Here is a 115,343-nt window from a genome sequence, read left to right as displayed (position 1 = left end):
GGCGAACCGGACCAACATCACACCGAACCAGATCACGCTGGGCGCGGGCGTGCTGGGCCTGCTGTCCGCGATCTGTTTCGCGGCCCCCGTCTGGGCCGGTGACCTGGGCTGGGCCTGGCTGCTGGCGGGTGCCCTGCTGTTCCACCTGAGCTTCGTTCTGGACTGCATGGACGGCAAGATCGCCCGGCTGAAGGGCACCGGTTCGGTGTTCGGGAGCTGGGTCGACTTCGTCTTCGACCGTATCCGCTTCTTCGGCTGTGTGATGGCTCTGCTGATCGGCCAGTGGCTGGTCACGGGCCAGGCCGCCTACCTGATCGTCGCCCCCGTGGTGGTCTTCTTCGACCTGTTGCGCTACCTCAACGGTTCGCAGGTCGCCAAGACCCGCAAGACCATGAAGCAGGCGCTCGCCGTGGCGTCGGGGGACACCGAGCGGCTGCGTGACGAGGCCACCCACCCCGACGTGTCCGACCCCGAGGACGACGAGGCCCCGGACGCCCCGGCCAACGCGGACGCCCCGGCTCCCCGTGGCCTCTACCCCCGTGTGCGCAACGCCCTCCTGAGGCACCGGGTGCGCCCGCACCTGTTCAGCGGCATCGAGTTCGAGATGTTCCTGTGCGTGGTGGCGCCCGCGACCGTCGTGGTCGCCTTCTTCACCCCGCTGAACAGCCTGATCATCCCGGTGGCGGTCTTCTCCGTCCTGGCGCTGGCCTTCTTCGAGGTGGTCCTGGTGGGCCGCCTCTGGAAGGAGTCGCGCCGCTTCGAGGCGCGTCGCCGGGAACTGGCCGCCGCGACCCCGGCGAGCGTGGGCGGCAGCTGAGCCCGACCCGGCCGGAGCCGGGTGCCCCGAGGAGGGAGGGGGCGTTCCGCGCGGTGCGGAACGCCCCCTCCTCACGTCGCGGGACGCCTGGCCGGGCTACACGGAGCTCCGCTCCGCCTCGGCCGTGCGCTTCCTGGCCTCGGCCTCCTTGTGGGCCAGTCCCTTGTCGTCCTGGCGCAGGAACCACGTGGGCTGCGGTTCGACGGCCCACCGCATGCAGCCGCGCACCCACGGGGTGCACAGCAGGAGGGTGACCCCCATGCCCAGGGACAGGGTGGTGGCCAGGGCCACCGGGCCGGACATCAGGTCGTACCAGGGGCTGGCCTTGAGCAGGATCAGGAAGACCGAGTGGCCCAGGTACACGTAGAGCGTGTAGGCGCCCAGTGACGTGTACCAGGTCCGCCGCTTCGGGGTCAGTGCCAGGACCGCCACGGTCATGACCAGGGCGATGCCCATGAAGGCCAACCGGATGCCGATGCTCGGCATCAGCGGGTCGATGGCGCGGTCGGTGAGGCTCTCCTTCCAGAAGAGCCAGTCCCTGCTCAGGCGGTCCGAGACCGGCACCGCCAGGAGGGCGGTGAAGCCCAGCACCAGCACGGAGCCGATCCTCACCCAGAGCCGGTCCAGGTGGGCGAAGTGCTCGCGGCGCAGGCTCAGGCCCAGCACGAAGAAGGGCAGGAAGCTGAGGACCCGGCCGATCGAGAGGGTGCTGCCCAGGTCCGCCGTGGTGGCGAACAGGGAGATCACCACCGCGATCGCGACGGGCCAGCGCAGCCGCTGCCAGACCGGCACGGTGAGGCGCCACAGGAACAGGGCCACGAGGAACCACAGGGTCCAGGTCGGCTTCAGCACGGACAGGGTGTCCGGGAGGCCGCCGCGTTCGACCGTGTAGATGGTCTGGTGGATGGTCCAGAAGATGAGGTAGGGGACGGCCAGCGTCAGGACCAGCTTCTCCACCCGCATCGACGAGGAGTCGAAGGAACGGGAGAGATAGCCGCTGATCATGATGAACGCGGGCATGTGGAAGAAGTAGATCCAGTAGTAGAGGGCACTGGCGGGCCCGTAGTCGGAGATCGGCTCGATCGCGTGGCCGACGACGACCAGCGCGATGAGGATGAACTTGGCGTTGTCGAGTCGGGCGTCACGGCCCGGCGGTCGCGCTGCCGCCGAGGCCCTTGCTTCGGAGGACGGGCCGGTCGCGCCGTGCCCGTTCTCCGTGGACTGGGGTGCCGGACTGGTCGTGGATGAGGCCACTAGGGACTCCGAGATCACTGATTTCTGGGGCTTGTACGTCGGTCCCGCGACCCTCAGCGCGGGATGTGGTCGACCGTCGGTCGGGGGCCAGGGGCCGATGGTGTGGTGCCGCGTGGCGCGCGAGGGGGGCACCGGCGAATCCGTTTGCGCGAACGTAGTTCCGTTACCCTACTGAGACATACTGCGGTATGCCAGTAGTTCGCACAAATCAGGCAAAGTCCCCAGGGGCGTACCGGGATCCGAGGAACGGGGATCCACGAGGGCACGCCCGCCCGTGGACACGGGTGTGGGATGGCTTACCGTGTGCAGACCCTAACCCATGGGCACCACCACGGGGCGCCAAGGCGCACGGCGGCACCAACGTGTCGGTGTGAACGGGCGACGGACACGCCGATAGGCTGCCCCCAGGCGGCGGAACCCCCTGTCAACCTGTCATAGCCCGCCAGACGAGAACGAAGAAGGCGGTGGAAACCGTGCCGCACGCGGTGGACCCCAACCGTGCAGCCCAGCACGGAAGCGTGGTCATGCGACTCCTCGACGAGCTCTTCCCGCTCGTGGAGGGCGTCTACGTCGACCTGCACAAGAACCCGGAGCTCTCCCACTCCGAACAGCGCACCGCCAGCGTCGTCGCGGAATGGCTGAACCGCACCGGCTACGAGGTCCACCGGGGCGTCGGCGGCACCGGTGTGGTCGGCATCCTCCGCAACGGGCCCGGCCCCACGGTGATGCTCCGCGCGGACATGGACGCCCTCCCCCTGGAGGAGAAGACCGGTCTGCCCTACGCGAGCACGGCCAAGGCCCACGGCCCCGACGGCGTCGAGGTCCCCGTCATGCACGCCTGTGGCCACGACGCGCACACCGCCTGCCTGATCGGCGTCGCCGACCTGCTCTCCGAGACCCGCGAGGAGTGGGCCGGGACCATCATGATCGTGGCGCAGCCGGGCGAGGAGACCCTCGACGGCGCCCAGGGGATGATCGACGACGGACTCTTCGACCGCTTCGGCCGCCCGGACGTCATCCTCGGCCAGCACCTGGGGCCGCAGCCCGCCGGGCTCATCTCCCACCGGGCCGGGATCATCCTCGGCGCGGCCAGCGCCTACCGGGTGCGGGTCTTCGGTGAGGGCGGCCACGCCTCCCAGCCGCACACCACCGTGGACCCGGTCCTCATCGCCGCCAACATCGTCACCCGTCTCCAGGGCGTGGTCTCCCGCGAGATCAGCCCCAGCGAGATGGCGGTGCTCACCGTCGGCAGGATCCAGGCGGGCACCAAGGCCAACATCATCCCCGACGAGGCCTACCTGGAGATCAGCACCCGGGCGCTCAACGAGAACGTCTCGGACCAGCTGGAACGGGCCATCGAACGCGTCGTGCGCGCCGAGGCGGCCGCCTCGGGGGCCAGCCGCGAGCCCGAGGTCGAGCGCTTCCAGAGCAGCGGGGTCACCCACAACGACCCGGCCAGCACCGCCGACGTCGCCGCCGCCCACCACGCCTACTTCGGCGGCGACTACGTGATCCACCTGCCCGACCCCTCCCCGGCGACCGAGGACTTCTGCCGCTTCGGTCTGCCCGAGGACCCGCAGCCCATCCCGTACGTGTTCTGGTTCGTCGGGGCCACACCGCACGACGTGTGGGACAACGCCCCCGGCGACACGCCCTACGAGAAGATGGGCAACGTCCCGAGCAACCACTCGCCGTACTTCTCACCCGACCGCGAACCCACCCTGCGGGCCGGGCTCGCCGCGCTCACCATCGCCGCCCTGTCCTACGTGGGCAGCGACAACCCCAACCCGGCCGCCATGGCACCGCCGCCCGGGGCCGCCCCCATGGGCTCGGCCTTCCCGGGTCCGGCGCCCGCCGAGGCGGCGGACGCCCGAGGCAACACCGACCCCGGCGGTCACCCGGGGGAGGCCCAGTCCCGTACCGAGGCGCCCGCTCCGGTCCACGACCCCTCCGACCCGCTGACCGGACCACGCCCGGCGGAGCCCAGCTTCTCGGACGAGGCCAACGACGCCTACGACAGCGCCTTCCTGGCCGCCTCCTCCGCCTGGCCGGAGGAACCCGGCAAGGCCACCCACGACACCGACATGCAGTCGATGATGGGCCGCCAGGACCAGGAACTCCGCGACGAGTGGCACAGCGAGAAGGCCGAGGAGTCGACCCTGTCCGCCGACATGGCCGCGATCATGGACGAGGACGGGGCCCCCGCGCCGCCGCCGTCGGGACCGCCCGCCGGTCCCGCCTTCGGGGGACCGCCGCCGATGGGCAGCGCCCACTCCGCGCCTCCGCCCCCCGGCTCGGACGACGACCTCCCCGACGCCCAGTACCGGCTCTGACCGCACGTGGGGGCCATCCGCTGGCGATGGGGTGACCCCCGCGTCCGCCGCTCCCTGCGCCACCACCGGGAGACCCCCCTCCTGGTGGGCTGCGTCGCCGTCACCCTGCTCGCCGTCGGGGGAGCCGTCAGCCGCGCGCTCTCCGGTGACCCCAACGAACCACTGCTGCTCCTGAGCATCCCCCTGCTGGTCTTCTTCGTCCGGGGGCAGCTCTACGCGCGGCAGCGGGTCAACGGCGTGCGCATCACCGAGGCGCAGTTCCCGGACGCGTACCGGATGGTCGCGGACGCCGCCCGGTCCTTCGGCATGAGCCAGGTACCCGAGGCGTACATCGTGCTGGGCAACGGCACCATCAACGCGTTCGCCTCCGGGCACGGTTTCCGCCGGTACGTGGCCGTCCACAGCGACCTGTTCGAGGTGGGCGGCCGACTGGGCGACCCCGACGCGCTGCGGTTCGTCATCGGCCACGAGGTGGGCCACATCGCCGCCGGACACACCTCGTTCTGGCGCCAGTTCGCGGTCTCGATCGCCCAGGTCATCCCCGGCGTGGGCAGCACCCTGGGCCGTGCCCAGGAGTACACGGCCGACAACCACGCCTACGAGTTCTGTCCCGAGGGCGTGCAGGGCATCCGCGTGCTGGCGGCGGGCAAGTACCTGTACCCGGCCGTGGACTTCGACGACATCGCCGCGCGCGCCCACACCGACACGGGCTTCTTCGTGATGCTGGTCAACCTCCTGTCCAGCCACCCGGTGAACACGTTCCGTTTCGCCGCCCTGGCCGACCGCTCCACGCCGGGGAGGGTGTTGTAGGGGGAGGGGGGACAGGGGCAGGGGGAGGGGTGCAGGGGAGGCGTAGCAGGGGGCAGGGTGCGAGGTCAGGACTCGTGCCCGTGGTTGGGGTTCAGACGTGTTTGCTTGGGGCCTCCGCTTCGCTTCGGCCCGTGTTCGGGCGCCCTGAAAGCCAGGGATTCTTCATCCTCGTCTACGCCTGGCTCGTTCCTCGCTGGCGGCTTGACTCGTCTTGCAGAACCCTGGCGGCGCCCGAACGGGCACCCCCCTGTGGTGGAGGTGTGTGGGCGGGACTCGTGCCTGTGGTGGAGGTGTGAGGGTGGGGCTCATGGCTGTGGCGAGGGTGTGCGGCACGGCTGCCCCTGGTCTGCGGCGCCTCGAACGGGGGCACCCCTGCGGCGGAAGCACGTCGGGCTTCGGGTTGGTTGGCGGTGGCGTGGCCTACTGGTGGCCGGACGCGGCCAGGCGGTGGCTGACCTGGGCGGGCAGGGGCTCGTGGCGCAGGTAGTCCAGGGTGAACACCCCGGTGCCGTGCGCGACCGAACGCAGCTCCACGGCGTAGCGCAGGATCTCCAGCTCGGGGACCTCCGCCCGGACCACCACCCGGCCGCCGGGGGCGGTCTCGGTGCCCACCACGCGTCCGCGCCGGGCGGCGAGGTCGCTCAGGACCGCGCCCAGGTGGGCGTCGTCGACCTCGACCGTCACCGTGTCCACCGGCTCCAGGACCGACAGCTCCGAGGAGGCGGCCGCGTCCCTCAGGGCGAGCCTCCCGGCCTTCTGGAAGGCCATGTCGGAGGAGTCCACCGAGTGCGCCCTGCCGTCGTACAGGGTGACGCGCAGGTCCACCAGAGGGTGCCCGTCGGCCACGCCCTCGGCCATCTGGGCGCGGACGCCCTTCTCCACCGAGGACACGTACTGGCGGGGGACCACGCCGCCCGTGATCCGGTCCACGAACTCCAGACCGGCTCCGGACTCCAGCGGCTCGACCCGGATCCGGCACACCCCGTACTCGCCGTGCCCGCCGCTCTGCTTGACGTTGCGGCCCTCGCCCTGGCAGGGGACGGTGAAGGTCTCCCGCAGCGGGACCAGCACGTCCTCGGTCTCCACACGCACCCCGTAGCGGTGTTCGAGCCGGTCCAGGGAGGCGTCCAGGTGGGCCTCGCCCAGGCTCCACAGGACCATCTGGTGCGTCTCCTCGTTCACCCGCACCCGAAGGGACGGGTCCTCGGCCAGGAGCCGGGCCACCGCCTGGGACAGCTTGTCCTCGTCACCTGCGGAGGCGGCGCGGATCGCCACCGGCAGCGTGGGGTCCGGGAAGCGCCACGGCGGCACCCGGAGCGGCCGCTCGGGCGCGGAGAGCGTGTCGCCGGTCCGGGCCTCGGGAAGCTTCGCCACCAGACACAGGTCTCCGGCGATCACCTCGCCCACCGGACGGACCCCGGAGCCCAGCGGGACGGAGAGGGCCCCCGTGCGTTCGTCGTTCCCGTGCAGGTGCACGTCGGTGTCGGGCCGCAGCGTCCCGGAGAACACCCGGACCAGGCTGACCCGGCCCACGTACGGGTCGGTGGACGTGCTCAGCACCTGCGCGACCAGCGGTCCGTCCGGGTCACAGGTCAACCCCTCCACCGGTCGGCCGTCGGGGCGGGTCACCGGCGGGAACGGCCGCCGGGTCGGGTCCGGGCAGGAGAGCGGGAGCTCGCGCAGGAGCTCGGAGACCCCCACGCCGTGGGTGGTGCTGAGCGCCAGCACGGGATGGAAGCCGCCCGCCGCCACGGCTTCCTTGAGGTCGTTGATGAGCAGGTCCGGATCGAGCTCGCCGCCCTCCATGTAGCGCTCCATCAGGGACTCGTCCTCGCTCTCGGTGATGACCTCCTCGATGAGCGTCTCCCGCAGCGGGCCCGCCTGTTCGCGCAGCCAGTCGGGGGCGGAGACCGGACCCTCCCCGCCCGAGTAGTCGTGGTAGCGCTCCGAGACCAGCCCCCAGAGCCCCACCAGGGTGCGATGGTCCCCCGAACCCCGCGTGGCGGGCACGTACGCGGGGTGCACTCCTGGGCCGAAGGCCTCCTGGCAGCGCGCGACGACGGCGTCGAAGTCGGCGCGCGGATGGTCGATCCTGGTGACGGCCACGGCTCGCGGCATCCCCACGGCCGCGCACTCCTCCCACAGCATGCGGGTGCGTCCGTCCACGCCGTCCAGGGCCGAGATCACGAAGAGGGCGGCGTCGGCGCCGCGCAGTCCGGCGCGCATCGCCCCGACGAAGTCGGCGTAGCCGGGGGTGTCCAACAGGTTGACCTTGACGTCGCCCACCATGATCGGGTTGACGGTCAGGTGCACCGACCTCCTCTGGCGGACCTCGGCCTCGTCGTGGTCGCTGACGGTCGTCCCCTCCTCCACGCTGCCGGGGCGCCTGATCTCCCCGGCGGCGAGGAGCAGCGCCTCGACCAGGCTCGTCTTGCCGGCGCCGGTGGGCCCCACCAGCGCGACGTTGCGGATGTCCCGGGGCCCGTCGGCCCGGGGCACGGCTCGATCCACCATCCTCGTCCACCCCCACCTCGGGGTCGGGCGGCGGCCGGACCGGGCCACCGCCATGTGACCTGCGACACTACCCACGGTCGCTCTTCACGGCTCCGACCACAAGGGGTATGCCGGTCCCATCCGGGATGGGCGCTTCCGTGTCCCTATGACCCGGGTCGTTCTTCTAGGCTGTGCCCGTGCCATGGTCGGAGAGTCTTCCTCAATTCAGTCTCGCCGGGACCCTGCTGACGGTCCTGCTGCTGTTCTTCGCCGCGTTCGGCGAACCCCTGCTCGGACGGCGCGCGTTCGCGTGGCTGTCACGCCGTGAGAACGGTGACGAGCGCGCCCTCGGGCTGCTGTACGCCGTCACGATGGCGATCCACGTGCTGTGGGGCCTGCTGATCCTCGCGGTGCTCCTGTTGTCACCCGAACTGAACCTGGTCGATCTGGGGTTGCGCGTCCCGGACGCCTTCGGTCCGATCGTGGGCGCCGCGATCGGTGGCGCCGTCGCGCTGGCCGCCTTCTGGGTGCTGGTCAACGGCCTGCCCACCCGGGGGCGCAAGGGCCACCGGGGACGCCGGAGCGCGCCCAAGCCCATGACCCTGCCCGAACCCGGCCGTCGGCAGTACCTGCTGCTGCCGCGCACCGGTCGCGAGCGGGCGCTGGCGGCGGGGATGGCGGTCACCGGAGGTGTGTTCGGGGAACTGCTCTACCGGGGTCTGTTCATCACGCTCGTCGCCAGCATGGGCGCCCCGCTGTGGATCGCCGCGGTGCTGTCCGTCCTGCTCTTCTCGTTGGCTCACGCCTACCAGGGCTGGTGGGGCCTGCTCAGCGCGGGCTTCTCCGGCACCCTGTTCACCGTGCTGTACCTGGGCACGGGCAGCCTGGTCGTCCCGGTACTGGTGCACGTGGCGTTGAACCTGCGCTCGGTGGTCTTTCCCCCGGCCTCGGAGCGGGAGGCGGCGGAGGAGGCCCTGCGCCTCGACGACTACTACGACGACGAGTACGCGGATGACGGGTACGCGGACGACGACGAGTACGGACGCACGGGCGAGTTCGAGGCGGTCGGGGAGGAGCCGGCAACCGTGGGGCACGGGGCCGTCGACGGAGCCCAGGGGGGCACGCCTCCCCACGGTTCCGCGCCGGTCGACCCGTACCCCCAGGGTCCTCCTCCCGGGCAGAGCCAGCAGGGTCCGCCGCCCGCGCGGTACCCCCAGGGTCCGCCGCCGGGGCAGTACCCTCAGGGTCCGCAGCACCCTCAGGGTCCGCAGCCTGGGCAGTACCCGCAGGGTCCGCCTCCCGGGCAACACCCGCAGAATCCGCAGCCTGGGCAGCACCCCCAGGGTCCGCCGCCGGGATATCCGGCACCGCAGCCGCACCGGCCCGCACCACCCCGGGGCTACCCCGGTGGCCCCTACCCCGGGCCCCATCCGGGCCAGGGGTACGGGGGCGACACACCGGGGCCGCACTCCCCGCGCCGAGACTGATCGTGCACGATGGAGTGGTGTCCGACGCCATTGACCACTCCATCGCCCAGCCCGGGGAGAACCGTTTCTGGCTGACCACCTCGGACGGAGTGGGGATCGACGCCGTGCTGCTGCGCGGCTCCCTGCCCCGCACCACCGTGGTGGTCCTCGCCAACGGCTTCACCGGTACCTACCGGAGCCCGCACACGCGCGCCATCGCCCAGGGGCTGCTGCCCGTCGGTGACGTGATGACCTTCGACTTCCGGGGCCACCACGGATCGGGTGGGCGCAGCACTGTGGGCAACGCCGAGATCCACGACCTCGAAGCGGTCGTCGAACGCCTCCGTGAGCTCGGGTACACCCACATCGCCACCCTGGGCTTCTCCATGGGCGCCGCGGTCGCCATCCGGCACGCCGCCATCTTCGGCGGGATCAGTGCCGTGGTGTCCGTGAGCGGCCCCAGCCGCTGGTACTACCGGGGCAGTCGCTCCATGCGCCTGCTCACCTTCGGAGTAGGCCGCAGCTTCGGCCGCGCCTTCCTGCGGCGCTTCCGCAAGGTCCGCGTCACCGACCAGCGCTGGAACCCCACCCCGGCCGAGCCGCGCGAGGTCGCCGGAGAGGTCTCCCCGGCGCCGCTGCTGGTCGTGCACGGCGACTCCGACAGCTACTTCCCCGTCTCCCACGCCACCGCCATCCACGACGCGGCGCGCCAGCCCAAGGACCTGTGGATCGTCCGAGGGATGGGGCACGCGGAGCGGGCGGTCGACCCCGAACTCGTGGTCCGCCTGCGCGACTGGCTGGGGGAGCGGCTGCCCGGGCCGGAGCAGGCGGAATAGGGCATCGAGCCGTGTCGACAGGCCGCCACGGCTCGGTTAGAAAGGGGGGATGATCCGATCTGGCTCCCCCGCTGCCGGGAGCGGTGCCCCGGTGCCCCACGACGACCTTCCCGGACTCCGGGGGCGCGGCTTCGCCCTCCTGATCATGGCCACCGGGATCAGTCTCTGCGGGTTCGCCGCCGTCCTGCCGCTCGTACCCCTGTGGGCCAGCCGGGGCGGCGCGGGCGAGTTCGGCGCGGGCGGCACCACCGCCGTCTTCATGCTCACCACGGTCCTCACGCAGCTGGCCATGCCATGGCTCCTGGACCACGCGGGCGGCTACCGGTGGACCTTCCCGGTGGGTTCCCTCATCATGGGCCTGCCCATGCCGCTGTTCGCCCTCACCACCGACCTCGGACCTCTGGTGGCCATCTCGGCGGTGCGCGGGATCGGCTTCGGGATGGTGACCGTGGCCGGGACGGCGCTCGCCGCCCGCCTGGTGTCCGGGGACCAGGTCGGACGCGCCACCGGCTACTACGGGCTGGCGATCGGCCTGCCGCAGATCGTGATCCTGCCTGGAGGGGTGGCGCTGGCGCTCAGCCTCGGTTTCGACACCGCGTTCTGGCTCACGGGGGTCTGTGGCGTGGTGGCGGCGGTGCTCGCCTCCGGCATCTGGTTCGCGGACGGCGGCCGCAACCGGCCGGCGCTGCGCGGGGCCGGACACGACGGAGGCGGCACAGCCGACGCCTCGGGGGCTCCGCGCGGACTGCCGCTGGTGGTCGCCCTCGCCGCGCCGCTGGTGATCATGCTGGTGGTGTCCTCGGGTGCCAGCGGGGTGGTCACCTTCCTGGCGATCCCGTTGGAGCGGGCAGCCTGGCTGGTCGGTGCGCTGTTGGCCGCCTACGCGCTCGGCGTCGTGGCCGGGAGGTGGACCGCCGGGATCCTGTACGACCGCCACCGGCGCACCCTCCTGCTGCTGCCCGGAACCCTGACGGCGGCGGCGGGAGCGGGACTGATCACCGCCGGACTGTGGGCCAACGGCGACGCGGCGCCGGGCGCGGGTGTGGCCCTGTTGGTGCTCGGCGGGTCGGCGTTGTTCGGCCTGGGCTTCGGCGCGGTGCAGAACGAGACCGTCACGGTGATGCTGGGCCGCGCGGGTCCGGCCGGGTACGGCAGGGCCAGCGCGGCCTGGAACATCGGTTTCGACGCGGGTACCGGCGTCGGGGCGGTCGGCCTCGGCCTGCTCATCCAGCTCACGGGGTACGGCCCCGCCTTCGCGGTGGTGGCCGTGGCCCTGGTCGCGGTCCTGCCGCTCGCGCGGGCCCGGGCGCCGCGGCCCCGGATCAGTACGAGCTGATGTGCACGTGGTCGTAGTGGTTCTGGGTCAGGTCGCCACGGTCGTTCATCCAGGTCCACTGACGCGACGTCGACTGCCAGATCTGCTGTTCCCAGATGATGTACTTGATGCCCAGACGGTCGGCGTTGGCGATGCCGTAGTCGGAGATCTGCTGGCCGAGGGCCTGGTTCGCGGCTGAGGGCGCGGCGCCGTTGGCGCTCATCATGAAGTCGCAGGCGGTCCCGGTGCCGTGGTCGTCGTTGCTGGGACGCCAGCAGCCCACCGGGTAGGGCGCGCCGAACTGCATGATGATCTCGTCGCGGATGGCCGCCATCCGGGGCGTGGTCTGCTCCCAGCCGCCGCCGCGCGCGCTGTCGGGGATCGAGCCGTTGCCGGGGTTCTCCGGAGCCTCCGGGACCTGCTCCTCCTCGTACTCCTCGATGCGCTTGGTGACCTCCTCGCGCTGCTCCTCCAGCTCGTCGATCAGCTCGGAGGCCTCGGCCATCTCGTCCTGGAGCTCGCTGGTGAGGATGGCCTGTTCGTCGCGGAGCGTGATGAGCTCCGCGATCTGCTCGGCCTGGCTCTGCCCCAGGTAGTCGACGGTCGCGGCGTCCGCGAACATCTCCTCGGGCTGGCTGGAGAACACGATCTGGAGGGTCGGGTCGAAGCCGTCGCCCTTGTACTGGGCGGCGGCGATGGCCGACACCCCGCCGCGGGACTTCTCCAAGCGCTCGTCGAGCTCCTCCAGCTCGGCCTCGGCGGTCTCCACCCGGTCCTTGATCTCGGTGTACTGGAGCAGCTCGCCGTCGTAGGTCTCCTCCAGCTCCTCGGCCCGCTGGTTCAGCTCGTCGATGTCGACGTCGTCGTCGGGGTCGGCGTGGGCCGCACCGGGCAGGCCCATGAGGGCGAGCGCGGTCACGGCGGCGACGGACGCCGTGAACCGGCCGCGACGAGTGGCGTTACGAGGAGTGGATGTCATGTCTGCTCCGTGGATGATCCGAGAGCATCCGCTGCGCCGGGGGGACGGCCGGGCCGTCACGGGAGGGGAGGTGCTCAGCGGACCATACGAGGTCTCGGTGATACGTGCACAGTGAGTTGACTCGCGTTGCTGTGGGGGTTGAGCGGGGGTCTGTCCAGAAGATACCCGGACCGGGTGACCGCACCGAACGCCCGGGTCAGGCTCTGCCGCCGAACGCGCTGGGCAGGCTGACGGAGGTCGAGGGGGCGGGCGTCTCCGAGGGCAGGAACCAGTCGGAGCGACGGATGTCACGCAGGGCCCGCTTGCGGGTCTCGGCGTCCAGCCGGTCGATGTAGAGCATGCCGTCCAGGTGGTCGGTCTCGTGCTGGAGGCACTGCGCCATCAGTCCGGTGCCCTCGACGGTGATCGGCTCGTTGCGCAGGTCCACGCCCCGGACCACGGCGCGCTGGGCGCGGCGGCTCCGGTACCAGAGCCGGGGGATGGACAGGCAGCCCTCGTCGCAGTCCTGGAGCTCCTCGGAGAGTTCGACGATCTCGGGGTTGATCACGTACCCGGTACGGCCCTCGACGTCGTAGCTGAACACCCGTGATCCGACCCCGATCTGGGTGGCGGCCACCCCGGCGCGCCCGGGGGCGTCCACGGTGTCGAGGAGGTCGCGGACCAGCTTCTCCGTGCGCTGGTCGAAGGTGGTCACGGGTGCGGTCCGGGTCACGAGGACGGGGTCGCCGAAGCGGACGATGGGGCGCATGGTCATGCCCCCAGATTAGTTGCCCGGCCCGGTGGGCGGACCGCTGGGCTCAGGTGGCCAGACCCGGCCGGAGGGACTCGTCCAGGACCATCTCGATGTAGTCGAGGGCGGCGCGGCGGCGGGCCAGGGCGCTCTCGTACAGGGAGGGGGCCTGGACCCCGCGCCGGACGCGCAGGCACTCGTTGACGATGCGCTGCCAGCGGTCGGGGAAGGCGTGCAGGGCGTACAGGCCCGCCCCGGACTTGGAGGTGATCTCCCCGGTCTTCAGGGTGAAGTGCAGGCGGCTGACGCTGAGCACGCTCCAGGAGGGGGCCAGCGAGCCGAGGACGGCCAGGCCGCGCGGGGTGACCAGGCGTCCGGCCTTCTCCCGCCAACGGCGCCAGTGCTCGTCGAGGGAGCCGAGGGACCAGGTGCGCAGGCTCTCCGGCTCGTCCCACACGTCCAGTTCGGTCGGGTGCGGGCCGCGTACGGTGACACCCCGGTCGGCCAGGACGTGCCAGGTCACCGGGTTGACGTCGACGGAGGCGCGGTCGCGGAACCGGCCGTTGATGACGGAGGGGACGGGGCCGCAGTCCGAGGGGTCGCGGTTGAGCTCGTCCCAGGTGACGTGGACGCCGTTGAACTGGGGGCGGGGGACCTCGCTCCGGGTGCGCGCGTGTACGCGGCGCAGGGCGTCCAGGTCCTCCCGCTCGGCGCGGCGGCCGGTCACGATGACGAAGTCGACGTCGCTGGTGTGCGGGCGGAAGTCGCCGAGGGCGACCGAACCGGTCAGGTAGAGGCCCTGGACCAGGCCGGGGGCCTCCTGGTCGGCGTTGGCGAGGAAAGCCTGGGTCAGCGTCTGCACCCGAGGGTGGACGGCCATGCTCAACTCCAGTCTGGGACGGCTCGGTGGTCTGCGGTGGTGGTCCGTACGGTGGGGCGGGCGGCCCCGTCGCGCTGTGGGGAGGTCCACCGGTGTAGCGGTGGGACAGCGGGACGCTGGTGGGACGGGAGGTCCCTGCCATTTGCCTCCCAGTGTGCTTCGGGTGCGGGGGGTATCGCAAGTGATCACGCCGGACTCGCACCCTGTCTCCCCACGTCAAGTGGTGTGCGGTTCTGCGGGAGAGGGGGAGTGCGCACCCTTGACAACAGGGCTCCCCCTGTGGCAAAGGACGGCCACGCCAAGGGCGACGCGCGGGGTGAACGCGCGCATTCCGTGGCACGTGCATCCGGCTCGTGCATTCGCCTCGGCCGTCCATTCACGCTGGATTTCTCTGGAGAGGTCGGGGGAAAGTTCCGAGTGGAACCCGCGTGGTGGGCGAGAAAACGGGACCCGGTTCCCTGTGGGTTTTCCCGGTGCGCGTATTCACGTGTCACACGAGGTCAGTGGGGATGAAGGGAAAGGTCGTGAGTTCCACTCCCGAGTTCTGGAGACGCACGCCACTCTCTGTTGAAGTGGACACGCGTCCTCCTGTGGTGGATTGTTATGATTCACCAAGACTTCCCCTGGTGATAACCATCACAGCCATTGTCCACTGTTTTCCTCCGCGTAACACCGGGGCGCATCCCCGAAACCCCGCCTCCCTACGCTCGGTGGTCAAGGCTGACGCCTCTGCGATCCCAAGGAGCCGATCATGGTCCCCACGATGGTTCTCGTTGCCGACGACTCGCGAGACGCCCACCGGCGCGAGGCCCTGCGCGGGCTGGCCGAGGCGGTGGCCGAGCGCGGCGAGGCGCCGGTCTCGGCGGCCTTCGGCAGTCCGGACGAGGTCAGGGCGGCGATCCGCGCCGTCCGCGGCCCCAAGGTGCTGGTGCCGGCCTTCGTCGCGGGGGGCGACGTCGCCAGCGCCCACCTGCTCACCCAACTGGACCTCGGCCGCATGGAGGACTCCTGCCAGACGTCGCCCCTGGGAGCGGTCCCGTCCATCGTCGCGGACCTCGCCGGTCGGCTCGCCGAATCCGGGCGCAGGCCCGACGACGGCGTGGTCCTGGCGGCCGACGGCACCACCGGCACCGAGGAGCGTCAGGTGGTCATGGACGTGGCCCGGATGCTGAGCCGCCGACTCTCCACCCCGGTCCAGGTGGGCTACCTGCGCACCTGGGCCCCCACCGTGCTCGACGCCGTCGCGCGGTTGCGCCGTGACGGGCACGACCAGGTCGCGGTGGCCGCCTGGAGACTGGTCGACGGACCCGACTTCGACCTGCTCCGCCGACTCGACGCCACGGCGATCACCGCTCCGCTCTGGCCCTCCGAACTGGTCGTGGACACGCTCCTCGCCCAGCACCGTGCGGCCAAGGGACGCCTCACCTGACGTGCGGGCGTCGTGGCCCGGCGTGATCTCACCGCCGCGAACAGCCACGACGCCGTTACCGTCGCCGTGAGGATGGGTATGTGCCCCACGGGCGGGAACTCCCCGCACCCGCGACGCGGCGGCGGTGCGGCCACGGCCCCCGCACGAGGTACCGAACGTCAACCCGGTGCGCGACCCCCTCCACGGCGGGCACCGGCGTGAGCGAACCGAAGGTGGATGTATGAACGACGGAACAGCGCAGTTCGTCGACGACCGGCAGCGTCGCCGCCTGGAACGGCGTTTCGGGGGCCACGTCACCGAGTGGCTCGCGGAGCTGCCCGCGATCGTCGAGAAGCTGACCTCCGAGTGGGGACTGACCGTCGAGGGCCCCGCCCCGCACGGGCGCACCTCCGTCGTCCTCTACGTGCGCCGCTCCGACGGCGGCGAGGGGGTCCTCAAGATCTCCCCGGACAGCGGCCTCTCGGTCTCCGAGGCCGACCTCCTGCGCATGTGGGCGCCCTCGCGGCGCGTGCCCGACGTGTGGGGGGTGGACGCCGACCGGGGTGCCTTCCTGATGGAGCGGGTCGAGGGGCACACGGTGGCGTCCACCGGTGTGGTCCCGTCCATGGAGACCATCGGCGGCCTCATCGCGGAGCTCCATGCCGTGGAGGTCGGCCCGGCCGAACGCAGGGAACTGCGCCCGCTCAGCGCCCGGGTGCAGTTCGTGTTCGAGATGTGGGGACGAGAGCGCGAGGAGGGCGCAGCGGCGGACATCGTCCCGGCCCCCGTGATGCACCGGGGCGCGGCCAACGCGCGCGACCTGGCCCACGGCGAGGTCGACGTCGTCCCGCTCCACGGTGACCTGCACCCCGGCAACGTGATCGACGGCGGGGAGCGCGGGCTGGTCGTCCTCGATCCGCGCGCCTGCCTGGGTGACGGCGCGGCGGACGCGGTCGACTGGGCGGTGTGGAGGGCCGCCGACGTGGCCGAGGTGGAACGGCGCGTGGACGCGCTCGCGCGGGCGATGTCGGTGGACGCGAACCGGTTGATGGAGTGGGTGCGCGCCTTCGCCCCCTGCTTCGCGGTGGCCAAGGCCAACCGGGGGCAGACCGACTCGGTGGAGTTCGACCTGATGATGGACCTGTGCGGAGCCGCCGCACCCTGACCTCCTCCCGGAGGCCCCGCCCGCGCGGTCGCGGGTGGGGCGGTCCGGCGCTCATCGCCCCGGGACCGGTGGTCAGAGCACGGTCAGCACCACCGGCCCCTCCCGGGCCACCCCGACGTGCTCGAACGGCCGCCCCTCCTCAGGGGCCCCGTACGCCCCGCGTCGACCACGGGGCGCCGCCGCGCGGCACGGGGGGCTCAGCCCTCTCTCTCGAAGCGGTAGCCGCGACCGGCCTCGGTGATGAGGTGGCGCGGGTGGGAGGGGTCGGGTTCGAGCTTGCGGCGCAGCTGGGCCAGGTAGACCCGCAGGTAGTTGGTCTCGTTCTGGTAGTTGGGTCCCCACACGTCGTGCAGGATCTGGCGCTGGCTCACCAGCTGTCCGGCGTTGCGGGCCAGGAGCTCCAGGATGTGCCACTCCGTGGGGGTGAGCCGCACCTCCTCGCCGTCCCGGGTCACGCGCTTGGCGCCCAGGTCCACGTCGAAGGAGTCGGTGTGTACCACCGGGGCCTCCTCGGTGGGGACCGCGCGGCGCTCGGCGGCCCGCATCCGGGCCAGCAGTTCGTCCATCCCGAACGGCTTGGTCACGTAGTCGTCCGCCCCCAGGTCGAGGCAACGCACCTTCTCCCCGGCGGAGTGCCGGGCGGAGAGCACGATGATCGGCACCTGCGACCAGCCGCGCAGGCGTTGGATGACCTCGACGCCCTCCATGTCCGGCAGCCCGAGGTCCAGGAGCACCACGTGGGGGTGCCGCTCCGAGGCCAGGCGCAGCGCGCTCTCACCGTCCGGAGCGGTGTCCACGTCGTAGCCGCGCGCCCTCAGATTGATTCGCATCGCCCGGATGATCTGCACGTCGTCGTCGACGACCAGGACCCGCATGCCGCTCCTCACTCGTCCGCCTCGTCCACCGCACGCAGGGTGAACACCATGGTCAGTCCGCCGCCCGGGGTGTCCTCGGGGGCCAGGGTGCCGTGCATCGCCTCAACGAAACCACGCGCCACCGCCAGCCCGAGCCCCACCCCGGTGCCCTGGGGGGCGTCCCCGAGGCGTTGGAAGGCTTCGAACATCCGCTGTTTGGCCTCGTCCGAGACGCCCGGCCCCCGGTCCACCACACGCAGTTGGACGCTGTCGCCGTGCGCGCTGGCCGCCACCAGGACCGGGATCCGGGGATCGGGGTTGTACCGCACGGCGTTCGTGACCACGTTGGCCACGGCCCGGTCGAGCAGGCCCGCGTCCACGCGTACCCGGGGCAGGCCGTCCGGGACGTCCACCACGACCGCGTCGCCCGGCACCCCCAGGAGCGTCGCGGGGATCACCTCCTCCAGCGCCACCGGCCGGAGCTGCGGCCGCACGCTGTCGGTCTGCACCCGGCTCATGTCCAGGAGGTTGCCGATGAGCCGGTTCAGCCGGTCCGCCGACTCCTCGACGGTCTCCAGCAGCTCCGCCCGGTCCTCCTCGGAGAGCTGGATGTCCGTGGCCCGCAGGCTGGACACGCTCGCCTTGATGGACGTCAGGGGTGTGCGCAGGTCGTGCGAGACCGCCGCCAGCAGCGCGGTGCGTATGCGGTTGCCCGCCACCTGACCGCGCGCCTCGGCGGCGTCCCAGGCCAGCCGCTGGTGCTCCATGGCGATCCCCACGTGCGTGGCGAAGGCCTCCATCACGCCCCTGTCGGCCGCGGGCAGCACCCGGCCGCGCAGCGCCAGGGCCACGGTGTCGGAGACCGCCACCAGGGCGTCCGCCTCCTCGGGCGCCTCGCAGGCCGGCGCGCCCACGCTGTGCACCGGGTACCAGCGCCCGTCGTCCAGGCGCTCCAGCAGCGTCGCCGAGCGCTGCCCGAAGGTCTCCCGGATCCGTCGCAGCAGCGCCTGCAGCGGTTCGTTCCCGGAGAGCACGCTCGCCGCCAGGAGGGCGACGGCGTCCGCCTCGGCCCGGGCGCGCAGGGCCTGGGACGACCGCCGGGCGGCCATCTCGACCATGACCGCCACCAGGCCGCCCACCAGGATGAACGCCGTCATCGACAGGAAGTTGTCGAGCGACACCGAGGGCCGCCCGTGCAGCGGCGACAGCAGCACCGTGAGCAGGACCGCGCTCCACAGCGCCGAGGCCAGCGCGGGCCGCAGCCCGCCGACGGCCGCCGTGGCCACGGTGATCAGCAACAGGAACAGTGGGTCCGCGGCCGGTCCCACCTCGGAGAAGACCGGCAGGGCGAGCACCAGGGTGACCAGGGGAGGGGCCATCAGGGACAGCGACCACCCCCACAGCCTCCGGTGCTCGTTCAGGCCCCGGCCCGGTGCGGGCAGCGGCCAGCTCCCCCGGCCCACCTCCTCGTGCGTGACGATGTGCACGTCGATGTCACCGGACTCCCGGGCCACGATCGTGCCCACACCCGGGCCGAACACGTACTGCCAGGGCCGCCGGCGGGAGGAGCCGAGGACGATCTGGGTGGCGTGGGCTCCGCGCGCGAACTCCAGCAGCGCCGAGGGCACGTCCGCCCCGACCACCTGGTGGTAGGTACCGCCGAGCTCCGCCAGCAGGTGCCGCTGCCGCAGCAGTTCTCCGGTGGGGCGCTCTCCGATCCCGCTCGGCGGCACCACGTGCACCGCCAGCAGGTGGCTCGGCTGGGGGCGGCCGCCGCGTGAGCGGGCCGCGACCCGGGCGGCGCGGCGGATCAGGGTCTCACCCTCCGGGCCCCCGGTGAGCGCCACCACGACCCGCTCCCGGGCCTCCCAGGTGTCGCGGATCTCGTGCTCGCCCAGGTAGTGGCTGAGCCCCTCCTCGACCCGGTCGGCGGTCCAGAGCAGGGCGAGTTCGCGCAGGGCCGCCAGGTTCCCCTCGCGGTAGTAGTCGGCCAGCGCGGCGTCCACCCGCTCGGCGGGGTGCAGGTCGCCGTGGGCCATCCGGCGGCGCAACTCCTGGGGTGTGGCGTCGACCAGCTCGATCTCGGCGGCGGCGCGCACCACCCGGTCGGGGACCGTGTACTCGGGCCGGACCCCGGTGATCTGGTGGACCACGTCGTAGAGGGAGTCCAGGTGGTGGATGCCCACGGTGGCCAGGACGTCGATCCCCGCCGACAGGAGTTCCTCCACGTCCTGCCAGCGGGTGGGGTTGGGGGAGCCGGGCTCGTTGGGCCGGGCGAGGTCGTCCACCAGGACCAGCCGGGGCGCGCGGGTGATCACGGCGGCGGTGTCCACCGCCCCCGTGGACAGGGGCGGGACGGTCTCCAGACCCTCCAACAGCGCGGAGGTCTGGGCGCGGCGGTGGGTGTGGACCGCGCCGACCACCACGTCGGTCCCGCGTTCGGCCCGGCGGCGTGCCTCGGCCAGCGCGTGGTGCGTGCTCCCCACCCCGGGGGCCGAACCCAGGTGGATACGGAGTGTTCCTTTCACGTGTCCCATTGTGGGTGCCCGGAGCCGCGAACGCCGTCGTTCGGATGTGATCCCGGCGACCCTGGGTGACCGAAAGAGGACGCGGGCAGATTCCTCACGTCCTGTGTCCGGTAGAACTTGAAGGGCCCGATTTCCACGGATCAGACCACGAGGTACCCCCATGGGACAGCCCCCGCCCCCGAACGGCCCGCAGGGCCCCTACCCCGGCCAGCAGCCCCAGGGGCCGCCCCACGGGTACGGGCAGCAGCCGCCCCAGGGTCCTCCCGGCCAGTTCCCCCCGCAGGGGATGCCCCCTCAGGGTCCGCCACCCGGGTACGGCCACGGGTACGGACAGCAGTCGCCCCAGGGACCGCCCCCGGGTTTCGGTCAGCAACCTCCCCAGGGTCCTCCTGGCCAGTTCCCGCCGCCGGGGATGCCTCCCCAGGGCCCGCCGCCCGGCTACGGTCCGCCGGGCGCCCCCAGGAAGAGGACCGGTCTGATCGTCGGCGGCGCGATCGGCGCCGTGGTACTGGTCGCGGCCATCGGCGGCGTGGTGATCGCGCTCAACTCCAGCTCGGTGTACACCGCCATGCCGAACGACTGCGCCGAGGCCTTCGACAACGGCGTGCTGAGCCCCTTCTTCGACGGGGACGTCCCCTCGGCGTCCGGCGGCTTCGACCCTGAGGACCGGTCCATCGGAGAGTCGTTCGGCACCCTCTCGTGCTCGATCGAGTCCGACGGCGTCTACGTCGAGGTCGCCGCCGAGCTCATCGACCCCGACGACCCGGAGACCCAGCGGGACCTGGACGAGCTGTTCAGCGGGGACATGGTCAACGAGGAGCTGGGCGAGTCGTTCCCGCCCGGCGAGATCACGGAGAGGGAGGACTACGGCGTGACCTCCCAGGTGCTGTGGGACTTCGCCTCCATCGGCACCGAGAGCCTCGTGATGGCCTCGGTGGTCGAGGGCGGCGGCGACATGCTCAGCGCCTCGGGCTCCATGGGTGTCGGAGCCTTCCTCACGGACAACATCGCCGGCACCGTGGCCGTGGCCGGCGCCGGTGGCGATCGTGAGGTGCAGGACCTGTTCAACACCGTGGAGTCCGTCAGCGGTGACGTCTCCCGCCAGCTCACACGGTCGGCCGAGAAGTAGGCGCCCGCCCCGACCCCCGCACCGGGCGCGGGCCCGCTCGAAGCCCGCGCCCCGGTCGGTCTACGCCTCGGGAATGAGCTTGCCCGGGTTGAGCACACCCTCCGGGTCCAGTGCCGACTTCACCGCGCGCAGCACGTCGGTGCCCAGCGGACCCAGCTCGGCCGCCATCCACGGTCGGTGGTCGGTGCCCACGGCGTGGTGGTGGGTGATGGTGCCGCCGTTGGCCACGATCGCGTCCGAGGCCGCCCGCTTGGCGCGGTCCCACCGCGTGGCCGGGTCCTCGCCCGCCCCCGTGGCCACGGTGAAGTACAGCGAGGCGCCGGTGGCGTAGGTGTGCGAGACGTGGCACTGCACCACGGACCCGCTCTCGTCGTCGTCCAGCGCGCCGGTCAGGGCACCCACCACGGCCGTGTACAGGGGCAGCAGGTCGCTCCAGGACGCGGCGGTCTCGAGGGTCTCGGCCAGGATCCCCGCCGACAGCAGGGTGTCGCGCAGGTACGGCGCGTGGAAGCGGGTCTCGCGCCAGTGCGCCACCGGGTCCGGCCCGAGCGGTGTGCCGCCCGCGGCCGCCATGACCTCCCGGACCACGGCCGCGCGTGCCTCGACCTCGGCCTCGGTGCCCTCGAAGCCGAGCACGGCCTGGCAGCCCGGGACGGCCTCGCGCCCGCCCAGGGCCGCGTTCACGAAGGTCTCGGTCTCGTCGGACAGCCGCGCCATGGTCGGCCGGGTGTCCGACTGCGCGAGGGCGCGCAGCGCGTCCACCCCGGTGGCGTAGTCGGGGAAGGACCAGGCCTCGTCCAGGACCCGCTCCGGCCTCGGGCGGACCCGGACGGCCACCTCGGTGATGACGCCCAGTGTGCCCTCCGAGCCCACCAGCAGGCGGCGCAGGTCGGGTCCGGCGGCGGAGGCCGGGGGGCCGCCCGCGTCCAGGGTGCCGCGCGGGGTGGCGACCCGCAGGCCCACCACCATGTCCTCGAACCGTCCGTACCCGGCGGAGGCCTGCCCGCTGGAGCGTGTGGCGGCGTACCCGCCGATGGTCGCGTACTCGTAGCTCTGCGGCATGTGCCCGAGGGTGAGTCCGTGCTCGGCCAGCATCGCCTCGGCGTGCGGGGTGCGCACGCCCGCGCCGAGGACGGCGGTCAGGGACGTGGTGTCCAGGGAGACCAACCGGTTCAGGCGGCGCAGGTCGAGGGTGACGACCGCGCGGAAGCCGCCGTCGAGGGGGGAGACCCCGCCCACCACGCTGGTGCCCCCGCCGAAGGGCACCACGGCCACGCGTTCGGCCGAGCAGAGCGCCAGGACCCGCTCCACCTCCTCGTGGTCGGCCGGGTACAGCACGGCGTCGGTGGCGGTGGCGCGACCGGCCCGGCGGGCGAGGAGGTCGGGGGTGCTCTTGCCTCCCGCGTGGACGAGACGGGTGGCGTCGTCCGTGAGCACGTGCCCGGCGCCGAGGACGTCGGTGAGGGCCGCCAGCAACCGGCCGTCCAGGCGCGAGGGGGACAGCTCCACGTCCGACTCGGCGACCGGGGGCATGTCCGTGGTCCTGGTACGCAGCACCTGGGAGACCAGTTCCCGCAGTCCGGGGTCGAGCTCCTTGGCCTTGGCGGGGTCGCCCCAGGCGTACCAGCTCATGTCCGGAGCGGTGCGGGCGGTGTCAGTGAGGCTGACAACGTCGGGTTCAGTGCGAGCATCGTGGGTCATGCTCTACAGTTTTACACATGGCGTCAAAACGTAACGTAGAGGACGACATCCTCGACGCGGCGCGCGCATGCGTCGAGGCCTTCGGAGTCCGCCGCACCACCCTGACCGACGTGGCACGGCGCGCGGGGGTCAGCCGCCCCACCGTCTACCGGCGCTGGCCCGACGTGACCGCCCTGGTCGCCGACCTGCTCACCCGTGAGCTCCGACGGATCCTCGTCGCGGAGGAGGTCGGCTCCGGCGGGGCGGCGAGCATCCGCGCGCAGCTGGTCCGGCACGCCGCCAGGGTCGCCCGGGCGATGCTCGCCCACCCGCTGGTCACCCGCATCGTGGACACCGAACCCGAGCTCCTGGCCACCTACACCTTCCACCGCCTCGGCAGCAGCCACCGGGCGGCGCTCGAACTCCTCGAACCCGCCGTCGCGGAGGGACAGGCCGACGGCTCCGTGCGTGGCGGAGACCCCGCGGTGCTCGCACACCTGATCATGGTCACCGTGCAGAACACCGTCACCTCGCACCGCCTCCTCGCCGACGTCCTCGACCACGACAGCCTGGTTGAGGAGCTCTCCACCCTGCTGGACGGCTACCTCCGGCCCTGAAGTACCGCCCCCGGCCCCTGCTCCCCGGCCACCCACTCTTCGGAAAGGACGCCATGATGCGTCAGCACGACCGGTCCGCATCCCTGAACGCCGCTCGGCGCGCCGCCGACCTCGCGGAACTGGAGGCACGTCCCGAGGTGGACGTCCTGGTGGTCGGCGGGGGAGTCACCGGCGCCGGAGTGGCCCTGGACGCCGCCGCGCGCGGTCTGTCCACGGTGCTCGTCGAACGCGAGGACCTGGCGTTCGGCACCAGCCGCTGGAGCTCCAAACTGGTCCACGGCGGGCTGCGCTACCTCGCCAAGGGGCAGGTCGGCATCGCCTACGAGAGCGCCCGCGAACGGGACGTCCTCATGCGCGTCACCGCCCCCCACCTGGTCCGGCCGATGCCCATGGTGGTGCCGGTCTTCCGGGAGTCCGGCCTGGCCCGCTCCCTGTTCGTCCGTGCCGGGATGGGCATGGGCGACCTCCTGCGCGTGCTGTCCGGCACACCCTCCACGGTGCTGCGCGCCCCGCGCCTCCTCACCGCCCGGCAGACCACCCGCCTGTTGCCCGGGGTACGGGCCGAGGGGCTGCTCGGCGGCATCCTGTCCTTCGACGGTCAGCTCGTCGACGACGCCCGCCTGGTGGTGGGCATCGCCCGTACCGCCGCCCGCGAGGGCGCCCGGATCATCACGCGCTGCTCCGCCGAGAGTGTCAGCGCGGACGGGGTGGTCGTGCGCGACGAGACCACCGGCGGGATCATCCCGGTCCGGGCGCGCGCGGTGGTCAACGCGACCGGCGTGCACGCCGACGCCCTCGACCCCAGCGTCCGGCTGAGCCCCAGCCGGGGCACCCACCTGGTACTGGACGGGGCGAGCCTGGGCCACCCCACGGCCGCGCTCACCGTCCCTCTGGAGGGCAGCGTGAGCCGCTTTGTGTTCGCGCTTCCCCAGCCCGACGGCCGGGTTTTCGCCGGGCTCACCGACGAACCCGTGGACGGCCCCGCGGCCCGCGTCCCCGAGGTGCCCGAGGAGGACGTGGACTTCCTGCTCACCCAGTTCAACCGGGCCCTGGAGACCCGGCTGACCCGGGCGGACGTCCTCGGTTCCTTCGCGGGGCTGCGCCCGCTGCTCCAGGGGGACGGCTCCAGCGCGAACCTCTCCCGCGAGCACTCCGTCTCGGTCGCGCCCAACGGGACGGTGACCGTGGTGGGCGGCAAACTCACCACCTACCGCGCGATGGCGGAGGAGACCGTGGACACGCTCGTGGCCGCGCACCGCCTCCCCGCCGGGCCCTGCCGCACCCGCTCGATCCCGCTCGTGGGCGCCGCCTCCCACGAGGAGCTCGACGGACTGGACGCACCGCGCCACCTGGTGGCCCGGTACGGGACCGAGGCGCTCGACGTGGTCGCGGAGGCCGGGGGAGACCCGGCCGCCCTGACACCGGTCGTGCGGGGCATCACCCCCGCCGAGCTCCGTTTCGGTGTCCGGCACGAGGGGGCGCTGGACGTCGCGGACCTGCTGGAACGCCGGAGCAGGCTGGCTCTGGTCGACGCCGAGCGGGAGCGCGCCGAGGACGCGGCCAAGGAGGCCCTGGCCCGGGACGAGTGACGGGAGGGGGACGGATGCGGTGAATTCGGGAACTCACCACACCGGACTCCCCTGTTCCGCGACGATGTGATCGCGTAAGGTCATACCGGTTCGAGCCCTCCCTCCCCCCTCGGACACTCCCGCAGCCGCCCCCGTTCCGGCGCGCCCGTCCACTGAGCCGCCCCGCCGAAGGAGTCAGTCATGCCCACGCTCGTTGCCGTGCCCACCCTCACCAAGAACGAGGACGGTGTTCTCGCGAGGGTCCCGGACGAGTACCGGCACTACTTCAACGGCCGTGTCCCGGTCCCGTTCACCAAGCGCCGCTGGGAGTTCCCGGGTGAGCCCGTGAGCGTGCCGATGGTGCGCGCCTTCCTGGACACCTGCGCGGCCGGACGGGACTCCGACTACCGGTACGTCCTCACCCTGCTCGGCGCCGAGCTCGCCACCAACGCGATCCGGCACAGCAGGTCGGGGGAGCCGGGCCAGAGCTTCGTGATCCGCGTGGACCGGGGGCCGAACGGGCTGACGGTCACCTGCCGGGACAACGGGACCCCCCTCAACGCGCTGAGAGACGAGGGGGGTCAGCTGTTCGCCTCGCCCCCCGAGGACCGACTCACCGCCGAGGACGGGCGGGGACTGGCGCTGATCGACAGCTTCGCCACCACGTGGGGGGACAACGGGCATCCCAGCATCCGCAAGGTGTGGTTCCACCTGGCCTACGACATGACCGGGAGCTCCTGGCCCGCCGCCTGACCTGGAGCGGAGGGGGCCCTGGTCTTGTCAGTCCGGGTGACCCGTGCCACTATCTCCTCCTTGTAGGCAGCTTTGTGGCGCAGGTCACGCGGCCGCCCCCACCACCCGTGCCGCCCCCGCGGCCCTCCCCCAAGGTGCCCCCATGGACTCCGCCCTCACGACGGTCGGCCTGCCGGTCGCCCTCGGCGTCATCATGCTCGGACTGGGACTGTCACTGACCGTCCGCGACTTCACCCGGCTGCTCGCCATGCCCTGGACCATCGTCCTGGTCCTGGGCTGCCAGATCGTCCTGCTGCCGCTCTTCTGCTTCGGCCTCGTCCTGCTGTTCGTCACCCGCTTCGACCTCTCGCCGCTGCTGGCGGTGGGCATGATGATGATGGCCGCGTCCCCCGGCGGCACCACCGCGAGCCTGTACAGCTACCTGTTCAAGGGCAACGTCGCGCTCAACATCTCGCTGACCGCGATCAACTCGCTCACCGCCATGGTCACCCTGCCGCTGGTCACCGGCTTCTCCCTCGGCTACTTCACCGAGGGCGGGACCATCGGCCTCCAGACCGACAAGATGGTCCAGGTCTTCGCGGTCATCCTCGTCCCCGTCGCCCTCGGCATGCTCGTCCGAGCGAAGCTGACCTCCTTCGCGGAGCGCATGGAGAAGCCCGTCAAGCTCGGCTCCGTCCTCGTGCTGGTCGCCGTCATCGTGGGTGCCATCGCCGCCGAGTGGGCCAACCTGCCGGAGTACATCGTCTCGGTCGGCCTGATGGTCCTGGTCTTCAACGTGGTGAGTCTCGTCATCGGCTACTGGGCGCCGCGCCTGGTCGGTACCGAGCGACCCGAGGCCGTCGCCTCCTGCATGGAGATCGGCCTGCACAACACCACGCTGTCGCTCACCATCGCCGTCACCGTCCTCAACAGCACCGAGATCGCCATCCCCTCGGCGGTCTACGGTGTGCTGATGTTCTTCACCGCGGCGGCGGCGGGCGCCCTGCTGAACCGGCGCGGCGCCCGGGAGGACCGGGCGGCCCGGGCCGCCTGACCCGGGCGCGGACGCGCGGACCGGGGTCCGGCCCCGGCCTCAGGCGCGGTGGCTCAGGTAGGCCAGGACCGCGCGCACCCTGCGGTGGCCGCTGTCCGTGGGGGCCAGGTCCAGCTTCTGGAAGATGTTGCCGATGTGCTTGTGGACCGCGTTGGTGGTGACGACCAGCCGCGCGGCGATCTCACCGTTGTCGTGCCCCTCGGCCATGAGCGCGAGCACCTCGCGCTCCCGCGCGGTCAGGGTCTCCAACGGGTCCCGCCGACGCGAGGTCAGCAGCTGCTGCACCACCGACGGGTCCATCACGGTGCCGCCCCCGGCGACCCGGTCCAGCGCCTCCACGAACTCGCTCACCCGGCCCACCCGGTCCTTGAGCAGGTAGCCCACCCCGCCCTGGCCGTCGGAGAGCAGCTCGCCCGCGTAGTCGCGCTCGACGTACTGGGACAGCACCAGGACCGGCAGCCCGGGGTGGGCGCTCCGCGCGGCGATGGCCGCGTGGATGCCCTCGTCGCGGAAGCTCGGCGGCAGCCGCACGTCCACCAGGGCGAGGTCGGGCCGGTGCTTGTCGACGGCCGCCGCGAAGGCGGGCACGTCCACGGCCACGGCCGCCACCTCGTGCCCCCGGGTGGACAGCAGCAGCTTGAGGCCCTCGGACAACAGCACGTTGTCCTCCGCGATCACGATCCGCACGGCAGCTCCACCCTGATCGTCGTCGGTCCCCCCGAGGGACTGTGCACGGTCACGTTCCCGTCCAGCGCGGCGGCCCTGCGGCGCAGCCCCCGGACCCCGCTCCCGGCGGACTCGTCCACGCCGCCGTGCCCGTCGTCGGACACCTCGACCGTCAGGAGGTCGGCCTCGCGGGTCAGCCGGACGGAGATCGCCTCCGCGCCGCTGTGCCGGACCGCGTTGGTGACGGACTCGGTGACCGCGTAGTAGGCGGCGGTCTCCACCGCCACCGGCAGCGTGCCAGGGTCGGCCACGTCCAGCCGTACCGGCAGGGTGGTCCGCCCGGCGAGCGCGGTGAGCGCGCCGGGCAGGCCCCGGTCCGCGAGGATCGGGGGGTAGATGCCCCGGATGACGTCGCGCAGCTCCGTCATCGCCTCCTCGGTCCCGGTGTGCGCCTGTTCGAGGAGGGCGGCGACCGTCGGGTCGGAGGCGGACTCCTTGGCCACGCCCAGCTGCATGGCGATCGCCACCAGGCGGGCCTGGGTGCCGTCGTGCAGGTCGCGCTCGATCCGTCTCAGTTCGGCCCCGTGCGCGTCCACCACCCCGGCGCGCGTGCGCTGGAGCTCGTCCACGCGGTGCGCGAGCACCTCCTGCTCGGAGGGGGCCAGGGACCGGACGCACATCCGGGCGTGCGCGTCGCACATCGGGACCATCGCCCATCGCAGGATCGCGAGGCCGACCGCGCACTGGACCACGGCGGAGACCACGGCGGCACCCCAGCCGTCCACCGGAAACCCGAGCTGTTCCGGCCGGAACTCCGCCGGGTACGCCCACCACAGCAGTGAGTCGACGGTGTTGACCAGCATGCCGGGGCCGATCAGGGCCAGACAGCCGAGGAGGATGCTCACCACCGAGAACAGCGGCATCCACAGGAGCACCCGGTAGGTGGCGGGTGCGCCCACCAGTGCGCGGAAGCCACGGTCGGGCGGGTACGGGAGGTCGGGGACGTCCACCCCGAGCCACCGCGCGGCGCGCCGCCGGTTCCAGTCCGCCCAACGCGTCACCATCCGCACCCACCGGGACGCCAGGTAGGTACCGACCCCGCTGAACGGAAGCGCCAGCGCCACGACCAGGGTCAGGGGCGCCATCACGAGGGTGAGCATCCCAAAGACCAGCGCCGCCAGCAGGCGGCCGCACGCCCGTAACGGCCGATCCCACACCTTCCGCATTCCGTTCTCCTCAGCCGAGTGTCCGTGACGGCGCCGATCGCCGTCACGGACCAGTCTGGGCCAACGGGAGACCGGGGGCACTACAGCTGGCTACCGGAAGGGGGAGTGGTCAGTCGTCGTCTCCGTCGTCGCCGGTGAGGGCGTCCACGGCCACGGCGACCGCGATCACCAGGGCGGGGTCCCCGGCGAGGTCGCGCCGGTGGGTGTTGACGTCCACCGCGTAGGTGTCGCGCATCCGGAACCACTTGCGGGACACGACCGCGACGGTGCCCTCCTTGTCGCTGATCGAGTACTCCTTGTCGAAGAAGCTCCCGACCACCTCCCAGTCGTCGCCGCCCTTGACCTCGACGTTGAGCTTGTCCCGGACGGGGTTGAAGAGCCGCTTGCGCACGGTGGCGACGGTCGAGCCGTCGTGCTCCACGCGCATCTGGTCACGGACCTTGAAGAGCTTCTTGCGGATCACCATGAGGACCTCGCCCTTGGGGTCCTTGAGCTCGAAGGTGGTGCGCAGTCTCAGGGCCTTGCCGTCCACCCAGAACACCTTGGTGCCCTGTTCGTCGGTCACCCAGAAGTCGTCGCCGATGTCGAACACGCGTTCACGTACCAGAAACTTCATGCCCCGACGGTAGGGCATCCGCGTCGGAGGGCCGGTACCCGGTCGGGGCGTGCGGGCGGCCGGGCCCGGTGCGAGCTCCCGCAGGGCCTCCACGAGCGGGGCGAGTCCGGGGGTGCGGGCGGCGTCGCCCGGCGCCCGGAGCAAGGGGAGGCGCGCTCGGTGGCCCTGGGAGGGCGTGCCCGCGGTGTCAGCGCCGTGTCCCCTGGCGCTGGGACAACCAGATCGCCAGGACCACCAGCACGCAACCGCCCAACTGGACGGGCGTGACCCGCTCGCCCAGGAAGACCGCGCTCATGGCCACCGCGAGCACCGGCGGGAGCACCAGGATCGCCGCCCCGGTGCTCGCGGTCAGCCGAGGCAGGGCCGAGCCCACGAGCAGCCAGGTCAGCACCTGACCGGTCAGCGCCAGCAGCGACAGCCACAGCCAGGCCATGGCGTCCAACGAGGCCAGGTCGATCCCGCTCCACAGCGCGCCCAGCACACCGGCGGCGAGCGCGGCGGAGGCGGTGGAGACGCACACCGGGGTCACCGTGTGCCCCTGCCCGCCGCCGAGCCGGGACAGGAAGAGATAGCCCGCGTAGGTCACCCCGGCGGCGCAGCCGTAGAGCAGGCCGAGCCACGGGTCACCGCCGGAGGCGGCGCCGTCCGTGCCCGGACCGACCACCCCCGCTGTGAGGGCCACTCCGGTCAGCATCACCGGGACCGCGAGCAGGAACCGCAGCGGGGCGCGGTCGCCCAGGAACACCCACGCCAACAGCGGGAAGACCACCACCTGGATGTTGAGGAGCACGGTCGCCATCCCCGCGCCCACGTGCTGGATGCTTGCCACCCAGAACACGTAGTCCACGCCCAGCAGCAGCCCCGCCACCAGGTCCATCCCCACGAGCCGGAGCGCTCGGGGCCCCACCCGGCGGATCTCCATCAGGGCCATCGGGACCAGCACGAACAGCGCCAGCGCGCACCGCAGGAAGGCCGCCGTCCCGGTGTTGGCGCCGGACAGCTTCACGAACACCCCCGTGGCGGAGGTGGTGGCCGACCCCACGACGGCCAGGACCACGGGGTTGGCCCGGTCCAGCACCGACCCCTGCCCCGTCCGCCTCGTGTCCGTTCCCGCCACTGGCCCCGCGCCCCCTCCGTCGCCGCCGACCCGTCACGCGCGAGTCAACAGATCCAGGGTGGCGTCTCCGACCCTGAAACAAAAGCGATGATTTGTCGCTGGTAGTCGGTAGTGTTGCTTCCGTGTTCAGCATGGAACGACTCAGGGCGCTGGCCGCCGTGCGCACCCACGGCTCCATCGCGCGCGCCGCACGGGTCCTCCACGTGACGCCGTCGGGCATGTCCCAGCAGCTCGCCAAACTGGAGCGGGAGGCCGGGCAGCGCCTGCTCGAACCCGAGGGGCGCACGGTACGGCTCACCCACGCGGGCCGTGTCCTGGCCGCGCACGCCGACCGGGTGCTGGCCCAGCTCAGCGAGGCCCAGACCGACCTCGCCGCCCTCGACCGGCAGATCCTCGGACCGCTGCGCCTGGGCGGCGTGGGCAGCGCCGTGCGCAACCTGCTCCCCGGAGCGCTGTCCGCCCTGCTCACCGAACACCCCCGGCTGGTCCCCACGGTCCGCGACGGCGAGGTGGTCTCCCTGGTCCCCCCGCTCCTGCGCGGGGAACTGGACCTGGTCCTGGCCGAGAGCTGGTCCAGCCGCCCGGTCGCGCTGCCCGCCGGGGTCCGTACGGTGGAACTCCTGGAGGAACGCGTCTGCCTGGCCCTGCCGAGGGGGCACCCCCTCGCGGACCCGCCCCCCGTCGACCTCGCGTCACTGGCCGCCCCGGGCGGCCTGCCCTGGGCCAGCTGCCCGGCGGGCACCGAGCCCTACGAGGCGATCCTCCAGGCACTGCGCTCCCGGGGCGTCGAACCCGACATCAGGTACACGCTCGCCGAGATCCCCTCCCAGCTGGAACTGGTGGCCTCCGGTCTGGCCATGGCACTCGTCCCCGACCTCGGCCGACGCACCGCACCCGAGGGTGTGCTGTTCCTGCCCACCGACCCGCCCCTGCGCAGGACGATCAACGCGGTGTGGCGGGCCGACGCCGAGACCCCGGCGATCCGCGCCTGCGTCACCGCGCTCACCGAACACACGGCCCCACCCAGCACCGAACCGAACACTCGAGGAGTCACGTGAACACTTCCTGGCACACCCGGCCCATGGCCGCCTTCGACGTCGAGACCACGGGCCTGGACGTCGAGGGCGACAGGATCGTCACCGCCGCCCTGTGGCGCATCGACCCCGGCAACCGGACCAAGGACGTCACCACCTGGCTGGCCGACCCCGGGATCGAGATCCCGCAGGAGGCCACCGAGATCCACGGCATCACCACCGAACAGGCCCGTGCGGAGGGGCGACCCGCCGCCGAGGTGGTCACCGAGATCGCCGCAGCCCTGGAGGCGGTCATCGCGGAGGGTTTGCCCGTGGTGGTCTACAACGCGCCCTACGACTTCACCCTCCTCGACCGCGAGCTCGCGCTCCACCGCCCGGGCCGTCCCCTGGCCGCCCAACCCCTGGTGGTGGACCCCCTGGTCCTGGACAAGGAGGTGGACACCTTCCGCCGTGGCTCGCGCAAGCTGGTCGACGTCTGTGCCCACTACGAGGTGCCGCTCGCCCAGGAGGAGGCGCACGGGGCGGCCGCCGACGCCCTGGCCGCCGCCCGCCTCGCCTGGAAGATCGCGGCCCAGCACCCCGAGATCGCGGCGCTGACCGCCGAGGAGCTGCACGCCGCCCAGATCACGTGGAAGTCGGAGCAGTCCGCCAGCTTCCAGGAGTACCTGCGCCGCCGGAACCCCGAAGCGGTGGTGGACGGCTCCTGGCCGCTGATCCCCGCCTGAGCCCGCCGTCCCGACCCCGCGCACACGAAAAGACCGGCGGGACAGTGTCTCCGCCGGTCTTCCTCGCTGTGTCCCCTGCGGGACACGTGGCAGATGGGAACGCGCGGCTGGTCATGGAGGAGACCGCGGAGCCGCCCGAGCGTGGGCGCGGAGTGCGTGCCGCGGAGAGGGGGCGGTGAGGAGTGATGGCCGCCCGCTGGTCGAGCTGATCGGGGCGTATGAGCTGCTGATACGAGTGTTCCGCGCGGTGGCCCGGAGCGTACGAAGTATGCCCGCAGTCGATGAGCAGCTCCTCCTCGACACGGGGGTCGAGGAGCACGTGGGCTCGGACCCGGAGGACGAAGGCGGGTTGCCGGGGCGCCTCCATGTCGTTCCCGAGCTGGACGCTCATACCGGGAGTGAGACCTCGGATGCTGTGGATGAGCGACAGACAGTTACTTTCTCCGGCGTCCAGGTGGAGGTGGGCTCTGGAGAACCCAAGGTCGGATGGTCGTTGCCGACGGAAGAGCTGATCGCGGTGCCCTTCGGCCACAAGGAACGCTGGGGGCGGTGCACCCGGAGATCCCCCGGCCCGTCTGACATGGTGCCTTTCTCTCCGTGGAGATCCCTTGGGCGTCATGAAAGGGTGATGGGGCTGGAGTCCTTCGATTCGTGGGGGCGGAGCGGTGGCGTTCTACTCGCACATGTTCGAGTTCGCGCTGTGCGACGGCGAACCCGAGTGGTGTGCGGTCCTGTCACCGCAAACTGATGTTGCGGGAAGATAACGCTTGGCGTTGTTGCAGGTCATTTGCAGTGAGCCCCGCAGACGCGGGGATGGACCGGTGTGGCGGGAAACCGGATCATGGCCCATCGAGTGAGCCCCGCAGACGCGGGGATGGACCGACCCCCCAGGCACCCACCGGACCGGCACGGGGGTGAGCCCCGCAGACGCGGGGATGGACCGGCGAAGTCCACGTTCAGCCGCTACGAGCTGACGTGAGCCCCGCAGACGCGGGGATGGACCGTCGGTGACGGTCTCCCCGCACCGGCGCAGCAGGTGAGCCCCGCAGACGCGGGGATGGACCGCCCGGCCCGAACTCGATCCGCGTGCACCTGGTGTGAGCCCCGCAGACGCGGGGATGGACCGAACGGCGGCTCCAGCCCCAGGATCTTCGACCGGTGAGCCCCGCAGACGCGGGGATGGACCGGCCGAGTTCAAGATCGTCCGCGAGAACCTGCTGTGAGCCCCGCAGACGCGGGGATGGACCGGCCACAACGTCCGCTACAGCAACAACTACCCGGTGAGCCCCGCAGACGCGGGGATGGACCGTTCGCAGGTCTCGACACAGGTGATCGAGTGTGGTGAGCCCCGCAGACGCGGGGATGGACCGGAGAACTAACTCATGGCTCTGCCCAGCATCACGTGAGCCCCGCAGACGCGGGGATGGACCGTCCCTGCCGAAGGCGGAGCTGGACGCGGACAGGTGAGCCCCGCAGACGCGGGGATGGACCGCCCGAGGACGGGGACGGCTTGCCCTCGATGACGTGAGCCCCGCAGACGCGGGGATGGACCGCCCCCGACAAGGACACCACCGACTCCACGTACGTGAGCCCCGCAGACGCGGGGATGGACCGATCCGAGCGTTCTCCTCGTCGCGCCACCGAAGGTGAGCCCCGCAGACGCGGGGATGGACCGCGGCCGAGGGGTCCGAGGAGGCCATCGAGGAGGTGAGCCCCGCAGACGCGGGGATGGACCGAACGTGTCCTTGTAGGACCAGCCCGGGTTCACGTGAGCCCCGCAGACGCGGGGATGGACCGTCGGGGCATCCTCCACAACCTCGGCTTCCTCCGTGAGCCCCGCAGACGCGGGGATGGACCGAGGAAGAGCCGCCCCCGGCCGCCGCTGGTCGGGTGAGCCCCGCAGACGCGGGGATGGACCGACGCCCGCCCAGCAGGCCGCCGAGCCCGCGCCGTGAGCCCCGCAGACGCGGGGATGGACCGGTTTGGGCCTTCCCGGTCTCCAGGGTGGCGGGGTGAGCCCCGCAGACGCGGGGATGGACCGCGGGTCGCGAACTACCTGTACGAGCACCCCAAGTGAGCCCCGCAGACGCGGGGATGGACCGTGCGGATCGTGCACCCGGACTGGGATGACGACGTGAGCCCCGCAGACGCGGGGATGGACCGCCGCCACGGCGGCCGTCGGCCGAGCCCAAGCGGTGAGCCCCGCAGACGCGGGGATGGACCGGGGACACCATGACCACGACCACGCCGACCGCCGTGAGCCCCGCAGACGCGGGGATGGACCGACCTTGGCCACGCGCTCGGAGGAGCTGGCGGCGTGAGCCCCGCAGACGCGGGGATGGACCGGTCCGGCCGGTGTGCTCGGCCAGGGCTGCGTGGTGAGCCCCGCAGACGCGGGGATGGACCGCGGGTCGCGAACTACCTGTACGAGCACCCCAAGTGAGCCCCGCAGACGCGGGGATGGACCGCGCTCGCGGATGACGTCGCCGACTACCTCCGCGTGAGCCCCGCAGACGCGGGGATGGACCGCCGCAGCTGCTCGGTGCCCGGGAGGGGGGCGCGTGAGCCCCGCAGACGCGGGGATGGACCGCTCTGGGTCCTCATGCGTTCTCCTGCTTCGTCGTGAGCCCCGCAGACGCGGGGATGGACCGAAAAACCCGGCGGCGGCGTGCAGGAGCACGCCGTGAGCCCCGCAGACGCGGGGATGGACCGCAGAGCGTGGACCTGGTGAATCTGCGCCTGGGTGAGCCCCGCAGACGCGGGGATGGACCGGACGTCCGCCGCGAGGACGGACTCGATCTCACGTGAGCCCCGCAGACGCGGGGATGGACCGGTCCGCAGGATCGCTGAGGCGCGGGCCGCGTTGTGAGCCCCGCAGACGCGGGGATGGACCGGCGTTCGTCCAGGACCTGCGCCAGCAGCACGCGTGAGCCCCGCAGACGCGGGGATGGACCGGCGTTCGTCCAGGACCTGCGCCAGCAGCACGCGTGAGCCCCGCAGACGCGGGGATGGACCGTAGCCCCAGCACCCCAAGGAGTTCACCGTGAGGTGAGCCCCGTAGACGCGGGGATGGACCGGTCCGCAGGATCGCTGAGGCGCGGGCCGCGTTGTGAGCCCCGCAGACGCGGGGATGGACCGCAGCTGAAGGCCATCGTCCGCGCCCACCCCGAGTGAGCCCCGCAGACGCGGGGATGGACCGGGGCTCAAGGACGCGTGGAAAGCGCTCCTGAGGTGAGCCCCGCAGACGCGGGGATGGACCGAACTCGATCTCCGCCATTTCGTCCATGCGTTCGTGAGCCCCGCAGACGCGGGGATGGACCGGGTGAGGTCCCACCCCCTGACCCGGGCCTCGTGTGAGCCCCGCAGACGCGGGGATGGACCGGTCGGTGTTGACGTCGGTCATCAGGCGCTCCCGTGAGCCCCGCAGACGCGGGGATGGACCGGAAGTTGTCGCCCTGCTCAACGAGGCTGCCGAGTGAGCCCCGCAGACGCGGGGATGGACCGCACACGCGAGCCCGGTAACAGTAGGGAATGTGGTGAGCCCCGCAGACGCGGGGATGGACCGATTGCCTCGCGTAGACGTCGGGCGCCGTTGTTGTGAGCCCCGCAGACGCGGGGATGGACCGGACGCGACCTTGTTGGCGGTCGCCCGCCGGTTGTGAGCCCCGCAGACGCGGGGATGGACCGGTCTGGAGGGTGTGCTTGCCCGTCAGGGTCAGGTGAGCCCCGCAGACGCGGGGATGGACCGTGCGGGTCGAGGTCCTCGGGGTCGAATCCAGAGTGAGCCCCGCAGACGCGGGGATGGATCGCCGCGCTGATGCTGGACTTCCTCATCGACGCCGTGAGCCCCGCAGACGCGGGGATGGACCGGCGAAGAACCGGGCCCGGACCGCGACGAACCTGTGAGCCCCGCAGACGCGGGGATGGACCGGGGGCGTCGCGTTGCCGCGTGTGCTCCAGGTGTGAGCCCCGCAGACGCGGGGATGGACCGCGGAGGGAGTGCGCCTGGACGATCTCGGCGTCGTGAGCCCCGCAGACGCGGGGATGGACCGAGTTCGATGAGCACTACGCGAAGCGGCTCGCGGTGAGCCCCGCAGACGCGGGGATGGACCGGCCACACTCACCACCGACGTCGCCCGGCTCCAGTGAGCCCCGCAGACGCGGGGATGGACCGGCGACTGCGGAGACAGTGAAGCTCCTGCGGGAGTGAGCCCCGCAGACGCGGAGATGGACCGCCGGCCCGGTGGGGGTCCGAGACCCCGCAGGCGTGAGCCCCGCAGACGCGGGGATGGACCGGCCGCCGTCCGAACCCTGGCGAAGAACCCCAAGTGAGCCCCGCAGACGCGGGGATGGACCGTGCGTGCACGGCTCCGCGACGGCCGCTTCCAGGTGAGCCCCGCAGACGCGGGGATGGACCGGCAGGAGATCGCCTGCCTTCCACCCGCGAGTTGTGAGCCCCGCAGACGCGGGGACGGACCGGCGTAGATGTCCATACCGGGATCGTAGACCTCGTGAGCCCCGCAGACGCGGGGATGGACCGACTTGGGGCCGTCGCCCAGGCCGGGCAGCCACGTGAGCCCCGCAGACGCGGGGATGGACCGGCCAGCGCCTTCTTCGCGCGGTCCGCGTCCACGTGAGCCCCGCAGACGCGGGGATAGACCGGCCAGCGCCTTCTTCGCGCGGTCCGCGTCCACGTGAGCCCCGCAGACGCGGGGATGGACCGAGGCCGCACGTCGTCCCTGCGCAGAAGAGGCCGTGAGCCCCGCAGACGCGGGGATGGACCGAGGTCGGGGAAGCCATCGCGGAAGGGGCTGCGGTGAGCCCCGCAGACGCGGGGATGGACCGCGCTCGAAGAAGCGCATCGACATGAACGAGTAGTGAGCCCCGCAGACGCGGGGATGGACCGTCGCCGTTTCTGGCTCTAGCCACCATGGTCCTGTGAGCCCCGCAGACGCGGGGATGGACCGGAGAGGCCCGCCCCCTGAGCGGAGACGGGCCCGTGAGCCCCGCAGACGCGGGGATGGACCGCGCGAGGCCGAGGCCATCGCGCGCGTAGAGGCGTGAGCCCCGCAGACGCGGGGATGGACCGGCGAAACCGTCCCCACCTGGTCTGATGGTGACGTGAGCCCCGCAGACGCGGGGATGGACCGTTGGGGCTGTGCCTGGGGGCCGCCGTCGGTGGGTGAGCCCCGCAGACGCGGGGATGGACCGCTGTACGGGTCGGGGTGGCGGATCACGTACCCGTGAGCCCCGCAGACGCGGGGATGGACCGGAGAAAACCGATGAGTGAAGAGATGTCCTGGGGTGAGCCCCGCAGACGCGGGGATGGACCGGCGGTTGCGGTCGTCACCCACAAGCGGGCCGGGTGAGCCCCGCAGACGCGGGGATGGACCGATGCGGCGGGGCATGGGGGTGGCCTTCCTGGCGTGAGCCCCGCAGACGCGGGGATGGACCGTTCAGGAGGCGGAGCGTGGGCGACGGGTCCCGGTGAGCCCCGCAGACGCGGGGATGGACCGTTCAGGAGGCGGAGCGTGGGCGACGGGTCCCGGTGAGCCCCGCAGACGCGGGGATGGACCGGAACGCAGCCATGAGGCGCTGCACGTTCTCAGGTGAGCCCCGCAGACGCGGGGATGGACCGGGACCTAGGGCGGGCATCGACCTGGTGACGGTGTGAGCCCCGCAGACGCGGGGATGGACCGCCGCCCTTGCCCGACGCGGTGGCCAGGCCCTCGTGAGCCCCGCAGACGCGGGGATGGACCGGTGGCGTGGTGGTGGTCCTGTGTGGTCATCAGGTGAGCCCCGCAGACGCGGGGATGGACCTACCACTGGGTTCTGACCCTCCAGGACCACCGGGTGAGCCCCGTTGAGGCGAGGATGGACCGATCACATCACGCTGTGGCCGGTGAGCCCCGTGGGCTGACCCATGGCCTCTACGGACACTCGTGAGCGCGTGAATCCCGGGGACGTAGAGGGAGCACGCCTGACGCCTCAGTGTCAGGTTTTGTCAGACTCGCCATCTACTGTTGCCCGCGCTACAGGTCTGATGTGAGGGGAACTTATGGCGTATCCGTTCGGCCCTTCGACGGCGCCTGAACACCTGGTCGACCTCCGCCTATGGGCCAAGGAGCGCGACCTCGGAGGCTATCGCCACCCGCTCGTGTGTCACGCTATGGACGCGGCCGCGATGGCGCTCGCACTGTGGGAGGAGTACCTGGCCCCCGGCCCGCGCGCCACGATCTCCAGGGCATTGGGCGTCGATGCCGAACAGGCTGGTCGCCTCATCGCCTACTGGGCTGGCCTGCACGACATCGGGAAAGCCACTCCGCAGTTTCAACATCAGATCCCCATCGACCTTCCGGCCTACCCCGTTCAGCGGGACCTCACCGAACGGGTAGGCCACGCCACTGCCACCGCCCGCTGGCTGGAAACAGCGCTTCCGCAGGTCGGCTACCCCCTGACAGATGAGCTGGGCGCAAGTACTCTGCTCGTGGCGCAACTCCTCGGCGGACACCACGGCCTGTTCCCGGAGTTCTTCGACTCCCAAGGCAACGACCCTCTCCGCGATGCCGGTTTCGACGAGGACCGGTGGAACGAGCAACGCTGGCAGATCCTGCACACCCTCACAGAGCTTCTCGACAACCCTCAGGCCCCTGAGACTCTCCCAGAGCCGATCGCCGGTGTCGTCTGCGGGCTGGTCATCCTCGCCGACTGGCTCGTCAGCCAGAAACGACACGTCCTCGCCCAGAAACTCCGCAAACCCAAGGTGGGGGACAGGGCGAGCCTGCGATCCTACTTCGAGCATCAAAGGTCCGTTGCCCCGAAGCTGCTGGATGACTCCGGTCTGCGGCCGCTGACCACCACACCCGCGACCTTCCCGGAGTCGTTCCCCGAGATCACCACGCCCAACGGCTTGCAGACCTCCATCGCCGAACACCTACCCCAGGTATGCACCGGTGTGGGACTTCTGCTCGTCACCGCGCCGACGGGAATGGGAAAGACGGAGGCGGCATTCCACGCGGCGGACATCATGGGCTACGCGGCGGGGTGTCCGGGACGCTACATCGCGCTGCCTACGATGGCGACGGCGGACCAGATGTACGGCAGGCTTCGCGGATACGCCGAACACAGGGCGGACGTCCCGCGTCCTCTGACTCTGCTGCACTCCATGGCCTGGCTCAACGAGGACTACCACCCAGGGGTGCTCGACGCCGTACCGTCAACCGTTCTGACCTCAGGCCCGGATGGTCAGGGGTGCAAGGTCACCGACTGGCTGTTCGGTCGTAAGCGGGGCCTGCTGGCGTCCTGGTCTGTGGGCACCATCGACCAGATCCTCATGGCTGTGCTCAGGCTCAAGCACAACGTGGTCCGGTTGCTCGGCCTCATCGGGAAAGTCGTCGTCATTGACGAGGCACATGCGGTCGACCCTTATATGCAGGAAGGGCTTGAGCGGCTTTTCAGGTGGCTGGGGAAGCTGAACGTCCCTGTGATCCTCCTGTCGGCGACCCTGCACCGGACGGCTGCGGACGCCTATGTCACCGCTTACCTCGAGGGCGCGGGCAAACGTCGCCGCCCCAGGCTCGGCCGCAGACGGAGGCAGTCCGCGGGCCCCGCGCCCGCCGTGGACAGCGTCGACTATCCGGGATGGATCTACGCGGACATCGGCACGGGCACCATCACCCGGAATCCCGAACCGATCACTGGTGAGGAACGCGATCCGCTCCACCTGGACCTGGTCCCCGTTCCGCAGGAGGGGGCCGGCAGGGAGCGCAGGGTGGACCGTGCTGGTGCTCTGAAGGACGAGCTCGCTGGCCTGCTCTCCTCAGGGGAAGGGTGTGCGGCGGTCATCTGTACCACGGTCGCCGAGGCCCAGGAGACGTATGACCTGCTCGGCAACGTATTGCACGAACGGTTTCCCGACCCGGCGGAGCGCCCGGAGCTGCTCCTGCTACACGCGAGGTTCCCAGGATGGCAACGGGACGAGATCACGGAGAAGGTGGTCCGATTCTTCGGGAAGAAGGACGCGGGCAAGAACCGTCCGAAGTCAGCGATTCTCGTGGCGACACAGATCATTGAGCAGAGTCTCGATCTTGACTTTGATTCGATCGTCTCCGATCTCGCGCCTATCTCGCTTCTGCTGCAACGAGCTGGGCGGTGCTGGCGGCACCAGCGTCTTGGTGTGATCACTCGTCCGGTTTGGGCGCAGCATCCGCGCGTGGCCGTTCTCGCCCCGGAACAGCCGACCAAGGAGAAGATGCCCGAAGTATGGACTTTCGTCTACGCCGCCTCTCTCCTGGTGCGGACGCAGAACCTCCTGCTTGAACGGGAAGGCAGGCCCGTCGAGGTTCCTGGAGACGTCCAGAAGCTCGTGGAGCGGGTGTACGACGACCCCAGTCTCATCGATGACATGAAGCACGACATCGACCGCCTCGGCAAGGACATGGGCATGCGAACCCTGGCGAAGGACATGTTCGTGTCACCGGATGGTCTGAGCGGAGGTCTGTACGAGCTCACGGCCGGGTCGTTCGGTGTGGACGAGGAAGTGGCCTCCACCCGGTTCGACGCCGACTCGGTTCGCGTCCTCTGCTGCTTCAAGGACGCGAGGGGCGAAACCTGGCTGGACCGAGAGTGCACGGTCCGACTCCCTGAGCGTGGGGCAGGGAGGGAGGGAGCGTTCACCGAGGCCGACCTGGCGCAGGTGATCCGCAGGACAATTCCCGTGAGAGGCGGGCAATGGGTGCCGTCGCAGAAGGCGCGGGAAGGGGTCCTGCCGCAGGCGTGGCGGAGGGATTTCAGGCTCCGTGAGGTGATCATGATTCCGCAGTACGTGAACGCCGACGGAACTGTCGAAGAGGGTGATGTCGGCGATCGTTCCTGGGTGCTGCATAAAGAAAAAGGACTTATGTGGAGATAAGTTTAATTTGTCTAATTTGGTGGCCTCTGAGAATGTATGGAAATCCCCCGAGGGCTGGTACAGTTTCGCGCAACGCAGGTAGGTCATTTCGCAACCGGCGTCAGCCAGCTTTGGGGAGTTGTGTGTGAATGGGTTCAATCACTCCGAGGGAGGCGAGCTGTGCGGCTCACTCTTCGTCTCGCCCTGATCATCGCCCTCAGTGTCGGCACTCGGCCAGGGGTGTGGCTCGACGGCCGGATCTCGGGCCGAGCCTCCTTGGCCGGCAACGAGGCGGGCGGTCCTGTCGGGGCCGTCGACTTCCCCACTTCCGTGGGGGCTGTGAGCAGACCTGGCTCAACCTGCGTCAGCCAGCGGTCCATCCCCGCGTGCGCGGGGCTCTGAGGGTTGAATCCAGGCGGTCCCGTCCGTACGGGCAAGGCGTGGATGAAGCCATCGAGAGGACAACATAGCAGGTCACGGCTGTCGCCTTGACAGTCGGGATCGTAGGGACGGAGAACGAGAGGCCATGACGGCTTCCTATCGGCTCGACGAAGAGCCTTGGCTGCCTGTGCGGTGGCTGGACAGCGGTCCAGACGGTGAACACCGATCCGACCGCGTGGGGTGGCGTGAACTCTTCCTGTCAGCCCACAGCATCGCGGACGTGGAGCTCCCGTTGCCTCCGGCCTCGGCGGGCCTGTGGCGCATTCTCGCCCTGATCACCGCGCGGGTCACTGAACTCGATGAGGCCGACAATAAGACGGAGTGGGGTCAGCGAAGGCTGGAGGCGCTCCGGGCCGGGAGATTCGATGCCGACGAGGTCACGTCCTACTTCGACGACTATGCGGAACGCTTCGACCTTTTCGGCGCCAGCGGGCGGCCGTGGCTCCAGGACTCCCGACTTGCTGAACAGTGCAAGTCCACCTCCGGTATCAACAAACTGTGCTGGGGCCGCAGCGCGGGCAACAATCAGGTGTGGTTGGGGGGCCACGCCACCGATCTCGCCCCCGAACCCGTCACGCCGGACATCGCGGTCCAGCATCTGATCGCCACGGTCTACTTCGGGCCTTCGGGACGCTGCACCCCGCGAGTCGTCGACGAAGTCGACAAAGCCGACACATCGGCGGGGCCGTTGCGGTCATCGCTGTCGTTCCACCCTCTCGGGGAGAACCTCTTCACCAGCCTGGTCATGAACATCCCGTACCCCGAGGACGGCGAGCACGACAAGGCGCCGTGGGAGAGGGACGAGCTCGACGACCCGACCGGCCTTCCAGCCGAGACCACAGGCCTGGCCGGGATCCTGACCAACCAGTACCGTCACGCGGTTCTCCTCCACCCCTCCGAAGACGGTCGGAGCGTCACCGACGCCACCATCACCTGGGGGTTCCGCATCACCAAGGAGTTCCGTGATGCGTGGTCAGCGCCGACCGACCCCTTCCAGATCTATCTGACCTCCAAAGACGGCAGGCGTTACGGGAAACCGGCGGACGCCGCGCGCGCCGTGTGGCGTGATCTGGACGCCCTCCTGCGGGATGACGAAAGTTCGGGCCGGAGGCGCCCCGCGCTGTTCAACACCTGGAATTCGTATGAAGGAGTCTCCAAGGAGATACAGCGCACGCTGAGGGTCCGGGCTTTCGGCTTCGACCAGGACGGCCAGACCCGCGACCGGCAGTGGTTCGCCGCAGTGACCCCCGCTGTTCTGCAGTGGCTCAGGAACAGCGCCTCCGACTCCGAAGAGGCGGACCTCGCTCGGCGCAGGGTCCGACTGTCCGTCTCCTCCGCCGAAGGGGCTGGGCGGCGGCTGGAGAGCGCGCTCAAAGCCGCCTGGAAGGAGAGCAACAGCCCGAGCGGCAGGGACTCCCGCAAGGCGGATACGGGAACCGGGCCCTGGCTACGTCCGGGGATGTCCCTGTACTGGTCGGAGGCAGGGCGGATCTTCTGGCGGATCGCGTTCGACCGTGGGGCCGAATCACCCGGCAACGACTTCGTTCTCGCGGCCGCCCGCGCCTTCGAGAAGGTCACGGACCCCTACGCCTCCAGGCCGAGGACAGCGAGCGTCATCGAACACCAACGCGGCCGACTCTTCAGACAATGGACCCAACAGCGGGAAGACGCCGAAACATGAGTACACGAGAGCGTCGGGAGATCAGCTTCCTCGCCGATCGGATGGTGACTCATCTCCAGGAGCGGATCGTCACCTCCCCCGGTGACCGATCGGTGCTCCGGAGGATGGTGGGCCACCCGCCCACCCACCCCACCGCCCGGCCGGTGCACGGTGTGATCTACAGCTGCCTTCGCAGCCCACACGGCGAACCGCTAGATCTTCCCGACGGTCTGGCGGAGGAATGGGCCTTCTACGGGGTGGCCGCCCTCATCGCCGCACAACCCCGCACGGCGAGGGACGAAGGCACGGCTGACGAGCACACGGCCACCGACTCGGAAGAATCCGAAGAGCAGGGCGACCCGCGCGCCGACGGCACCACGGATGAAGGATCTGGCCCCGACGACGGTCAGGTGCCACGGGAGAAGAACGCCCGACTCAACCTCGGGGCCTCGCTTGCTCGGGGGGTCAGGACCGGTGATCTCAAGGCCGACACGACCGAGAGCAGGCTCCACCGGCTCTGCCGCCTGGACCTCGCTGGCATCCACAAACGCCTGCCAGCACTGGTCCGGCAAGCCCGGACCCACCAGGTCCCCGTCGACTGGGTGGTGCTGATCGAAGATCTGGCGCGGTGGAGCGAAGAGCGGGACACGGTCGCCAAGGAGTGGCTGCAGTCCTACCACCGCACACGCAACCGGGATCTCTACGAGGTTGAGAAGCGGAAGCGACAAGAAGGCGGCGACACCGCCTCCGGCAACGACGAGGAGCAGTGACCACCATGAAGGCCGCCTACATCGACGTACACGCCCTCCAGACCCTGCCGTACTCGAACACGAACCGAGACGACCTGGGATCTCCGAAAACGGTGGTTTTCGGGGGATATGAGCGCACACGGATCTCCAGCCAGAGTTGGAAGCGCGTCATCCGCCACGAGGTGGAACAGCGCCTGGGCGACCCTGCGGTACGGACCAGGCGCCTGGTCGGAGCTGTCGCCGAAGAGCTGCGTGAGCGCGGATGGGACGAGGGCCCTGCGGAGGAAGCCGGGCGCCAGATCATCGTCTCGGCCGGGATGAAGCTCGAGCCGAAGAAGAAGGGACTGGAGGGCAGGGCGCAGGACACCTCCGTGCTCTTCTACCTCCCCCAGGCCGCGATCAGCGAACTCGCGGACGTGGCGTCCGGGTACCCGGACGCCATCGGAGCGGAGATGGCCAAGAAGAAGCCCTCGAAACAGGGTGTCCTTCCCACCGACGAGGTCACTCAGATCCTCAAGTCGCGCAGCGGGACCATCAACCTCTTCGGACGCATGCTCGCCGAACTGCCGGGCGGGCAGGTCGACGGTGCCACCCAGTTCGCACACGCGTTCACCGTGCACGGCACGGCTGTGGAGACGGACTTCTTCACCGCGGTCGACGATATCCCCCGAGAGGACGACCACGGCAGCGGCCACATGAACGTCGGTGAGTTCAGCTCGGGCACGTTCTACCGCTACGCCAACATCAACCTGGCGCAGTTGCTCGACAACCTGGGTGGAGACGAGGAGACCACACGAGAACTGGTCACCCAGTTCCTCAGGGCGTTCATCGCCACCGTCCCCACCGGCAAGCAGAACGCCACGGCCGCCCAGACGGTGCCCGAGCTGGTCCACGTCAGTGTGCGCGCGGACAGGCCCGTGTCCTACGCCGCGGCCTTCGAAGAGCCGATCCAGTCCGCTGCGGGCTTCGCCGCGCGAGCGCAGACGAGGATGGACAGCTATGCCGGGCAGCTCAACCGAGTGTGGTGGGACGACACCTCCACCGCCTTCCACGCGGGCATCAACCTGGACAAGGAGTTGCCCAACCTCGGAAGCCGAGTCGAGTCGTATCCCGCTCTCGTCAGCTCCGTTCTGGAGAACACCAGTGGTTCGGCCGGGGACGCGAACACGTGAGCGGCCTGTTGCTTCGGCTCACCGGCCCGATGCAGAGCTGGGGGGAACACAGCAGTTTCAGTGACCGCGACACCATCGACCACCCCACGCGGTCGGCTTTGATCGGAATGTTCGGGGCGGCTGAAGGACGCGATCGTTCCCAGCCACTCGAGCGCTACGAGCCGTTGACGTTCACCATCCGCATCGACCGGCCCGGCGTGAGAATGGTCGATTTTCACACCATCGGAGGCGCGGTGCCAGCTCGGCGGAGCGTTCCGACTGCCGAGGGCAAACGTCGTCCCGAAGGCCAGGGAACGATCGTTACACGCCGTTCCTACCTGTCCGACGCGGTGTTCACCGTCGCTGTAGAAGGCCCTCGATGGCTCACCGAGGAGGTGGCCACGGCTCTGGGGTCGCCGCGTTGGGCACCGTACCTTGGCAGGCGGGGCTATGTTCCCGATGAGCCGCTGGTGCTCCGCGCCCGAGCGGAGGATCCGGTACGGAAACTGCGAGAGGAAGTGCCTCTCGCTCCGCGCACGGGTGGGCGCGTCGAGTGGGGTGAGGACCGCAGGCCCGTCAGCGTACGGATCCCGTTCGTGGAGGAATCGGCCCCAGCGGAGCAGGACAGCGACCGGAGTGTGACTGCTCTCAACGACGTGCCGGTCAGTTTCTCTGGACAGGCGCGTGTCTACCGCTTCCGATCAGTGAGCACGGGCCTCGAACGGCTACCCGGAGCGCTACTCACCCGAGGCCCAGACGAGTACCACAGGCGCATCCTCAAGTACGTGAGGGAAGGGCGATGCCAGTCCAACTGACCAAGATCGAACTCGATGACCGCGTGAGAGACGTCCGACGGGCCACCGCGGGTGACCAACACCGGATCCTGATGAAGTTGGTCGAGGAGAGTCTGGGGGGGACCAGGATCGACTCCCCGAGACAGAAGGCCGGACTGCTTTTTCGCGTCGAGGAGACCCGGGCAGGCCGTCACATACTCGTGCAGAGCCGTTGTGAGCTGAGCGGGCAGCGCCTGCCATCGGGTGTCGACATCGCGGGGGCCAAGGACCTGTCACCACTGCTCGACCGGTTGAGCAAGGGGGACGTCGTCAGGTACCGCATCGTGGGCAGCCCCATGAAGCGACTGGGAAAGAGCGACCGGCCCCGTGAGCTGAGGAGGCGGAACGGCGAACAACTGAGTTCGAACGCGCACGAACTTCCGCTTCTCGGCGCGGCGGCTGACGCCTGGTGGGAGAAGAAGGCCGATCAGAGCGGTCTGGAATTGATCAACGCGACCGCGACCCGTCTCAACGAGCGAATCGACCACCGGGGCAAGCGCGCGGTTCGGATGCCGGCGGTCCGTTTCGATGGACTGGCCCGAGTCAGTGATGCCGAACCGCTCAGAGAAGCGATGGTCAATGGTGTGGGGCGGGGCAAGGTCTTCGGCTGCGGCCTGCTGAGCCTCGCCTACGTGCGGGTCGGCGGTGCAGGAGCAGAAGCGTCATGACCAAGTGGGGAGGCAACGCGAAGAAGGAGCTGCTGCGTCCGACCCTGGCGATGTTGCCGAGAGTCTCAGACGGGTTGTCGTTCCTGTACGCCGACGTCGTGCGCATCGTCCAGGCCGACTCGGGAGTGTGCGCGGAGACGGAGACCGACTCCGGCGTGGTCCACAGGGTTCCCATCCCGACGGCGGCGCTGGCGTGCCTCCTCCTGGGGCCTGGAACGTCCATCACGTCGTCGGCCATGGCGACCCTCTTCCGCCACGGCACGACGGTCGTCAGCACGGGTTCCGGAGGCATCCTCCACTACGGCGGCTGGATGTCACCCGACCGGACGGCCAAGTGGATGGATCTCCAGGCCCGGGCCTACGCCGACGACGAGCAGCGCCTGGACGTGGCACACGCCATGTTCGAGCTCCGTTTCGGTGAGGAGGTGGCCGAGGGAACCTCGACCGAGACCCTCCGTGCCCTGGAGGGCCGGCGGATGCGCAACCTGTACCAGGGCCTGGCCAGCAAGTACCGGCTCAAGCCGTTCAAGCGGAACTACGACCCGGAGTCCTGGGGCGACCAGGACCCGGTGAACAAGGCCCTGTCCTCCGCGAATGCCGCCCTGTACGGGGTGGTGCACTCGGTGGTGATGCACCTGGGGTGTCATCCGGGGCTCGGGTTCGTGCACAGCGGCAAGCAGAACTCGTTCGTCTACGACATAGCTGACCTGTATAAGGCCGAGACGACGATCCCCTTGGCGTTCTCTCTGCATGATGCGGAGAACCCCGAATCGGCTGCCAGGAGGAGACTACGCAGCGAACTGAAGCTGTACCGGATGATCCCTCGGATCATCCGTGACATCCAACTGCTGCTCGATCCGGATGCGGCCGGGGTCGAGACGGAGGCGCCGAAACGCTGGCGCGTCGTTGATCTGTGGGATCCCCAGCGTGGGGCGGTGGCTGGTGGGGTCAACTACGGAGACCTGGCAGGAAGCCCTGTGGAGTCTCCGTTCGACGATCTGGAAGAGGAATCCGGCTGATGGCTGGGATGGTCGTGATTTCGACGACGGCGGTGCCGCCACATGTCCGTGGCGCACTGACCCGCTGGATGGTCGAACCGCAGGCAGGGCTGTATATCGGCACGATGGCTGCTCGCGTCCGGGACAGGCTCTGGGAGCTGGTGAGCGAGTCTGTCGAGGAAGGGTCTGCTGTTTGCGCGCACCCAACCGACAATGAGCAAAGGTTCGTCGTGAAGACGGCCGGGGAGAGCCGAAGGGAGGTCGTCGACTTCGATGGCCTCCAGCTCATCCGGTTCATCGGAGTCACAGACGAGGATGATGAGGCGTCGGCGGCGGGTCCACACCCCGTGGAAAGATAACGCGAAGATAACACCTTGTGTTGTCGCAGGTCATTTGCGGGTGAGCCCCGCAGGCGCGGGGATGGATTGCAGCGTGAAGAGTTGCTTTTCACGGTGTACTCGGTGAGCCCCGCAGGCGCGGGGATGGATTGGACCCCCGTGAACGCTCGCACCCGCCGCCGCCGGTGAGCCCCGCAGACGCGGAGGGGTGCTCATCAATCCCACGTACACCGGCTACATTCGGCCGAGGAGCTGAGGACCCTCCGAGCCCGACCCCCCGCCCGCATCGTCCCCGGGTTGCTGGACGAGATCCCGATCGGGGCGGTGGAGCTGGAGGAGGTTCCCGAGGAGGCGCTGCGGCGTCTCTTCGAGGCGTTCCGGCTGGAGGTCGTTCACGACAAGCGGTCCAAGCGCGCACACATCCGGGTCACCCTCGCGGGGAGGCCTTGGAAAGGTCCGTTCAGGCGGCCAGACAGGTCGCCGACGCCGGAGAAGGATCAGAAACGAAAAGATGGGAACCCTCAAAAGAGTGTTCCCATCTGCTAGGTGCCCCCTGGAGGATTCGAACCTCCGCACCCGGCTCCGGAGGCCGGTGCTCTATCCCCTGAGCTAAGGGGGCGCTGCTGCGAGAACAACTGTAGCAGGGGTTCCGGGAGGGTTGACCACCCGAGCGCCGGACCCGCCTCCGACCCCCCTCAGATACTGGATTCCAGTGGTGCGGCCACACTCGGCGGCGGTAGTGTCACGGGCGTGAACGCCCTTCCCGCACGGGTTCTCGTCGTCGAGGACGACGAGGTCATCCGCGAACTCATCCGCCTCAACCTCGAACTGGAGGGGTTCGAGGTGTTCACCGCCATGGACGGTCAGGACTGTCTGGACCGGGTCGGCCACGTCGACCCCGACGTCATCACCATGGACGTGATGATGCCCCGCCTCGACGGCTGGTCCACGGTCGAACGCCTGCGATCCGACGGCTTCGCGCGCCGCATCGTCATGGTGACCGCCCGCGCGCAGGCGGACGACCGCAGGCGCGGGGAGCGGATCGGCGTGGACGACTACCTGACCAAGCCCTTCGACCCCGACGAGCTGGTCGACCTGATCCGGGCGCTCCTCGGGGAGGGCGACGGCGGGATCGGGGGCGCGGCGTGACCCCCCGGAAGCTGGAGACCCTCGTCCGCAGGGCCGCCCTGGCCGCCTTCGGACTCGCTGACGCCGACGTCCCCTTCGTGTGGCCGCGCGCCGACCACGCGGACGACGGCGCCGACGCCGCGATCGCCCTGGCGCCCCGCCTGGTCGGCCGGGTCCGCGACGAACTCCCCCGGGGACGGGAGGACTCCCACCGGCTCATGGTGTCCGGACGCATCGTCGCGCGGATCGAGGACATGGCCGACGAGGGCGAGCCCGATGCCGGGTTCGCGCGCGTGCACGCGGACCAGCGCGGCTTCGCCAACTTCACCTTCACCTGCGAACAGCGCCAGAGCCTCCTCCACGCGGCGGCGGACGGCACCGCCTACCTCACCGGCCGGGCCTGGACCGGGACGGGGGAGTGGCCCCGCTCCGACCTGCACGAGGCCGGCCCCCTCGCCCAGGCCCGCCGCTACGCCCGCGCCGACGCCCGGGCCCGCATCGCCATGGCCGTCGGCGGGAACCCCCCGCCCGGCCCCGAGGGCGAGGTCTCCTGGCGCGACCGCTACCTGGACACCGACCAGTCGACGCTCTTCACGGCCTCGGGTCGCGCGCTCGGCCGGATCGGTGAGGCCAGCGCCCGCGTGGCCTTCTGCCGGTCGGTCCCCGAACGCCCCCGGGAGAACGAGACCACCGGCCGCGACCTGCCGGTGCTGCCCTCGGCCGAGAACGCCGGTTCCTGGGCCCGGCTCACCGACGCCAACCCCGCCTTCCGGCTCCGCTACGCCCACGCGCACGCGCTCAGCAGCACGCGCTGGGCGGAGGAACAGCGGGCCGCCACCGGAGGGGTCCCCCCGCGCACGCGCTGCCACCACGCACACGGTGCCCGGGTGCGCGGACTCCTCTTCGACGGCCCCAGCGTCCTGGACACCGCGGCCCGCCGAGAGGAACCCCATATCCTGGTGAGATACCTGGAGGCGCTGACCAGTGCCTACGATGAGTGGCGGACCGGTTCCACCGCCGGGGCCGAACCGGACGCGGAGCCGGAACCGACCTGGGCCGCGCTCGATCCCGCGCTGCCCGCCGCCGTCGCCGGTGTGGTCGGCACCGGACTCTTCCTGCTCGGGGTGTCAGCGCCCACAAGGCTGTAGACACCCGAGGCGGACCCCGGTGGGGCCAGCCCAACCCCTGTGTTCCGATCGGCTTGGTGGACAATGAGTGGAGCGACCGCTCCGGCCCCCCGCGCCGCACCGAACACAGCACAGCCAAGACGCACCGCAGTCCCAGCCGAAAGACCCTCATGAGCCGCTACGCCCACCCCGCCGGATCCCGCCACGCGGAGGTCCTGCCGGAGGACAACCCGCCGCTGCCGCCGGAGGACCTCAACGCCCTCAACCCGCGGATCTGGCCCGCCACGGCGCACCGCTCGGACGGTGAACTCACCGTCGGCGGCGTCGGTGTGCGCGCGCTCGCGGCCGAGTACGGCACCCCGCTCTTCGTCATGGACGAGGCGGACTTCCGGGCCCGTGCCCGCGCCTACTCCACGGCCTTCGCGGACGCCGACGTCTACTACGCGGGCAAGGCCCTGCTGAACAAGGCGGTCGCCCGCTGGGTGGTCGAGGAGGGGCTCAAGCTCGACGTCTGCTCCGGAGGGGAGCTGGCCGTGGCCCTGGCCGCGGGGGTCCCCACCGACCGCGTCGCCATGCACGGCAACAACAAGTCGGTCTCCGAGCTCCGCCGCGCCGTGGAGGCCGGAGTCGGCCGGATCATCCTGGACTCCCTCGACGAGATCGACCGTCTGGAGGCGGTGGCCGCCGAGTCCGGCGCGCACCCCCGGGTGCTCATCCGCGTCACCACCGGCGTGGAGGCCCACACCCACGAGTTCGTCGCCACCGCGCACGACGACCAGAAGTTCGGTTTCGCGCTGAGCACCGGCGCCGCCGCCGAGGCGGTCCGCCGCGTCCTGGCCGCCGACCACCTGGAGCTGGTGGGGCTGCACTCGCACATCGGCTCGCAGATCTTCGACACCTCCGGCTTCGAGGTCGCCGCCCGCCGCGTCACCCGGTTCCTCACCCGGATCCACGAGGAACTGGACATCACCCTCGCGGAGCTCGACCTCGGCGGCGGCCTGGGTATCGCCTACACCGCCGGGGACGACCCGCTCGACCCCAGGACCATCGCGGCCAGCCTCACCGAGATCGTGCGCCGCGAGTGCCAGGACGCGGGCCTGCCCATGCCGCGCATCGCCGTGGAGCCGGGGCGCGCCGTGGCCGGTCCGGCCGGGATCACCGTCTACGAGGTCGGCACCGTCAAGGACGTCGAGGGCATCCGCACCTACGTGAGCGTCGACGGCGGCATGAGCGACAACATCCGCACGGCCCTCTACGGCTCGGAGTACACGAGCCAGCTGGTGTCCAGGGAGAGCGACGCCGAGCCGATGCTCTCCCGCCTGGTCGGCAAGCACTGCGAGAGCGGTGACATCATCGTGCACGACCTCCACCTGCCCGCCGACCTGAGGCCGGGCGACCTGGTGGCGGTCGCCGCCACGGGCGCCTACTGCTACTCCATGGCGAGCAACTACAACCACCTGCCCCGCCCCGCCATGGTGGCGGTCCGGGACGCGAACGCACGGGTGATCGTGCGCAGGGAGAACGAGGAGGACCTCCTCCGCCTCGACGTAGGCTGAACCGTCCGCCCTCCGGGCGCCGCACCGGCGCCCGGCAGTTCGGACACGAGAGAAGTGGGAGTCACGCCCAAATGGCGATGAAGGTGGCGCTGCTCGGATGCGGCGTTGTGGGTTCGGAAGTCGTCCGCCTGGTCAACGAGCAGTCCGAGGAACTGGCCGCGCGGATCGGCACGCCGATCGAGATCGGCGGCATCGCGGTCCGTCGGCTGGACCGCGACCGCGGCGTCGACCCGGCGCTGCTGACCACCGACGCCACGGCGCTGGTCACCCGCCCGGACATCGACGTCGTGGTGGAGGTCATCGGCGGGATCGAACCGGCCCGTTCGCTGATGCTCGCCGCGATCAAGTCGGGCAAGTCCGTGGTGACGGCCAACAAGGCCCTGCTCGCCGAGGACGGTCAGACGCTCCACGCGGCGGCCCGCGAGGCCGGGGTCGACCTCTACTACGAGGCGTCCGTGGCCGGGGCGATCCCGCTGCTGCGCCCGCTGCGTGACTCCCTGGCCGGGGACCGGGTCAACCGGGTCCTGGGGATCGTCAACGGGACCACGAACTACGTGCTGGACCGCATGGACTCCCTGGGCTCGGGGTTCACCGAGTCCCTGGAGGAGGCGCAGACCCTCGGTTACGCCGAGGCCGACCCGACCGCCGACGTCGAGGGCTTCGACGCCGCCGCGAAGGCCGCGATCCTGGCCCGGCTGGCCTTCCACACGCAGCGGGTGACCGCCGCCGACGTCCACCGCGAGGGCATCACCGGGGTGTCGGCCGCCGACATCGCCAGCGCCCGCGCGATGGGCTGCGTCGTCAAACTCCTGGCGATCTGCCAGCGCTCCGAGGACGGGAAGTCCGTGGGTGTGCGCGTCCACCCGGTGATGCTGCCGGTCGAACACCCCCTGGCCAGCGTCAAGGAGGCCTACAACGCGGTGTTCGTCGAGGCGGAGTCCGCCGGACGCCTCATGTTCTACGGGGCCGGGGCCGGGGGGACACCCACCGCCAGCGCGGTCCTGGGCGACCTGGTCGCGGTGGTCCGCAACCGCCTGGCCGACACGTCCGTGTCCGAGGGCGCTCACGACACGGGTCTCCCGGTGCACGACATGGGCCACACCATCACCAGCTACCACGTGGCGCTGGACGTGGCCGACCGCCCGGGTGTGCTCTCCAAGGTCGCGGAGATCTTCGCCGACCACGGGGTGTCCATCAAGAACGTGCGCCAGGAGGGGACGGGGGACGACGCCCAGCTCGTGCTGGTCAGCCACCCCGCGCCCGACTCCGCGTTGAGCAGCACCGTCGAACTGCTCAGCGCGCACCCGATGGTCCGCGACGTCGCCAGCGTGATGCGCGTGGAGACCTTCCAGGACTAGGCCGTGTTTTGTGGATCATTCCGCGCTCGCGTTGCCAGGCTGCCTCTCGCGGCGCCGATGAAGCTCGGACAGCCAAACCCGGGCTGCCCTTCGCTCATCGTCTTGCGAGAGATGGCCTGGCTGCCGCTCGCATCGATGGCGGCTCCGCCGCCACCGGCGAAAGCATCCACAAGAACACGGCCTGGGCCGTGTTCCGTGGATCCTTCCTCCTCGCCCCAGGGGGAGGTGTCCACGCCACACGGGGCCGGAATGTCCACATTGTGAGAAGTCATCCCGAGATGCAAGACGACTCGGGCTTGGTCATAGACTCGTAGCTGGTGGGGGCGGATCGCCTCCGCGACGCCCCGCCGCATCCCCACGCGCGCCGGTCCGGCCGCGCGTCAACAACACCCACCCGAAAGGGACACCGTCGTGAGCATGGCACGGGCGTGGCGAGGCATCGTCGAGGAGTACCGCGACCGCCTTCCCGTCAACGAGAACACCCCCGTCGTCACCCTCCAGGAGGGCGGCACTCCGCTGCTGCCCGCCACGCGCGTATCCGAGCTCACCGGATGCGAGGTCCTCCTCAAGGTCGAGGGCCTCAACCCCACCGGTTCCTTCAAGGACCGGGGCATGACCATGGCCATCACCAAGGCCGCCGAGGACGGCGCCAAGGCCGTCATCTGCGCCTCCACCGGCAACACCAGCGCGAGCGCCGCCGCCTACGCCATCCGTGCGGGTATGACCTGCGCCGTGCTGGTGCCCCAGGGCAAGATCGCCATGGGCAAGCTCGCCCAGGCCCTCGTGCACGGCGCCCGCCTCCTCCAGGTCGACGGGAACTTCGACGACTGCCTGGAGCTGGCCCGCAAGCTCAGCGTGGACTACCCGGTCGCCCTGGTGAACTCGGTCAACCCCTACCGCCTCCAGGGGCAGAAGACCGCCGCCTTCGAGATCGTGGACGCCCTCGGAGACGCCCCGGACATCCACTGCATCCCCGTCGGCAACGCCGGGAACATCACCGCCTACTGGATGGGCTACTCCGAGTACGCCAAGGACGGCGTCTCCTCCAAGGCCCCGCGCATGTTCGGCTTCCAGGCCAGCGGCTCCGCACCCATCGTCGACGGCGCCCCGGTGACCAGCCCGAGCACCATCGCCACCGCGATCCGGATCGGCAACCCCGCCTCCTGGAAGCTCGCGGAGCAGGCCCGCGACGAGTCCGACGGCCTCATCCACAAGGTCACCGACCGGCAGATCATGGCCGCCTACAAGCTCCTCGCCGCCGAGGAGGGCGTGTTCGTCGAACTCGCCTCCGCCGCCAGCGTGGCCGGACTCCTCCAGTCCGCCGAGGCCGGACTGGTCCCGAGGGGCAGCCGCATCGTGTGCACGGTGACCGGAAACGGCCTCAAGGACCCGGACTGGGCCCTGGCCGGTGCCTCCTCCGCCACCACCGTGCCCGTGGACGCCCTGGCCGCCGCCAAGGCCCTCAGCCTGGCCTGATCCCGACCGAGTGGAGCGCTGGACCGGGTCACCTCGGCCACAGCCAGTGTCCTGACCCGACACCCTCGCCACAGGCATGAGTCCCGCCCACACGCCTCCGCCACAGGGGGGTGCCCGTTCGAGCGCCGGTGAGTCCGGGGCAGCTGTGCCGCACCCCCTCGCCACAGCCATGAGTCCCGCCCACACGCCTCCACCACAGCCGTGAGTGCTGCCTGTACACCTCCGCCACAGGGGGGTGCTCGTTCGGGCGCCGCCAGGGTTCTGCAAGACGAGTCAAGCCGCCAGCGAGGAACGAGCCAGGCGTGGACGAGGATGAAGAACAGCTGGCTTCTTGGGCGCCCGAACACGGGCCGAAGCGAAGCGGAGGCCCCAAGCAAACACGTCTGAACCCCAGCCACAACCATCCATCCCACTCGACTCCTCCGCCACAGGTGTGAGTCCTGACCTCGCACCCTCGCCACAGCCAAGGAAAGACCATGACCCCACCACGCCTGTCGGTCCGGGCCCCGGCCACCAGTGCCAACCTCGGGCCGGGCTTCGACGCTCTCGGCCTGGCCGTCCGGTTGTACAACGAGTTCCACGTCGAGCTCCGTACGGACGGCGAGCTCCACATCCGTGTGGAGGGGGAGGGCGCGGGTGAGGTGCCGCTCGACGGGCGTCATCTCGTGGTCCGCGCCATGCGCGAGGCCTTCGAGCGGGCCGGGGAGAAGCTGCCCGGGATGGACCTGCACTGTGTGAACGGGATTCCGCACGCGCGCGGGCTGGGGTCCTCGTCGTCCGCGATCGTGGGCGGGGTCGCGGCGGCCTCGGCGCTGCTGGGCCGGTCGGGCCCCGGGGGCGGCCCGGACCGGGAGTGGATCTACCAGGTCGCGGCGGACATCGAGGGCCACCCGGACAACGTGGCGCCGTGTGTCCACGGCGGCTACACGGTCGCCTACCGCGACGGCGACTCCTGGGGGGCGGCCCGGTTGACACCGGACCCCCGGGTGCTGCCGGTGCTGTGCGTGCCGGGGTGGCGGCTGTCCACGGAGCGCGCGCGGGGACTCCTGCCCGAGTCCGTCTCCCACGCGGACGCCGCCTTCAACGCGGGGCGCGCCGCGCTGATGACCGCGGCCGTTTGTGGCCAGACCGAATCCCTGTACGCGGCCACCGAGGATCGGCTACACGAGGCGTACCGGGCCCCGGCGATGCCGCGCACCCTGGATCTCATCCGTGACCTGCGTGAACACGAGAAACTCCCGGCGGTGGTCTCCGGCGCGGGCCCCACGGTCCTCGTCCTGTGTTCCGTCTCGGAGGGACACGCGCGGGCGGATTCACCGGAAATCACCCGACAGGTTGATTCGATTCGCCTGCGGGCGGGTAATGATTGGGACATACGCCCCCTGCACATCGAGCCGGTGGGGGTGCGGACCCCATCTCCCCATCCGTAGCATCTGTGTCGAGGAATAGCCGTGGCCTCTGGTGATGTTAGGCTTGGTGAAGCACCAGATGCCCCGTTGCGGGGCGTGTGCTCATCCGCCACAACGGCTTCCGCGTCTCATACTCCGGCGGTCCGATCTCTCGACCTGTTGGAAGCGGTGGCCCAAGTGTCGATCCAGCGGATCTCCCGCTGTGCCCACGTCTCCCGAGTACTCTCCTCCGTCATGGTCGAGTGTGTCCTCAGGGTAGACAGGCAGTACCTCCGAGCCACTCGCCCCGACGTCTGGCTGTACCCAGAGCCCGCCGCGATTGGGTAGGGGACCGTCTTCGCCGGTTTCCGACATCCACGTGGGGCACGCCCTACCCGGCCCCTGCCGGTTCGCACCACCGGGCCGGCCGCTCAAGCAAACCGCTGACGGCCGAAGCCCGCTCCTTGGGAAGGACCCTTAGTGAGCGACACCACCGAACTCCGAACGGACGCGGCGGTCGACAGCAAGAAGAGCGCCGACGCCTCCTCGGAGGCCGGCGAAGCCACGACCGCGAGGTCACGCACGGCCTCGCGCGGTACCGGGCTCTCCGCCCAGAAGCTCCCCGAGCTCCAGAAGCTCGCGTCGAGCATGGGCATCACCGGCACGGGGCGCATGCGCAAGAGTGACGTCATCGCCGCCATCGAGGCCAAGCAGGGCGGCCCCGTCGGCGGACCCACGACGGCCAAATCCGCAAAGAAAGCCGACACCGCCCCCAAGGCCGGTAAGGTCGAACCAACTGACGGCCCGGCCGAAGCCCAGTCTCCCGCCCAGTCGGGCACGGACGAGGCACCGCGCAAGAGCGCCGGTGAGCGGTCGTCCGACCAGGCCGTGACCGAGACCCAGGGTGGGAAGGGCGAAAAGCCCTCCCGTAACCGCCGCTCGTCCCGCAGGCGCGGCGACGAGTCCGGTGACCAGACCCGCTCGGTGGACGGCACCGACTCCTCTACCTCCGCGAGCAGCGTGACCAAGACATCCAGCACCCCCCAGAAGAACGGCCCCGACTCCGAGGACCGTGACACCAGGTCCGGGCAGGGTCGCGAGCGCCAGCGCAACCGTCGCAACCGCAACCGCGGCGGCGACGACCAGAACGCGAACAACAACTCCGAACGCCAGCAGACCGGCGGTGGCGGTGGCGGCCAGAACCAGGGCGGCCGCGGCAACAGCGGGAACAACAACGACGACGACGACTTCGGTGGCGGCCGCCGCCGCGGGCGCCGTCGGGACCGCCGGGACCGTCGCGGCGGACGCGGGGGCGGCCAGGAGCCGGAGCCGGTCATCGGTGAGGACGACGTCCTGCTGCCGGTCGCGGGCATCCTGGACATCCTGGACAACTACGCCTTCGTCCGCACCACCGGCTACCTGCCCGGGCAGAGCGACGTGTACGTCTCGCTGGCCCAGGTGCGCAAGCACGGTCTGCGCAAGGGCGACCACATCATCGGTGCGGTCCGCCAGCCCAAGGACGGCGAGCGCCGCGAGAAGTTCAACGCCCTCGTGCGTCTGGACTCGGTCAACGGCATGTCCTCGGACCAGGCCCGTGGCCGTCAGGAGTTCTCCAAGCTGGTTCCGCTCTACCCCCAGGAGCGTCTGCGCCTGGAGACCGAGCCGAACATCCTCACCACGCGCATCATCGACCTCGTCGCGCCCATCGGTAAGGGCCAGCGCGGTCTGATCGTCTCGCCCCCCAAGGCGGGCAAGACGATGGTGATGCAGTCGATCGCCAACGCGATCACCGAGAACAACCCCGAGTGCTACCTGATGGTGATCCTCGTGGACGAACGTCCCGAGGAAGTCACCGACATGCAGCGCACGGTCAAGGGCGAGGTCATCCACTCGACCTTCGACCGCCCGGCCGAGGACCACACGGTCGTCGCCGACCTGGCGATCGAGCGGGCCAAGCGGCTCGTGGAGATGGGCATGGACGTGGTCGTCCTGCTCGACTCCATCACCCGTCTGGGCCGTGCCTACAACCTGGCCGCCCCCGCCAGCGGACGCATCATGTCCGGTGGTGTGGACTCCACCGCCCTCTACCCGCCGAAGCGCTTCTTCGGTGCGGCCCGCAACATCGAGGGCGGCGGCTCGCTGACCATCCTGGCGACCGCGCTGGTCGAGACCGGCTCGCGCGCCGACGAGGTGATCTTCGAGGAGTTCAAGGGCACCGGCAACATGGAGCTCAAGCTCAACCGGTCCCTGGCGGACAAGCGGATCTTCCCGGCCGTGGACGTGGACGCCTCCAGCACCCGTAAGGAGGAGATCCTGATGTCGCCGGAGGAGCTGAACGTCGTCTGGAAGCTCCGCCGGGTGCTGCACGCCCTGGACACGCAGCAGGCGATCGAGCTGCTCCTGGACAAGATGAAGGAGTCCAAGAGCAACGCCGAGTTCCTCATGCAGATCCAGAAGACCACGGTGGGCCCCGAGCGTTCGTAGACCGCTCCGGAGCCCGTCTCACGAGGGCCCCCTTCCCGGTTCGGGGAGGGGGCCCTCCGTGTGTCCGGGGTGGCGCGGAGGCGGCGTGTTCCGGAGTGCGGAAGCCGATGATCACTTATGTGTCTCGGATCACACAAGGGGGCTGGTGGGTGGTCGCCCGCGAACGTAGGGTCACGCGGGCCAGAGTGCACACCCCCTACCAGGGAGCCGCCTGGATGGACAACCTCGCCCTGCTCAGCCTTCTCGCGCTCACCCCGATCCTGGTCGTCGGAGTCCTGCTCGTCGGATTCCGCCTCCCCGCCATGTACGCGATGCCCGCCGGGTACGTGGTCGTGGTCTCGATCGCCGTCCTCGTCTGGGGGACCGACCCGACGACCGTCGTCGCCTCCACCCTCCAGGGCCTGATCCTCGCCGCGGGCCTGCTCTACATCATCTTCGGCGCGCTGCTCCTGCTCTCCACGCTCACCAGGAGCGGGGCGGTCGCCACCATCCGACGGACGTTCACCGACATCAGCCCGGACCGGCGGATCCAGGCCATCATCATCGGCTGGCTGTTCGGCAGCTTCATCGAGGGCGCCTCCGGCTTCGGCACCCCCGCCGCCGTCGTCGCGCCCCTCATGCTCGCCCTCGGCTTCCCCGCCATGGCCGCCGTCATGGTCGGCATGGTCATCCAGAGCACCTCGGTCAGCTTCGGGGCCGTCGGCACCCCGATCCTCGTCGGCGTCGGAGGCGGCCTGGACGGCGGGGGAGGGGTGGCGGCGCGCGCCTCCGAACTCGGCCTGAGCTTCCCCGAGTACGTGACCGAGATCGGCTTCCAGACCGTCCTGCTGCACTCGATCACCGGGACTCTCGTCCCCCTGCTGATCTGTTGCATGCTCTGCGGCTTCTACGGTGGCCGGCGGCGCTTCTCCGACGGTCTCGAAGTGTGGCGGTTCGCCCTCTTCAGCGGGCTGGCCCTGACCGTCCCCTCGCTCCTGTACAACTACTTCCTCGGCGTCGAGTTCACCAGTCTCCTCGGCGGGCTCACCGGCCTGGTCATCGTCGTCCTCGCCGCCCGACGCGGCTTCCTCATGCCGAAGCGGGTCTGGGACTTCCCGCCCCGGGAGGACTGGCTGGCCCGCTGGACCGGCCGGATCGAGTCCGGCGGTGCGGACGAGGCGGTCGACACCGGCCGCCGCGTCGGCTTCCTCAACGCCTGGGCCCCCTACCTCCTGGTCGCCGCCCTGCTCGTGGCCACCCGCACCATCGAGCCGGTCAAGGACTGGCTGTCCGGCGTCACCGTGGGCGCCACCGACATCCTCGGCACCTCGATCGGGGACTCCGTGGCCCCGCTCTACTCACCCGGGGCCACGTTCATCCTGATCTGCCTCGTCACCTACGGGCTGCACCGCATGCGGCCCCGGGAGATCCTCGACTCCTGGCGGATGGCCGGATCCCAGCTGGCCGGAGCCGCCGTGGCCCTGCTCTTCGCCGTCCCGCTGGTCCGGGTCTTCATCAACACCGGCACGGGGTTCGGCACGACCGACCTGGAGAGCATGCCCCTCACCCTGGCCACCGGAGCCGCCGAACTCGGGGGGCACCAGTGGCCGCTGCTGGCCCCCTGGATCGGAGCCCTGGGTGCCTTCGTGGCCGGGTCCAACACCGTCTCCAACCTGATGTTCTCCCTGTTCCAGCACTCCACCGCCGAACGCATCGGGGTCCCGCCCGAGAACGTCGTCGCCGCCCAGGCGGCCGGTGGCGCGGCGGGCAACATGATCACGGTGCACAACGTGGTGGCCGCCTCCGCCGTGGTCGGCCTCGCCGGGCGGGAGGGCGACATCCTCCGCCAGACGGTGTTCCCGCTGACCTACTACCTGCTCATGGCCGGGTCGCTCGCGTACCTGTTCATCCACGGGCCGGGCGCCAACGCGGGGTTCCTCATGCTCTGCCTCACCCTCGCGGCCACCGCCGGCACCCTGCTGTGGCTGTGGCGCCACGACCGCCGCGCGTCCGCGTCGGTCCGGACACCGGCCCCGGGAGCGTCGGAAGGGGGGCGGGAATAGGTACTGGTCCCGGCACGGTTGATGGTCTGGCAAACTGGTATCAGGGAACGACCGTCCTCCCGAGGGGGAGTGCACGCCGCCCTCTTACCCTGGATCGCCGCGGCACCGGTTCGCGCATGGTCAACGAACACCGCCCCACCTCCGACGGTGGTGCGGTCGTCATGCGTCCGGCGGTCGCGCACTAGCAAGGAGACACACATGCAGGCCGACATCCACCCCGAGTACGTCCCGACCGAGGTGACCTGCACCTGCGGGGCCAAGTTCGTGACGCGCAGCACGGTTTCCGAGGGCAAGATCCGCGCCGACGTGTGCTCCGCGTGCCACCCCTTCTACACCGGCAAGCAGAAGATCCTCGACACCGGCGGCCGTGTCGCCCGCTTCGAGAAGCGCTTCGGCAAGCGCAAGTAGCGCTGCCCGTCGCCCGGTGGCGCCGCTCCTCCCCGGAGAGGGCGGCACCACCGGGCATCCAGGCGGTCCCCCGCACGGGGGAGACGGACAGGGCGAGCGACAGACGGGAACGTGGGAAAGTGAAGCTGGACGACCTCCTTGGGGAGTACTACGAGCTGGAACAGCAGCTCGCCGACCCCGAGGTGCACGCCAACCAGGCGAAGGCGCGCACGCTGGGCAAGCGCTACTCACAGCTCACCCCGATCATCGAGGCCTACCGTCAGCTCAAGGAGGTCGAGAACGACATCGACGCCGCCCGTGAGCTGGCCGCCGAGGACTCCTCCTTCGCGGAGGAGGCCGACCGCCTGACCGAGGAGGCCGAGCGCCTCACCGAGCGCCTGCGCGTCCTCCTCGTCCCGCGCGACCCCGCCGACGACAAGAACCTCATCATGGAGGTCAAGGCCGGCGAGGGCGGCGAGGAGTCCGCCCTGTTCGCGGGCGACCTCGTCCGTATGTACCTGCGCTACGCCGAGCGGCAGGGGTGGAAGACCGAGGTCATCGACGCCACCCACTCCGACCTGGGCGGCTACAAGGACATCACGATCGCCTTCAAGAACAGGGGCACCCCCGAGCCCGGCACCGGCGTGTGGCCCATGCTCAAGTTCGAGGGCGGCGTCCACCGGGTCCAGCGCGTCCCGGTCACCGAGTCCCAGGGGCGCATCCACACCTCCGCCGCGGGCGTCCTCGTCGTCCCCGAGGCCGAGGAGATCGAGATCGTCATCAACGACAACGATCTGCGCATCGACGTCTACCGTTCCTCCGGCCCCGGCGGACAGAGCGTCAACACCACCGACTCCGCCGTCCGGATCACCCACCTGCCGACCGGCATCGTGGCCTCCTGCCAGAACGAGAAGAGCCAGCTCCAGAACAAGGAGCAGGCCATGCGCATCCTGCGCGCCCGCATCTTCGCCGAGGCCCAGGCCAGCGCGGACGCCGAGGCCTCCGCCGAGCGCAAGAGCCAGGTCCGCACCGTGGACCGCTCCGAGCGCGTGCGCACCTACAATTTCCCGGAGAACCGTATCTCCGACCATCGCGTCGGCTACAAGGCCTACAACCTCGACCAGGTCCTCGACGGGGAGCTGGACGGGGTCGTCAAGGCCCTGGTGGACGCGGACACCAAGGAGAGGCTCGAAGCCGCCCAGTCATGAACTTCCTGCTCGACGAGGTCGCCCGCGCCACACTGAGGCTCGCTGAGGCGGGCGTGGCCTCACCCCGTACGGACGCCGAGGAACTCGCGGCGTTCGTGCACGGTGTCCGTCGAGGGGAACTCCACGCTGTCGCCGACGCCGACTTCGACGCGCGCTACTGGGAGTGCGTCTCCCGCCGCGAGGCGCGCGAACCCCTCCAGCACATCACCGGCCGCGCCTACTTCCGGTACCTCGAACTCCAGGTGGGGCCGGGGGTCTTCGTGCCCCGGCCGGAGACCGAGATCATGGTGGACTGGGCGATCGAGACCCTGCGCTCCATGGACGTCGCCGACCCCCTCGTCGTGGACCTGGGTTCCGGCTCCGGCGCCATCGCGATCTCCATCGCCCAGGAGGTCCCCCGCTCCCGAGTGCACACCGTGGAGATCGACCCCGGCGCCCTGACCTGGACCCGGCGCAACATCGAGGCCACCGGGCACGCCGACCGCGTCACCTCCCACGAGGGCGACATGCGCACCGCCCTGCCCGAGCTCAACGGCCGCGTCGACCTCCTCATCAGCAACCCGCCCTACGTCCCCACCAGCGAGGCGGGCCTGATCCCGCCCGAGGTGCGCGACTACGACCCGGCGCCCGCCCTCTGGTCCGGCGAGGACGGGCTGGACATGATCCGCGACCTGGAGGGGGTCGGCCGCAGACTCCTCCGTCCCGGCGGCGCCATGGCGGTCGAACACCACGACGGCCAGGGCATCGACATCCCCCGGCTGTTCCCCGAGGACCGCGGTTGGCGCGACGTCCTCAACCGCAAGGACATGGCCCGGCGTGACCGCTTCGTGGTCATGCGCCGTGCCGACGACGACGGTTAGCGGCACCGTGTCCGCAGAGCCACACCCCCCATCCCCACCGCAGGACCGGCAACCAGGCCCGGTCGACCGAGATTGAGGTGACGCAGGTGAGCCGCATCTACGACTGCGCGGACGAGACCGCCCGCAAGGACGGCATCGCCGACGCCGCGTCCGCGGTACGCCGAGGCGAACTCGTGGTGCTGCCCACGGACACCGTGTACGGCATCGGTACCGACGCCTTCAGCCCGAAGGCGGTGGCCGGACTCCTGGAGGCCAAGGGCCGTGGGCGGGACATGCCGCCGCCGGTCCTCGTGGGCTCCATGCGTGCCGCCTCCGCGCTCATCGAGGACCTGGGCAACCACGGCCGGGACCTCATGGAGGAGTTCTGGCCCGGCCCGCTCACCCTGGTGTGCACCGCCACCCCGAGCCTCTCCTGGGACCTGGGCGACACCAAGGGCACCGTGGCCGTGCGGATGCCGATGGACCCGGTGGCGCTGGAACTGCTCAAGGAGACAGGTCCGATGGCGGTGAGCAGCGCCAACAAGTCCGGTCAGGCCGCCGCGACCACGGCGGAGGAGGCGATCGAGCAGCTCGGTGACGACGTCGCCGTGTACCTGGACGGCGGCGAGGCCGAGAGCCCGGTGGCGTCCACGATCGTCGACCTCACGTACGCCGTCCCGCGCGTGCTGCGCTCCGGCGCGATCTCCATCGAGCAGCTGCGCTCGGTGTGCGGCACCGTCATCGGGGAGCTGCGCAAGGGCCGCACCAAGCCGAAGAAGGCGGAGGAGGGCGCACCCGGCACTGAGGAGGCCGCGGGGGAGCCCGAGTCACCGGAGGCGCCCGAGCCCGGGCCCGCCGAGCCAGAGACCCCCGGGTCCAGGGACACCGACCGCTCCGAGAGCTAGAGGGATCAGGCAGTGCGGGAGTACGCGCTCACCTTCGTCATCGCGGCCGCGGTGACCTACCTGCTGGTCCCGCTGGTACGCCGACTGGCCATCGCCTTCGGCGCCGCGCCCCCCGTGCGCGACCGCGACGTGCACACCGAGCCCATCCCACGGCTGGGCGGGCTGGCGATCTACGGCGGGTTCGCGGCGGCGCTGCTGATCTCCGCGCAGCTGCCGCACCTCCAGAACGTCTTCGTCGCCAAGACGTGGATCGGCCTGCTGCTGGCGGGCGGGCTCATCACGGTCATCGGCGTCATCGACGACCGGTGGGGGATGGACGCCCTGAGCAAGCTGGCCGGTCAGGTCGCGGCGGCGGGCATCCTCGTGTGGCAGGGCGTCCAGCTGCTGTGGCTGCCGCTGCCCGGAACCCAGCTGTCGCTGGGGCCCTGGCTGGGGGCGATGATCTCCATCCTGCTCATCGTGGTGACCATCAACGCGGTCAACTTCGCGGACGGCCTGGACGGCCTCGCCGCGGGCATCGTCGGAATCTCGTCCCTGGCGTTCTTCGCTTACTACTACGTGGTCGCGGTGGAGCAGGGTTTCGTCCGCCAGTCCTATCCGGCGATGATCGCGATCATCCTGGCCGGGACCTGCGTGGGCTTCCTCTTCCACAACTTCCATCCGGCCCGCGTGTTCATGGGCGACACCGGCTCGATGCTGCTCGGCCTGCTGCTGACCTCCATCACCATCACGGTCACCGGCCAGTTCGACGCCAACACCGCCCGGGAGGAGTTCAACTCCTCCGGTCTGGTCGTCTTCCTGCCGATCGCGCTGCCACTGCTGGTGATCGCGCTCCCCCTGGCCGACCTGGTCCTGGCGGTCCTGCGCAGGACGCTGGCGGGAAAGTCCCCCTTCGCGCCCGACCGGGGCCACCTCCACCACCGGCTCCTCGACATGGGGCACACCCACACGCGCGCGGTGCTGCTCATGTACCTGTGGGCGGGGATCGTCGCCTTCGCGGCCGTCTCGCTGTCCATCTTCGACTCCGCGTTCATCGTCCTCACGGTCACCGTGCTGGTGGCCACGTGTGCGGTCGGTCTCATCGCGCTGCCGCGTCTGCGCCGTCGGGGACTCCTGCCCTGGGACCGGGGGAACAGGGCCCCGAGGAGCGCGGATCACCATCGGTCAACCGATGGATAAACGTGGCGTCACGTTCGGGACGGAGGTCCCGCAGTGCGTTCGGAATGTGCGCTGGTGTGAAGCTCGCGGCAAGTGTGGGCAAGGTGACACAAGGGCCGAAGTGGCCGTGGAACGGTGCTTTCGCGAGGCGTTAAGACCGCGTTAAGGGCACCCTGGATTTGGCACCAAAAACCTTGTGATAGCTTTCACGAGCAGGTACTCACTGAACCCCACGGAGCTTCGTCATGCAGGAACACGACGCCCGGATTCTCCGCGGCGCCGCGCTTCCGAGCGCCGCGTGCGGGGTCCTGGCCATCGCGGTCTCGGCCCTTCTCGCCGGAGCGGCCGGAGCTCTCAGTTCGGCCTTGGCGGTGGGCATCATCCTCGCCTGTTTCGGCCTGGGGCAGTGGGCGGTCATGATGGTCACCCGGAGGAACAAGGACCTGTTCCTCGCCGCGAACCTGCTCGGTTTCGTCGTCAAGATGGCGCTGCTGGGCATTCTGCTGGTGACCCTGGGCCGGAGCCCCCTCGTCACGGATCTCAGTAGCAACGCCTTCGTCTACAGCGCGCTGGCCGTCGTACTGGCCTGGCTGGGTGGGCAGACCTGGGCCACTTCCCGGGCGAAGATCCTTCACGTGGACCCGAGCGAGAGCTCGGAGAACACGTGATGGGGTGCCCCGCCGCGACCCGTGGGAACGGGCGTACTACCCTGATCCACGGCGGGCGGACGGCCACGGTCCAGTCAAGCCCCACATGCTATATTCCGGAGCGAGATGAGCAGCGAACCAGCCAGGAAGAAGGACTCCAGCGCGCCCCCGGCGCCACGCGAGGCCGACGGCTGGGCGCTCTTCTCCACTCTGCTCGCGGGTGTGCTCGTGTGGAGCGCGATCGGCTGGGGCGCGGACAGGCTCCTGGGATTCCAGGCCCTCTTCCTGCCCATCGGGGCCGTTCTGGGCATGATCGGCGCGATCTATCTGATCGTCGCCAGGACACGCCACCTCTGAGCTCCCCGCAGTTCCGCGTCGCCCATCTCGCGACGACGCTAGCAGTCACAACCATCAACGAGGCTTTCTTGCGTCACGACGAAAGGATTCGCCGTGAGTGCTGACGTGCGCATTCTCGCGGCCGACCCGGGTTGCCATCTCGGCGACAGCGGTTGCGCGTTCGAGGCTCCCACCATCAAGATGTTCTTCCCGGAGCCGTGGATCGCCAACATCCCCGGCAGCGCGGGCATCGACCTGTACCTGGTTCTGTTGCTCGTCGCGGTCGGTGCGGTCCTGCTTCTGTGGTCGTGGTTCAGCAGGAAGCTGAGCCTCGTCCCCGGCCGCAGGCAGAGTGTCGGCGAAATGCTCATCCTGTTCATCCGGGACAACATCACCCGGCCGACCATGGGTGAGAAGGGTGACAAGTTCATCCCGTTCATGACGGGCATCTTCACCCTCATCCTGGCCATGAACTTCACCGGGCTCATCCCCGGCATGCTTCCGGTCAACAGCAACCTCGCCTTCACGGTGATGTTCGCCCTCACCATCTACGTGATGACGATCGTGATCGGCATCAAGCACCAGGGCGGCTGGGGCTACTTCCGGAACCAGATCTTCCCCCCGGGCATGCCCAAGTGGATCTACGTCCTGGTCACCCCGATCGAGATCCTCTCGGTCTTCCTCATCCGCCCGGTGACGCACGCCCTGCGTCTGTTCGCGACCATGTTCGCGGGCAGCCTGCTGCTGGCCGTGTTCGCCTACGGCGGCTGGTACATGCTGAACCTGACGGCCGAGCCGATGCTCGCCGCGGTCTCCGTGCTCTACTCCGGAGCCGCGCTGATCGGCTACGTCGCGTTCTTCGTCTTCGAGATCGCGATCATGCTGATCCAGGCCTTCGTGTTCACGCTGCTCGCGAGCCTGTACCTCAACCAGTCGCTCGAAGCGGCGCACTAAAAGACCCCCTCCACGTTCCCCCGATCCCGTGATCGGACCAGGGCGCGGAGAGTTTCAGACCCGTCCACACCGGCGAACTGACCAATCGCAGAACGCGACGCCGGACGTCGAGTAAAGGGAAACACCATGGACATCGCCGCGATCTCCGGCAACATCAACACCATCGGTTACGGCATCAGCGTCATCGGCGCCGGTATCGGTGTCGGTATCGTCTTCGGTCTCGGTATGCAGGCCATCGCCCGCCAGCCCGAGGCCCGCGGCCCGCTCCAGACCAACATCTACCTCGGCTTCGCCCTCATCGAGGCCCTGGCCATCCTGGGCTTCGTCCTCGCCTTCGCGGCTCCGTAATCCGGATTCGTCAACCGTTTCCTGATGGCAACTGACGCGAAGGAGGGCTGACCATGCTGTTGGAGTTGGCAGCCGAACCAAACATTCTGCGGATCGACTGGGTGAAGTTCACCTTCGGCGCGATCGCGCTCGCCGTGGTCTACTTCTTTGTGGTCCGCAAGTCGGTCCCGAAGGTGATGAAGGTCCTCGACGAGCGTCACGACGCCATCGAGGGCGGCATCGAGCGGGCCAAGAGGGCCGAGGCCGAGGCCGAGGAGATCCGCCAGCAGTACCGCGAGAAGCTCGAGGAGTCCCACCGCGAGTACGCGCAGGAGCTCGAGAAGGCCAAGGAGCAGCGTGCGGCGATCATCGCCGAGGCTCGCGAGGAGGCCCAGGCCGAGGCCCAGCGCATCATCGAGTCCGCCAAGGCGCAGATCGAGGCGGACCGGCAGCAGGCCTTCGTCCAGCTCCGCGGCGAGATCGGCGCCCTGTCCACCGAGCTCGCGAGCCGCATCGTCGGCGAGACGCTCAGTGACGACGCCGCTCAGACCCGTGTGGTGGACCGGTTCCTGGAGGAGCTGGACCAGGACGAGAGCGCGAAGCAAGCCGGGGTGCGCTGATGCGTGGTATCAGCCGTAGCTCCCTGGCTGAGGCGATCCGGCGCCTGGACGAGAACGTCCTGGCGTCGGCCAGCGCCGAGCAGGCGGTCTCGCTGGGTGGCGAGCTCTTCGAGGTCGTCGCCCTGATCAGCGGCGAGCACTCGCTCCGCCGCTGGCTGGCGGACCCGGCCAACGACCCCGAGAAGAAGACCGCTCTCATCGGTCAGATCCTCGAGGGCAAGGTCTCGCCGTCCACGGTCCTCGTGGTCAGCGACGTGGTCTCGCAGCCCTGGTCCACCGGGCGCGACATGCTGGACGCCCTGGAGCGGACGGCGGTCTACGCGACCGTCGCCTCCGTCGACGGCACCCGGCTGGACGAGCTGGAGGACGAGCTGTTCCGCTTCCAGCGGATCGTCGTCGCCCAGCCCGAGCTGCGTTCGGCGCTCACCCGTGAGGGCGTGGCCGACGCTCACCTGCGCTCGCTGGTCGAGAACCTGCTCTCGGGCAAGGTGAGCACCGCGACGCTGGCTCTGGTCAGCCAGGCGGTCACCCACCCCCGGGGACGTACGCTGGAGCAGGCGCTCGACAACTTCGGACAACTGGTGGCCGAGCGCGCGAAGCGCTTCATCGCCGTCGTCCGTACCGCCCACGCGCTGAACGAGACCCAGCAGACGCGCCTGCGCACCCTGCTGAGCCGCAAGTACGGCCGCGAGATCCACCTGAACATCGAGGTCGCCCCGGAAATCCTGGGTGGACTCTCCATCCAGGTGGGCGACGAGGTCATCGACGGCACGATCGCCGGGCGCATCGCTGAGGTCCAGCGCCGCCTGGCCGGCTGACGCGAAGACAAGCAAGCACGCACGGCGCCGGCCCGGCGCCATTTGAGAGCAAGGACAACGTAGAGATGGCGGAGCTGACGATCCGGCCGGATGAGATCCGGGACGCGCTACAGCGCTTCGTCCAGTCGTACGAGCCTGACGCCACCCGCGCTGAAGAGGTCGGTACCGTCACCTACTCCGGTGACGGCATCGCCCGCGTCGGTGGCCTTCCCTCGGCGATGGCGAACGAGCTGCTGCAGTTCGAGGACGGCACCCTGGGCATGGCCCAGAACCTTGAGATCGGTGAGATCGGTGTCGTGGTGCTGGGTGACTTCACCGGCATCGAGGAGGGGCAGAAGGTGCGTCGCACCGGCAAGCTCCTCTCGGTCCCGGTGGGCGACAACTTCCTCGGCCGTGTGGTGGACCCCCTGGGTAACCCCATCGACGGCAAGGGCGAGATCGAGACGACCGAGACCCGCGAGCTCGAACTCCAGGCCGCGACGGTCATGGAGCGCCAGCCCGTGGGCGAGCCGCTCCAGACCGGCATCAAGTCGATCGACACGATGACCCCGGTCGGCCGTGGCCAGCGCCAGCTGGTCATCGGTGACCGGCAGACCGGCAAGACCGCGATCGGTATCGACGCGATCATCAACCAGAAGGCGAACTGGGAGACCGGCGACCCCACGAAGCAGGTGCGCTGCATCTACGTCGCGGTGGGTCAGAAGGGCTCGACCATCGCCAGCGTGCGCGGTGCCCTCGAAGAGGCCGGCGCCATGGAGTACACCACCATCGTGGCCTCCCCGGCGTCCGACCCGGCCGGCTTCAAGTACCTCTCCCCGTACACCGGTTCGGCCCTGGGCCAGCACTGGATGTACGAGGGCAAGCACGTCCTCGTCGTCTTCGACGACCTGACCAAGCAGGCCGAGGCCTACCGTGCGGTCTCCCTCCTGCTGCGCCGCCCGCCGGGGCGTGAGGCCTACCCGGGTGACGTCTTCTACCTCCACTCCCGTCTCCTGGAGCGCTGCGCCAAGCTCTCCGACGAGCTGGGCGCGGGCTCGATGACGGCCCTGCCGATCATCGAGACCAAGGCGGGCGACGTCTCGGCGTACATCCCCACCAACGTCATCTCGATCACCGACGGTCAGGTCTTCCTGAACTCGGACCTGTTCAACCAGGGCCAGCGTCCGGCGATCGACGTCGGTGTGTCCGTCTCCCGAGTCGGTGGCGCCGCCCAGACCAAGGCCACCAAGAAGGTCTCCGGTACGCTGCGTCTGAGCCTGGCCCAGTACCGCGAGCTGGAGGCGTTCTCCGCCTTCGGTTCGGACCTGGACGCCGTCTCCAAGCAGCAGCTGGAGCGCGGTGCCCGGATGATGGAGCTGCTCAAGCAGGGGCAGTACTCGCCCTTCTCCATGGAGAAGACGGTCGTCTCGATCTGGATGGGCAACACCGGCCTGATCGACGAGGTCCCGGTCGAGGACGTCCGTCGCTTCGAGGAGGACTTCCTGTCCTACCTGGACCGTGAGCACAAGGCCGTCCTGGACACCATCCGGGACACCGGCAAGTTCGAGGACGACAGCCAGAAGACGCTCCAGGCCGCCATCGAGAAGTTCAAGGTGGGCTTCCAGACCTCCGCCGGTACCCTGCTGGGCACCGAGGCCGAGGCCGAGGCGCTCGCTGAGGAGAAGGTCGGCCAGGAGACCATCAAGGTCGCCAAGGGCGGGAAGTAACCCATGGGTGCACAGCTTCGCGTCTATCGCCGGAGGATCCGTGCGACGAAGGCGACGGCGAAGATCACCCGTGCGATGGAGCTGATCGCCGCCACGCGCATCACCAAGGCGCAGCGCGCGGCCGAGGCTGCCGGACCCTACGCACGGGAGATCACGCGGGCGGTGTCTGCCCTGGCCAGCCGGGTGACCGATCACCCGCTGCTGACCGAGGCCGAGAACCCCACCCGTGCGGCCGTCCTGGTCGTCACCAGTGACAAGGGTTTGGCCGGCGCCTTCTCGACCAACGTCATCAAGGAGGCCGAGGCCCTCACCCAGCTCCTGCGTGAGCAGGGCAAGGAGGTCCTCACCTACATGGTGGGCCGCAAGGGTGCCGCCTTCTACAAGTTCCGCGACCGTCCGGTCGAGGAGTCCTGGGAAGGCATCACCGAGCGTCCGACCTACGCGCACGCCCAGGAGATCGGCTCCACTCTCATGGAGAGGTTCTCCCAGGACACCGCCGAGGGCGGTGTCGACGAGATCCACGTGGTCTCCACGGAGTTCGTGTCGATGCTGACCCAGCGGGCGGGTGCGGTCCGCGCCCTTCCGCTGGAGGTGGAGGAGGTCGACGCCGAGGAGCTCGAGGAGAGCGTCGGCGGCGAGGCGTTGCCGCTGTACGAGTTCGAGCCCTCCGCAGAGGAGGTCCTGGACCAGCTGCTTCCGCAGTACGTGGTCAACCGGATCTACGCGTCCCTCCTGGAGTCGGCAGCCTCCCAGCAGGCGTCCCGTCGGGCGGCCATGAAGGCCGCGACCGACAACGCGGAAGAACTCGTCAAGAACCTGACCAGTCTGGCCAACCAGGCTCGTCAGGCCGAGATCACCAATGAGATCAGTGAGATTGTCGGCGGTGCCGATGCGCTCTCTGGGTCCAGCGCGGGAAGTGAGTAACAGAAGTGACTGCGACAGTTGAAGGTACGGCCGGCGCTGGCACCGCCACCGGCCGCATCGCCCGGGTCACCGGCCCGGTCGTCGACGTGGAGTTCCCCGTCGGCTCCCTACCCGGCATCTACAACGCCCTGCACACCGACGTGAGCATCGGTGGCACGGAGAAGGTCGTGACCCTGGAGGTCGCCCAGCACCTGGGTGACAACCTGGTCCGCGCCATCTCCCTCGCCCCGCAGGACGGCATGGTCCGTGGCGCCGAGGTCCGCGACACCGGCGCGCCCATCAGCGTGCCCGTCGGCGACGTCGTCAAGGGCCACGTGTTCAACACCCTGGGCGAGTCCATGGACGTGCCCACGGCCGAGCTCGGCGTGACCGAGCGCTGGCCGATCCACCGCAAGGCCCCGGCCTTCGACCAGCTCGAGTCCAAGACCGAGATGATGGTCACGGGCATCAAGGTGATCGACCTCCTCACCCCGTACGTGCGCGGTGGGAAGATCGGCCTCTTCGGTGGCGCGGGTGTGGGCAAGACGGTGCTCATCCAGGAGATGATCACCCGTATCGCCCGCAACTTCGGTGGTGTGTCCGTGTTCGCCGGTGTCGGTGAGCGCACCCGTGAGGGTACGGACCTCTTCCTGGAGATGGACGAGATGGGCGTCCTCCCGGACACCGCGCTCGTCTTCGGCCAGATGGACGAGCCCCCGGGCACCCGTCTGCGCGTGGCGCTCTCGGCTCTGACGATGGCGGAGTACTTCCGTGACGTCCAGGGTCAGGACGTGCTGCTCTTCATCGACAACATCTTCCGTTTCACCCAGGCCGGTATGGAGGTCTCCACGCTGCTGGGCCGTATGCCCTCGGCCGTGGGTTACCAGCCCAACCTGGCTGACGAGATGGGTCAGCTCCAGGAGCGGATCACCTCGACGCGTGGTCACTCGATCACCTCGATGCAGGCGATCTACGTCCCCGCGGACGACTACACCGACCCGGCGCCGGCGACCACGTTCGCCCACCTGGACGCGACGACCGAGCTCTCCCGCCCGATCTCGCAGAAGGGTATCTACCCGGCGGTCGACCCGCTGGCCTCCACCTCGCGCATCCTGGACCCGCAGTACGTGGGCGAGGAGCACTACCAGGTGGCGCAGCGCGTCAAGGAGATCCTCCAGCGCAACAACGACCTCCAGGACCAGATCGCCATCCTCGGTATGGACGAGCTGTCCGAAGAGGACAAGATCATCGTCAACCGGGCTCGTCGCCTGGAGCGTTTCCTCTCGCAGAACATGTTCGTGGCCGAGAAGTTCACCGGCACCCCGGGTGTGTTCGTCCCGCTGGAGGAGACCATCGCGTCCTTCAAGGGTCTGTGTGACGGCGAGTACGACCACCTTCCCGAGCAGGCCTTCCTCGATGTCGGCAACATCGACATGGTCGTGGAGAAGGCCAAGAAGCTGCAGGAAGGCTAGTACTGCGCGTCAGTGTCCCCCCGCTCTGGGAGCGGAGGGCGACGGGCGGGGCTAGACCCGAGGCGGGGCCGAGTATCCATTCGTACTCGGCCCCGCCGAACCCACCCGCTAGCCGAGGAGTTTGTGGCAGTGTCGAAGAAGCTTTTCGTCGAGATCGTCTCTCCGGACCGCGAGGTCTGGGCGGGCGAGGGCGACATGGTCATCGCGAAGACCGTCGAGGGCGAGATCGGCGTCCAGCCCGGGCACGTCCCGGTGCTGTCGCTTCTGGCCGAGGACGCGGTCGTTCGCGTTCTGGGCGCGCGTGAGACCGGTGAGATCCGAGCCGCCGCGCACGGTGGGTTCGTCTCGGTTTCGGGTGAGGGCCGTATCTCCATCCTCGCCGAGACCGCGGAGCTCTCCGAGGACATCGATGTGGACCGTGCGCGTCAGGCGCTGAAGGACGCGGGCGAGTCGGGTGACAACCTGGCCGCCGCCCGTGCCCGCAGCCGCCTGCGCGCTGCTGGCGAGGAAGTCGCCTAGCGAAGCCGGGAGGCGACGAGACGTGGGAGTGGCACCGCTTCAGGGAACGCCGTGGTTGGAGTCCTTGTGGTGGGTGGTCCTCGCCATCGTCCTGCTCGTCGTGCTGGTGCTCGGCACCGGCTGGATGCGACGGTTCGTGCTGCTGCGCAGCGGCGGGGCCGTCGAGTGTTACCTGCGCGCGCGTGGGGAGAAGGGGCGCCGGGGGTCCTGGCGGATCGGCTTCGGCCGGTACGGATCGGGTGACCTCGGCTGGTTCCCCGTCCTCTCCCTCAGACCGCGGCCGACAGTGCGACTGTCGCGCCGCGGTCTCGTCGTTGTGGGGCGCCGCGCCCCCGGGGGCGGAGACGCTCCCCTGCCCGCCGACGTGACCGTCCTGGAGATCGGCTGGGCCGGCGCGGACGGCAGTGATCCCAGCGAGGCGACCTTCGAGGTCGCGATGGGCGAGAGCGCGCTCACCGGGTTCCTGTCGTGGATCGAGTCGATGCCCCCGGGCACCCAGTGGCAGGCCTGACCCCGGCGCGTCGGTCCCCCTGAGGTTCACAGGGGCGGGGCCCGTGTGTTTGCATGGGCCCATGAGCACCATCGTCGCTTTCTCAGTGTCCCCGCTCGGTACGGGAGAGTCCGTCGCCCCGGCCGTGGCCCGCGCGGTCAGGGTCGTGCGCGAGAGCGGACTGCCCAACGAGACCTCCGCCATGTTCACCACCGTCGAGGGTGAGTGGGACGAGGTGATGGACGTCGTCAAGCGTGCCGTGGAGGCCGCTGGCGAGGGCGCCGCCCGGGTCAGCCTGACCCTGAAGGCCGACGTCCGCGAGGGCGTCACCGACGGACTGCACAGCAAGGTGGAGGCCGTCGAGCGCGAACTCGGCGACCTCCACTGACGCCCTTCCGGGCACGGCCCGGGAGCCGGCGGGTCGGATCAACCCGTCGTGGGAGCGCCCGTCGCGGCGAAGTGGGACCTCGCGCCGCTGGTGAACATCAGACCCACCACGACGAAGGCGAAGACCGCCGAGAGGACGGCGCCCAGCCCGTAGATCATCGGGATCATCAGGGCGAGTCCGGCCACGGCGAACGCCGTGTTCACCGCGATGGTCCAAGGGCGCGCCCGCGGGGTGCCCCTGCCGACCATCACGGCGAGGGCGGTCGCCAGGGCCGCGTAGACCAGACAGAGCGCGGCGCCGAAGTAGATGCCCGCGATGTTGTCCTCCGCCGCCTCCAGCATGGCCCCCGCCTCAGCGGGGGCCTCGTCCGCCATGTTGGTGGCGTCGATCGCGACGGCGCCGACGATCGCGGTCGCTCCGACGACGAGCTGGTACACCGCGATGAGGATGAGGAGTACCAGGACGGCGGTGACACTGCCGGGCTTGGCGTGCTTGCTCATGTCTCTGCTTCCTGTTGGGGGAGTCGCTCGCACCGAGACCTAGCCGATTTTTCCGCGACAACACTTGTCATCGGGAAACAGTTGCCTTGTCGCAGGTCGGGTGGTGCCCCGAGGGAAGCGGGACCGTGGTGTCTCGTCCGGGGAGCGCGTCCTAGCGCTCGCCGCCGGGCTTCCACAGGATCTCGTCGCCGTCTCCGGCGACGTGGCGGCCGAGGATGAACAGCAGGTCCGAGAGACGGTTCAGGTACTGCGCCGTGAGCGGGTTGACGCCGTCCCCGTGCTCCTCGATGGCGGCCCAGACCGCGCGCTCGGCGCGGCGGACCACGATGCGGGCCGTGTGCACCAGCGCGACGGTGGGTGATCCCCCGGGCAGGATGAAGCTGCGCAGGGTCGGCAGGTCCGCGTTGTAGGTGTCGCAGGCCTCCTCCAGCCGGGTGACGTACTCCGGCAGGACGCGCAGCGGAGGGTACTCGGGGTCGGGCACGACCGGGGTGGACAGGTCCGCGCCGAGGTCGAAGAGCTCGTTCTGGATCCGCAGCAGGAGGACCCGTACGTCCTCGGGGAGGTCGCCCAGGGCGAGCGCGACGCCGATGGCCGCGTTGGCCTCCTCGGTGTCGGCGTAGCCGACCAGGCGGGTGTCGTTCTTGGAGGTGCGGCTCATGTCACCGAGCGCCGTCGTGCCGGAGTCACCGGTACGCGTGTAGATCTTCGACAGTACGACCGGTGTGTCCGTGTCCCTTGTGCTCATGGGCCTCAGCCTAGGGGAGGGCGCGGTTCGGGTCCCGGGGCGGGGCTCTGGGCACGGGCGAGTCACGGAGGATAACTGTTCAGTCTCATGGGGTGGTGGTGATGTGGCTCACTGATACCTTGAGGCACGAGGAAGCTACGCACCGTAGTTTCCGGCGGTGTTCACGCGCGGACACCCGGGCGGGACTGAGGGGGGTCGCCCGGACGCCCGTACGAGGGGGAGACATCGCGAGGGGCGGGCGGCGTGGAACCGGGGGGTTCACGCCACCCGCCCCTCAGGCTCGCGGGGTCAGCGGGCGTTCAGACGCCTAGCGGAGCCAGGCGTCGCCCTTGCGGGGCAGGTCCACCGTCACGGAGGACATCGACAGCACGCCGTTGACCGGGAGGGTGCTCTCGGCGAAGAACTCCACGCCGTGGGCGCCCGCCGCCGACAGCTCGGCCACCGAGTCCCAGTTGACGTTCTCCATGGTGTCGTCGGCCGTGTGGTAGTACGGGTCGAACGTCTGCCCGGCGGTACCGCCGTACCACTCGGCCTGCTCCTCCGACTTCACGCCGTCGGCGCCGCTGAACAGGCCGCCGGAGGGCACGCCCGCCTGCATGAAGGCGAGGTAGTCGCTGCGGCCGCTGAGCACGCCGGGCTCGCTGACCTGGCCCTGCTCCTCGAAGTAGTCCTCGAAGACCTTGGCGATGGCGCCGGAGCCGGACGGGGCCCCGCCGGACTCCGGCAGGTCCATGCGGCCGTCGAGCACGAAGCGGCCGTAGTTGTGCGAGCCGATCATGTCGAAGTTGAGGTAGAGCGCGAGGTCGTCGAGCCGCTGCTCGTCCAGACCGGCCACGTACTCGCTGGAGCCGACCAGACCGGACTCCTCGGTGCCCCAGAAGGCGAAGCGGACCTGGTTGTTCGGGTCGGGCTGCTCGGCCATCCGGATGGCGGTCTCCAGCAGGAACGCCGTCCCGCTGCCGTTGTCGTTGATGGCCGGACCCTCCTCGACGCCGTCGAGGTGGGCGCCCACGACCACCACGTTGTCGTCCCTGCCTCCGGGGGTCTCCGCGAGCACGCTGTAGGAGCTCTCCTGGCGCACCTCGGAGTCCACCGTGACCCGGAGCTCCAGGTCCGGGATCGACAGCAGGTCAGCGCCGACGAGCCCCGAGACGCCGACGGCCGGGATGGCGGACAGTTCGCCCACGGTGCCGAGGAAGACCTCGTCCTCGTTGTTGACCACGACGGCCGCCGAGGCGCCCGCCTCGGCGGAGTGGGTCACCTTGTCCTCGAAGGCGCAGCTGCCGCGCACGGTGATGGCGACGGCGCCCTCGGGGAAGTCGGCGAAGTCGTCCGGGGAGCAGCCGCTCGCGGCGCTGTCCGGAGCGACCGCGACCGCCGGGGCGGTGACGTCACCGGAGCCCGAGTAGCTCATGGTGACGAAGTCCTGGTCGAGCTCGTACACGTGTTCCTTCGGGGCGGCCTGCGCCAGCACCGCGGGGGAGTTCTCGCGCCAGGCCTCGAACTCGTACTCGTGGCGGTAGGGCTCGTATCCGGCTCGCTTGAGCTGGTCCTCGACGTACAGCGCGGCGACGTCGTACCCGGGGGTTCCGCTCGCGCGGTTGCCCCCGTTGTAGCGGGCGATGGTGGCGAGGTTGGCCATGTGGCCCTCGATCGCCCCGGCCGTCACGAGGTCGGGGAGGTCGGCCTGCTCGGCGTGGGCCGGTGAGCCCGCCAGCGTGCCAGCCGTCATCACGAGGGCGGCCAGACCTGCGGTGGCGGTGGTGCGCCGCCTGGAGGAGGGGAGCCCCGCCGCTCTGTCGCGGGGGCTCCCTGGGGTGGTCGGATGCACGGACTTCCTCCGGTTCGCGGGGGTCCATCGTGCCGTGGTGTGGGGGATGGACGCCAGGGGTGGGCGAGGTACCGGAGAAGCCTCGCAGGAGGTTCCGGTCACGGCAAGGCATGGCGCGGGACATTGCCACAATCAGCCACAGACCTTACGAGAGGGTGCACACTGTGATTTGATGGACGGCCCGAAACGCCCGGATCGTCTTCTCGCGTGGAGTCACCGGAGGCGCGTAGGAGGCCCGGTCACTCCTCGTCCCCGTCGTGCTCCTGGTGCTTGCGCGCTCGGTAGCTGGCACCCGCTCCGCCCATCAGCGCGACGCCCCGGATGTGCACGATCGGAGCTCCCGGATCCACGACGCTGGGGGTGTCGCCCTCGATCCCGAAGCCACCCATGATCGGCAGTCCGTGCACGCGCACCTGGATGTCGTCGGGGACGATGATGCCGACCCCGCCCATGACCGCGCCGAGCCAGATCGTCGTCTCGCGATGGGTGAACCGGGCCTCGCGCAGGTCGAGTTCGACTCCTCCCATGGTCGCCACGGCGAGGAACCGGCGGGGGAGGACCCAGTTGCCGGAGCGGTGCGCGCCACCCATGAGGGCGATCGCGCTGTGGCTCGTGGCGGGCTGGTCGACGATCCGGCTCGCGCCGTACACGGGACGCGGGGACCGGAAGTCGGCGGGGGCAGGGAGACGGGACGGGACCGGATCGGAGCCGGGCAGGTCCTCGGTGAGGGGGACCAGCTCACCGACGGTCCTGGCGCGGTACACCGCGTCCAGCCGGTCACTGTGTTCGTCGGGGTCCAGGCGGCCCTCGGCGAGGGCCTCCCGGAGCAGGTGCGCGACGGCGTCACGGTCGGCGTCGGAGGCGCGCATCCGGCCGTTGCCGTCGTCGTGGGGGGTGAGTTGACTCATCTGTTCCACCATATGCCGATTCTCCCCCTCCGTGGAGGTCCACGGGATCGGGGAGAACCCCCGGGACGACCCTGAGAACCGCGCCCCGGGCTACGTCTGGGGGAGCAGGCCCCGGCGCATCGCCTGGGACACCGCCGAGGTCCGGTCACCCACTCCCAGCTTCTCGTAGACGCGCATGAGGTGGGTCTTCACCGTCGTCGCGCTGATGTGCAGGGCACGGCCGATCGCGGCGTTGGTGAGTCCGTCCGCCGCCAGACGCAGCACCTCGACCTCACGGGGGGAGAGCGCGGGGCCCTCCGGTTCGGTGCGCTGCCGCACCCCGGTGAGCAGCTTGCCCGCCAGTCTGCCGCTGAGCACGGTCTCGCCCCGGGCCGCCGAGCGCACCGCGTCGGCCAGCTCGGCCCTCGGGGTGTCCTTGAGCAGGTAGCCGGTGGCTCCCGCCTCGACCGCGCGCAGGATGTCGGTGTCGGTGTCGTAGGTGGTCAGCACCAGGACGTGGACGGCCGGGTGCTCCGCGCGGATGCGTTCGGTGGCCTCGGCGCCGTCCCCACCGGGCATGCGCAGGTCCATCAGGACCACGTCCGGGACCAGGGACGCCACCCGGGCCACCGCCTCGGGGCCCGAACCGGCGTCACCGACGATGTCCAGGTCGGGCTCGGCGCTGAGCATGCCTCGAATGCCCTCGCGGACCACGGGATGGTCGTCCACCAGAAGGACACGGATCATGGAACGGCTTCCTCTCCGGTGCGGATCATTCGTCCGCGTCGTCGTGGGGGATGGCCAGGCGGACGGTGGTGCCCCGTCCGGGAACGCTCTCCAGGTCCAGGAGTCCGCCCACCGTCGCGGCACGGTGGCGCATGTTGGCCAGGCCGTTGCCGTGGGCGGGCAGGGAGGTGTCGAAGCCCAGCCCGTCGTCCGCCACGGTCAGCCGCACGCCGACGTCCGTGTAGGCGAGGGTGACCGTGGTGGCGCGGGCGCCGGCGTGCTTGCGGACGTTGGCCAGCGCCTCCTGCGCGGTGCGCAGCAGACAGATCTGGAGGTCGTTGGGGAGCTCCTCCGGCTCACCGGTCACCTCCGCGTTCACGGAGATGCCCAGTTCGCGGCCGAGCCGCTCACAGATGCGCCGGAGGGAGGCGTCCAGGCCCTCGTCCTCCAGACGGAGCGACTGACGGGCGGCCACCATGGCACGGGTCTCGGCCAGGTTCTCCGCGGCCGTCTCCCGCATCAGCGCCAGGTGGCGGCGGGCGGTCACGGGGTCGCTGTCCAGCTCGGACTCCACCGCCTGGGCCAGGGTGACGATGCTGGTGAACCCCTGGGCGAGGGTGTCGTGCATCTCCCGGGCCAGGTGCTCGCGCTCGGCCAGGGCCCCGGCCTCCTCGGACAGCCGGGCCACCTCCTCGCGGCTGCGCCGCAGCGCCTCGATGAGCTCGTACCGTTCGACGCTCTGCACCACGATCCGCTCGATCCAGGTCCCGAACCACAGCGCGTAGCCCAGGATCGCGCCGTTGATGAGCAGGCTGACACCGACCGAGGCCCAGTCCTCCCACCCGAGCAGACCGCCCAGGACCGTCGGGAAGAGGAGGATCACGCCCACCGTCGCGACGGCGAGCACGCTGCCCACCGTCATGAAGCAGACGGGGGCGATGGCGATCAGGGCGAACACCAGGGTCGGGTTGAGGATGACGGCGGGCACGCTGGGCAGGAGGAACAGGCCCATCAGACCCAGGGCCCGGCCCGTGCTGGGGAAGTCCTTCTCCGGGCTGATCAGCGGCCGGGCGAAGACCAGGTAGACGACCACGACCGCGACCATCAGCGCCGCCGTCAGCCACCGCCACTCCGGAGGGCCGGTGACCAGGGCCAGCACGATCACCGCCGCCATCGCGACGGTGAAGGCCACGTGCCACCAGGCGCCCATGTTCCACGCGTGCCGCTCGTCCCGGTCCGACGAAGGGTCGGTCCCGGTCGGGGTCGACCCGGTGGGAACGGGTCCGGTGGGATCGGACCCCGGGGGCACCGTCGTCTCCGGCCCCGGGGCCCGGTCCGTCGTCATGGTCATCCGTCCTCGTCATCCGTCCTTGCGGGTCTTCCAGCGGAAGGTCAGGAGTGTCAGGACCAAGCCCACCACACACCAGCCCCCCAGGACCAGGGCGACCATGTGCAGGTCCCAGGCCCCGGACAGTTCCATCACGGCCATCTCGTCGGGGAAGAACGCCGCGCGCATGCCCTGCGCCATCCACAGCAGCGGGAAGAGCGAGGCGCCGGTCAGGATCCAGTCCGGCATGAGATGCACCGGGACGAAGATCCCGGAGGTGAACTGGAGCAGGAGGAAGGGGATCACGACCACGGCGGAGGCCGTCTGCGCGGTGCGGGCCAGGGAGCTCATGGCGATCCCGAGCAGGGAGCAGCCGACGGTCCCGAGCACGAACACCCAGGCGACGGTGGACCAGGCGGCGAGCGTGGACGGCATGGTGCCGCCGAAGAACAGGGTCGCCACCGCGAGGAGGAGGGCCACCTGACCCACGGCGAGGAAGAGCACGAGCAGCGTCTTGCCGACGAAGTAGGCGCTGGGCGGCATGGGGGTTCCGCGCAGGCGGCGCAGCGCCCCCTGGTCGCGTTCGACCGCGATCGCGATGCCGAGCGTCTGGAAGCTCACCGACATCAGGCCCATCGCGATGAGCCCGGGCAGGTAGTAGTCGACCGCCGCCATCTCCATGTCGAACATGCCGTCGAAGATCGACGCGAACATGACCAGGATCAGCGCGGGCAGCGAGAAGGTGAAGATCAGGCTCTCCCACTCGCGGGAGAAGGTGCGGATCTCCATCCAGCCACGGGACAGGCCGACACGCACGGCACCCGGAGGGCGGCCGTGGGCCTCGGGGGCGGGGGAGGCGGGGGCCGCCGCCACGGTGTCGGTGCTCATACCGCGACCTCCTCGTGGGCCTGGTCGTCCTGGATCATGTCGAGGTAGATGTCCTCCAGCGTCGGGCGGTGCACGCTCAGCTCGGGGATCTCCCCGGGGATGCGCGCGCTCAGCTCGGCCACCAGCCGGGTGGGGGTGTCGGTGCGCCTCTCGTGCCTGCGCCCGTCCTCCGTCCAGGAGACGGTGGCCTGCGCGGAGGCGCGGCCGCCCAGCTGCCCGGGGGCGTCCACCGCGCGGATGCGGCCGTTGGCGATCACGCACACCCGGTCGGCCAGGAACTCGGCCTCCTCCAGGTAGTGCGTGGTGAGCACGATGGTGGTGCCCTGACGGGCCAGGCCCTGGATGAGGTCCCAGAACTCCCGGCGCGCCCGGGGGTCGAAGCCGGTGGTGGGCTCGTCGAGGAAGAGCAGTTCGGGGCGGCCGACGATCCCCAGGGCGACGTCGAGGCGGCGCCGCTGACCACCGGAGAGCGCGTCGGGCAGGGAAGCGGCCTTCTCGGAGAGGCCGACCATCTCCAGGACCTCGTCGCTGCCCAGCGCCCGGGGGTAGTAGCCCGCGAAGTGCCGGACGACCTCGCGCACCGGCATCTTGGGGACCATGGTCTCCTTCTGCCACACGATGCCGATCCGGGAGCGCCACACCCGGCCCGCCCTGCCCGGGTCCTCACCCAGCACGCTGACGTCGCCGCCGCTGCGAGTGCGGAAACCCTCCAGGATCTCCACGGCCGTGGACTTGCCCGCGCCGTTGGGCCCGAGGAAGGAGAAGACCTCTCCCCGGGGGACGCTCAGGTCGATCCCCGCGACCGCGTGGTTGTCGCCGTAGCGCTTGGTGAGGCCCTCGACCTCGATGACTGTTCCGCTCATACCCCCAGCGTTCCGTGAACGGGGCGGGCGGGGTGTCCGCTGGGGGGACCGACCGCTGTCCTCCGAACGGAGGACAGACGGGGGCGTGCCAGCACGCGGGCACGCCCCCGGGGCGTCGGTCCGGCTCGGAGGAGCCGGGTCAGAAGAGGCGCAGTGTGTCGGGCTCGATGCCGCGCAGTTCGTCGTAGTCGAGGACCACGCAGGCGATGCCCCGGTCCTCCGCGAGGACCTTCGCCTGGGGCTTGATCTCCTGGGCGGCGAACACACCGGTCACCGGGGCGAGGGAGGGGTCCCGGTTGAGGAGTTCGAGGTAGCGGGTGAGCTGCTCCACGCCGTCGATGTCCCCGCGCCGCTTGAGCTCCACGGCCACGGTGTTGCTCTGCCCGTCGCGGCAGAGGATGTCCACGGGACCGATGGCGGTCGGGTACTCGCGGCGGATGAGCGTGTAGCCCTCGCCCAGCGTGGTGATGTGCTCGGCGAGCAGTTCCTGGAGGTGGGCCTCCACGCCGTCCTTCTGGAGGCCGGGGTCCTTGCCGAGTTCGTGCGAGGAGTCGTGCATGACCTCCTCGATGGTCAGCACGAGCTTCTCACCGGACTTGCTGTGCGTGACCGTCCACACGTCGGGACCGTCCTCGACCGCCTCCTCGCGGAGCTTGCACGGCGGGTTCATCCAGTTCAGGGGTTTGAACGCCCGGTCGTCGGCGTGGATGGACACGCTCCCGTCGGCCTTGATCAGGATCAGGCGGGGAGCCATGGGCAGGTGGGCGGTGAGTCGGCCGACGTAGTCGACACTGCACCGCGCGATGACGAGACGCACGGGACGTCACGTTACCGCCTCCGCCGCGCCCGCGAACCCCCTTCCGAGGGGAGGGGCGTACGGGGGCGCGGGGTCGACGGCGGCGGCACTCCCTAGGCTGGCGGGATGCTCGTGCGCAATCGTTGGGTCGTCCTGTCGGTCAGCATGGTCGCTCAGGTGGCCAGCGTCTCGGTGATGTTCGGGGTGCCGGTCGTGCTGCCGCAGCTGCGCGAGGCCTTCGGGGTCTCCACCGCACAGGCGGGGATGCTGGCGGGCCTGCCCTCGTTCGGGCTGCTGATCACCCTCCTGGCCTGGGGTGTCGTCATCGACCGTGCGGGGGAGCGGGCGACCATGGCGCTGAGCCTGCTCCTCACGGCGGGCGCGCTCGGGCTGCTGTGGACGGTCACGGACCTGTGGGGCGCGGCGGTGGTCCTGCTGCTGGCCGGGGCGGTCGGCGGTCCGGTCAACGCCGCCAGCGGGCGGCTGGTCATGACCTGGTTCGCGCGCCGGGAACGCGGACTGGCGATGGGGATCCGCCAGTCCGCCCTGCCCCTGGGCGTGGGGCTGGCCGCCCTGGTGCTGCCCCGGGCGGCGGACGCGTGGGGTTTCGTCGGGGCGATGACGCTCCCGGCGGGGCTCGCTCTGATCGCCGTCCCGCTGGTGCTGGCGACGCCCTCGGCCCCGCCGGAGACCGTTCGGGAGACCGGCTCCCCGGAGGTCCCCGCCGCACCGGTCCGGACGGAGTCCCCCTACCGCCGGTGGGCGATCTGGCGGGTACACGGCGTGAGCATGCTCCTCGGGGTCCCGCAGGTCACGCTGATGGTCTACACGGTGATCTACCTGGTCCAGGAACAGGGGTGGAGCCCGCCCTCGGCCGGAGCGGTGGTCGCCGCCGCGCAGATCCCCGGGGCGGTGGGGCGGCTCCTCCTCGGCGCCTGGTCGGACCGGACCGGCGACCGCATGCGTCCGGTCCGGTGGCTGGCCGTGGTCTCCGGAGTGGCCCTGGTCCTGCTCACCTTCCTGCCGGACGTCTGGGGCGGGGCGGCGGTCCCCCTGGTCCTGGTCTGCCTGGTCCTGACCATGTGGCACAACGGCCTCACCTTCCTCTCAGTCGCGGAGATCGCCGGTACCGCCTGGGCCGGGCGGGCGCTGGCCGTGCAGAACTGGCTCCAGTCGGTCAGCACCACCCTCACCCCCGTACTGATGGCCGCCGTGATCACGCTCGCGGGGCTGCCCGCCGTGTTCGCGGTGAGCGCCGTCTTCTCCGCGCTGGCCCTCGCCGTGGCCCCTGGCCGGGACGGACGCGTTACCGGGCAGTAGTAAAGATCTGGTCCCGGTGCGCGGTCGGGGACCCCGGGAGGTCTAGGCTGGGGCCCATGGTGCAGGAATTTGACAAGGTCGGCGTCGTAGGACTGGGCACGATGGGTGCGGGCATCGCTGAGGTGTTCGCCAGGGCCGGGTTCCACGTCGTCGGGGTCGAGATCGACCAGGCCGCCCTCGACCGCGGCCGTGGCCACGTGGACAAGTCCCTCTCGCGCGCGGTGAGCAAGGGCAAGATCACCGAGGGGGAGCGCTCGGAGATCGACGCCCGCCTCACGTTCAGCACGTCCCGCGAGGACCTCGCGGACGCCGACTTCGTCGTCGAGGCCGTTCCCGAGCGCATGGACATCAAGCGCGACGTGTTCGGAGACCTCGACCGGATCTGCCCGCCCGGCACGATCCTGGCGACCAACACCTCCTCGCTCTCGGTCACCGAGATCGCGGCGCTGACCGACCGCCCCGAGAAGGTCGTCGGCCTGCACTTCTTCAACCCGGCCCCGGTGATGAAGCTGGCCGAGGTCATCACCACCGTCTCCACCAGCGCCGAGACCGCCGACATCGTGACCGAGGTCGCCAAGCGCGTCGGCAAGACCCCCATCGCGGTGGCCGACCGCGGCGGGTTCGTCGCCAACGCCCTGCTGGTGCCCTACATCAACGACGCCGTGCGGCTCTACGAGCGCCGGATCGCCACCCGCGAGGAGATCGACGAGTCCGCGAAGAAGGCCGCCGGCCTTCCGATGGGCCCGCTCGCCCTCGCCGACCTCGTCGGCCTGGACGTGTGCCTCGCCGTCATGGACGTCCTCTGGGACGAGTTCCGGGACCCCCGCTACGCCGCCTCGCCGCTCATCCGCCGCATGGTCGCCGCGGGCCGCCTCGGCCGCAAGACCGGCCAGGGCTTCTACGGTTCCGGTGACGAGGCCCCCGAGCCCCGCCCCACCGGCCGCCTCGCCGAGATGGTGCGCGAGGAGGAGACCCTCGACCTGGGCGAGATGCTCATCGCGCCGCAGATCGACGACGCCCTGCGGATGGTCGGAGACGGCTACGCCTCCGCCAAGGACGTCGACACCGCCATGCGGTTCGGCTGCGGCTACCCGAAGGGCCCCACCGAGCTCCTGGAGGAGCGCGGCGCGGAGTCCGTCATCACCACGCTCGTGGCCATGGCCGAGTACGGCCTCACCACCATCGCCGTGCCCGCCCCGCTGCTCATGGACCAGCTCCCCGACACCGAGGAGAGCGCCCCGCACGGCGGCTGCGCCTGCCACTAGGGCGGTTCCGTGGATGCTCTCGGTTGATGCGGCGTCCCCGGGGACCTCGGCCGCCGTCACGCCAGTGTGACGGCGGCCACTGTTCTTTCTCTCCTACCCTTGGAGGGTGAGCCCGCGCCGTAACAGCCCCCGCCGCAAGACCGCCCGGGGCAAGAACACCCCCGGAGGCCCCCCGGACGACGACGCGCTCATGCTGCGCGTCACCGGAGGGCAACGCCGGGAGACAGGACCCGACGGCGAGTGGGTCACGCGCCGGATCAGCGGCGCCGCCGCCACCAAGGTCTACCGCTGCCCCGGCTGCGCCCAGGAGATCCCCGCCGGGATGCCCCACGTCGTCGCCTGGCGCCCGTACGGCGACGGCGGTGACCGGCGGCACTGGCACTCCTCCTGCTGGGACCGGCGCACCCACCGCTCGCCCAGGGCCCCCAGACACTGACCTGACGAAGAGGACCCATGGAGATCCGCGCCACCACGGTGCTGCCCGCCGTCCGACGGCCCATCACCCTGCACACCGCCGACGGGCTGGAGCTGGTCGGGGAACTGGCCCTGCCCGAAGGGCGCAGGCCCGTCGCCACCCTCGTCTGTCTGCACCCGCTGCCCACCGCCGAGGGCATGATGGACAGCCACGTCCTTCGCAAGGCGTCCTTCCGGCTCCCCGCGCTCGCCAACGTCGCCGTGCTGCGCTTCAACACCCGCGGCACCACCTCCCGCCACGGCACCAGCCAGGGCGAGTTCGGAGAGGGCGAGACCGAACAGCACGACGTCATGGCCGCCATCGAGTTCACCGAGTTCGAGGACCTGCCCGCACCCTGGCTGCTGGGTTGGTCGTTCGGCACCGAACTGGCCCTCAAGTGGGGCTGCGACCCGCAGATCAGGGGCGCGCTGCTGCTCTCCCCGCCGCTCCACCGCGCCGACGAGTCCGACATGTGGGTGTGGGCCGACTCCGGCAAGCCCGTGGTGGCCTTGGTCCCCGAACACGACGACTACCTGAGGCCCGACGAGGCCCGCGAACGCTTCGCGCCCCTCACCCAGGCCGAGATCATCGGTGTCGACGGAGCCAAACACCTGTGGGTGGGCGAACCCTACGTGCGCCGTGTCCTCGACGAGGTCGTGAAGCGGGTCAACCCGGAGGCGTACCCGCTGCCGACGGAGTGGGACGGGCCGTGGGAGAAGGACACTCCGTAGTCCTGGGCCTCCGCTTCGCTTCGGCCCGTGTTCGGGCGCCCTCCTGTGGTGAGGCGTGCAGGTAGCGCTCACGCCTGTGGCTGAGGCCGGCGGCTCGGTTCCCTCTGCACGGTGTCCGCTGAACGCCGGACGCCCCGGCGCCCCGGCGCCCGAACGGGCACCCCCTTGTGGTGCGGGTGTGTGGGTGGGGCTCGTGGTTGTGGTTGGGGTTCAGACGTGTTTGCTTGGGGCCTCCGCTTCGCTTCGGCCCGTGTTCGGGCGCCCAAGAAGCCAGGGACTTCTTCATCCTCGTCTGTGCCTGGCTCGTTCCTCGCTGGCGGCTTGACTCGTCTTGCAGAACCCTGGCGGCGCCCGAACGAGCACCCCCTTGTGGAGGGGGTGTGAGGGCAGCACTCACGGCTGTGGTTGAGGGGACGGGTGGGCGGGGCTCACGCCTGTGGTGAGGGTGCCAGGGCGGGACTCACGGCTGTGGTTGAGGGGCATGACGAAGGGCCCGGTCCCGGGGTGAACCCCCGGGGCCGGGCCCTTCGTCATGTCAGGACGACTCAGCCGAGGCCGGTCGTTACTCCTGCCACCAGTCCTCGTCGTCGGAGCCCTTGCCGGAGTGCGCGGGCTGCTTCGGCTCCTCCGCCACGGGGGCGGCGGGAGCGGCCGGGGCCTCCTGCTGGATCGCGGCGGGGGCGGGAGCGGCCGGAGCGGCGGGGGCGCCACCGCCACCACCGAGCAGCTGACGCAGCTGCTGGAGGTGCGACTGGATGCTGTCCCGCTGGCGGTTGAGCTCGTCGACCTCCTTCTTGGCGGCCGTCATGATCCGGTTGGCCTCGGACTTGGCGTCGCTCAGCTGGTGGTCGGCCTTGGACTTGGCCTCGGTCTCGATCTGACCGGCGTTCTTCTTGGCGTTGCTGACCAGCTGCTTGGCGTGGTTCTCGGCGTCGCGGCGGGTCTGCTCGGCCTGCTGGCTGGCCTTGGTGGCCCGCTGCTCGGCGCTGGAGGCGCGCTCCTCGGCCTCGTTGACCATCTTCTGCGTGGCGGCCTGGGCGGCGGCCAGACGCTCCGCGTCCTGACGCTCGGCCTCGGCGCGGCGGTCGGCCAGCTGAAGCTCGAACTGGTCCTCGGTCTCGGTGCGGCGCGCCTCGGACTCGGCGTAGGCCCGCTCGGCGTTCTTGCGCAGCTCCTCGGCCTGGCTCTTGGCCGACTGGATCGTCTCGTCGCGCTCACGCTTGGCGGCGGCCCGGGCCTGGGCGCACTCGCGCTCGGTGGTGGTGCGCAGCTTCGCGATCTCGCCCTCGAAGGTGGCGCGCTTCTCCGCGATCTCGTGGTCGACGGCCGAGCGCTTCTTCTGCACCTCGCGCTCGGTGGTCGAGGCCAGCTCGTCGGCCTCGCGGCGGGCGGTGGTGCTGATCTCCTCCGCCTCGGTCTCGGCGGCCTGGCGCTGCTCGTCGGCCTCACGCTGGGCCAGCGTGCGGACCTCGGTGGCCTCCGATTCGGCGGCGGCACGCATCTCGGCGGCCTCGATCTGGGCGGCCGACCGGATGTCGTTGGCGTCGATCTGGGCGCTCTGCACCAGTTCGTTGGCCTGCTCCTCGGCGAGGCGGAGCAGTTCCTCGATGCGCGAGCCCAGACCGGAGTAGGAGGGGCGCTCGCGCTCCTGGAGCTGGCGGTTCTTGGCGTTCAGCTCGGACTTGGCCTTCTCGAGCTGCTTGTTGGACTGCTTGACCTCGTTGCGCAGCCCGTCCAGGTAGTCCTGCACCTGGGTGCGGTCAAAGCCACGCAGCACCACGTCGAACTCTGGCGGGGTGTTGTCCTCGTCGAAGATGTTGTTGAGCTGGGTGTCAATGTTGTTTGACGACATGTGGCGGAATCCTGAACGGGTACGAGACGGCTACGTGCGAACCGCCGGGGGCGACGGGAGGGCGGCTGCTGTGCCCCCGGTGGACGGGGTTGTCGCCGGGGTGGCCGGGGCGCGGGCGGATTGGTGGGGTTCCAGAAATGACCCTGACCGCCTCCGACGGACGCCTGGGCGCTGGTGGACACCCGGGTGCGACCGTCCCGGCTCACTGACCGGACTGCAAGACATGGACCAACGCCGGAAAGCGGATCCGGCAGCTAGCCGACTTTATCAAGCGTGACACCCCTGGGAAGGGGGTTTCGGGTAACTTCCGGCGGGGTGGGTGGTCAACCGCACCTCGGGAGCTCAAGCTGTGATGAGTCCGGAACGTCCCCGTGACGTGAATCGGTCGGCCGCTTCCCTCAGCATGGCGCTAGTGGGCGCTCTGCACCAACTCGGTGAGGACGCCGCCGCAGTCCTTCGGGTGCAGGAACACGATCCGGGAGCCCGCCGTGCCCGACCGGGGCTCGTCGTCCAGCACACGCACGCCGCGCTCCCCGATACCCGCCGCGCTGGCGGCCACGTCGCCGGTGCCGAAGGCGATGTGGTGCACGCCCTCGCCGTTGCGGGCCAGGAACTTCGCCACGGGGGAGTCCTCCCGTGTGGGCTCCAGGAGTTGCAGATACGTCGCGCCGCCGTCGTCCGTGCCGTTGATTCGGAGCATGGCCTCACGGACGCCCTGTTCCTCGTTGACCTCCTCGTGCTCCACCTCGAAGCCGTAGGTGCTCCGGTAGAACTCGACGGACGCGTCGAGGTCGCGGCAGGCGATCCCCACGTGGTCCAACCGGGTCAGACCGCCGAATGGGCCGGTGGGGATGGGTGTGTCACTCACTGGCGAACCTCCCGAACGTCGCTGGGACCTGTGTGGGTATCGTTGCAGACCAACTGCGACACTCATCACCTGGAGGCCAGTCAGATGCCCGGTTCCGTCATCGTCGGTGGGGCCCGCACCCCGACCGGCCGTCTCCTCGGCTCCCTCGCCGGTTTCTCCGCCGCCGACCTGGGGGGCTTCGCGATCAAGGCCGCCCTGGAGCGCGCCGGGATCAGTGGTGACCAGGTCGGATACGTGGTCATGGGACAGGTGCTCCAGGCGGGCGCCGGTCAGATCCCCTCCCGTCAGGCCGCCGTCAAGGCGGGCATCCCCATGGACGTCCCGTCCGTGACCATCAACAAGGTCTGCCTCTCCGGCCTGGACGCCATCGCCCTGGCCGACCAGCTCGTCCGGGCGGGCGAGTTCGACGTCGTCGTCGCGGGCGGCATGGAGTCCATGACCAACGCCCCCCACCTGCTCCCCAAGTCCCGTAAGGGCTACAAGTACGGCTCCGTCGAGGTCCTGGACGCCACCGCGCACGACGGGCTCACCGACGCCTTCGAGGGTGACTCGATGGGGGCCTCCACCGAGCGCCACAACGGCAAGCTCGGTATCGAGCGCCCCGAGCAGGACGCCTTCGCGGCCCGGTCCCACCAGCGCGCGGCGGCCGCCGCCGAGCAGGGCCGGTTCGACGCGGAGATCGTCCCCGTGGAGATCCCGCAGCGCAAGGGCGACCCGGTCGTGTTCGCGCACGACGAGGGGGTCCGACCCGACACCACCGTCGAGAGCCTGGCCCGGCTGCGTCCCGCCTTCGACAGCGACGGCACCATCACCGCCGGATCCTCCTCGCAGATCTCCGACGGCGCCGCCGCCGTGGTCGTGATGAGCCGGGAGAAGGCCGACGAGCTGGGTGTCCCGATCCTCGCCGAGATCGGCGCGCACGGGAACGTCGCCGGTCCGGACAACTCCCTGCACTCCCAGCCCTCCAACGCCATCAGGCACGCGCTCACCAAGGCGGGCAAGGAGGTCGGGGACCTGGACCTCATCGAGATCAACGAGGCCTTCGCGGCGGTCGGTATCCAGTCCACCAAGGACCTCGGCGTCTCGGAGGACATCGTCAACGTCGACGGCGGCGCCATCGCGATCGGTCACCCGATCGGCGCCTCCGGGGCGCGCATCGCCCTGCACCTGATCCACGAGCTGCGCCGTCGCGGCGGCGGGCTCGGCGCGGCCGCCCTGTGCGGCGGCGGTGGCCAGGGCGACGCCCTGCTGTTCACGGTGCCCGGGGAGTAGTACCGACCCGGTCCGTGCGCGGGCCGGTCCGGGGTGAGATCGTACGGGGCGGGGGCACTGGGCCCCCGCCCCGACACATGTCCGCGGGTCGAAGTCGAGGAGTCGCATGAACGCCCCCCAGTTGGTCGATCGGGTTCGCGGGGGTGACCGCCGGGCGCTGGCCCGCGCCATCACCCTGGTCGAGAACGGTGCCGCCGAACTGCGCGAGATCATGGCGGGGCTGGCGCCCCACACCGGCCGGGCCCGCGTGGTCGGGTTCACCGGTTCGCCCGGGGTGGGGAAGTCCACCACCACCAACGCCGTGGTGCGCGCGGTGCGCTCCCGGGGCCTGTCGGTCGCGGTCCTGGCGGTGGACCCCTCCTCGCCCTTCACCGGCGGCGCGCTGCTCGGGGACCGGGTGCGGATGCAGGAACACGCCACGGACGCGGGCGTGTACATCAGGTCGGTGGCCAACCGGGGGCACCTGGGCGGGCTGACCTGGGCGACCCCGCACGCGCTGCGGGTCCTGGACGCGGCCGGGTTCGACGTGATCCTCGTGGAGACGGTCGGAGTGGGCCAGGCCGAGGTGGAGATCGCCGGTCTGGCCGACACCACGGTGGTGCTGAGCGCCCCCGGGATGGGCGACGGGGTCCAGGCCGCCAAGGCCGGGGTCCTGGAGGTGGCCGACGTGTTCGCGGTGAACAAGGCGGACCGCGACGGCGCCAAGGCGACCCTGCGGGAGCTGCGCCAGATGATCGCGATGAAGGACCGTTCGGACGACGAGTGGAAGCCGCCGATCGTCATGACGGTGGCGGCGAAGGACGAGGGGATCGACGAGCTCTGGGCGCGGGTGGAGGAACACCACGCCCACCTGGAGGCCTCCGGCGAGCTCGTGTCGCGGCGCCGCCGGCGAGCCCGCGACGAGGTGGAGGCGATCGTGCTGGACCTGCTGCGCGCCCGGATGGGCGGTGTGGGCTCGGAGCACGGCCTGGACGAGCTGGCCGGGGAGGTCGCGACGGGTGAGCGCGATCCGTACGCCGCCGCCGACCTGCTCCTGAAGGAGCTCGGCGCCACCACGGGGGAGTAGCCCCTGGGGCGACGCCCCGGAAAAGGGGGCGGCCGGGGTGGACCGTCGCACGTCGGTCCACCCCGGCCTGGCGGCGGTGCTCCCCGGATCAGAGCACCGACGCCGCTGGTTCCCGCCACCAGCCTGGACCGGAGGCGGGGGTCCTCGGTCCTATCCGCCGAGCGCCGAGTCGATGGCGGCCATGAGGCTGCCGTCGCCGTCGTCGCCGTCGATGGACCAGATCATGACGCCGCCGAGGCCGTTCTCCGTCACCCAGTCGGTCTTCTGGGTCATGGCGGTCTCGTCGTCGTAGGTCCAGAAGGTCTCGCCGTCGTAGAGCCAGGCCGTGCCGAGGTCGTCGTCACGGAACAGCTCGTAGCCGGAGAGCTCCTTGAGGTTGCGGTACTCCTCGCTGCCGTCGGCGTAGGTGCCGGGGGCTGGGCCCGTCGCGGGCTGGAAGAGCCCGTCGCCGTCGGGGCCCGGTTCCACACCGGTCCAGCCCTGACCGTAGAAGGGCACACCCAGGACCAGCTTGTCCGGGTCGACGCCGCGGTCGAGGTAGGCCTGGATGGTGGTCTGCGTGGAGATGACGTCGCCCGGGTCGCGCGGGTCCGGCGCCAGGTTCGACTGGTGGTTGGTGACCGACTCCCAGGTGCCGTGGTAGTCGTAGCCCTGGACGGTCACGAAGTCCATGTTGGGCATGATCTCGTCCAGCTCGAAGCCGGTGTCGATGCGCCACGGACCGGCGGGCATGAACGAGCTGATCTCGTAGTGGCGGTCGGTCTCCGCGCCGAGCTCGTCCAGCTGGTCGCGGAACTCCTGGACCAGGGCGGTGAAGTTCTCCCGGTCCTCGGGGCGGACCACGTTGTGCGGGTTGCCGTCGGAGGCGGGCCACTCCCAGTCGAGGTCGATGCCGTCGAAGACGCCGTAACCGACGCCCTCGCCGCCGGCCCCGTCGATGACCGGCAGGTCGCCCTTCAGGTACAGGTCGACACAGGAGCTGACCAGCCGCTCACGGGACTCGGGGGTGAGCGCGGCGTCGGAGAAGTGCTTCGACCAGTTCCAGCCGCCCAACGAGATGTTGACGATCAGGTTGGGGTACTGCTCCTTCAGCTTGCGGATCTGGTTGAAGTTGCCCCGCAGGGGCTGGCCAGGGCCGTCGGCGGCGCCGTCGACGCTCTCCGAGGCGGGGACGGCCCGGCCGTAGTCGGCGCGGGCGTCGCCCTGTTCGGGCTCGTTGGTCATGAAGCACTCGCCGTCGGGGCCCACGTTGCCGAACGCGTAGTTGATGTGCGTGAGCTTCTCGGCGCTGCCCGAGTCGACGAGGTCGCGGACGGTGTAGCCGCGCTCCTCGACGCCCCACTGGGTGAAGTAGGCGATGCTGCGGCTGCCGTGCTCGGGCCCCTGGTCGGGCTCTCCCGCGCAGGGGGCGCCGTTGACGGTGCAGCCGAGGAGGTGGCTGTTGCCGCCGGTGTGGACGCCGTTGAACCCGAACCGGTAGCTGCCACCGGCGGGGATCGCGGCGCCCCAGCGCGGCGGGGTCACGGTGTAGCCGTCCTGGGCGGTGCCGGAGAGGGAGGCGTTCCACAGCTCGTGGACGCGGCTGCCGTCGGGGAGGTCGAACTCCAGTGTCCAGTCGGCCAGGTCCGCCCCGGAGGTGTTGTGGACGGTGATCTCGCCGGTGTAGCCGCTGTCCCACCGGGCCGACTCGACGTAGGTCACCCGGAGGTCGGAGGGCTCGGCGCTCTCGGCGGCCACGGGCGGGGCGAAGAGGGCGAGTGGCGCCACCAGCGCGGCGGCGGCCGCCACCGAGAGGTGGTTTCTGAGTCGTCGTGAGCTCACGTCGCGAGTTCTCCTGGGGGGAGGGTGCCAGGGCTTTGGGTGCTGTCCGCGTCCCTGACGTGGGGGGATAAATTTTTAGGAAACTTAACTAATAATTACGGCCCCCGTCAACGCCCCGCCGCGAAGTTTTCCCCGACCTCGTCGGATTCCCTGGGCGCCGACCGGTCGGTTCGACGAGTCTGCCGAGTTGACGGGCCGGACCAGTTCGGTGCGAGGAGAAGTGTCCCCTTGTGGCCACGGACAGCTCTTGACGCCGTGTGCCACGAAAAGGTAGGAGCCCCGACTCGGTGAGTCGGGACTCCTGCTTCTGAGGTGGGTGGAGTGGGGCTACGAGGCCAGCGCGGCGTCCACGGCGGCCATCAGGGTGCCGTTCGCGTCGTCACCGTCGATCGACCAGATCATCACCCCGCCCAGGCCCTGGGTCTGCGCCCAGTCGGTCTTCTGGGTCAGCGCGATCTCGTCGTCGAAGGTCCAGAAGGTGGTGCCGTCGTAGAGCCAGGCCGTGCCCAGGGCGTCGTCCCTGTGCAGGGTGAAGCCCGGCAGGTCCCTGACCACCTTCCAGTCGTCGATGCCCTGCTCGTAGGTGCCCGGAGCCGGGCCCGTCGCGCTCTGGAAGAGGCCGTTCCCGTTCGGCCCGGGGGCGACCCCCGTCCATCCGCGGCTGTAGAAGGGCAGCCCGAGGACCATGTCGGCGGGGTCGACGCCCCGGCTGACGTACTCCTGGACGGCGATCTCGCTGGAGAACCGTCGCGGGCTGGGGTCGTCGACGTCGAACACCGTGTTGGACTGGTGGGCGGTGGCGTTCTCCCAGGCGCCGTGGAAGTCGTACCCCTGCACCGTGACGAAGTCGAAGTGGGGCATGAGCCGGTCCATCTGGAAGCCGGCCTCGACCTTCTCCGGGTCGGCGGGCAGGAACGCGGTCAGCTCGTAGGGCCGACCGGTCTCGGCACCCAGGGCGTCCAGTTGGGTGCGGAACTCCTGGACGAGGGCGGTGAAGTTCTCCCGGTCCTCGGGACGGACGACGTTGTGCTCGTGCCCGGCGCTTCCGGGCCACTCCCAGTCGAGGTCGACGCCGTCGAAGACGCCCGCCGCCGCGCCCGGGCCGCCCGCGCCGTCGAACAGGGGCAGGTTGCCGCGCAGGAACTGGTCCACGCACGAGCTGACCATCCGCTGGCGCGACTCGGGGGTCAGGGCCGCGTCCGAGAAGTGCTCGGACCACGTCCAGCCGCCGAGGGAGATGTGGACCTTGAGGTCTGGGTACGTCTCCTTGAGCTTGCGCAGCTGGTTGAAGTTCCCGCGCAGGTCCTGGTTCCAGGTGTCCGCGACCCCGTCCACGCTCTCGTCCGCGCGGAACGAGCGGCCGTAGTCGGCCCAGGCGTCGCCCTGGCCGAGCTGGTTCGCCATGAAGCACTCGCCGTTGGCGTTGACGTTGCCGAACGAGTAGTTGATGTGGGTGAGTTTCGCGGCCGTGCCGGAGGTCTCCAGGTCGCGCACCAGGTAGCCGCGGTCGTAGATGCCCCACTGGGTGAAGTAGGCGACGCGGCGCTCGCCGGTCGGTGAGGTGCCTGCCCCCTCCAGAGTGGTGGCGGTGACCGCCGTGCTCTCGACGCCTCGGTTGTTGGAGGTGTCGAACGCCCGGACCGTGAAGTCGTACCGCGTCAGGGGCGCCAGGCCGCCGACCGTGGCGGTCAGCGTGTCCGCGCCGACGGAACGCACGACCTGGCCGTCGGAGACGATCTCGTAACCCGCGACGGCGACGTTGTCCGTGGCCGCGTCCCAGGTCAGGGCGACGGTGTTCGAGGTGATCTCTCCGACGGTCAGTCCACCGGGCGTGGAGGGGGCCTCCGTGTCGGGCTCGGTGGTTCCGCCGGAACAGGAGGCGCCGTTCACCGTGCAGTTGACGGGCGTGGTCTCCCCGCCGCCGTGGGTGCCGTTGAAGCCGATCTGGTACGAGCCGTTCGCGGGGACCGTGGCGCCCCACGACGGCGGGGTGAGGGTGTGGGTGGCGCCGCTCGTGGTGTGGACGGCGTTCCACAGGCTGGTGATCCGGACCCCGGCGGGGGTCTCGAAGCTGACCGACCAGTCGGTGAGGTCGGTGGTGGTCTCGTTCCGGATGGTGATCTGTCCGCCGTAGCCGCTGTCCCACCGGGACGTCTCGACGTAGGTGACGGACAGCTCGCCCGGTGCGGCGGCAGCCGGGGCGGCGGACAGAAGGGGTGCGACCAGCAGTGCGGCGGCCAACGCGGCGAGCCGGTTTCTCAGATGGCGTGCTCTCACGGAGGGGTCTCCATTGGGGGAGGAGTGGGGGAGGGAACCGCGGGGGAGTGGGAGCTCCGGCGGCGGAAGGAGTCCTTGCGGAGTGGAGGTGCGTCGAATCCGAGTGAGGGGTTCCAAGGACGGTGGCGAGCGAGCCATAGCGCCTCTGAAGTGGGGAAACCAATTTTTAGGAAAGTTAACTAATAGTTTTCCCGGAGTCAATGAGCGTACGCCGGATTTCTTCGCCTTTCCTACGCGGGGAAGGCGTCCGCCCCGCCCCGGAACGGCTTTTCCGAGTTGGGGTACCGGACCAGTGCCGAATGGCCCGCCTGTCCCCTTCCGGCCAGAGGAACCCCCTTGCCCTCCCCGGTCGATCGTGCAGCCGGGTGGGTCCGAGGCGTGCGGTGCCGGACGAGGGCGGGCGGACCGCCTTCCGCTCGGGGTCGGAGGGCGGGGGAGCGCCGTTAGAGTGACGGCGTGGGAAACCCTTTGAACCTTCCGTTCGACCCGATCGAACGCGCTCACGACAACTGGAGTGAGAGATGGGGTGCCTCGCCCGCCATGGCGGCGGTCACCTCCCTCATGCGCGCGCAGCAGATCCTCATCGGTGAGCTGGACGGCACTCTCAAGCCGTTCGGCCTGACCTTCGCCCGGTACGAGGCGCTGGTCCTGCTCACCTTCAGCTCCTCCGGTTCGTTGCCGTTGGGCAAGATCGGTGAGCGCCTGATGGTGCACCCCACCAGCGTCACCAACACCATCGACCGGCTGGAGGGGCAGGGCCTGGTGGTCCGCCTCCCCAATCCGAGCGACGGGCGCGGAGTCCTGGCGGAGATCACCGAGGCCGGGCGCGAGGTCACGGAGGAGGCCACCCAGGCGCTCCTCGGCATGGACTTCGGCCTGGGCTGCTACTCCGGTGAGGAGCTGTGGGGCATGCACGAGGCGCTCACCCGGCTCCGGGTGGACTTCGGTGACTTCCCCGCCCCCGTGGCCGGGGCCGCCGACCGGGGCTGACCGGGCCGTTCACCGGCGTTCGCGCGCCGGGGGCTCCGTGTCTGTACATATATAGTTGGACGTCCTACTATCTTCCTATGGCGAACACCACAGGAGAGCCCAATGGCGGCGGGGCCCAGGAGATCGAGGCCGGACGCGACCGCTGGCAGCGCCGGTACGACGCGGCGCGCAAGCGCGACGCCGACTTCACCTCGCTGTCCGGCCGCCCCCTCGCGCCCGTCTACGGGCCCCGGCCCGGTGCGGAGGTCCCCGGGTTCGAGCGCGTCGGCTGGCCCGGCGAGTACCCCTACACCCGCGGCCTGTACCCCACCGGCTACCGGGGGCGCGCCTGGACCATCCGCCAGTTCGCCGGGTTCGGCAACGCCACGCAGACCAACGAGCGCTACAAGATGATCCTCGCCCAGGGCGGCGGGGGGCTCTCGGTCGCCTTCGACATGCCCACCCTCATGGGCCACGACTCCGACTCGCCCCACGCCCTCGGAGAGGTCGGGCACTGCGGGGTCGCCATCGACTCGGTCTCCGACATGGACCTGCTCTTCGACGGGATCCCGCTCGGTGAGACCACCACGTCCATGACCATCAGCGGGCCGGCCATCCCGGCCTTCTGCATGTACCTGGTCGCGGCCGAACGCCAGGGCGTCGACATCGGCGGCCTCAACGGCACGCTCCAGACCGACATCTTCAAGGAGTACATCGCCCAGAAGGAGTGGCTGTACCCGCCCGAGCCCCACCTGCGCCTCATCGGTGACCTGATGGAGTACTGCGCGGAGCACATCCCGGCCTTCAAACCGCTCTCCGTCTCCGGTTACCACATCCGTGAGGCGGGGGCCACGGCCGCGCAGGAGCTCGCCTACACCCTGGCCGACGGGTTCGGCTACGTGGAGCTCGGTCTGTCCCGGGGCCTGGACATCGACCGCTTCGCCCCCGGGCTCTCCTTCTTCTTCGACGCCCACATCGACTTCTTCGAGGAGATCGCCAAGTTCCGCGCCGCCCGCCGCATCTGGGCCCGCTGGATCCGCGACACCTACGGCGCGAAGACCGAGAAGGCCCAGTGGCTGCGGTTCCACACCCAGACCGCCGGTGTCTCCCTCACCGCGCAGCAGCCCTACAACAACGTGGTGCGCACCGCCGTCGAGGCGCTCTCCGCCGTGCTCGGCGGCACCAACTCGCTGCACACCAACGCGCTCGACGAGACCCTGGCCCTGCCCACCGAGCAGTCCGCCGAGATCGCCCTGCGCACCCAGCAGGTCCTCATGGAGGAGACGGGCGTGGTCAACGTCGCCGACCCGCTCGGCGGCTCCTGGTACGTGGAGGCCCTCACCGACGAGATCGAGGCCGAGGCGGAGCGGATCTTCGAGCAGATCCTCCGCATGGGCGGGGGAGAGGACGCCGAACACGCCATCGGCCCGATGACCTCGGGCATCCTCGCCGGAATCGGGAACGGCTACTTCAGCTCCGAGATCGCGGAGTCCGCCTTCCAGTACCAGCAGGCCCTGGAGAAGGGCGACAAGCGCATCGTCGGTGTCAACTGCCACACCAACACCGTCTCCGGCGAACTCGACATCCTCAAGATCAGCCACGAGGTCGAGCACGAGCAGAAGCGCGCCCTCACCGAGCGCCGCGCCCACCGCGACAGGGACGCCGTGGACCGCGCCCTGGCCCGTCTCCTGGAGGGGGTCCGGGCCGACGACGGCAACCTCATCCCGCTCATCATGGACGCCGCCCGCGCCGAGGCCACCCTCGGAGAGATCTGCGGCACGATGGGCGAGGAGTTCGGCACCTACACGGAGGACCCGCAGTTCTGAATCGGGCCTCCTCTCCGCTCGTGGCTGAGAGATCCCGGGGCGGTCCTCGGACCGCTCCGGGATGCGGCAGGATAGGGAACATGCAGCCTTCGGACTTTTCACCGAACAGTGCGGTTGACCTCGGGGCGCGCAAGGCGGCCTTGGAGCGTGAGGCCAAGCAGCGTGCCGAGGTGTCGGCCGGTCGAACCAACCCCTACTCCGTCAACGCCGACGAGTCCAACTTCCAGCAGGTGCTGGAACGGTCGATGGCCGCCCCGGTCGTGATGGCGGTTCTGGCGAGCTGGTCCGAGCAGTCCAAGCAGGTCGAGGCGGCCCTCGACAAGCTCTCCCAGGGCTCCGGCGGCAACTGGCTCCTGGCCAAGATCGACAGTGACGCGAGCCCGCAGCTGGTGCAGGCGCTGCGCGTGTCCGGGACCCCCACGATCATCATCGCGGTCCAGGGGCAGGTGATGCCCCTGATGCAGGGCCCCGCCAACGAGGAGCAGCTGCGCGACGCCCTCACCCAGGTGTTCGGCGCACTCGCCCAGCAGGGCATGCTGCCCCCCGGTCACCCCGGCACGGTGGACGGCGACCCCTCCGACCTCCCCGAGGAGTCCGAGCCCGTCCCCCAGGAGGACCCGGTGGCCGCGCGGGCCCAGGCCGCCCTGGAGAGCGGGGACTTCGAGGCCGCGGCGGCGGTCTTCGAGAAGGCCCTGGAGGACGACCCCAGGAACGTCGACCTCAGGGCCAACCTCGCCCAGGTCCGCCTCGTCGGCCGACTCCAGGACGTGGACGGCCCCGCCGTGCGGCGGACCGCGGACGAGGACCCCGCGAACGTGGACGCGCAGATCACCGTCGCGGACATCGAGGTCTACGGCGGGGAGTACGAGGCCGCCTTCGACCGGCTCGTCGAGACGGTCCGGCGGACGTCGGACGACGACCGCGACCGGGTGCGCGGGCACCTGATCTCCCTCTTCGACCTGCTGCCCGCGGGTGACCCGAGGGTGAACGCGGCCCGCCGCAAGCTCACCTCGGCCCTGTTCTAGGACGTCGCGACCGGCCCCGGGAGTCCCGGGGCCGGTTTCTTTATGGGGTTTTCCTCCCTCTGTGTCACTAAGGGTGGTAAATCGGTGCGTATTTACCGATTTGAAGATGGGGGGATAGCGACCCCGTCGCAGGGTAGAAGCTGGGGAGAAGTTCCGTTCGGCGAACCCGGCAGGTGTTCCATGACGAACAACGCGGCGGTGCCCGTGGTCACGATCTCCGCGACCTTCGGCGCGGGCGGCAGTGTGGTCGGCCCCGCCGTCGCCGCCCGCCTCCACGTCCCCTTCCTCGACCGCGCGGTCCCCAGCGCGGTGGCGGCCGAGATCGGCTGCTCCCTGGACGAGGTGCTCCAACGCGACGACCGCGCCCCCGGCGGGTTCGAGCGGCTGCTCGCCAGCGCCGCCCGCCTGCCCACGGTCACCCTCGGCAGTGTGGACACCGGATTCATCGGCACCACCGACGACGAGGGGCGCCTCCTCTACGACCACGAGTTCGTCGAGCAGACCGAACGGGTGATCCGCGACGTCGCCGGGACCGGCGGTGTGGTCCTGGGGCGGGCCGCGGCCGTGGTCCTGGCCGACCACCCCGGCGCGCTGCACGTACGCCTCGACGGGGACCGGCAGGCCCGCCTGCGCAGGGCGCGGAGCCTGTGGGAGAGGGGCGACCCGGAGGGGTTCGGTGGAGAGGCCTGGGGCGCGAACCCGCCCACGCTCCGGCTGTTGGACGACAACGACCGCGCCCGCGCGGCCTACGTGCGCCGCTTCTACCGCACCGACGCGGCCGACCCCGGCCTCTACCACCTGGTGGTCGACTCCACGGTGCTCTCCACGGACGCCTGCGCGGACGTGGTGGTGCGCGCCGCCACCGACCGCGCGCGGGCCTGAGACCCCCGGGAAATCCTCGGAATTAATGCGATTTTTTCCGAAGGCGTTAATTGTCACCTTGTGCTGACGTTACCCGCTTGACTCGGGTAAGGTGAGGCGACTCGGTTGTGGGATCCCAAGTACCGCCCCCGCCCGGCAACCGAGGCCCGCGCCGGACGCCCGATGACCGGGTGTTCCACGGCGGGAAGCGCAACCGTCACGGACCCGGGTCCGATCGGCGCGCAGGCGCCGACGAGGCTCCACCGGGTCCGGCCACGGAGTGCAGGCCGTGCGCCCGATCCCCCGGTGGAGGAGTCCCGACGTCGGTCCGTACGTCCACGGGAGGGGCCGCCGGTGTGCCCCGCGGACGCATGACATCAGCAAAAGCCAAGGAGCAATACGTGGCCACCCTTCCCAGCGTTTCGTACTCCATCACCGTCCGCCTCGAACTGGACGCCGGAGGCAGCGCGGTCGGCAGCCTCACCAACGCGGTGGAGCAGGTCGGCGGCATGATCACCGCCCTGGACGTGGCGGCCGCTGGGCACGAGCGCATCCGTATCGACGTCACCTGCGCCGCCCGCGACACCGATCACGCCCAGGCCATCGTCGACGCCCTCGGCGGGGTCGAGGGGGTCGTGGTCCACAAGGTCAGCGACCGCACCTTCCTCATGCACCTCGGCGGCAAGATCGAGATGAAGTCCAAGGTGCCGCTGCGCAACCGCGACGAGCTCTCGATGGCCTACACCCCCGGTGTCGCGCGCGTCTCCCAGGCCATCGCCGCCAACAAGGACGACGCCCGCCGCCTGACCATCAAGCGCAACAGCGTCGCCGTGGTCACGGACGGCTCGGCCGTCCTCGGCCTGGGGAACATCGGCCCCGAGGCCGCCATGCCCGTCATGGAGGGCAAGGCCGCCCTGTTCAAACGCTTCGCTGACATCGACGCGTGGCCCATCGCCCTGGACACCCAGGACGTCGACGAGATCGTCCGCACCGTCCAGCTGCTGGCCCCCGGCTTCGGCGGGATCAACCTGGAGGACATCTCCGCCCCGCGCTGCTTCGAGGTCGAGGCCCGGCTGCGTGAGCTCCTCGACATCCCCGTCTTCCACGACGACCAGCACGGCACCGCGATCGTCGTGCTCGCCGCCCTGCGCAACGCCCTGCGCGTGGTCAACAAGAAGCTCTCCGAGGTCCGCATCGCCATGTCCGGCGCGGGCGCGGCCGGTACCGCCATCCTCAAGCTGCTCATGCACGCCGGTGCGCGCGACATCATCGTCAGCGACGTCCACGGCGCCGTGCACGCGGGCCGCGACAACCTGGACGACAACCTGCGCTGGATCGCGGAGAACACCAACCCCGAGGGCTACAGCGGCGACCTCAAGGGTTCCGTGGCCGGGGCCGACGTCTTCATCGGCGTCTCCGCACCGAACCTGCTGGGCGGCGACGACATCGCGGAGATGAACGAGGACTCGATCATCTTCGCGCTGGCCAACCCCGACCCCGAGGTCGACCCCGAGGTCGCCCACCTGCACGCGGGCGTGGTCGCCACCGGCCGCAGCGACTACCCCAACCAGATCAACAACGTCCTGGTCTTCCCCGGTTTCTTCCGGGGCCTGCTGGACGCCCAGAGCCACCACGTCACCTCCGACATGATGGTCGCCGCCGCCGAGGCCCTGGCCGACGTCGTCACCGAGGACGAGCTGGGCCCGAACTACATCATTCCGAGCGTGTTCCACGCGGACCTGTCCACCCACGTGGCCACTGCCGTGCGCGAGGTGGCCCAGCGCGGCCAGGCCGAGTAGCCGTTCGGCGACCGGCCCGGGCGAAGGGCGACCACCGGGCCGGTTTTCCGGGTAGGTGTGGAGCATGGACCAGTCGACACTGACCGGGCGCCTGCTGGTGGCCGCCCCCCTCCTCCAGGAGGACTCCTTCCGCCGATCGGTGGTCTTCGTCGTGGACGACGCCGAGGACGGCAGCCTCGGGGTCATCCTCAACCGTCCGCTGGAGTTGCCGGTGGACGAGGTGGTGACCGACTGGGGCGTCTACGCGAGCGCGCCCCGGGTGATGTTCTCGGGCGGGCCGGTCGGCACCGACTCGGGGATCGCCCTCGGCACCGCGTCCCCGGACGAGGCGCCACCGGGCTGGGCCCCGTTGGAGGGGGTCGGGCCGGGCCCGGAGCTGGCCGGCGTGGGCCTGGTGGACCTGGAGGCCCCCACCGAGGTCCTGGGCGCGGCCCTGGTTTCCCTGCGGGTGTTCGCCGGGTACGCCGGATGGGGTGCGGGGCAGCTGGCGGGGGAGGTCGCGGAGGGTGCCTGGTACGTGGTGGACACCCTCGCCGACGACCTCTTCGGGGGCTCCCCGGAGACACTGTGGTCGCGGGTGCTGCGCCGCCAAGGTGGCGAGATGGCCCTGTTGTCCACCTATCCTGACGATCCCACCATGAACTGAGCGGTTTGCCGCGGGCTTCGAAGTGGGGCGCGTCACCCTATACCGTGGTAGACGGACGTTGAAAGGTGTGAGGACGATGTCGATGGATGTCCTGAACAAGGTTCTTCCGGACAGCGAGACCAGGCCGGACATCTCGCACGACGACGGCGACCGGGAACGGTTCGCCCACTACGTGCAGAAGGACAAGATCACCCAGAGCGCGGTGACCGGCGACCCGGTGATCGCGCTGTGCGGCAAGGTCTGGGTGCCCAACCGGGACCCGAAGAAGTTCCCCGTGTGCCCCGACTGCAAGAAGGCGTACGAGGACATGATGAAGTGACGGCCCCTCGTGGCCGGTACGCGGAAGGGCCCTGACCCACCCCCACGGGGTGAGCCGGGGCCCTTCGTGCAGTCGGGGGTGGGAGCCCCCGGGGATCAGGCCGCGGCGCCCGCCCGTCGGCGGGTGGCGACCAGCGCGGTGCCGCCCGCCGCCACCGCGACCCCCGCGGCGACCAGGAGGCCGGTCAGGGCCACACCGGTGTTGGGCAGGCCCGGCTTGCCGCCGCCCTCACCGGGACCGGGCGTCGGTCCGGGGGTCGGCGCGGTCCCGCCGTCGCCACCGCCGGTACCGCCGCCGGGAACCTGGACGTCCTCGTCCACGCTCACGGTGAGGGTGATCGGGTCGAGCGCCTCGCCCGCGCCGTAGAAGTCAGCGAAGGCGGGGACGCCGTCGGCGGTCAGGGTGGCCGGGATCGGGTCCCAGGACAGGACGCCCTCGTCCAGCTCGTGCCCGACGCCGGTCAGGTCCAGCTCGGCGAAGGCCACGTCGTCGTAGGTGACGAGCTCCTCGTCGGTGAGGGACTTGCTGACCACGTCCGCGTAGAGTGTGCCCGTGTCACCGTCGATCTCGACCCGGGGGCCGGAGACCGTCATGTGCAGCAGGGGATCAGCGCCACCGTGGACGTGGCCCTCGAACAGCACGGTCCCGGCGAAGTCGATCTCCGCGACCTCCTCCTCCAGGTTCACGCTGCCCGTGCCGTCGGTGAAGGCGAACGTGCCGTCCTCGTTGCGGCTGGCGCCGTCCTCGGTGCGGATGGTGCCCTTGGCGATGTTCCCCTCGATGTAGGTGCGGAAGGACTCCTTCACACCCCAGTCGGCGCGGCCGTTGTACACGGTCAGGTCGCCCTGGGGGGTCTCGCCGCCGTCGTCCCCGTCATCGTCCCCGCCGTCGTCGGCGGTGGCGAAGGAGACGGGGGTCCACACGTCCTGGTCGCGGTTGTCCAGGTCGTTGCGGTCGTTGAACACCGCCACGTAGCACTGGACCTCCAGGCAGTCGTAGGCGGTGCCGCCCTTCTCGAAGGCGCCGACGACGTCGAGGTCGGTGCCGAACGCGCCGTCCGCGTCGGGCGCGGTGCCCTCACGCAGCCACACGCCGCTCCCGTACCAGTGCTGCGGATACGCGGTGTCCGACCGGGCGATGCCGGTCAGCGCCACGTACACGCCCGCCCCGGGGCGGAATCCGGTGCCGTCCACCCGGACGGTCTGACCCTCGGGGTCGAGGTCACTGGTCGGGCTGACCCGTACCTCGGGGTCGAGGACGGGCTCCTCGGGGCCCTCGGGATCGGTCGGGTCGGTGGTTTCGACCACCTCCGTGGTGAAGGACAGCGGGTCCATGGGGTCGCCCGCCGCGTAGAAGCTGGCGAAGGGCTCCACGGCGTCGGCGTGCAGGGTCCCGGCCTCGGAGGTGAAGGTGACCACGTCACCGTCGACACCGATCTCGGCGCCGGTCAGCTCCGCGACCGCGACCTCCCCGTACTCGACGAGGTCGCCCGGGGGCAGTGACGGGTCGGCGCCCGCGAACTCGCGGCTGGTGACGTCCGCGTGGACGGTGGCCGCGCCCTGGCCGTCGAACTCCACGCGGGGGTCAGCCACGCGGATCTCCAGGACGGGGCCCCGGCCGTAGTCGTGGCCGGTGAAGACCACCCCGCCGGAGAAGCTCACCTCGCCGGAGGAGTCCTCCTTGGAGACGGTGCCGCTGGCGGTGGGGAAGTCCAGGGTGCCGTCGGTGTTGCGGGTGGCGCCGTCGACCGCCTCGTAGCCGCCGTGGGCGATGGGACTGGAGACGTAGTTGCGGAAGGACTGCTTGACGCCCCAGGTGGCGGAACCCTGGGTGACGGAGACGGGGGCCTCGTCGGCCAGCGCCGGTGCGGCGGCCAGGGTGAGCGAGGCGCCGAGGGCGGCCGCTCCGGTGAGGGAGAGGAGGGAGCGCAGGGGGCGACGGAGTGCGTCCGCCCCTCCCGCTCTCGTGGATGTGGTGCTCATGGGGTGACTGTTCCTGTCGACTCGGGGGATGGACGGGTGCCGGTTCCGGTCGCGCACCGGTTCCGGGCGGGCAGTGGGGCAGCGGACCCGAGGGCTGAGCGGGTGCTGGTGGGACCGCTGAGGGAGAACGTGGTCAGTCGGGCCGAGGAGACCGGGGGGTCGATCCCGGCCCGGAGCGTGCCTAGGTGGTCGTCGGGAGCGGGGTCGGGGTGGAGCCACGGCGGCGCGCGGCGAACAGCGCCACCGCACCGGCCAGGACGGCCACGGCCGCGGCCAGGACCAGGCCGGCCAGGGAGGAGCCGGTCGTGGCGAGCGGACCGGCGCCGCCTCCCGAGGCCCCACCGGAACCCGCGCCGCCCGAGCCGGAGGCCGCGGTTCCGCCGGTGTTCCCGGAACCGGTCGCCCCGTCCCCGGACGCGCCGCCGTTCCCGCCGTTCCCGCTGGTCGCTCCGGGATCACCGGTCTGCCCGCTGAACGTCACCGGGACGAACACGTCCTGGCCCCGGTCGCTGGAGCGGGTGTGGTCGTTGCGGGTCACGACGGCGCAGTCCGTGGCGGCGGAGAGGCAGTCGGTGTGCTCGTCGGACCCCTTGACCGTGAGTTCGACGGTGAACCCGCCGTCGGTACCGCTACCGGTGTAGGGGGTGGCCAGGCCCTCGCCGTAGGGCGGCGGGTTGCTGGAGACCCAGACGGAGGCGCCGCCCTCGCCCTCCATGTCCACGCCGCCGATACACGGGCTGGGCGCCTGGGTGGAGCTGGCGTTCGCGGTGTCGCAGAGGGCGACGTAGACGCCCTTGGCGGTGTCGTAGCCCGTTCCGGTCACGGTCACCCTCTCGCCGGAGGGATCGAGCCCGCTGGTCCTGGAGACCGTGAGGGTCGGTGCGCCCGGGGTCCGGGGCAGGGTCTGCGGCGCGGACTGGGGCCGGGGGGCGGCGGGCGCCGGGACGGACGCCGGGGCCTGGGGCTGGGCGCGCGGTGCCGCCGGTGCGGCGGGCGCGGCGAAGCTCACGGGGACCACGCCGACGACGGGGGCGCTCCGGGGCCGCGCCGGGGCGGTCACCGGCGCACTCCGCCCGGGGCCGGGGGCCGAGACGACCTCGGTCGTCTCCCCGTCCCGGGCGTCCGGCCCGGTGTCGTCCCCGGGCTCCGGGGAGCCGGGAGCGGAGGGTTCGGGTGTCTCCGGGACGGTCGCCTCGGGGGTCGGAGCCCCGGCGACCTCGGTCAGGACGATCTCGAAGACGTCCTCGGCGGAGTCGAGTCCGGCCTCGGCCGCGAACGCGGCCGCGAGGGAGAGATCCGTGCCGAACCGGCCGTGCTCGTCGACCTCGACCAGGACGGCGTTCTCGTCGTCCAGGACGGCGGTCGCTCCAGGGTCCGCGGCCGGTGCGGCCTCGGCGGGCACGGCCCGGGTGGTGATCTCGATCCGGCTGCCGGGGTCGTGCCCGGTCCCGGTCACCGTGACGGTGTCACCCCGGGGATCGAGCCCCTCGGTGCGGTCGACGGAGGTGGTCCGGGGCGGGACGGGTTCTTCGGTCGGGGCGGCGAGCGCCGTCTCGGGCAGGGCGGTGGACAGGACCGTCGCTGCGGCGACGGCGGCCAGGGAGGGGAGGAACCCACGGAGGGGTACCGCTGCTTGCATCGGGGGCCTTCGCGTTCGTGCGGGCGGTCGGACGGTGTCCGGCACCCGCGGGACCTGGGGAATGGAGTTGAGGTTATGCTTACCTTGGCAAAGTGAGCCTTACCTAACTTGATCCCGCGCTGGAACAGTGGAACACCACACCGCCACGGTTGTCAAGAAGATGACGACCTGTCGTGAAAAGTGCCGTGTCGCGCCCCCGCTCCCCGGCGACACCCCGGCACACGGACCACATCGAAAGCGACCGCCATGCCTCACGCCGTCCCCCGATCCCCCCTGCGTGGACACCCAGGAACAGGACCGGCCGCCGTCCTGCTCGCCGTGGCCTGCGCCCTCGCCCTGACCTCCTGCACCGGATCCCCCGCCCCCGAGGACGCGTCGGCGGGCGAGGACATCCCCGCACTCGCCGAGAACCGGCTCCAGATCCTGGCGGACGTCCCCGACCCCGAACTCCCCGTCACCGTCGACTCGGTCGTCCTCGACCCCTACCGCACCAGCACCGACCCCCTGGAGTACGAGGAGGTCGAGGTCACCGACGCCAGCCGCGTCCTCCCGCTCACCGGCGGGCTCGCGGAGATCGTCTTCACCCTCGGCCTCGGCGACCGGGTGGTCGGCCGCGACGTCGCCGCCACCTTCGACGAGGCCGCCGACCTGCCCGTGGTCAGCGAGGGCCACGACGTCTCCGCCGAGTCCGTCCTCGCGCTGAGGCCCACGGTGGTCCTGGCCGACACCCAGACCGGACCGCCCGAGGTGATCGAACAGGTCCAGCGCAGCGGCGTCCCCGTCGTCATCGTCGAGGAGGCCTGGTCCTTCGACGAGATGTACCCCCGCTTCGAGCGGGTCGCGGAGGCGCTTGGCGTCCCCGCCGCGGGTTCCCGCCTGGTCGAACGCACCCGGGAGCAGATGGCCGGGGTGCGCGAGACCTCCCTGGAGGCCAGCGGCGACCCCCTCGTCGCCTTCCTCTACCTGCGCGGCACCGCCGGGGTCTACCTCCTCGGCGGGCCCGGATCGGGCGCGGACGCCATGCTCTCCGAGATCGGCGCCCGTGACGCCGGGGTCGAGATGGGTCTGACCACACCCTTCACACCGATCACGACCGAGGCGCTCATCGAGGCCCAGCCGGACGTCCTCCTCGTCATGACCAAGGGCCTGGAGTCGGTGGGCGGTGTGGAGGGCCTGGTCGAGATCCCCGGCGTCGCCCAGACCCCGGCCGGACGGAACGGTGCCGTCATCGACTTCGAGGACGGCGTCCTGCTCAACTTCGGGCCGCGCACCCCCCAGGTCATCGTGGCCCTGGCCGAGGAGCTGGCGGCGATCCCCGACGACGGGGGCACCGCGTGACCGCGCTCGGCCGACGACCCGCCACCGCGACCGCGAGCCCGCCGGACGGCGACGGCCGCGCCCCGCGCCGCCTGCGCGCCGGGCTTCTCCTCGGCGGGCTCGCCGCCACCCTCGTGACCGTCGCCGTCGTGGCCGCCGGGACCGGCGCCTACCCCATCCCGGCGGTCCAGGTGGCGGCGTCACTCCTCCAGGAGGCCGGTCTCGACGTCGGCCCCGAACCCGACCAGATCGCCCGCACCGTCCTGTGGGACGTACGACTGCCCCGCGTCGTCCTCGCCGTCATGGTCGGCGCGGCCCTGGGCAGCGCGGGCGCCATCATGCAGGGCGTCTTCGGCAACCCCCTCGCGGAACCGGGGGTGATCGGCGTCTCCGCCGGAGCGGCGGTCGGCGCGATCGTCGTCATCTTCACGGGGATCACGGTGCTCGGCCACTGGACCGTCATCGCCTCGTCCTTCGTGTTCGGCCTGGCCACGACCCTGTTCGTGTACGTCTTCGCCCGCTCACGCGGCCGGACCGAGGTGGTCACCCTCCTGCTCACCGGTATCGCGGTCAACGCCATCGCCGGTGCCGCGATCGGCCTGATGACCAACTTCTCGCAGGACTCCGAGATCCAGACCATCACGTTCTGGCAGCTGGGCAGCGTCTCCACCGCCACCTGGTCCAAGGTCGCGGCGATCACGCCCTGCCTGCTCCTCGGGCTGTCGGTGATCCCCGTCTACGCCCGCCGCCTGGACCTGCTCGCCCTCGGGGAGGGGCCCGCCCGCCACCTGGGCGTGGACGTCGAACGCATGCGCCTGGTGCTCATCGGCGCCATGGCCCTGCTCACGTCGGCGGCGGTCGCCTTCGCCGGTGTCGTCGCCTTCGTGGGGCTCGTGGTCCCGCACATCATCCGCATGGTGACCGGACCCGGCCACCGGGTGCTCCTGCCCGCCTCCGCGCTCGGCGGCGGACTGCTGCTGCTCGCCGCCGACCTGCTGGCCCGCACGGTCGCCGCGCCCGCCGAGATCCCGCTCGGTGTGGTCACCGCCGCCCTGGGCGGACCGTTCTTCTTCTTCCTCCTCTACCGCACCCGCGCCAAGCAGGGAGGGTGGTCGTGACCGCCGACACCACGCGTACCCCCGACACCACCGGCCCCAGCCCCGACACCCCCTCCGGGGGCGCCCCACGGCGTTCGGCCCTCGCGCGGGGCTGGGCGGCGGCCGTCGCCCCCCTGACCCGCGCACCGGCCCCACCCGCACCATCCGAACCCGGCTCCGTGGTCGTGCGCGCGGAGGGCCTCACCGTCCGCCGGGGCGGGCGCGCCCTGCTCGACGGGGTCGACCTCACCGTCCGCGCCGGTGAGCTCCTCGCCCTGGTCGGACCGAACGGCGCGGGCAAGTCCACCCTGCTGTCCGCGCTGTCGGGCGACGTCACCGGAGGCCCGACCCGGGGTGAGCGCGACTTCGGGACGGTGCGCCTGCTCGGCCGCCCGCTGCCGGAGTGGAGCCCGCCCGAACTCGCTCTGCGCCGGGCCGTCCTGCCGCAGGAGGCGGCGGTCAGCTTCCCGTTCTCCGTCACCGAACTCGTCGCCATGGGCCGCGCGCCCTGGGCCGGGCTGAGCTCCCCGGACCGGGACGACGCACTGGTCCGGTCCGCCATGGCGGAGGTCGGTGTCACCCACCTCGCCGACCGCCGGTTCCCCACGCTCTCGGGGGGAGAACGGGCCCGCGTGATGTTCGCCCGGGTCCTGGCCCAGGACACCCACCTGCTCCTCCTCGACGAGCCCACCGCCGCGCTGGACATCCGCCACCAGGAACTCGTACTCTCCGTCGCGCGCGACCTCGCGGCCCGCGGTGGGGCGGTTATCGTGGTCCTGCACGATTTGGGGCTTGCGGCCGCGTACGCCCATCGTGTGGCGGTACTCTCCGGAGGACAGGTCGCCGCGCGGGGAACCCCCACCGACGTGTTCAGCTCGTCACTCCTCAGCGCTGTGTACCGACACGAGGTCGAAGTTCTGCCGCATCCGCGTACGGGGGTCCCGCTCGTCGTCCCCCTCCGGCCGCCCGGGTGCACACGAAAGCGTCCACAGGAGTAGGTCGTATTGGTGTCCACAACTGAACGGCAGTCCCATGATGAGCCCCACCCCTCGGGCGAAGGGCGCGAGCGGCCCCCACGGGGCCGTCGGCGCCGTCCCAAACCACGAGCCACCCCCGGCGACGTCGTCCGGGGCGTCGTCCGCTTCTTCGGCGAGGTTCTCCTGACCGTGGGTCTGCTGATGCTCTTCTACGCCTCCTACGAGGTGTACGGCTCCCAGTGGGAGACCGACCGGGAGCAGCAGGGGCTGGCCGACGGACTGGACGAGGCCTGGGCCGCCGCCGACGAGCGCGGCCCGGACTCCGAACCCCTCCCGGGCAGCGCCGACAGCCGCCTGTACGTCCCGAGCCTGGACCTGGACTGGGTGGTGGTCAACGGCACCACCCCCGACGACATCCGGTACAGCCCCGGCCGCTACACGGAGTTCGACAGCGCGCCCGGCCAGCTCGGCAACTACGGCGTCGCCGCGCACCGCACGCCCGGTCTCTTCTGGGACCTGGACCTGCTCGACGACGGCGACGTCATGGTGTTGGAGGACGGCGAGAACTTCTACACCTACGAGGTCTTCCGTGAGGAGACCGTGCTGCCCGAGGACTTCTGGGTGGTGAACCCGGACCCCTTCGAGGAGGCCTCCGAGGAGGACCCCGAACGGGCCCTGCTCACCCTCACCACGTGCGCGCCCAAGCTCAACAACACGCACCGGCTCATCGTCTGGGCCGAACTCACCGAGACCACACCCAAGTCCGAGGGCATGCCCGACAGCATCGCCCACATGGCACCGGACGCCTAGGGGAAGGGACGCACGAATGTACGGTCTGATCTGGCGTATCCTGCCCGGCCCCTGGGCCTCGAAGTTCATCATGTCGGTGGGCCTCCTGGCGGGCGCGGCCGCCCTGCTGTGGTTCTTCGCCTTCCCGGCGCTCTCCCCGCACATGCCGTTCAACGACGGTGCCGTCGACATGTCCGGGGTCGGGGGCGAGGCCCCCGCCGGGGAGACCGACCCGGCGACCGGTGAGGCGGACCCCGAGGGGACGGAGGTCTCCGGCGAGGGGGCGGACTGAACCAGGGAACGGGGGCCTTCCCGAGAGGGGGCCCGGCACGGATCCCGAACGACGGCGCGGCGCGGTGCGGCAGGCACCGTGCCGCCTCGTCGTGGGGGGTGCGGCGGGCACGGGGGCCGACCCCGCGCCCCGATCGCCGGACACGCCCGGGGTGACCGCTGTGCCCGGCGCCACCGCCGGAGCTCCCGATACGGTCTCCGGCGGCCGCTAACCTCAAGCAGGTGAGTAACGGGGGACGGAACGAATGACGGTGACGCAGACCACGACGGAGAGCCGCCTGAGCGGCCTTCGGGCCTGGCAGCGGGAGGCCTTCGAGGAGTACTTCCGCAGGCAGCCACGCGACTTCCTCGCCGTGGCCACGCCCGGGGCGGGCAAGACCACCTTCGCCCTCACGCTGGCGAGCGAGCTCCTCCAGCGGCACGCCGTACGCGCGATCACCATCGTCTGCCCCACCGAGCACCTCAAGAAGCAGTGGGCGGAGGCGGCGGCCCGGTTCGGGATCGCCATCGACCCCGACTTCAGGAACGGGCAGGGCGCCCTCGGCCGCCAGTACGTCGGCGTGGCCGTCACCTACGCCCAGATCGCCGCCCACCCGATGCTGCACCGCAACCGCACCGAGGCGCGCAAGACCCTGGTCATCTTCGACGAGGTCCACCACGCGGGCGACGCCCTCTCCTGGGGCGACGCCGTCCGGGAGGCCTTCGACCCGGCCACACGGCGGCTCTCGCTCACCGGGACCCCGTTCCGGTCCGACATCAACCCCATCCCGTTCGTGGACTACGTCCAGGACGGGGCGGGGGTGCGCCGCTGCTCGTGGGACTACAGCTACGGGTACGCGCCCGCCCTGGAGGACGGGGTCGTCCGCCCGGTCATCTTCATGGCCTACTCCGGCGAGATGCGGTGGCGGACCCGGGCGGGTGACGAACTCGCCGCCCGACTCGGCGAACCCCTCACGAAGGACGCGCTGTCCCAGGCGTGGCGGGCCGCGCTCGATCCCAAGGGCGACTGGATCAAGAAGGTCCTCCAGGCCGCGGACCGCAGGCTGACCGAGGTCCGCAAGACCCACGCGGACGCGGGCGGGCTAGTGATCGCCAGCGACCACGAGAACGCCCGCGCCTACTCGCGCATCCTGCGGCAGATCACCGGCAAGGGCGCCACGGTGGTCCTGTCCGACGACCCCACCGCCTCGAAGAAGATCACCCGGTTCTCGAAGAGCGACGACCGCTGGATGGTCGCGGTCCGCATGGTCTCGGAGGGGGTGGACGTCCCCCGGCTGATGGTGGGCGTGTACGCCACATCCACCAGTACCGCGCTGTTCTTCGCCCAGGCCATCGGCCGTTTCGTGCGGGTCCGCCAGCGCGGCGAGGTGGCGTCGGTGTTCCTGCCCTCGGTGCCGACCCTGCTGGAGTACGCGGGGGAGATGGAGCGCGAGCGGGACCACGTCCTGGACAAGCAGCCCTCGGACGACGAGTACCCCGAGGAGGACCTCCTCAAGGAGGCCAACAAGAAGAAGGACTCTCCGGACGCGGGGGAGGAGCTCCCCTTCGAGACCATGGAGTCCGCCGCCGAGTTCGACCGCGCGCTGTACGACGGTCTGGAGTACGGGGGAGGGGCCGCCGGGTCGAGTGAGGAGGAGGACTTCCTCGGACTGCCCGGGCTGCTGGAGCCGGACCAGGTCTCCCAGCTGCTGCGCAAGCGCAAGGCGGAGATCCACGCGAGCCAGCTCAAGGCCCGGGGGACGACGGAGCCGGAGGAGGAGTCGGGGCCCACGCACGAGGTCCTGGCCGAGCTGCGCAAGGACCTGAGCAACCTGGTCGGCGCGTGGCACCATCGCACCGGCAAGCCGCACGGCGTCATCCACAACGAGCTGCGCCGTGCCTGCGGGGGACCGCCGGTCGCGCAGGCCACACCGCCGCAGATCCGTGAGCGCATCGCCAAGCTCAGAGCCTGGGCCGTGGGCCAGAAGTAGCCCACGGCGGGAGAGGGGCGCGGGGACGGCCCCGGTCGCTGTGGCCCGGGCCCCGCCCGAAGGTCGGACGGCAAACACTTCGCAAGGTCGGGCAAGTTCACCAAACGCTCAGCAATCGGACCACTACAGTCCGTGAGGTGATTGGACGAAGCCCACGCGGAGGCTCAGCCGCGACCTGGACCGGCCTGTCCCTGTGCGCACTCGCGCTGACCGGTCTGGTGGCGAGCTCGCTGCCAGAACCCGCCCACCCCGAACCACAGCGGGCCGGGGGGCCGCTCGCCTCGGACCAGTACTGTCCCCCCGAGGGGGACCGGGACACCGACGCCGTCGACACCGCCGCCCGCGCGGCCTCCACCAGGGTCTCCGACCCCGGGGCGGGGGAGGGCTCCGAGGTGGAGATCACCCCGGAGAAGGCGGCCGAGTACGAGGAGCGGCTGCGCGACGCCCTGGCGGCCGAGCACGACCGCGAGATCGTCGAGCAGACCACGGTGCCGGTGGCCGTGCACGTGATCTCCGCCGAGGACGGCCGGGGCGACGTCACCGACCAGCGGATCCAGGAACAGGTCGACGTCCTCAACAAGGCCTACGAAGGCGGCTACGCGCTCGGATCCGAGGGCACCGACACGGGTTTCCGCTTCGAGCTCTCGGACGTCACCCGCAACGTGAACGACGCCTGGTTCAGTGACTTCGACCGCCACCGCGACACCATCCGGTCCGAGCTGCGCCAGGGCGGCCCCGAGACGCTCAACGTCTACACCACGCAGCTCGGCTCCGGTCTGCTCGGCTACTCCACCTTCCCCCAGGACTACGCCGAGGCCCCCGACGCGGACGGCGTCGTCATCGCCCACGACACCCTCCCGGGCGGGACGCGCGACCGCTTCAACGAGGGGCACACCGGCACCCACGAGGTCGGCCACTGGCTGGGCCTGTTCCACACGTTCCAGAACGGCTGCCAGAGCCCGGGGGACTACGTGGACGACACCCCGTACGAGCGCGAGGCGGCGGCGGGCTGCCCGGAGGGCCGGGACAGCTGCCCCGAACTCCCGGGACTCGACCCCGTCACCAACTTCATGAACTACAGCGACGACGCCTGCATGACCCACTTCACGCAGGGCCAGACCGAACGTATGGCCGAACACTGGGCGGCCTTCCGAAGCGGGCCCGCCCGGGTCTGACCGGTCCGGTTCCCGCGCCTGCGGCGCCCCGCCCGGCGGGGCGCCGCAGGCGTGTCCGGGGCGGCCGGGTCGCTGGGCGGCGTCGATAGGCTGGAGACATGGCAGCGAACACCTATCTGACCGGGATCAAGCCCACCGGCGACTTCCACCTGGGCAACTACGTCGGCGCGATCAAGCCCGCCCTCGCGGCGGCCGAGGGCTACGACACCTTCTACTTCATCGCGGACTACCACGCGCTCAACATCATCAAGGACGCGGACGAGCTCCGCCAGAGCATCCGGTCGGGCGCTGCCACCTGGCTGGCCTGCGGCCTGGACCCCGAGCGCACGGTCTTCTACCGCCAGTCCAGCATCCCCGAGACCTTCGAGCTCACCACGATCCTGAGCACCCTCACCCCCAAGGGCCTCATGAACCGCGCGCACGCCTACAAGGCCGCGCGCGACCGCAACACCGAGGCGGGCATCGCCGAGCTCGACTCCGGCATCAACATGGGGCTGTACAACTACCCGGTGCTCATGGCCGCCGACATCCTCATCATGGAGGGCGAGCGCGTCCCCGTCGGGCGGGACCAGTCCCAGCACATCGAGTACACCGCCGACATCGCCGGGTACTTCAACCACCGGTACGGCGACAGTTACAGCTTCCCCGTCCCCAAGGGCGTCATCGACGACAGCGAAGCGAGCATCCTGCCGGGGACCGACGGCCGCAAGATGAGCAAGTCCTACGACAACCACATCCCGCTCTTCCTGCCGGAGAAGAAGCTCCGCAAGGCCATCAACCGCATCCCCACGGACTCCACCCCCGTCGAGGACCCCAAGGACCCGGACACCTCGATCCCGTTCCAGCTGCTCACGCACTTCGCCGACGCGGAGAAGGTGGCCGACGTGCGGCAGCGCCTGGAAGCGGGCGGCATGGGCTGGGGCGACCTCAAGAAGGAGCTCTTCGAGGCCGTCAACACCGAGCTCGGCCCCAAGCGCGAGCGGTACGAGGAGCTCATGGCCTCGGAGACCGAGCTCGACGAGATCCTCGACTCGGGTCTCGAACGCGCCCGTTCGCGCGCCCGCCGCGTGCTGGGCGACGTCCGCGCCGCCATCGGCATCGACTAGACCGTGTCCTTCTAGTTCCGCGCTCGCGGCCGCTCGCATCGATGGCGGCTCCGCCGCCACCGGCGAA

96 protein-coding genes, 1 tRNA gene, 1 pseudogene and 1 CRISPR repeat array (1 of these 99 running past the window's edge) are annotated in these 115,343 nt (G+C 70.6%); of the genes and pseudogenes, 70 read left to right on the top strand and 28 right to left on the bottom strand.

The annotated features are described in order from the left end of the window. On the top strand, nucleotides 1-817 hold the 3' portion of the coding sequence (locus tag ACRWK8_RS03090) for a CDP-alcohol phosphatidyltransferase family protein (protein WP_378740699.1). It extends 110 nt beyond the left edge of the window; 817 of the gene's 927 nt are visible here — the last part of the coding sequence; the start codon falls outside the window, past its left edge; the stop codon is at nucleotides 815-817. A gap of 96 nt (nucleotides 818-913) precedes the next feature. Here the strand turns inward: ACRWK8_RS03090 and ACRWK8_RS03085 are convergent, their stop codons facing one another. Next, nucleotides 914-2,071 carry an acyltransferase family protein gene (locus ACRWK8_RS03085; protein WP_378740697.1) on the bottom strand — a complete coding sequence of 386 codons (1,158 nt, stop codon included), beginning with the start codon at nucleotides 2,069-2,071 and terminating at the stop codon, nucleotides 914-916. Between the two features lie 464 nt (nucleotides 2,072-2,535). Between ACRWK8_RS03085 and ACRWK8_RS03080 the strand changes: the two genes are divergently transcribed. Further along, nucleotides 2,536-4,404: an amidohydrolase gene (locus tag ACRWK8_RS03080; RefSeq protein ID WP_378740695.1), complete on the top strand. Its 1,869-nt coding sequence runs from the start codon at nucleotides 2,536-2,538 to the stop codon at nucleotides 4,402-4,404. Between the two features lie 84 nt (nucleotides 4,405-4,488). Further along, on the top strand, nucleotides 4,489-5,214 hold the full coding sequence (locus ACRWK8_RS03075) for a M48 family metallopeptidase (RefSeq protein ID WP_378741031.1): 726 nt from the start codon (nucleotides 4,489-4,491) through the stop codon (nucleotides 5,212-5,214). Between the two features lie 420 nt (nucleotides 5,215-5,634). On the opposite strand, the gene ACRWK8_RS03070 is transcribed toward ACRWK8_RS03075, so the two are convergent. After that, nucleotides 5,635-7,728, bottom strand: coding sequence for an elongation factor G-like protein EF-G2 (locus tag ACRWK8_RS03070; protein WP_431868178.1), 2,094 nt, complete (start codon nucleotides 7,726-7,728; stop codon nucleotides 5,635-5,637). Between the two features lie 176 nt (nucleotides 7,729-7,904). Here ACRWK8_RS03070 and ACRWK8_RS03065 point away from each other — a divergent pair, with 176 nt between their 5' ends. The 3 genes from ACRWK8_RS03065 to ACRWK8_RS03055 are packed head-to-tail and all read left to right on the top strand — an operon-like array spanning nucleotide 7,905 to nucleotide 11,345. Continuing rightward, nucleotides 7,905-9,194, top strand: a complete 1,290-nt coding sequence (locus tag ACRWK8_RS03065) for a CPBP family intramembrane glutamic endopeptidase (RefSeq protein WP_431868176.1) — start codon at nucleotides 7,905-7,907, stop codon at nucleotides 9,192-9,194. A gap of 17 nt (nucleotides 9,195-9,211) precedes the next feature. After that, nucleotides 9,212-10,009 carry an alpha/beta hydrolase gene (locus ACRWK8_RS03060; protein ID WP_378740688.1) on the top strand — a complete coding sequence of 266 codons (798 nt, stop codon included), beginning with the start codon at nucleotides 9,212-9,214 and terminating at the stop codon, nucleotides 10,007-10,009. Between the two features lie 49 nt (nucleotides 10,010-10,058). Then, nucleotides 10,059-11,345 (top strand): MFS transporter, encoded by a 1,287-nt coding sequence (locus tag ACRWK8_RS03055; RefSeq protein WP_431868174.1) that lies wholly within the window; start codon nucleotides 10,059-10,061, stop codon nucleotides 11,343-11,345. Here ACRWK8_RS03055 and ACRWK8_RS03050 read toward each other — a convergent pair. The 3 genes from ACRWK8_RS03050 to ACRWK8_RS03040 all read right to left on the bottom strand — a co-directional run bounded on the left by ACRWK8_RS03050 (nucleotide 11,332) and on the right by ACRWK8_RS03040 (nucleotide 13,913). After that, nucleotides 11,332-12,303 carry a coiled-coil domain-containing protein gene (locus tag ACRWK8_RS03050; RefSeq protein WP_378740684.1) on the bottom strand — a complete coding sequence of 324 codons (972 nt, stop codon included), beginning with the start codon at nucleotides 12,301-12,303 and terminating at the stop codon, nucleotides 11,332-11,334. The genes ACRWK8_RS03055 and ACRWK8_RS03050 overlap by 14 nt on opposite strands. Nucleotides 12,304-12,499: 196 nt before the next feature. Next, a complete protein-coding gene (gene def / locus ACRWK8_RS03045; RefSeq protein ID WP_378740681.1) occupies nucleotides 12,500-13,057 on the bottom strand; it encodes a peptide deformylase in 558 nt (185 codons plus the stop codon). 43 nt (nucleotides 13,058-13,100) lie between these two features. Then, a complete protein-coding gene (locus ACRWK8_RS03040) occupies nucleotides 13,101-13,913 on the bottom strand; it encodes an aminoglycoside adenylyltransferase domain-containing protein (protein ID WP_378740678.1) in 813 nt (270 codons plus the stop codon). 751 nt (nucleotides 13,914-14,664) lie between these two features. Here ACRWK8_RS03040 and ACRWK8_RS03035 point away from each other — a divergent pair. Further along, complete coding sequence (locus tag ACRWK8_RS03035; protein ID WP_431868171.1) at nucleotides 14,665-15,342, top strand: sirohydrochlorin chelatase; 678 nt, start codon at nucleotides 14,665-14,667, stop codon at nucleotides 15,340-15,342. Between the two features lie 220 nt (nucleotides 15,343-15,562). Beyond that, the gene (locus ACRWK8_RS03030) at nucleotides 15,563-16,486 is read left to right on the top strand and encodes an aminoglycoside phosphotransferase family protein (RefSeq protein ID WP_431868169.1); all 924 of its coding nucleotides are present in this window, start codon (nucleotides 15,563-15,565) and stop codon (nucleotides 16,484-16,486) included. Nucleotides 16,487-16,683: 197 nt separating this feature from the next. Here ACRWK8_RS03030 and ACRWK8_RS03025 read toward each other — a convergent pair whose 3' ends face one another. Then, nucleotides 16,684-17,361 (bottom strand): response regulator, encoded by a 678-nt coding sequence (locus tag ACRWK8_RS03025; RefSeq protein ID WP_378740671.1) that lies wholly within the window; start codon nucleotides 17,359-17,361, stop codon nucleotides 16,684-16,686. After that, nucleotides 17,345-19,877, bottom strand: a pseudogene (locus ACRWK8_RS03020) (ATP-binding protein); the annotation flags it as partial. The gene ACRWK8_RS03025 and the pseudogene ACRWK8_RS03020, both read right to left, overlap by 17 nt. 151 nt (nucleotides 19,878-20,028) lie before the next feature. Between ACRWK8_RS03020 and ACRWK8_RS03015 the strand changes: the two are divergent. Beyond that, nucleotides 20,029-20,997, top strand: coding sequence for a hypothetical protein (locus tag ACRWK8_RS03015; protein ID WP_431868167.1), 969 nt, complete (start codon nucleotides 20,029-20,031; stop codon nucleotides 20,995-20,997). A gap of 60 nt (nucleotides 20,998-21,057) precedes the next feature. Here the strand turns inward: ACRWK8_RS03015 and ACRWK8_RS03010 are convergent, their stop codons facing one another. Continuing rightward, on the bottom strand, nucleotides 21,058-22,698 hold the full coding sequence (locus ACRWK8_RS03010; RefSeq protein ID WP_431868165.1) for an FAD-binding oxidoreductase: 1,641 nt from the start codon (nucleotides 22,696-22,698) through the stop codon (nucleotides 21,058-21,060). A 17-nt stretch (nucleotides 22,699-22,715) separates the two neighbouring features. Between ACRWK8_RS03010 and ACRWK8_RS03005 the strand changes: the two genes are divergently transcribed. The 4 genes from ACRWK8_RS03005 (at nucleotide 22,716) to ACRWK8_RS02990 (ending at nucleotide 26,648) form a co-directional block, all read left to right on the top strand. Beyond that, a complete protein-coding gene (locus ACRWK8_RS03005) occupies nucleotides 22,716-23,294 on the top strand; it encodes a TetR/AcrR family transcriptional regulator (protein ID WP_431868163.1) in 579 nt (192 codons plus the stop codon). A 56-nt stretch (nucleotides 23,295-23,350) separates the two neighbouring features. Continuing rightward, nucleotides 23,351-24,883 carry a glycerol-3-phosphate dehydrogenase/oxidase gene (locus ACRWK8_RS03000; RefSeq protein WP_431868277.1) on the top strand — a complete coding sequence of 511 codons (1,533 nt, stop codon included), beginning with the start codon at nucleotides 23,351-23,353 and terminating at the stop codon, nucleotides 24,881-24,883. A 180-nt stretch (nucleotides 24,884-25,063) separates the two neighbouring features. Next, nucleotides 25,064-25,615 (top strand): ATP-binding protein, encoded by a 552-nt coding sequence (locus ACRWK8_RS02995; RefSeq protein ID WP_431868161.1) that lies wholly within the window; start codon nucleotides 25,064-25,066, stop codon nucleotides 25,613-25,615. Between the two features lie 142 nt (nucleotides 25,616-25,757). Continuing rightward, nucleotides 25,758-26,648, top strand: a complete 891-nt coding sequence (locus ACRWK8_RS02990; protein WP_378740660.1) for a bile acid:sodium symporter family protein — start codon at nucleotides 25,758-25,760, stop codon at nucleotides 26,646-26,648. 39 nt (nucleotides 26,649-26,687) lie between these two features. Here ACRWK8_RS02990 and ACRWK8_RS02985 read toward each other — a convergent pair whose 3' ends face one another. The 4 genes from ACRWK8_RS02985 to ACRWK8_RS02970 all read right to left on the bottom strand — a co-directional run bounded on the left by ACRWK8_RS02985 (nucleotide 26,688) and on the right by ACRWK8_RS02970 (nucleotide 30,273). Further along, nucleotides 26,688-27,335, bottom strand: coding sequence for a LuxR C-terminal-related transcriptional regulator (locus ACRWK8_RS02985; protein ID WP_431868159.1), 648 nt, complete (start codon nucleotides 27,333-27,335; stop codon nucleotides 26,688-26,690). Then, nucleotides 27,323-28,540: a sensor histidine kinase gene (locus ACRWK8_RS02980; protein ID WP_431868157.1), complete on the bottom strand. Its 1,218-nt coding sequence runs from the start codon at nucleotides 28,538-28,540 to the stop codon at nucleotides 27,323-27,325. Before ACRWK8_RS02980 ends, ACRWK8_RS02985 begins: the two co-directional genes overlap by 13 nt. A 109-nt stretch (nucleotides 28,541-28,649) precedes the next feature. Beyond that, a complete protein-coding gene (locus tag ACRWK8_RS02975; RefSeq protein ID WP_378740644.1) occupies nucleotides 28,650-29,156 on the bottom strand; it encodes an LURP-one-related/scramblase family protein in 507 nt (168 codons plus the stop codon). Nucleotides 29,157-29,343: 187 nt separating this feature from the next. Then, entirely contained in the window at nucleotides 29,344-30,273 is a 930-nt protein-coding gene (locus tag ACRWK8_RS02970) for a DMT family transporter (RefSeq protein ID WP_431868154.1), read from the bottom strand. Between the two features lie 122 nt (nucleotides 30,274-30,395). Between ACRWK8_RS02970 and ACRWK8_RS02965 the strand changes: the two genes are divergently transcribed. The 11 genes from ACRWK8_RS02965 (at nucleotide 30,396) to ACRWK8_RS02915 (ending at nucleotide 48,306) form a co-directional block, all read left to right on the top strand. Beyond that, nucleotides 30,396-31,331 (top strand): LysR family transcriptional regulator, encoded by a 936-nt coding sequence (locus ACRWK8_RS02965; RefSeq protein ID WP_431868152.1) that lies wholly within the window; start codon nucleotides 30,396-30,398, stop codon nucleotides 31,329-31,331. Continuing rightward, complete coding sequence (locus ACRWK8_RS02960; protein WP_431868150.1) at nucleotides 31,328-32,032, top strand: exonuclease domain-containing protein; 705 nt, start codon at nucleotides 31,328-31,330, stop codon at nucleotides 32,030-32,032. Before ACRWK8_RS02965 ends, ACRWK8_RS02960 begins: the two co-directional genes overlap by 4 nt. A 792-nt stretch (nucleotides 32,033-32,824) precedes the next feature. Beyond that, nucleotides 32,825-37,914: direct repeats of the CRISPR family, unit length 29 nt; unit sequence GTGAGCCCCGCAGACGCGGGGATGGACCG. Between the two features lie 176 nt (nucleotides 37,915-38,090). Continuing rightward, the gene (locus tag ACRWK8_RS02955; RefSeq protein ID WP_431868148.1) at nucleotides 38,091-40,943 is read left to right on the top strand and encodes a CRISPR-associated endonuclease Cas3''; all 2,853 of its coding nucleotides are present in this window, start codon (nucleotides 38,091-38,093) and stop codon (nucleotides 40,941-40,943) included. 505 nt (nucleotides 40,944-41,448) lie between these two features. Continuing rightward, nucleotides 41,449-43,044 carry a type I-E CRISPR-associated protein Cse1/CasA gene (gene casA, locus ACRWK8_RS02950; protein ID WP_431868146.1) on the top strand — a complete coding sequence of 532 codons (1,596 nt, stop codon included), beginning with the start codon at nucleotides 41,449-41,451 and terminating at the stop codon, nucleotides 43,042-43,044. After that, nucleotides 43,041-43,793, top strand: coding sequence for a type I-E CRISPR-associated protein Cse2/CasB (casB, locus tag ACRWK8_RS02945; protein WP_431868144.1), 753 nt, complete (start codon nucleotides 43,041-43,043; stop codon nucleotides 43,791-43,793). The genes casA and casB overlap by 4 nt, the downstream gene beginning before the upstream one ends. A 5-nt stretch (nucleotides 43,794-43,798) precedes the next feature. After that, nucleotides 43,799-44,944 (top strand): type I-E CRISPR-associated protein Cas7/Cse4/CasC, encoded by a 1,146-nt coding sequence (cas7e, locus tag ACRWK8_RS02940; protein WP_431868275.1) that lies wholly within the window; start codon nucleotides 43,799-43,801, stop codon nucleotides 44,942-44,944. Then, nucleotides 44,941-45,738: a type I-E CRISPR-associated protein Cas5/CasD gene (gene cas5e, locus ACRWK8_RS02935; protein WP_431868142.1), complete on the top strand. Its 798-nt coding sequence runs from the start codon at nucleotides 44,941-44,943 to the stop codon at nucleotides 45,736-45,738. Before cas7e ends, cas5e begins: the two co-directional genes overlap by 4 nt. Then, entirely contained in the window at nucleotides 45,723-46,424 is a 702-nt protein-coding gene (cas6e, locus tag ACRWK8_RS02930) for a type I-E CRISPR-associated protein Cas6/Cse3/CasE (RefSeq protein ID WP_431868140.1), read from the top strand. The genes cas5e and cas6e overlap by 16 nt, the downstream gene beginning before the upstream one ends. Further along, the gene (gene cas1e, locus ACRWK8_RS02925; RefSeq protein WP_431868138.1) at nucleotides 46,421-47,443 is read left to right on the top strand and encodes a type I-E CRISPR-associated endonuclease Cas1e; all 1,023 of its coding nucleotides are present in this window, start codon (nucleotides 46,421-46,423) and stop codon (nucleotides 47,441-47,443) included. The genes cas6e and cas1e overlap by 4 nt, the downstream gene beginning before the upstream one ends. Continuing rightward, nucleotides 47,443-47,781, top strand: a complete 339-nt coding sequence (cas2e, locus tag ACRWK8_RS02920) for a type I-E CRISPR-associated endoribonuclease Cas2e (protein ID WP_431868136.1) — start codon at nucleotides 47,443-47,445, stop codon at nucleotides 47,779-47,781. The genes cas1e and cas2e overlap by 1 nt, the downstream gene beginning before the upstream one ends. Before the next feature lie 276 nt (nucleotides 47,782-48,057). Beyond that, nucleotides 48,058-48,306: a hypothetical protein gene (locus ACRWK8_RS02915; protein ID WP_431868134.1), complete on the top strand. Its 249-nt coding sequence runs from the start codon at nucleotides 48,058-48,060 to the stop codon at nucleotides 48,304-48,306. Nucleotide 48,307: 1 nt separating this feature from the next. Here ACRWK8_RS02915 and ACRWK8_RS02910 read toward each other — a convergent pair. Further along, nucleotides 48,308-48,379 (bottom strand) — tRNA-Arg (locus ACRWK8_RS02910). A gap of 131 nt (nucleotides 48,380-48,510) precedes the next feature. On the opposite strand from ACRWK8_RS02910, the gene ACRWK8_RS02905 reads away from it, so the two are divergent. From ACRWK8_RS02905 to ACRWK8_RS02785, 25 genes are all read left to right on the top strand, one after another. Next, on the top strand, nucleotides 48,511-48,909 hold the full coding sequence (locus tag ACRWK8_RS02905) for a response regulator transcription factor (protein ID WP_378740634.1): 399 nt from the start codon (nucleotides 48,511-48,513) through the stop codon (nucleotides 48,907-48,909). Beyond that, nucleotides 48,906-50,036 carry a DALR anticodon-binding domain-containing protein gene (locus ACRWK8_RS02900; RefSeq protein WP_431868132.1) on the top strand — a complete coding sequence of 377 codons (1,131 nt, stop codon included), beginning with the start codon at nucleotides 48,906-48,908 and terminating at the stop codon, nucleotides 50,034-50,036. The genes ACRWK8_RS02905 and ACRWK8_RS02900 overlap by 4 nt, the downstream gene beginning before the upstream one ends. Before the next feature lie 149 nt (nucleotides 50,037-50,185). Next, on the top strand, nucleotides 50,186-51,571 hold the full coding sequence (gene lysA, locus ACRWK8_RS02895; protein ID WP_431868130.1) for a diaminopimelate decarboxylase: 1,386 nt from the start codon (nucleotides 50,186-50,188) through the stop codon (nucleotides 51,569-51,571). A gap of 71 nt (nucleotides 51,572-51,642) precedes the next feature. Then, a complete protein-coding gene (locus ACRWK8_RS02890; protein ID WP_378740628.1) occupies nucleotides 51,643-52,929 on the top strand; it encodes a homoserine dehydrogenase in 1,287 nt (428 codons plus the stop codon). Nucleotides 52,930-53,346: 417 nt separating this feature from the next. After that, a complete protein-coding gene (thrC, locus tag ACRWK8_RS02885) occupies nucleotides 53,347-54,405 on the top strand; it encodes a threonine synthase (protein WP_378741026.1) in 1,059 nt (352 codons plus the stop codon). Between the two features lie 491 nt (nucleotides 54,406-54,896). Further along, a complete protein-coding gene (thrB, locus tag ACRWK8_RS02880; protein ID WP_431868273.1) occupies nucleotides 54,897-55,835 on the top strand; it encodes a homoserine kinase in 939 nt (312 codons plus the stop codon). Between the two features lie 438 nt (nucleotides 55,836-56,273). Further along, nucleotides 56,274-58,277, top strand: a complete 2,004-nt coding sequence (rho, locus tag ACRWK8_RS02875) for a transcription termination factor Rho (protein ID WP_378740626.1) — start codon at nucleotides 56,274-56,276, stop codon at nucleotides 58,275-58,277. A gap of 215 nt (nucleotides 58,278-58,492) precedes the next feature. After that, nucleotides 58,493-60,319, top strand: coding sequence for an L-lactate permease (locus tag ACRWK8_RS02870; protein ID WP_431868127.1), 1,827 nt, complete (start codon nucleotides 58,493-58,495; stop codon nucleotides 60,317-60,319). 198 nt (nucleotides 60,320-60,517) lie between these two features. Then, nucleotides 60,518-60,727, top strand: a complete 210-nt coding sequence (rpmE, locus tag ACRWK8_RS02865; RefSeq protein ID WP_378740622.1) for a 50S ribosomal protein L31 — start codon at nucleotides 60,518-60,520, stop codon at nucleotides 60,725-60,727. Nucleotides 60,728-60,846: 119 nt separating this feature from the next. Beyond that, nucleotides 60,847-61,914, top strand: a complete 1,068-nt coding sequence (prfA, locus tag ACRWK8_RS02860) for a peptide chain release factor 1 (RefSeq protein WP_378740620.1) — start codon at nucleotides 60,847-60,849, stop codon at nucleotides 61,912-61,914. Beyond that, the gene (prmC, locus tag ACRWK8_RS02855; protein ID WP_378740618.1) at nucleotides 61,911-62,774 is read left to right on the top strand and encodes a peptide chain release factor N(5)-glutamine methyltransferase; all 864 of its coding nucleotides are present in this window, start codon (nucleotides 61,911-61,913) and stop codon (nucleotides 62,772-62,774) included. Before prfA ends, prmC begins: the two co-directional genes overlap by 4 nt. 86 nt (nucleotides 62,775-62,860) lie before the next feature. Next, nucleotides 62,861-63,658: an L-threonylcarbamoyladenylate synthase gene (locus tag ACRWK8_RS02850; protein ID WP_431868124.1), complete on the top strand. Its 798-nt coding sequence runs from the start codon at nucleotides 62,861-62,863 to the stop codon at nucleotides 63,656-63,658. Between the two features lie 12 nt (nucleotides 63,659-63,670). After that, complete coding sequence (locus ACRWK8_RS02845; RefSeq protein WP_378740614.1) at nucleotides 63,671-64,837, top strand: MraY family glycosyltransferase; 1,167 nt, start codon at nucleotides 63,671-63,673, stop codon at nucleotides 64,835-64,837. A 224-nt stretch (nucleotides 64,838-65,061) separates the two neighbouring features. Continuing rightward, the gene (locus tag ACRWK8_RS02840; protein WP_378740612.1) at nucleotides 65,062-65,484 is read left to right on the top strand and encodes a hypothetical protein; all 423 of its coding nucleotides are present in this window, start codon (nucleotides 65,062-65,064) and stop codon (nucleotides 65,482-65,484) included. A gap of 105 nt (nucleotides 65,485-65,589) precedes the next feature. Continuing rightward, on the top strand, nucleotides 65,590-65,820 hold the full coding sequence (locus tag ACRWK8_RS02835; protein ID WP_378740610.1) for an AtpZ/AtpI family protein: 231 nt from the start codon (nucleotides 65,590-65,592) through the stop codon (nucleotides 65,818-65,820). A gap of 105 nt (nucleotides 65,821-65,925) precedes the next feature. Next, a complete protein-coding gene (gene atpB, locus ACRWK8_RS02830; RefSeq protein ID WP_378741022.1) occupies nucleotides 65,926-66,753 on the top strand; it encodes a F0F1 ATP synthase subunit A in 828 nt (275 codons plus the stop codon). A gap of 126 nt (nucleotides 66,754-66,879) precedes the next feature. Further along, nucleotides 66,880-67,101: an ATP synthase F0 subunit C gene (atpE, locus tag ACRWK8_RS02825; RefSeq protein ID WP_378740608.1), complete on the top strand. Its 222-nt coding sequence runs from the start codon at nucleotides 66,880-66,882 to the stop codon at nucleotides 67,099-67,101. 56 nt (nucleotides 67,102-67,157) lie between these two features. Then, entirely contained in the window at nucleotides 67,158-67,700 is a 543-nt protein-coding gene (locus tag ACRWK8_RS02820) for a F0F1 ATP synthase subunit B (protein ID WP_378741019.1), read from the top strand. Continuing rightward, complete coding sequence (locus tag ACRWK8_RS02815; protein WP_378740606.1) at nucleotides 67,700-68,518, top strand: F0F1 ATP synthase subunit delta; 819 nt, start codon at nucleotides 67,700-67,702, stop codon at nucleotides 68,516-68,518. The genes ACRWK8_RS02820 and ACRWK8_RS02815 overlap by 1 nt, the downstream gene beginning before the upstream one ends. A 65-nt stretch (nucleotides 68,519-68,583) precedes the next feature. Next, on the top strand, nucleotides 68,584-70,224 hold the full coding sequence (gene atpA / locus ACRWK8_RS02810; protein ID WP_378740604.1) for a F0F1 ATP synthase subunit alpha: 1,641 nt from the start codon (nucleotides 68,584-68,586) through the stop codon (nucleotides 70,222-70,224). A gap of 3 nt (nucleotides 70,225-70,227) precedes the next feature. Beyond that, entirely contained in the window at nucleotides 70,228-71,148 is a 921-nt protein-coding gene (locus ACRWK8_RS02805) for a F0F1 ATP synthase subunit gamma (RefSeq protein WP_378740602.1), read from the top strand. Nucleotides 71,149-71,153: 5 nt separating this feature from the next. Then, complete coding sequence (atpD, locus tag ACRWK8_RS02800) at nucleotides 71,154-72,599, top strand: F0F1 ATP synthase subunit beta (RefSeq protein WP_017546083.1); 1,446 nt, start codon at nucleotides 71,154-71,156, stop codon at nucleotides 72,597-72,599. A gap of 129 nt (nucleotides 72,600-72,728) precedes the next feature. Further along, entirely contained in the window at nucleotides 72,729-73,118 is a 390-nt protein-coding gene (locus ACRWK8_RS02795; RefSeq protein WP_378740600.1) for a F0F1 ATP synthase subunit epsilon, read from the top strand. Nucleotides 73,119-73,173: 55 nt separating this feature from the next. Then, nucleotides 73,174-73,629, top strand: coding sequence for a DUF2550 domain-containing protein (locus tag ACRWK8_RS02790; RefSeq protein ID WP_378740598.1), 456 nt, complete (start codon nucleotides 73,174-73,176; stop codon nucleotides 73,627-73,629). 61 nt (nucleotides 73,630-73,690) lie between these two features. Beyond that, nucleotides 73,691-73,996 carry an MTH1187 family thiamine-binding protein gene (locus ACRWK8_RS02785; RefSeq protein ID WP_378740596.1) on the top strand — a complete coding sequence of 102 codons (306 nt, stop codon included), beginning with the start codon at nucleotides 73,691-73,693 and terminating at the stop codon, nucleotides 73,994-73,996. A gap of 38 nt (nucleotides 73,997-74,034) precedes the next feature. On the opposite strand, the gene ACRWK8_RS02780 is transcribed toward ACRWK8_RS02785, so the two are convergent. The 9 genes from ACRWK8_RS02780 to nucS all read right to left on the bottom strand — a co-directional run bounded on the left by ACRWK8_RS02780 (nucleotide 74,035) and on the right by nucS (nucleotide 82,583). Continuing rightward, nucleotides 74,035-74,496, bottom strand: a complete 462-nt coding sequence (locus ACRWK8_RS02780) for a hypothetical protein (protein ID WP_378740594.1) — start codon at nucleotides 74,494-74,496, stop codon at nucleotides 74,035-74,037. Nucleotides 74,497-74,647: 151 nt separating this feature from the next. Then, the gene (locus ACRWK8_RS02775; RefSeq protein WP_378740592.1) at nucleotides 74,648-75,244 is read right to left on the bottom strand and encodes a cob(I)yrinic acid a,c-diamide adenosyltransferase; all 597 of its coding nucleotides are present in this window, start codon (nucleotides 75,242-75,244) and stop codon (nucleotides 74,648-74,650) included. Nucleotides 75,245-75,551: 307 nt separating this feature from the next. After that, nucleotides 75,552-76,976 carry a M28 family peptidase gene (locus ACRWK8_RS02770; protein WP_378741016.1) on the bottom strand — a complete coding sequence of 475 codons (1,425 nt, stop codon included), beginning with the start codon at nucleotides 76,974-76,976 and terminating at the stop codon, nucleotides 75,552-75,554. Between the two features lie 338 nt (nucleotides 76,977-77,314). Continuing rightward, a complete protein-coding gene (locus tag ACRWK8_RS02765) occupies nucleotides 77,315-77,995 on the bottom strand; it encodes a DUF1707 SHOCT-like domain-containing protein (protein WP_378740589.1) in 681 nt (226 codons plus the stop codon). Between the two features lie 78 nt (nucleotides 77,996-78,073). Then, complete coding sequence (locus ACRWK8_RS02760; RefSeq protein WP_378740587.1) at nucleotides 78,074-78,709, bottom strand: response regulator; 636 nt, start codon at nucleotides 78,707-78,709, stop codon at nucleotides 78,074-78,076. 25 nt (nucleotides 78,710-78,734) lie between these two features. Continuing rightward, nucleotides 78,735-80,039 (bottom strand): sensor histidine kinase, encoded by a 1,305-nt coding sequence (locus ACRWK8_RS02755; protein ID WP_378740585.1) that lies wholly within the window; start codon nucleotides 80,037-80,039, stop codon nucleotides 78,735-78,737. 9 nt (nucleotides 80,040-80,048) lie between these two features. Beyond that, on the bottom strand, nucleotides 80,049-80,903 hold the full coding sequence (locus ACRWK8_RS02750) for an ABC transporter permease (protein ID WP_378740583.1): 855 nt from the start codon (nucleotides 80,901-80,903) through the stop codon (nucleotides 80,049-80,051). After that, nucleotides 80,900-81,766 (bottom strand): ABC transporter ATP-binding protein, encoded by an 867-nt coding sequence (locus ACRWK8_RS02745; protein ID WP_378740581.1) that lies wholly within the window; start codon nucleotides 81,764-81,766, stop codon nucleotides 80,900-80,902. The genes ACRWK8_RS02750 and ACRWK8_RS02745 overlap by 4 nt, the downstream gene beginning before the upstream one ends. Before the next feature lie 139 nt (nucleotides 81,767-81,905). Continuing rightward, nucleotides 81,906-82,583 carry an endonuclease NucS gene (gene nucS, locus ACRWK8_RS02740; protein WP_378740578.1) on the bottom strand — a complete coding sequence of 226 codons (678 nt, stop codon included), beginning with the start codon at nucleotides 82,581-82,583 and terminating at the stop codon, nucleotides 81,906-81,908. A 105-nt stretch (nucleotides 82,584-82,688) separates the two neighbouring features. On the opposite strand from nucS, the gene ACRWK8_RS02735 reads away from it, so the two are divergent. The 4 genes from ACRWK8_RS02735 to ACRWK8_RS02720 all read left to right on the top strand — a co-directional run bounded on the left by ACRWK8_RS02735 (nucleotide 82,689) and on the right by ACRWK8_RS02720 (nucleotide 86,332). After that, nucleotides 82,689-83,882: an MFS transporter gene (locus tag ACRWK8_RS02735; protein ID WP_378740576.1), complete on the top strand. Its 1,194-nt coding sequence runs from the start codon at nucleotides 82,689-82,691 to the stop codon at nucleotides 83,880-83,882. Between the two features lie 56 nt (nucleotides 83,883-83,938). Further along, complete coding sequence (locus tag ACRWK8_RS02730; protein ID WP_378740574.1) at nucleotides 83,939-85,147, top strand: 3-hydroxyacyl-CoA dehydrogenase; 1,209 nt, start codon at nucleotides 83,939-83,941, stop codon at nucleotides 85,145-85,147. A 106-nt stretch (nucleotides 85,148-85,253) separates the two neighbouring features. After that, a complete protein-coding gene (locus ACRWK8_RS02725; RefSeq protein ID WP_431868115.1) occupies nucleotides 85,254-85,583 on the top strand; it encodes an Rv1322 family protein in 330 nt (109 codons plus the stop codon). A gap of 17 nt (nucleotides 85,584-85,600) precedes the next feature. Further along, nucleotides 85,601-86,332 (top strand): alpha/beta hydrolase, encoded by a 732-nt coding sequence (locus ACRWK8_RS02720; protein ID WP_431868113.1) that lies wholly within the window; start codon nucleotides 85,601-85,603, stop codon nucleotides 86,330-86,332. Between the two features lie 562 nt (nucleotides 86,333-86,894). Here ACRWK8_RS02720 and ACRWK8_RS02715 read toward each other — a convergent pair. Both ACRWK8_RS02715 and mce read right to left on the bottom strand, forming a co-directional pair. Further along, on the bottom strand, nucleotides 86,895-88,184 hold the full coding sequence (locus ACRWK8_RS02715) for a DivIVA domain-containing protein (RefSeq protein WP_431868111.1): 1,290 nt from the start codon (nucleotides 88,182-88,184) through the stop codon (nucleotides 86,895-86,897). A gap of 409 nt (nucleotides 88,185-88,593) precedes the next feature. Further along, a complete protein-coding gene (mce, locus tag ACRWK8_RS02710; RefSeq protein ID WP_378740565.1) occupies nucleotides 88,594-89,052 on the bottom strand; it encodes a methylmalonyl-CoA epimerase in 459 nt (152 codons plus the stop codon). An 84-nt stretch (nucleotides 89,053-89,136) separates the two neighbouring features. Between mce and ACRWK8_RS02705 the strand changes: the two genes are divergently transcribed. Next, nucleotides 89,137-90,324, top strand: a complete 1,188-nt coding sequence (locus tag ACRWK8_RS02705; RefSeq protein WP_378740563.1) for an acetyl-CoA C-acetyltransferase — start codon at nucleotides 89,137-89,139, stop codon at nucleotides 90,322-90,324. A gap of 106 nt (nucleotides 90,325-90,430) precedes the next feature. Then, nucleotides 90,431-91,390: a methylmalonyl Co-A mutase-associated GTPase MeaB gene (gene meaB / locus ACRWK8_RS02700; protein ID WP_431868108.1), complete on the top strand. Its 960-nt coding sequence runs from the start codon at nucleotides 90,431-90,433 to the stop codon at nucleotides 91,388-91,390. A 150-nt stretch (nucleotides 91,391-91,540) separates the two neighbouring features. Here the strand turns inward: meaB and ACRWK8_RS02695 are convergent, their stop codons facing one another. Next, nucleotides 91,541-93,211, bottom strand: a complete 1,671-nt coding sequence (locus tag ACRWK8_RS02695) for a glycosyl hydrolase family 18 protein (RefSeq protein WP_431868106.1) — start codon at nucleotides 93,209-93,211, stop codon at nucleotides 91,541-91,543. A gap of 327 nt (nucleotides 93,212-93,538) precedes the next feature. Further along, nucleotides 93,539-95,488: a glycosyl hydrolase family 18 protein gene (locus ACRWK8_RS02690; RefSeq protein ID WP_378740557.1), complete on the bottom strand. Its 1,950-nt coding sequence runs from the start codon at nucleotides 95,486-95,488 to the stop codon at nucleotides 93,539-93,541. A 468-nt stretch (nucleotides 95,489-95,956) separates the two neighbouring features. On the opposite strand from ACRWK8_RS02690, the gene ACRWK8_RS02685 reads away from it, so the two are divergent. The 7 genes from ACRWK8_RS02685 to ACRWK8_RS02655 all read left to right on the top strand — a co-directional run bounded on the left by ACRWK8_RS02685 (nucleotide 95,957) and on the right by ACRWK8_RS02655 (nucleotide 102,933). Then, nucleotides 95,957-96,478 carry a MarR family winged helix-turn-helix transcriptional regulator gene (locus ACRWK8_RS02685; protein ID WP_378741013.1) on the top strand — a complete coding sequence of 174 codons (522 nt, stop codon included), beginning with the start codon at nucleotides 95,957-95,959 and terminating at the stop codon, nucleotides 96,476-96,478. Nucleotides 96,479-96,555: 77 nt separating this feature from the next. Continuing rightward, entirely contained in the window at nucleotides 96,556-98,283 is a 1,728-nt protein-coding gene (gene icmA, locus ACRWK8_RS02680; RefSeq protein ID WP_431868104.1) for a coenzyme B12-dependent isobutyryl-CoA mutase large subunit, read from the top strand. Nucleotides 98,284-98,363: 80 nt separating this feature from the next. Further along, nucleotides 98,364-99,308: a tetratricopeptide repeat protein gene (locus ACRWK8_RS02675; RefSeq protein ID WP_431868102.1), complete on the top strand. Its 945-nt coding sequence runs from the start codon at nucleotides 98,364-98,366 to the stop codon at nucleotides 99,306-99,308. Between the two features lie 180 nt (nucleotides 99,309-99,488). After that, nucleotides 99,489-100,190, top strand: coding sequence for a cytidylate kinase-like family protein (locus ACRWK8_RS02670; protein WP_431868100.1), 702 nt, complete (start codon nucleotides 99,489-99,491; stop codon nucleotides 100,188-100,190). A 380-nt stretch (nucleotides 100,191-100,570) separates the two neighbouring features. Next, on the top strand, nucleotides 100,571-101,968 hold the full coding sequence (locus tag ACRWK8_RS02665) for an NAD-dependent malic enzyme (protein ID WP_378740549.1): 1,398 nt from the start codon (nucleotides 100,571-100,573) through the stop codon (nucleotides 101,966-101,968). Between the two features lie 64 nt (nucleotides 101,969-102,032). Continuing rightward, a complete protein-coding gene (locus ACRWK8_RS02660; RefSeq protein WP_431868098.1) occupies nucleotides 102,033-102,614 on the top strand; it encodes a YqgE/AlgH family protein in 582 nt (193 codons plus the stop codon). Between the two features lie 76 nt (nucleotides 102,615-102,690). Continuing rightward, nucleotides 102,691-102,933, top strand: a complete 243-nt coding sequence (locus ACRWK8_RS02655) for a DUF3039 domain-containing protein (RefSeq protein WP_357758318.1) — start codon at nucleotides 102,691-102,693, stop codon at nucleotides 102,931-102,933. Between the two features lie 95 nt (nucleotides 102,934-103,028). Here the strand turns inward: ACRWK8_RS02655 and ACRWK8_RS02650 are convergent, their stop codons facing one another. Together ACRWK8_RS02650 and ACRWK8_RS02645 are read right to left on the bottom strand one after the other, a co-directional pair. Then, on the bottom strand, nucleotides 103,029-104,915 hold the full coding sequence (locus tag ACRWK8_RS02650; RefSeq protein WP_431868096.1) for an HtaA domain-containing protein: 1,887 nt from the start codon (nucleotides 104,913-104,915) through the stop codon (nucleotides 103,029-103,031). A 181-nt stretch (nucleotides 104,916-105,096) separates the two neighbouring features. Next, nucleotides 105,097-106,554, bottom strand: coding sequence for a cell wall protein (locus tag ACRWK8_RS02645; RefSeq protein ID WP_431868094.1), 1,458 nt, complete (start codon nucleotides 106,552-106,554; stop codon nucleotides 105,097-105,099). Between the two features lie 246 nt (nucleotides 106,555-106,800). Here ACRWK8_RS02645 and ACRWK8_RS02640 point away from each other — a divergent pair, with 246 nt between their 5' ends. The 8 genes from ACRWK8_RS02640 to ACRWK8_RS02605 all read left to right on the top strand — a co-directional run bounded on the left by ACRWK8_RS02640 (nucleotide 106,801) and on the right by ACRWK8_RS02605 (nucleotide 115,276). Further along, entirely contained in the window at nucleotides 106,801-107,892 is a 1,092-nt protein-coding gene (locus tag ACRWK8_RS02640) for a heme/hemin ABC transporter substrate-binding protein (RefSeq protein ID WP_378740541.1), read from the top strand. After that, a complete protein-coding gene (locus ACRWK8_RS02635) occupies nucleotides 107,889-108,989 on the top strand; it encodes a FecCD family ABC transporter permease (RefSeq protein ID WP_378740539.1) in 1,101 nt (366 codons plus the stop codon). The genes ACRWK8_RS02640 and ACRWK8_RS02635 overlap by 4 nt, the downstream gene beginning before the upstream one ends. 113 nt (nucleotides 108,990-109,102) lie before the next feature. Beyond that, nucleotides 109,103-109,966: a heme ABC transporter ATP-binding protein gene (locus ACRWK8_RS02630; RefSeq protein ID WP_378741011.1), complete on the top strand. Its 864-nt coding sequence runs from the start codon at nucleotides 109,103-109,105 to the stop codon at nucleotides 109,964-109,966. A 6-nt stretch (nucleotides 109,967-109,972) separates the two neighbouring features. Continuing rightward, a complete protein-coding gene (locus tag ACRWK8_RS02625) occupies nucleotides 109,973-110,755 on the top strand; it encodes a class E sortase (RefSeq protein ID WP_378740536.1) in 783 nt (260 codons plus the stop codon). Nucleotides 110,756-110,771: 16 nt separating this feature from the next. Then, entirely contained in the window at nucleotides 110,772-111,026 is a 255-nt protein-coding gene (locus ACRWK8_RS02620; protein ID WP_378740534.1) for a hypothetical protein, read from the top strand. A gap of 244 nt (nucleotides 111,027-111,270) precedes the next feature. Continuing rightward, the gene (locus tag ACRWK8_RS02615) at nucleotides 111,271-112,995 is read left to right on the top strand and encodes a DEAD/DEAH box helicase (RefSeq protein WP_378740532.1); all 1,725 of its coding nucleotides are present in this window, start codon (nucleotides 111,271-111,273) and stop codon (nucleotides 112,993-112,995) included. A 137-nt stretch (nucleotides 112,996-113,132) separates the two neighbouring features. After that, complete coding sequence (locus ACRWK8_RS02610) at nucleotides 113,133-114,170, top strand: zinc metalloprotease (RefSeq protein WP_431868090.1); 1,038 nt, start codon at nucleotides 113,133-113,135, stop codon at nucleotides 114,168-114,170. A 98-nt stretch (nucleotides 114,171-114,268) separates the two neighbouring features. Then, entirely contained in the window at nucleotides 114,269-115,276 is a 1,008-nt protein-coding gene (locus ACRWK8_RS02605; protein ID WP_378740528.1) for a tryptophan--tRNA ligase, read from the top strand. The last annotated feature ends 67 nt before the right edge of the window (nucleotides 115,277-115,343 follow it).

It is taken from the genome of Nocardiopsis eucommiae, assembly GCF_965344335.1.
In the GTDB taxonomy this organism is placed as follows: Bacteria; Actinomycetota; Actinomycetes; order Streptosporangiales; family Streptosporangiaceae; genus Nocardiopsis; species Nocardiopsis eucommiae.
Note: the sequence above shows the minus strand (reverse complement) of the source record. Positions and strands in the feature narration are given on the sequence as shown.

What these genes read in the sequence shown, in the direction of transcription:
- ACRWK8_RS02805 (WP_378740602.1), top strand. Translation starts at nt 70,228, where the DNA reads ATGGGTGCACAGCTTCGCGTCTATCGCCGGAGGATCCGTGCGACGAAG.
- ACRWK8_RS02675 (WP_431868102.1), top strand. Translation starts at nt 98,364, where the DNA reads ATGCAGCCTTCGGACTTTTCACCGAACAGTGCGGTTGACCTCGGGGCG.
- thrC (WP_378741026.1), top strand. Translation starts at nt 53,347, where the DNA reads ATGGCACGGGCGTGGCGAGGCATCGTCGAGGAGTACCGCGACCGCCTT.
- ACRWK8_RS03015 (WP_431868167.1), top strand. Translation starts at nt 20,029, where the DNA reads ATGGGACAGCCCCCGCCCCCGAACGGCCCGCAGGGCCCCTACCCCGGC.
- ACRWK8_RS02755 (WP_378740585.1), bottom strand. Translation starts at nt 80,039, where the DNA reads ATGACCATGACGACGGACCGGGCCCCGGGGCCGGAGACGACGGTGCCC.
- ACRWK8_RS02815 (WP_378740606.1), top strand. Translation starts at nt 67,700, where the DNA reads ATGCGTGGTATCAGCCGTAGCTCCCTGGCTGAGGCGATCCGGCGCCTG.
- ACRWK8_RS02870 (WP_431868127.1), top strand. Translation starts at nt 58,493, where the DNA reads ATGGACAACCTCGCCCTGCTCAGCCTTCTCGCGCTCACCCCGATCCTG.
- ACRWK8_RS02990 (WP_378740660.1), top strand. Translation starts at nt 25,758, where the DNA reads ATGGACTCCGCCCTCACGACGGTCGGCCTGCCGGTCGCCCTCGGCGTC.
- ACRWK8_RS02890 (WP_378740628.1), top strand. Translation starts at nt 51,643, where the DNA reads ATGGCGATGAAGGTGGCGCTGCTCGGATGCGGCGTTGTGGGTTCGGAA.
- ACRWK8_RS02780 (WP_378740594.1), bottom strand. Translation starts at nt 74,496, where the DNA reads ATGAGCAAGCACGCCAAGCCCGGCAGTGTCACCGCCGTCCTGGTACTC.
- ACRWK8_RS02720 (WP_431868113.1), top strand. Translation starts at nt 85,601, where the DNA reads ATGGAGATCCGCGCCACCACGGTGCTGCCCGCCGTCCGACGGCCCATC.
- ACRWK8_RS02705 (WP_378740563.1), top strand. Translation starts at nt 89,137, where the DNA reads ATGCCCGGTTCCGTCATCGTCGGTGGGGCCCGCACCCCGACCGGCCGT.
- ACRWK8_RS03000 (WP_431868277.1), top strand. Translation starts at nt 23,351, where the DNA reads ATGCGTCAGCACGACCGGTCCGCATCCCTGAACGCCGCTCGGCGCGCC.
- cas6e (WP_431868140.1), top strand. Translation starts at nt 45,723, where the DNA reads ATGCCAGTCCAACTGACCAAGATCGAACTCGATGACCGCGTGAGAGAC.
- ACRWK8_RS02605 (WP_378740528.1), top strand. Translation starts at nt 114,269, where the DNA reads ATGGCAGCGAACACCTATCTGACCGGGATCAAGCCCACCGGCGACTTC.
- ACRWK8_RS02785 (WP_378740596.1), top strand. Translation starts at nt 73,691, where the DNA reads ATGAGCACCATCGTCGCTTTCTCAGTGTCCCCGCTCGGTACGGGAGAG.
- icmA (WP_431868104.1), top strand. Translation starts at nt 96,556, where the DNA reads ATGGCGAACACCACAGGAGAGCCCAATGGCGGCGGGGCCCAGGAGATC.
- ACRWK8_RS02835 (WP_378740610.1), top strand. Translation starts at nt 65,590, where the DNA reads ATGAGCAGCGAACCAGCCAGGAAGAAGGACTCCAGCGCGCCCCCGGCG.
- casA (WP_431868146.1), top strand. Translation starts at nt 41,449, where the DNA reads ATGACGGCTTCCTATCGGCTCGACGAAGAGCCTTGGCTGCCTGTGCGG.
- ACRWK8_RS02955 (WP_431868148.1), top strand. Translation starts at nt 38,091, where the DNA reads ATGGCGTATCCGTTCGGCCCTTCGACGGCGCCTGAACACCTGGTCGAC.
- ACRWK8_RS02730 (WP_378740574.1), top strand. Translation starts at nt 83,939, where the DNA reads ATGGTGCAGGAATTTGACAAGGTCGGCGTCGTAGGACTGGGCACGATG.
- ACRWK8_RS03030 (WP_431868169.1), top strand. Translation starts at nt 15,563, where the DNA reads ATGAACGACGGAACAGCGCAGTTCGTCGACGACCGGCAGCGTCGCCGC.
- ACRWK8_RS02655 (WP_357758318.1), top strand. Translation starts at nt 102,691, where the DNA reads ATGTCGATGGATGTCCTGAACAAGGTTCTTCCGGACAGCGAGACCAGG.
- ACRWK8_RS02840 (WP_378740612.1), top strand. Translation starts at nt 65,062, where the DNA reads ATGCAGGAACACGACGCCCGGATTCTCCGCGGCGCCGCGCTTCCGAGC.
- cas1e (WP_431868138.1), top strand. Translation starts at nt 46,421, where the DNA reads ATGACCAAGTGGGGAGGCAACGCGAAGAAGGAGCTGCTGCGTCCGACC.
- ACRWK8_RS03055 (WP_431868174.1), top strand. Translation starts at nt 10,059, where the DNA reads ATGATCCGATCTGGCTCCCCCGCTGCCGGGAGCGGTGCCCCGGTGCCC.
- cas2e (WP_431868136.1), top strand. Translation starts at nt 47,443, where the DNA reads ATGGCTGGGATGGTCGTGATTTCGACGACGGCGGTGCCGCCACATGTC.
- atpE (WP_378740608.1), top strand. Translation starts at nt 66,880, where the DNA reads ATGGACATCGCCGCGATCTCCGGCAACATCAACACCATCGGTTACGGC.
- casB (WP_431868144.1), top strand. Translation starts at nt 43,041, where the DNA reads ATGAGTACACGAGAGCGTCGGGAGATCAGCTTCCTCGCCGATCGGATG.
- rpmE (WP_378740622.1), top strand. Translation starts at nt 60,518, where the DNA reads ATGCAGGCCGACATCCACCCCGAGTACGTCCCGACCGAGGTGACCTGC.
- def (WP_378740681.1), bottom strand. Translation starts at nt 13,057, where the DNA reads ATGACCATGCGCCCCATCGTCCGCTTCGGCGACCCCGTCCTCGTGACC.
- ACRWK8_RS02735 (WP_378740576.1), top strand. Translation starts at nt 82,689, where the DNA reads ATGCTCGTGCGCAATCGTTGGGTCGTCCTGTCGGTCAGCATGGTCGCT.
- ACRWK8_RS03010 (WP_431868165.1), bottom strand. Translation starts at nt 22,698, where the DNA reads ATGACCCACGATGCTCGCACTGAACCCGACGTTGTCAGCCTCACTGAC.
- ACRWK8_RS02770 (WP_378741016.1), bottom strand. Translation starts at nt 76,976, where the DNA reads ATGACGGCTGGCACGCTGGCGGGCTCACCGGCCCACGCCGAGCAGGCC.
- ACRWK8_RS02995 (WP_431868161.1), top strand. Translation starts at nt 25,064, where the DNA reads ATGCCCACGCTCGTTGCCGTGCCCACCCTCACCAAGAACGAGGACGGT.
- meaB (WP_431868108.1), top strand. Translation starts at nt 90,431, where the DNA reads ATGAACGCCCCCCAGTTGGTCGATCGGGTTCGCGGGGGTGACCGCCGG.
- prmC (WP_378740618.1), top strand. Translation starts at nt 61,911, where the DNA reads ATGAACTTCCTGCTCGACGAGGTCGCCCGCGCCACACTGAGGCTCGCT.
- ACRWK8_RS02615 (WP_378740532.1), top strand. Translation starts at nt 111,271, where the DNA reads ATGACGGTGACGCAGACCACGACGGAGAGCCGCCTGAGCGGCCTTCGG.
- ACRWK8_RS03025 (WP_378740671.1), bottom strand. Translation starts at nt 17,361, where the DNA reads ATGCGGGTCCTGGTCGTCGACGACGACGTGCAGATCATCCGGGCGATG.
- ACRWK8_RS02660 (WP_431868098.1), top strand. Translation starts at nt 102,033, where the DNA reads ATGGACCAGTCGACACTGACCGGGCGCCTGCTGGTGGCCGCCCCCCTC.
- ACRWK8_RS03035 (WP_431868171.1), top strand. Translation starts at nt 14,665, where the DNA reads ATGGTCCCCACGATGGTTCTCGTTGCCGACGACTCGCGAGACGCCCAC.
- ACRWK8_RS02760 (WP_378740587.1), bottom strand. Translation starts at nt 78,709, where the DNA reads ATGATCCGTGTCCTTCTGGTGGACGACCATCCCGTGGTCCGCGAGGGC.
- ACRWK8_RS03070 (WP_431868178.1), bottom strand. Translation starts at nt 7,728, where the DNA reads ATGGTGGATCGAGCCGTGCCCCGGGCCGACGGGCCCCGGGACATCCGC.
- ACRWK8_RS03040 (WP_378740678.1), bottom strand. Translation starts at nt 13,913, where the DNA reads ATGGCCGTCCACCCTCGGGTGCAGACGCTGACCCAGGCTTTCCTCGCC.
- ACRWK8_RS02975 (WP_378740644.1), bottom strand. Translation starts at nt 29,156, where the DNA reads ATGAAGTTTCTGGTACGTGAACGCGTGTTCGACATCGGCGACGACTTC.
- ACRWK8_RS02775 (WP_378740592.1), bottom strand. Translation starts at nt 75,244, where the DNA reads ATGAGCACAAGGGACACGGACACACCGGTCGTACTGTCGAAGATCTAC.
- ACRWK8_RS02650 (WP_431868096.1), bottom strand. Translation starts at nt 104,915, where the DNA reads ATGAGCACCACATCCACGAGAGCGGGAGGGGCGGACGCACTCCGTCGC.
- ACRWK8_RS02750 (WP_378740583.1), bottom strand. Translation starts at nt 80,903, where the DNA reads ATGAGCACCGACACCGTGGCGGCGGCCCCCGCCTCCCCCGCCCCCGAG.
- lysA (WP_431868130.1), top strand. Translation starts at nt 50,186, where the DNA reads ATGAGCCGCTACGCCCACCCCGCCGGATCCCGCCACGCGGAGGTCCTG.
- ACRWK8_RS02670 (WP_431868100.1), top strand. Translation starts at nt 99,489, where the DNA reads ATGACGAACAACGCGGCGGTGCCCGTGGTCACGATCTCCGCGACCTTC.
- atpA (WP_378740604.1), top strand. Translation starts at nt 68,584, where the DNA reads ATGGCGGAGCTGACGATCCGGCCGGATGAGATCCGGGACGCGCTACAG.
- ACRWK8_RS02620 (WP_378740534.1), top strand. Translation starts at nt 110,772, where the DNA reads ATGTACGGTCTGATCTGGCGTATCCTGCCCGGCCCCTGGGCCTCGAAG.
- ACRWK8_RS02765 (WP_378740589.1), bottom strand. Translation starts at nt 77,995, where the DNA reads ATGGTGGAACAGATGAGTCAACTCACCCCCCACGACGACGGCAACGGC.
- ACRWK8_RS02645 (WP_431868094.1), bottom strand. Translation starts at nt 106,554, where the DNA reads ATGCAAGCAGCGGTACCCCTCCGTGGGTTCCTCCCCTCCCTGGCCGCC.
- cas7e (WP_431868275.1), top strand. Translation starts at nt 43,799, where the DNA reads ATGAAGGCCGCCTACATCGACGTACACGCCCTCCAGACCCTGCCGTAC.
- ACRWK8_RS02640 (WP_378740541.1), top strand. Translation starts at nt 106,801, where the DNA reads ATGCCTCACGCCGTCCCCCGATCCCCCCTGCGTGGACACCCAGGAACA.
- ACRWK8_RS02715 (WP_431868111.1), bottom strand. Translation starts at nt 88,184, where the DNA reads ATGTCGTCAAACAACATTGACACCCAGCTCAACAACATCTTCGACGAG.
- ACRWK8_RS02980 (WP_431868157.1), bottom strand. Translation starts at nt 28,540, where the DNA reads ATGCGGAAGGTGTGGGATCGGCCGTTACGGGCGTGCGGCCGCCTGCTG.
- ACRWK8_RS02745 (WP_378740581.1), bottom strand. Translation starts at nt 81,766, where the DNA reads ATGAGCGGAACAGTCATCGAGGTCGAGGGCCTCACCAAGCGCTACGGC.
- ACRWK8_RS03050 (WP_378740684.1), bottom strand. Translation starts at nt 12,303, where the DNA reads ATGACATCCACTCCTCGTAACGCCACTCGTCGCGGCCGGTTCACGGCG.
- ACRWK8_RS03005 (WP_431868163.1), top strand. Translation starts at nt 22,716, where the DNA reads ATGGCGTCAAAACGTAACGTAGAGGACGACATCCTCGACGCGGCGCGC.